Genomic DNA, 114,563 nt, shown 5'->3' with positions numbered 1-114,563 from the left:
TGCAGCGCAGTCGAGAAGGAGAAGGACATGAATCCCGAGCAGTTGGAGAAGGCGCGCAGTGGCGCCGGATTCATCGCGGCACTGGACCAGAGCGGCGGCAGCACCCCGAAGGCGCTGAAGCTCTACGGCATCGCCGAAGACGCCTACTCGAGCGACGAGCAAATGTTTGATCTGGTGCATGAGATGCGCACCCGCATCATCACCAGCCCCGCCTTCGACGCGGGCCGCATCATGGGTGCGATTCTGTTCGAACAGACGATGGACCGCACCATCGAGGGCCGGCCGACCGCCGACTACCTGTGGAACGTCAAGGGCATCGTGCCGTTCCTGAAGATCGACAAGGGCCTGGCCGAGGAGCAGGACGGCGCGCAGACGATGAAGCCGATTCCCGGCCTTGACGAGCTGCTGGACCGCGCGGTCGCCAACGACGTCTTCGGTACCAAGGAGAGGTCAGTCATCAAACTGCCCGGTGCCGGTCTGGACGCGGTCGTTGCCCAGCAGTTCGAGATCGGCAGGCAGGTGCTCGCGAAGGGCCTTGTGCCGATCATCGAACCGGAGGTCGACATCAAGAGCCCGCGCAAGGCCGAGGCGGAGGATCAGCTCAAGGCAAGTCTTCTCGACGGCGTGAACCAACTCGGTGACCAGAAGGTCATGCTCAAGCTCACTCTGCCGGACACCGACAACCTCTACCGGGAACTCGTCGAGCATCCCAATGTGATTCGTGTGGTGGCACTCTCCGGCGGCTACAGCCGCCACGACGCGTGCGAGAAGCTGGCGCGCGACAACGGCGTGATCGCGAGCTTCTCCCGTGCGCTGACCGAGGGGCTGACCGCACAGCAGAGCGACGAAGAGTTCAACGCGATGCTGGATGCCGCCACCGCCGAAATTGCCAAGGCGTCGGCTACGTAATCTCGGTGGGGATTACGAGGTGTGAACGATCAGCACGTCGGTCTTGGAGCGCCGCGCCACATTGGCGGGCACCGAGCCGAGCAGCCGACCGGCGATGGTGCTGAGCCCGACGTTGCCGACCACGAGTAGGTCGGCGTTGACTTCTGCGGCGAGGTCGACGAGGGCGTCCACCGGCGCACCGACGACGGCCTTCTCCTCGACGTCTTCCGCCCCGGCAGCCTTTGCGCGGTCTTTCGCCTCCCGCAGGATCGCGTAGATCGGAGCGTTGCCGGCCATCTTGTAGCCCTCGTCCTTCAGGACGTCGGCGGCCCGCTGGTCTTCGCTCTGGGGGAAGTACGCGGTCGCGACGATCACCTTCGCACCCGACCCCGCAGCGATCTGACCGGCCTTGTCCACCGCACGCAACGACGAATCCGAGCCGTCCGTGCCGACCACAACGGTCCGATAGCCGCTCATCCATACCCTCCCAGAGTCATTTGCACCGCCAACGAACGACCCTAACCCGTGGTCGGGCAAACATCACAGTGATTCCTCGGGGTGAACAGCATTGTCCTGGGATTTCGTGTTTTCGGCGCAGCGAAGGTCACGTCGCACGGTGGACGTGACAGCGACAACAGAAAGCTGTCGCCGCCCCTGAGTGGCACGGCGAGTAGCGGGTAATCCGGTGCATATGGCATTGCCAGGCGCCGCAGAATTCGTGCCCGACACCCACGACCTGACCGTCCTGTCCGAGGCGTCGCAGTGCTGCAAGGGCTGCGACCTCTATCGGGACGCTACTCAAGCGGTGTTCGGTGCTGGATCGACGGAGGCCAGGGTGCTGTTCGTCGGCGAACAGCCCGGCGATCAGGAGGACAAGACGGGGCGGCCGTTCGTCGGTCCGGCCGGTCAGCTGCTGGACAAGGCTCTCGTCGCCGCCGGTATCGATGGTGAACGCGTATATGTAACCAACGCGGTCAAGCATTTCAAATTCGAGCAGCGCGGTCAGCGACGCATTCACAAGACTCCGAGCCGAACCGAGGTAGTGGCATGCCGACCCTGGTTGCTGGCCGAAATCGAGGCGGTAGAGCCCGATGTCGTCGTTCTACTCGGTGCGACGGCTGCGAAGGCTCTGATGGGCAGCAGCTTTCGGCTGACCGCGCACCGCGGCGAGGTGCTTCGACTGCCAGATGACGCAAAGATCGACCTCGATGTCGATTTCGGAGTTGTCGCGACCGTACATCCGTCAGCGATCCTGCGCGGGCCGCCAGAAGACCGCGAGAAGGCGTTCGATGCCCTCGTCGCCGATCTGCGCGTCGTGGCCGGATTGGGTTGACGCTGAGATCTTCTAGGAGCGAGTGACGGGATTCGAACCCGTGTACACGGCTTTGCAGGCCGCTGCCTAGCCGCTCAGCCACACCCGCGTCGCCATATGACTGTGCCGACGGCCGCCGACACAGGCAACCATTCGGCTCGCAGTGATCGCTAAAGCGCCGCCATCTCCTCGGACGCATGGCCGACAGAAACTGGTTCGAGCGGAATGCAGACGGTTACCTCGGTTCCCGGTGACGTCGGTCTGACGTCGAACTGCCCGTCGGCCGCGAGTACCTTCGTGCGGGTCGAGGCCATGCCGATGTGCCCGGCTTCGACGCTCTTGGCGAGCCTTGCCCGCGAGATGCCGATTCCGTCGTCTGCTATCCGCAATGTCGCCCGCCCATCGCGGAACTCCAATTCGACCCAGACATTCTGTGCCCGCGCGTGTTTGATCACGTTGGTCAACGCCTCCCTGGCCGCCCCGTAGAGCACGTGATCGGCATCGGTGTGCAAACCATCCGGCCATGTCCGAGCGTCGACCTCGACGTGCAGACCACTGCGGACGCCGATACCGTCGGCCAGCGTTTGGACGGCCGCCTTCAATCCGGATCGGGCAAGCACTTCAGGGTGCAGTTCACGGACGACGTCGCGCAGCAGTCCCGAACACTCGACGAGCGCCGCGTCCACTCTGTCCACCGCCTCACCCGAACCGTCGCGCACGTCGTCCATGTCCTGGCGGGCCACCAGCACGTACTGCAGCGCCCCGTCGTGCAGCCGCTCGGAAATCGCTTGTCGCTCACGCGTTTCCAGTCCCAGCATGTCCTGCAGCAGTTGAGTTCGCTGCTCCGCCAAGTCTTCGATCACCTCGACCCTGGCCCGCTGAATGAGCGACACAGCGACGGAGCCGCCCGCCAAGGCTGCCAGCACGGCCGTGTTCAGCAGAATCGAGGGCCACGGCTCTTCGTTCGCCGCTCTCGTGAACGCAGAAGTCACGAAGAACGCTGAAACCGTCGGGATCGCCATCGCACCGCTGATGGTGGGATCGAGTTGCGCGGCGGCGATCAACGGGATCAGGAACAGCCCGCTGCTGATCACGTCGGAAGTCCATACCTCCGGCGACGTGATCCCCGTCAGCACCGAGATGATCGACAAGACCGCGACATCCGCCGTCAACACCAGCAGCGTGACGCGCGTCCGGGCTGCCGCCGCCATTCGCGATGCCGGCCTCAGCGCCCACGCGCTCCACGAGCCGACCACCACGGCGTACACCGCCAACAGGGCGAAGCATGTCCATTCATGCCGGTTCGGCGGTTCCCAGAGCAAAGTCACAGTCACGAACCCGATGATCACTGTCCGCAACGCGAACTGCAGCAGGGTCCCGAGATACAAATGTCGCTGTGAATCGTGTGTGGACATCGACGACTCCGATCGCATTGAGCCTGGCGGAAGCATAGTCGTTAGAAGCCGCCAGCAAATCGACGCGCGCACGGCGCGCCGGGACTCGACACATGGACACCGGCGCTAGCTTCATCGGATGGATCTCTGGCTGGCAGCCGATCCGCCGTTCTTCGGCGGCCTTGGACAGGGCGTCCGGCAGATCGTCGAGTTGTTCGTCGCCTTCGGGTTGACCGCGCTCATCGGACTGGAGCGCGAGCTTCAAGGCAAGAGCGCCGGAATCCGCACGCAGACCATCGTGGGCACAGCGGCGGCCCTCATTCTCCTGGTGAGCAAGTACGGGTTCAGCGACGTGCTCGTCGCAGGCACCGTAGAGGTCGATCCATCCCGGGTTGCGGCCCAAATCGTTTCCGGCATCGGCTTTCTCGGCGCGGGCATCATCATATTCCGCCGCGGTTCGGTACATGGGCTGACGACCGCGGCGGCCATCTGGGAGTCCGCCGCGATCGGAATGGCGGCCGGCGCAGGTCTGCTCCTCCTCGCTTTCACGGTGACGGGCATGCATGGTCGTCGGCTTCATGCCACTGGCCCGACGCTTGAGCGCCCGGCTCAGTGGCGCGATCCGCCTGCACCTCACCTATACCGAAGGACAAGGCGTCATGAGTCAACTGCTGCAGGCGTGCGAACGACGGCAGTGGGCGCTCACGGAGCTGACCGCGGACTCGGGGGGCGAACCGCTCGGCGCAGCCCCGGGCCAGTCGGGCGTCGTGTTGACGCTGACAGGCAACGGCATCCTGAACGCACCGGCGGTGCTGGCGGGAATCGACGGCGTGACGACGATCCGTCAGCTCGACGAGGACCCGGACTAGCGATGCTGCCCGTACCGCGGGCCGAACGCGTTGCTCGGAAACACGCCGGCGGCGCGAACGGCGGCGCGAATGATGCCCCCTAGCGAAACCAGTTCCTGGACATCGTCGTCGGACACCGTCCGCCACGGCGCGTACGCCAGATTGTCGGTCAGATCCTCGATCTTGCTGCGTAGATCGTTACCGGCCGCCGTCAGCTGAGCTTCGTCGTCGAGCAGACCTCGCGAGCGCAACCTCTCAACCGATTCGTCCCACTGCTGTTGACTCCACCCCCGCAGTTTCCGGCCGTAATCGGGAGCAAAGCCGGTTCCCGTCGCGACATGGGTGATCAGCGCTTCCAGACCGCTGAGCCCGTGGGTCACCAGAGCGGCGACGTGGCCGTCGCCCCGGTATTCGCGTAGCAGTGTGATCGCGTGCCACAGCTGCGGGTGAGGTGTCTCCGGCCAGTCCAGTTCGGCGTGGCCGGCGTAGAGCGCGCGGCCGTCCGCGTTCGGAATGGCCTCGGCGGCGCGGCGCACTATTGCCGTGGAGTGCGCCAACTCCGGTGATCGGACCCGCTCGTCCCCGAGGATCTTCGGAATCACCGCATCGACGATTTCGTAACGCACCCGGGTGACGGCTGCCGGTGATGCGACCTCCCACGCTGCCGGAATCGCCTTTGCGACCAGCTCGGGGTTGAAGTTATAGAAGGTTGCGGCAACGACTTTCGCCGTGACGGCTCCCATCGGCGCCGACCGACTCGCGAAGTACTGCATGCGTTGGTGCTTCAGGCCGAGTTCGCTGAATCTCTCGTTGGCCTCGGGAGCGAAGTAAATCGTCGAATGCAATCTGTCGAGGGCCCGGGTCAGCTGCCCGGCGGAGAAGGCATCCATTGAATCGACCCTAGCGTCCGCGCGATGCGCGATACGAGGCCACCATCCCGGCCGCGGCGAGCACAGCGAACACTATGGACAACCACCGGGCCGCGGCCGCGTCACCGCCCTGGGTGACGTTGACGACGACGCCCGCCAGTCCCGCCCCGAACGACCCGGAAATCAGCTGCACGGTGTTGATCGCGGCCGCGGCGGCGCCTGCCTCCACCGGTTCGTCGATCGCGCCCATGATCCAGGCCGACAGGTGCGGCCACGCGATGCCGACACCCGAGCCGGTGATGAACAACCCGACCGCCCACGCCGATATCAAAGGCCACGTCAAGTGGTCGCCGAGGACCAGTGCGCCGATTGCCAGCCCGACCGCCACGACCACGGGAGCCACGGCGACCAGGCGGACGATCGTGGCTGTACGGCTAACCGACGCACTCGCAACCTCGGATAACGTCCAGCCCACCGCCAGCACTGCGCCGAAGAATCCCGCCGCCGCGGGCACCATGCCCGCCAGGTGCTGGGCGAACAGGGGCACGTACATGTCAACCATCGTCGCGGCCATCAGCAGGCCGATCGTGACATACATCCACTTCAGCGGACCGGGGCCGAATGCGGCCCGCGGCAACACCGTCGCCTTCGCCTTGAGGTCGACGACGAGGAACAGTCCGACCAGCAGCGCGCCGACGGTGAGAAGGCCGAACGTGGCGGCGGTGGCCCGCTGCACGCCTGCGGCGCTGATCGCCAGCGCGGCCGCACCGAGCAGCAACAGTGACCACAACGGAATCCGTGGGATCGCCGAAGGCTTCTCTTCACTGTGCTGCCGGGCAGGCAGTGCGCCTGGGACGAGCGCAGCCATCGCACACGTCATGATCACCAGCGAGCCGAAAGCCCAGCGCCAGATGCCCAATTGGGCGAAGATGCCGCCCATCGCGGGGCCGATGATCACGCTGACACCCCACATCGCAGACACCAACGCCGATGCCCGCGTCCACAACCAGTTCGGCAGCGCGGCATTGATCACGGCGTAACCGAGGCCGGCGAGCATTCCGCCGGCTGCGCCTTGCACGGTGCGGGCGACCAGCAGCAACTCCATATTCGGAGCAAGCGCACATCCCAATGTGCCGACGGCGAAGATGGCCAGCGTGAAGAGGTATGACGCCCGCGGCCCGAACCTGACGAGAAGTGGGTTGACCGCGGCCGCCGCAACCACGGAGCCGACGAGGTACACCGCGATCACCCATGCGTAGAACCGCTGACCGCCGATGTCGGCGACAGTGCTCGGCAACAGGCTGATGGTAAGGAACTCGTTGGTCGCGTAGAGACCGACTCCACCGGCCAGCAGGGTTGCGGTGCCGAGCCGCTCACGGCCCAGCAGCTCTCCCCAGGTACCCGGCTTGATCGTCGCAGTCTCAGTCACATCCGCCACCGTATGACCTCAACCACAGTTGAGATCAACGTTATTTCAGTCCGGCCGCATCCATGCCGCGTAATTCCTTCTTCAAATCCGCGATCTCGTCGCGGATTCGGGCCGCCAGCTCGAATTGCAGGTCGCGTGCCGCCGCCATCATCTGCGCGGTCAGATCCTTGATGAGGTCGGCGAGTTCGGCCCTCGGCATGTTCGAGGTGTCGCGCCCCTCGACGATCCCGGCGCTCACGGCCCTTCCCGGCTCGCCTTGGGCGCGGCGGCCCCGCGACGCGTTGCGACCCGAGCCTCCGATCTCGACATCGGTGTCGTCGGCCTCGCGGTAGACCTGGTCGAGGATGTCGGCGATCTTCTTGCGAAGCGGCTGTGGATCGATGCCGTTGGCCTCGTTGTAGGCAATCTGCTTCGCCCGCCTGCGGTCGGTCTCGTCGATGGCCTGCTTCATCGAGTCGGTCATGGTGTCTGCGTACATGTGCACCTCACCCGCCACGTTGCGGGCAGCGCGGCCGATGGTCTGGATCAGGCTGCGCGGTGAGCGCAGGAAACCCTCCTTGTCGGCGTCCAGGATCGCCACCAGCGACACCTCGGGCAGGTCGAGGCCCTCCCGCAGCAGGTTGATGCCGACGAGCACGTCGTATTCGCCGAGCCGCAGCTGCCGCAGCAGTTCCACCCGGCGCAGTGTGTCGACCTCGGAGTGCAGATAACGAGTCCGGATCCCCATCTCCAACAGGTAGTCCGTGAGGTCCTCGGCCATCTTCTTGGTCAGCGTGGTGACCAGGACTCGCTCATCGGCCTGCACCCGCTTGCGGATCTCGCCGATCAGATCGTCGATCTGGCCCTTCGTCGGCTTGACCACCACCTGCGGATCGACGAGCCCCGTCGGCCGGATGACCTGTTCGACGAACTCGCCGCCGGACTGGCTGAGCTCATACGGTCCCGGTGTCGCCGACAGGTACACCGTCTGTCCGATCCTGCTCGCGAATTCCTCCCAGGTCAGGGGCCGGTTGTCGATTGCCGACGGAAGCCTGAAACCGAAGTCCACCAGGTTGCGCTTGCGGGACATGTCGCCCTCGTACATGCCGCCGATCTGCGGAACCGTGACGTGCGACTCGTCGATGACGAGCAGGAAATCCTCGGGAAAGTAGTCGATCAGCGTGGCTGGCGCCGACCCGGCAGGCCGGGCATCGATGTGCCGCGAGTAGTTCTCGATGCCCGAGCAGAACCCGACCTGGCGCATCATCTCGACGTCGTAATTGGTCCGCATCCGTAGCCGCTGCGCCTCCAGCAGCTTGCCCTGCTTCTCCAGCTCGGCCAGCCGCTCCTCGAGCTCCTGCTCGATCGTCGATATGGCCTGCGCCATCCGATCGGGCCCCGCGACGTAGTGAGTGGCCGGAAAGATCCGCAGCGAATCCACCCTGCGGATCACATCGCCGGTCAGCGGATGCAGGTAGTACAGCGCCTCGATCTCGTCGCCGAAGAACTCGATCCGCACCGCGAGCTCCTCGTACGACGGGATGATCTCGACGGTGTCCCCGCGTACCCGGAACGAGCCGCGGGTGAACGCCATGTCGTTGCGGGTGTACTGAACGTCCACCAGCAGCCGTAGCAGCGCGTCGCGGGGGATCTCCTCCCCGACCTTCACCTCGACGGACCGGTCCATATACGACTGGGGCGTGCCGAGGCCGTAAATGCACGACACCGAGGCCACCACCACCACGTCCCGCCGGGACAGCAGGCTCGATGTCGCGGAGTGCCGCAGCCGCTCGACGTCGTCGTTGATCGAGCTGTCCTTCTCGATGTAGGTGTCGGTCTGCGCGATGTACGCCTCGGGCTGATAGTAGTCGTAGTACGAGACGAAGTACTCAACAGCATTGTGGGGCAACATCTCCCGCAGTTCATTGGCGAGTTGGGCGGCCAGCGTCTTGTTCGGCGCCATCACCAGGGTGGGCCGCTGCAGTCGCTCGATCAGCCATGCGGTGGTCGCGGATTTGCCGGTGCCGGTGGCCCCGAGAAGCACCACATCGCGCTCCCCTGCCCTGATCCGGCGCTCCAGATCGTCGATCGCGGCGGGCTGGTCACCCGCGGGGTCGTATTCGCTGACGACCTCGAACCGGCCGCCTGCACGCACCATCGCCTCGACAGGGCGGTACTCGGAGTGCGCCAATACGGGGTGTTCGGTAGCGAAAGCCATGTTCACAGGGTAGAACGACACACTGACACTCCGGCATTCCCGGGTCGTCCCCTGCCTCCGGCGTGGGCCCATCGCTGCTGCCCTCCGGATCTGTTCCCAAGCCTATGCTTAGGCCATCCACGCTCCGAAGCATGAGACATTCGACCTGGTCGCCCGCACCAACACCGATCCGAAAGGGATCCTGCGTGCGGTGGACGAGTACACGGTCACACCGTGGGGGCTGTACATGGCCCGCCCGACGCCCGGCCGCGCGCAATTCCATTACCTGGAATCGTGGCTGCTGCCGTCGCTGGGATTGCGTGCGTCGATCTTCCATTTCAGCCCCGGCTACGAACTCGACCAGGACTACTACCTCGACGTCGGCCGATATGCGGCCGGCCCTCGGGTGTGGCATTCCGAGGACCACTATCTGGACATCGTGGTGCGGACGGGGACGAGCGCCGAGTTGCACGATGTCGACGAACTGCTGACCGCCGTGCGCCACGGATTGCTGACACCCGAAGTCGGTGAGGAGGCCGTCAGAAGCGCCCTCGACGCCGTTGAGGGCCTGTCCCGCAACGGCTACGACCTTCACCGTTGGCTCGCTGGCAACGGCTTGGACCTCACCTGGCGCGGAGCGGTAGGGTCGCTGCCATGAGTCTCGGAGAGCGCGGATGGATCACCGCCTCAGCACTGGCGACCCTGATCGTCGGCTCCCAGTTAATTCCCACCGCTGCACTAGCCGATCCGGAGGGGCCGCCGCAGCCGAGTCCCGCCGCCCAAGGTGACACCGGGGCGCTGCACAACATCGTCTACCGCGCCCGCGTCGACGGCGTGTCCCGCGGCGCGACGATCACCTACGCCGCGGAAGGCGATCAGACCCAGACGACCAATCCGACGATGGTGCCGGGCCGCACCTTCGAGGTGAACACCGTATTGCCCGCATCCGGCACTGCCAATATGCGGATCTCCATCGAATGGCCTTACTCCGCAAACCTGACGTGCGAGATCCTGGTGGACGACGCGCTGGTGGCGAAGGCCGAAAACTTCATCGCCCCGCGGGTTCTGCCCGTCAAGGACGACCCCGATTACGGCGCGCTGACCTGCGAGGCGCCGGTGAGCGGCGTACCGAACCCGGTCGTGCCGGAGCGCGGGGACCCGCCTGCCGATCCCGCTGCGCCGGACGGGCAGACACCGGTCGGCGACGGCGGCGCCGCAGCGACCGCCTAGCGAGCCGCTGCGGGCTTCCAGTCGGTCGCGTCGGCCCATGCCCTCGCGCGCCGATAGGCGTCGAGAAACCACGGCTCCTTGGCCTCTGCGTAATCCGGCTGGCTCAACGCAGCGCGCTTGGTCGCCAGATAGTCTTCGCGGACTCCGGGATTGGCCCTCAACCAGTCCACGAACATGAGCGCGAACTGCTGATTCGGCCAATCATTCACGCGCAGATGAACATTCGCGGGACGGCCCGGATCCGCCGCGCCGTGAACGCGTTTGCGCCACAACGACGGATCGCCATTGTGCGGTACGTCAGCGGTGATGCCTTCGATGCGCGGATAGCCGACATCGGTCAATGCGCCCACGATTTCGTCGGCGACATCCAGTGATTCGACTGTCACCTGAACGTCGATGACGTCCTTGGCGTCCATACCCGGAACGGCCGTCGAGCCGATGTGGTCGACCCGCAATGCCTTTGCGCCGCAGGCCATCTTGAGCCGGTTGACGATCCGGCGGGCGTCGTCTGCCCAGGCCGGGCTGTAGGGCACGAGCTTCGGCGGCATACGCACAGATTCGCGCGTGCGAATGTTGTGCGCCAGCGGCAGCACCCGGTGATACCAGATATCCTGCGCGAGTTCGGTCAGTTCGCCCTGCGAACCCGAATTGTCAAGCAGTACATCGGCTATCGCACGACGCTGCTCCTCGGGCGCTTGAGCGGCGATCCGCGCGCGGGCGTCGGCCTCGTCCATCCCGCGCTTGATCAGCCGCTTGACCCTGGTTTCCTCGTCCGCGTGCACAACGGCCACGAGCGGGAACATCGGCGCAATTCCGGTCTCGACGAGCAGCGGGATGTCCTCCACCACCACTGCGTCCTCGGAGACGGCGGCGATGATCTCCTCACGTCGCCGGCCCACCAGGGGATGCACGATGCCGTTCAGCTTGCTGCGCTGCTCGTCGTCGACGAACGCCCTGGCCGCCAGCGCGGGCCGGTTCAGGGCACCGCCGGGCAGCAGGATGTCGTCGCCGAATGCGTCAACCAGCGCAGCCAGCCCTTCGGTGCCGGGCTCGACGACTTCCCTGGCGATCACGTCGCCGTCGACGATGATGCCGCCGCACTCGCTGAATGCGGCGGACACCGTCGATTTGCCGGCGCCGATTCCGCCGGTCAGACCGATACGAATCATCCGGTCAAACGCCGATTAGGCGCTGCCGGCCAGCTTCTCCCGGAGTGCGGCCAGCTGCGCGTCGCTGGCCAGCGACCCGCCTGCGGACTGCTCCTCGGACCGCGGCGCACCGTTGGCCGACGGCTTCTCGGCCTCTGCTGCTTCAGCGGCCGCGAACTTCTCCATCTGCGCGGTGTGCATCTTGTGCCTGCGCTCGGCCTCGGCGTAGCGGGCCTCCCACTCGTCGCGCTGCTTCTCGAAGCCCTCGACCCATTCGTTGGTCTCGGCGTCGAAGCCCTCGGGGAAGATGTAGTTGCCCTGCTCGTCGTAGCTGTCGGCCATGCCGTACTTGCTGGGGTCGAACTCCTCGGTGTAGTCCTCGTTGGCCTGCTTGAGCGACAGCGAGATGCGGCGACGCTCGAGGTCGATGTCGATGACCTTGACCATCGCGTCGTCGCCGACGGCAACCACCTGGTCGGGTACCTCCACGTGGCGCTCGGCCAACTCGGAGATGTGCACCAGCCCCTCGATGCCCTCCTCGACGCGGACGAACGCGCCGAACGGCACCAGCTTGGTGACCTTGCCCGGCACGATCTGGCCGATCGCGTGGGTACGGGCGAAGTGCCGCCACGGATCTTCCTGAGTCGCCTTGAGCGACAACGACACTCGCTCGCGGTCCATGTCGACGTCGAGCACCTCGACAGTGACCTCGTCGCCAACCTGAACGACCTCGGACGGATGGTCGATGTGCTTCCAGGACAGCTCGGAGACGTGCACCAGGCCGTCGACACCGCCGAGGTCGACGAATGCGCCGAAGTTGACGATGGAGCTGACGACACCCTTGCGGACGGCGCCCTTCTGCAGTTGGTTGAGGAACTCGCTGCGCACCTCGGACTGCGTCTGCTCCAGCCAGGCACGGCGGGACAGCACCACGTTGTTGCGGTTCTTGTCGAGCTCGATGATCTTGGCCTCGATCTCCTTGCCGATGTACGGCTGCAGATCGCGGACACGGCGCATCTCGACCAGCGACGCAGGCAGGAAGCCGCGCAGGCCGATGTCGAGGATCAGGCCGCCCTTGACGACCTCGATGACGGTGCCCTTGACGGCCTCGTCCTTTTCCTTGAGCTCTTCGATGGTGCCCCAGGCGCGCTCGTACTGTGCGCGCTTCTTGGACAGGATCAGACGGCCTTCCTTGTCCTCCTTGGTGAGGACAAGGGCTTCGACCTCGTCGCCGACGGACACAACCTCAGCGGGGTCGACGTCGTGCTTGATGGAAAGTTCGCGGGAAGGGATAACACCTTCGGTCTTGTAGCCGATGTCGAGCAAGACCTCGTCGCGGTCCACCTTGACGATGGTCCCTTCGACGATGTCGCCATCGTTGAAGTATTTGATGGTCTTGTCGATGGCGGCGAGGAAGTCCTCTGCAGAGCCGATGTCGTTGACGGCTACTTGCGGCGAGGTGACGGAGGGGCTTGGCATGTGGTGGGTTGCTCCGGACAGGTTGGGTCGTAGGGACTTAAGGGACTTTTGTTATTGACGTGACCCGCAGCAGAGATCGCAAAACCACACACGGGTACCCGTCGAGGTTACTCGACTGTGTACACGCTGGACAAACCCGGTCTCCCAAGCTGGCGAATCGCGATCAACGACCGCAGCCAGGCGCCGCTCACCGATACCCTGCTCTGGTGTCGTATGCCGGTCCGCCGCAGCAGCCACGTCAATTCATTCCGCCGTATCCGCCGATCCAGAAGAAGGTGCGCAAGGTCGGCGCGCCGCTGGCTGTGCTGATCCTCCTGGGCACCATTGCAGGTCTCATCGTGATCGCGCTGACCGCGTTCAATCCCGTCGGGACGGCGATCGGATTCGTCCTGTCCAGCCTCGCGATGACAGTGGTCGTGCTGGCCTACCTCTGGTTGGACCGCTGGGAGCCGGAGCCACCGCGACTGCTTGTGCTGGTCTTCCTGTGGGGCGCCTCGGTCGCCGTCGTCATCGCCTCGATACTGCAGCTGGTCGCCGAGGCCGCGATCAACCCCGGTGCGTCGGAATCGGTCAGCCCGGTGACCATCGTGCTCGGCGCGCCGCTCACGGAGGAGGCGGCCAAAGGCCTGTTCCTGCTGCTGATGATGACCGGGCGGCGCCGCAATGAGCTCAACTCGCTGACCGACTGCCTGGTGTACGCCGGCCTGGTGGGCGCCGGATTCGCATGGCTGGAGGACATCCTCTACATCGGTGGCGGAGAGACGGTCGGCGACTCGCTGCTGACCGCGGCGATGCGGCTAATCATGGCGCCGTTCGCCCACTCGCTGTTCACCACATTCTTCGGAATCGGCGTGTGGTTTGCGCTGCAACACCGAAACGCCCTCGCCAAGTTCGGCTATATCCTGCTCGGCTACCTCGGCGCGGTGATCATGCACGGTCTGTGGAACGGCTCGTCCCTGCTCGGTGTCGGGGCGTACTTCGGGGTGTACCTGCTGTGGATGGTGCCGATCTTCGGGCTGGTGATCTGGCTGGGTGTGGCCAGCAGGCGCAAGGAGCAGCGGATCGTCGCCGAGAAACTGCCCGGCATGGTGGCGGCGGGGCTGCTGACTCCCAACGAGGCGACCTGGTTGGGCTCCATCCGCCACCGCAAGGCGGCCATCGGCCAAGCGAGCCGGACCGGCGGCAAGCCGGCTGCCAAATCGGTCAAGACGTTCGCCGCCCAGGTGGTCGAGCTGGCGTTCGTCCGCGACCGCATCGACCGGGGCTTCGGGGACCAGCGGGTGAATGCGTTGCTGACCGAGGAGACCTACGCGGTCTATGGCGCCCGGGCGGCTGCGCCGGTGCTACAAGCCCTTGCGGGGTATCGCGCTGGTCGTTAGTGCGCCGCGGCGTCCCAGCTCCGGCCGTAGCCGACTGATACCTCCAGCGGCACGTCGAGCGGGTATGCGCTTCCCATCTTGTCGCGGACCAGCTTCTCGACGTCGTCGCGTTCCCCTTGCGCGACCTCGATGAGCAATTCGTCGTGTACCTGCAGCAGCATGCGTGACTTCAGCCCGGCGTCCTTGAGCGCCTTGTCGACCTCGATCATCGCCACCTTGATGATGTCGGCGGCGCTGCCCTGGATCGGGGCGTTCAACGCGGCCCGCTCGGCCGCCTCGCGGACATTGCGGTTGCTGCTGTCCAACTCCGGCAGGTACCGCCTCCTGCCGAACACCGTCGAGGTGTAGCCATCCTTCCGGGCCTGATCGACGACGTCCCGCAGGTAGTCGCGCACCCCGCCGAACCGGTCGAAGTACTGCTCCATCTGCACCTTGGCCTCTTCGGTGGAGATCTTCAGTTGCGCGGCGAGGCCGTAGGCGCTCAACCCGTACGCCAGCCCGTAGGACATCGCCTTGACCCGGCGCCTCAGTTCGGCGGTGACCTCGTCGATCGGAACGGAGAACGCCCGTGATGCGACGAACGAGTGCAGGTCCTCACCGGTGCGGAACGCTTCGATGAGGCCCTCGTCATGCGACAGATGCGCCATGATGCGCATCTCGATCTGGCTGTAGTCGGCCGTCATCAGCTCTTCGAAGCCTGTGCCGACGACGAACGCGTCGCGGATCCGGCGGCCGGCATCGGTGCGGATCGGGATGTTCTGCAGGTTCGGATCGGTCGACGACAGCCGGCCCGTCGCGGCGATGGTCTGGTTGAAGGTGGTGTGGATCCGACCGTCCGAGGCGACCGAGTTGAGCAGCCCGTCAACGGTGACCTTCAGCCGGGTGACGTCGCGGTGCGCGAGCAGGTGCTGCAGGAACGGGTGGCCCGTCTTGTCGAACAGCGACTGCAGCGCGTCGGCGTCAGTGGTGTAGCCGGTCTTGGTGCGCTTGGTCTTCGGCATCTCGAGCTCGTCGAACAACACCACCTGCAGCTGTTTGGGCGAGCCGAGGTTGATCTGCTTGCCGATGACTCCGTAAGCCGCTTCGGCGGCGTCCCGGATCTGGTCGGCGAACTCGCTCTGCAGCTCCGAGAGCAGGCCGAGGTCCACGCCGATGCCCGCCGTCTCCATCTCGGCCAGCACGCGTTGCACCGGCAGCTCCATGTCGCCGAGCAGAGACGAGGACTCGATACGCGCAAGCTCCTCGTCGAGCGCATCGGCGAGATCCATCACCGCACTGGCGCGCAGGATGGATGTCTGGACCGCCTGGTCGTCCACCCCGTCGCTGTCGTCGAGCAGCGAAAGCTGCTGCTGTTCAGGGTTATCCGCGCGCAGTTCCCGCTTCAGATATCGCAACGACAGATCGTCGAGCGTGAAACTGCGCTGGCCGGGGCGGACGAGATATGCGGCCAGCGCGGTGTCCGACGTGACACCGCGCAACGTCCAGCCGCGGCCCTCCAGGTCGTGGATGGCGACCTTCGCTTCGTGCAGCGCCTTCGGCGACTCCACATCGCAGAGCCACGAAGCGAGCGCCGCCTCGTCGTCGGAGTCCAGGTCCGTCGTGTCGAGGTATCGGCCGTCGCCGTCTCCTGCGACGATTGCCAGCGCCGTCGCGTCCGCGTCGAACGCGAGGTGGGTTCCGATAACTGCCAAACCGGACCGCTTGCCCGCGGTGTGCTCGGAGAGCCAGCCGCCCAGCTCGCCCGCTTCAAGCGCGCCTCCGCGCACGTCGAAACCCTGGTCGACCTCCGGATCGGCCGACGCCAGCGTGTCGAACAACCGATCCCGCAGCACCCGGAACTCGAGATCGTCGAACAGCCGGTGGATCTGGTCGCGATCCCAGGGCTGCATGCGCAGCGTGTCGGGGGTCTGCGCGAGCGGCACGTCCTTGACGAGATCGGTGAGCTCACGGTTGAGCACGACGTGCGACAGGTTGGCACGCAGCGCGTCGCCGACCTTGCCCTTCACGGTGTCGACCTGGTCGACGAGGGCCTGCAGCGAACCGTATTCGGCGATCCATTTCGTGGCGGTCTTCTCCCCCACGCCGGGGATGCCGGGCAGGTTGTCGCTGGGGTCGCCGCGCAGCGCCGCGAAATCCGGATACTGCAGTGGGGTCAGCCCGTACTTCTCCAGTACCGCCTCCGGCGTGAATCGGGTCAGCTCGCTGACGCCCTTGCGCGGATACAGCACCGTGACGTCGCCACTGACCAGTTGCAGCGAGTCGCGGTCGCCGGTGACCACAAGCACCCGGTAGCCCTCGTTCTCGGCCTGCGTCGCCAGCGTGGCGATCACATCGTCGGCCTCGTAGCCGGGCTCGGCCAGCACGGTGATACCCAGCGCACCGAGCACCTCTTTGGTGATGTCGATCTGACCGCGGAACTCATCGGGGGTGGCAGACCGGCCCGCCTTGTACTCGGGGTATCTCTCCAACCGGAACGTTTGGCGGGACACGTCGAACGCGGCGGCGATATGGCTGGGCTGCTCGTCGCGCAGCAGATTGATGAGCATCGCGGTGAACCCGTACACCGCGTTGGTGGTCAGGCCGCCCTGGGTCTTGAAGTTCTCGGCGGGCAGTGCGTAAAACGCCCGGAACGCCAGCGAATTGCCGTCCAACAGCATCAATGTCGGCTTTTCGGTCACCTTCTCGGCCGTTACGCTTGCGGTCACGGCCCTACTCTATGCACGGTCGCTGACACGCAGTAGCCGACGAGCCCTATCGATCAGAACACGCGCTGCCGGGCTGATCGGTCCTTCCGAGCGCCACGCCAGCACCAGCCGACCACGCAGTTCCGGAACGAACGGCAACGATTGCAGGTCGTCGCGACCTCGCGGCACCGACTCCGGCACGATTGCGACGCCGAGGCCTTGTGCGGCCAGATCCGCCAAGGCCAGCGGGGTGCTGGCCTCGAATGCGATCCGCGGGGTGAGGCCGGCCCCGGCACAGGCGCGATCGAACTGATGCCGGATGCCCGCTCCGATCGGCAATGCGATGAGCGTCCTGTCGTGTAAGTCGGCCAGGCGGACCTTCTTCCGCTTGGCGAGCGGATCCGTGCGGCACACCGCGGCTTCGATCGCCTCGTCGGTGGCGACCTCGACACCGAGTCCCTCGGGGACCTCGTCCGGACCGACCGAGGCGATCGCGGCATCCAGCTTTCCAGACCGAACATCGTCGATGAGGTTGTCGGACGTGTCAGTGCTCAGCGTGATCTCGACATTGGGGTGGTCGGCGTGAAAGTCGGCCAGCAGTTGCGGGATGTCGACATTGTGTGACGTCACCGTGCCGATGGTGACGGCGCCCCGCACCAACTGGCTGAGTTCGTCCGCGGCGACATGCATGTTCTGCACCGCCGCCAAGGCGGCCCGCGCATGCGGCAGTACCGCTTCGCCGGCTGGCGTCAGCCGCACCGCCCGGCGAGTCCGGTCGAGCAGCGCCTGTCCGAGTTCGCGTTCCAGCCGCTTGATCTGTGCGCTCACCGCGGGCTGAGCGACGTGGATGCGCTCTGCCGCCCTGGTGAAGTTGCCCTCCTCGGCAACGGCCACCAGGTACTCAAGCTGCCGAAGTTCCATAAGCAATCATTATAGTTTGGTGAACAATTCCGTATTGGACTTATGGAAAGGGTCGGCTCAGTCTGGGGATATGAGCGAGAACGTTCTCGTGGCGGGGGCGGGAATCGGCGGACTGTCCGCCGCCCTTGCGCTAGACGCCATAGGCATCGACGTGACCGTCATCGAACGCACGGACTTTCGTCCGCTGGGCGTCGGTATCAACCTGTTGCCGCACGCCGTTCGCGAACTTCACGCGCTCGGACTCGGCGAAGAATTGTCGCGGATCGCCGTGGCTCCTGGCGCCATCTCCTACTACGGACACCGACGGCACGCTTCTGTTCCGGGAGCCGCGCGGAGTTGACGGGGGCTATGGCTACCCGCAGTACTCCGTGCACCGTGGACGACTGCAGGCTCTGTTGCTCTCGTCGCTTCGGGACCGTCGACGCCCCGGCGTTGTTCGTGACAGCACAGAGGTGGCGGCCTTAGAGGAGTCGGTCGACGGTGTACACGTTCAGACGTCTGCCGGTGAGTTCGCCGCCGATGTGTTGGTCGGCGCCGACGGCATCCATTCAACCGTTCGCCGGGTGCTCCACCCGGAACCGGACCCGCTGCTGTGGTCGGGGCTGCGAATGTTCCGCGGCGCGGTCGACGGCGACGCGTTCCTGGACGGCCGAACCATGTCGATCGTCAAGAGCGCCGACAATATCGATCTGGTCGTGTATCCGATGGGGAACGATCAGATCAACTGGGTGGTGATGTTGCCAGGCGGAGATCCGGGGGCGCTGCCCGGTGACGCCAGATGGAATCAGCCGGGGAACCGTTCCGAGGTGCTGCATCACCTCGAGCAGTGGAATCTCGGCTGGCTCGACGCGGCCGATCTCGTGCGTCGCACCGAACCGGTGCTGGAGTACCCGATGGTCGACCGCGACGTGCTTCCGTGCTGGGGCCGCGGCCGGGTCACACTCCTCGGCGACGCGGCGCACCCGATGAATCCCGTTGGCGCGAACGGTGGTTCGCAGGCGATCGTCGACGCGGCGGTGCTGGCCCAGGAACTGTCGCGCGACTTCGAACACGGGCTGCGCCGCTACGAACACCGGCGTCGTCCCGAGACGGCGGAGGTGGTGAAGGCCAACCGCGACATGCACCGCGCAGGGACAACTCGACGTTCCGACGAGCTGGCCCGCGTCACTGCCAGGTACCGGACCGATACAAACGCAGACAAGAGTCGGTCATGACCACGTATGTCCTCATCCCCGGCGCCTGTCACGGCGCTTGGTGCTTCGACGATGTCGCGGCCGCTCTGCGCGAGGAAGGCCACCGGGTGTTGAGCTTCACGCTCACCGGCGTCGCCGAACGCGCACACCTCGCGCACGCCGGCGTCAATCTGGAAACCCACATCACCGACGTGCTGGCCGCCCTGGCGACCGAGTCCGATATCGAGGATCTGGTTCTGGTCGGGCACAGCTACGGCGGCATGGTGATATCGGCAGTCGCCGACCGCATCCCCGAGAAGGTCGACGCCTTGGTATATCTCGACGCGTTCGTGCCCCGCGACGGTGAATCCTGCTGGCATCTCGTCAACGACGAGCAGCGTGCTTGGTACCTCGATGTCGACGACACCGGCTACGGCGTGCCTCCGATGCCGTTCTTCGACCCGCGGGCCAGCGCCCATCCGCTTGCGTCGCTTCTCCAGCGGATCACGCTGACTGCGGACATGAACCGGTTCCGGCGGCGCGACTTCGTGTATGCGCTTAATTGGCCGGGAGATTCGCCGCTGCGACGGTCCTACGAGAGGGTCAAGGACGACCCGAACTGGACCGTCCACGAACTCGACGGGGCGCACAACCTGATGCGGGACAATCCCGACGACCTGTTGCGCATCCTGCTGGACGTCGGGCGTCGCTAGATCAGTCGCGCTCCCGGCTCGCCGGCCGCCGGCGCGGCACCGGGCGGTGGCGGGCCGAGTTGGCTCAGTGACCGAGGAACGTGCGGAACTGCTGCCCGACGGCCATCGACTGACCCATCCGCTGCACGAGCCGTCCAGATCGGATCGTCCGCCGCCACTCCCAAGATGACTTCGAGCGTCGAACTGGAACACGTTTCAGTTCTGCCGTCGCAGTCGGTACGCTGACCGCGTGTCGGCTTCTACCCAACCTGCGATCGACGGCTGGTTCGCCACCGACGGCTCGGGACAGGCCTATTTGATAGGCGGCAAGTGCCATCGGTGCGGCACCTACGTTTTCCCGCCGCGGTCGAACAATTGCCCCAACCCGGCCTGTGACGGCGACGACCTGGCCCAGGTGCCGTTGTCGCGCCGAGGAACGCTGTGGAGCTACACCGAGAACCGGTATCCGCCTCCAGCGCCGTATCCCGCATCAGATCCGTTCGAGCCCTTCGCGATTGCCGCCGTGGAGCTGGCCGATGAAGGGCTGATCGTGCTGGGCAAGGTCGTGGAGGGCACCCTGGCCGCCGACCTGCAGGTCGGCATGGAGATGGAACTGACCACCATGCCGCTGTTCGTCGACGATGACGGGGTCGAGCGCATCGTGCACGCATGGAAGATCGCGGACGCGAGGAGCGAGAAGGGCGGCGCCGAATGAGTCCCGAACCGCTGTACATCCTGGGCGCGGGCATGCACCCGTGGGGCAAATGGGGCCGCGATTTCGCCGAGTACGGAGTAGTGGCGGCACGTGCCGCGCTCGCCGAGGCGGGCCTGGACTGGCGCCAGATCCAGCTGGTGGCCGGCGCGGACACCATCCGCAACGGTTATCCGGGCTTCATCGCCGGCTCGACGTTCGCCCAGAAGCTGGGCTGGAACGGCATCCCGGTCAGTTCGAGCTACGCCGCATGCGCCAGCGGATCGCAGGCCCTGCAGAGCGCTCGTGCGCAGATCCTCGCGGGTTTCTGCGATGTCGCATTGGTCATCGGTGCAGACACCACGCCGAAGGGGGCGTTCGCGCCGGTCGGCGGTGAACGCAGGAACGATCCCGACTGGCAGCGTTTCCACCTGATCGGGGCGATGAACCCGGTGTACTTCGCGCTGCTCGCCCGCAGGCGGATGGACCTCTACGGCGCCACCTCGGAGGACTTCGCGCAAGTCAAGGTCAAGAACGCCCGGCACGGGCTGCAGAACCCGAATGCGCGCTACCGCAAAGAGAGCTCGGTGGAGGACGTTCTCGCCAGCCCGGTGGTGGCGGATCCCCTGCGGCAGTTGGACATCTGTGCGACCTCCGATGGAGCGGCCGCGCTGATCGTGGCCAGCAAGTCGTTCGCCGAGAAGCACCTTGGATCGGTCGACGGCGTCCCGTCGGTGCGGGCGGTCAGCACCGTCACGCCACAGTATCCGCAGCATCTACCCGAATTACCGGACATCGCAACCGATTCCACTGCAGCCGTGGCCGCGCCGGAGCGGGTGTTCAAGGATCAGATCCTCGACGCGGCATACGCCGAGGCCGGTATCGGGCCGGGCGATGTCAGCCTGGCCGAGGTTTACGACTTGTCGACCGCGCTGGAACTCGACTGGTATGAGCACCTCGGCCTGTGCCGCAAGGGCGAAGCCGAACAGCTACTGCGTAGCGGCGCGACCACGATCGGCGGCAAGGTGCCGGTCAACCCGTCGGGCGGCCTGGCCTGCTTCGGCGAAGCGATTCCCGCGCAGGCGATCGCGCAGGTGTGCGAGCTGACGTGGCAGCTGAAGGGCCAGGCGACGGGCCGTCAGGTCGAGGGCGCGACCGTCGGCGTCACAGCCAACCAGGGATTGTTCGGACACGGCTCCTCGGTGATCGTCGCCCGCTGATCACCCCTTCTGCGCGAGCGCGCGTGTCTGCGCCCGACACGCCGTACCCTAACGGAACTTTGCGCACGCTCAGCACGCCTGAATCGCTCTAAATCCGGGCTCTGGCAGCATTCAGCACAGCCTCGACCTCAGTCCACGTGCTATGGACGATGTCGGCAACCGGCAGCAGCTCGTCGATCCGCGACGACACCTGACCCGTGTTGGCGACGCTAGCCTCCATATCGCCGTCGAAGTACAGATCGGTGATCTTGCCGAGCAGCTGCACGCCGCGCTCTTGCGCCGTGACGCGTGCAGCCAATCCGGTGCGAAGGACCCGCATCGTCGGATTACCCCGAAGGTCGAGAAGCACTGTGCCGGAATCGTTTGCGGCGACAATCGCATTCTTGAAATTGCTGTGCACCAGAGCTTCTCGACTTGCCAGCATGCGCGTGCCCATCTGTACTCCCTCGGCGCCGAGTACCACCGCCGCAGCCGCGGAGCGTGCGTCGCACATACCGCCGGCTGCGATGATCGGCAGGTCGATGCAGTTGGAGACGAGCGGGAGCAGAACCATCGTCGACGCGCTAAGGGCCGACTTGAATCCGCCGCCCTCGACCCCCTCGACCACCAGCGCGTCGACGCCGGCGTCGACGGCCTTCATCGCCGATCGCAGTGAACCGACGACGTGCACGACGGTCATGCCTGCTTCGTGTAGCCGCCCGGTGAACAACGCCGGGTCACCGGCGGAGCTGAAGACGTGGCGCACACCCGCCTCGGCCAGCACATCGACGATCGACGGGTCCCTCTTCCAGCGCTGGATCATCAGGTTCGCCGCGACGGGCTTGTCGGTGAGCTCACGGACCCGGTGCAGGTCAGACCGGCCTTCAGGTGTCAGCGTCTCGATCATGCCGAGGCCGCCGGCTTCGGACACCGCAGCGGCGAGTTCGGCCCGGGCGATGTAGGTCATTGGCGCCTGAACGACCGGATACTCGACGCCGAACAGGGACTGGATGCGGTTGGGCACGCTTCATTCTTATCGGATCATCGCCCGCTCACGCGCCGCGAACGTGCACAAACTCACGATTTTTCGCGGCGTGTCGTGTGCAAACACGCACGCTCGCGGGGTTAGGCGACGCCGAGGTATGCCGCGCGAATGCTGTCGTCTTCCAACAGCTCTCGAGCGTTACCCTCGCGCGTGATCTCACCCGTCTCCAGAATGTACGCGCGATCCGAGCGGGTCAGCGCCTGCTGGGCGTTCTGCTCGACCAGAAGCACCGTGGTGCCCTGCGAATTGATATCGGCGATGATCTTGAATATCTGCGATATCACCATGGGCGCCAAACCCATTGACGGCTCGTCGAGCAGCAGCACGCGCGGGCGCGCCATCAACGCCCGACCGATCGCCAGCATCTGCTGCTCGCCGCCGGACAGCGTGCCACCGATCTGGGTCTTCCGTTCGGCGAGCCGGGGAAAGGTCTCCAAAACCCAGTCGAGGCGCTCGGTGTGTTCAGCCTTCGACGGGAATTTGCGGCCGTAACAGCCCATCTCGAGATTCTCGGTCACGGTCATGCCGGGAAACACGCCGCGGCCCTCCGGCGCCTGAATCAGGCCATCGGTCACCCGCCGGTGCGCCTTCACCCGGGAGATCTCCTCCCCCTCGAACCACACCGATCCTGACGTCAGCGGCCGCAGCCCCGAAATCGCTCGCATGATCGTGGTCTTGCCCGCACCGTTGGAACCGAGCAGGGTCACCAACTCGCCCTGCCGCACCACCAGGGAAACGCCGTGCAGGGCCTGGATGCGGCCGTAGTGCACGACGACGTCGCGGACCTCGAGCAGGACGGGCCGGTCGCCGGTGTCAGGAGAGTTCGTCATCGGGTACCCCCAGGTAGGCGGCGATGACCTTCGGGTCTTCGCGGATTTCGGCGGGCAGTCCGTCGGCGATCTTCCGGCCGAACTCCAGCACCACGATCCGGTCGGTCACCCCCATGACCAATCGCATGTCGTGCTCGATGAGCAGCACCGTGTAGCCGTCGTCGCGGATCTTACGGATGAGATCGATCAACGCCGCCTTCTCGCTCGGATTGAATCCGGCGGCCGGTTCGTCGAGGCACAACAACTTGGGTTCGGTCGCCAGCGCACGCGCGATCTCGAGGCGCCGCTGGTCGCCGTAGGGCAGGTTCTTCGCCTTCTCCTCGCCGCGGTGCGCTATTCCGACGAAATGCAGCAGCGCGACCGAGCGCTCGACCGCCGAGCGTTCCTCACGCCTGTGTCGCGGCGTGCGCACGAGCGCACCCGGCACCGAGGTGTGATGTCGGGCGTCCGTGCCCACCATGACGTTCTCCAGCGCGGTCATCTCGCCGAACAGCCGGATGTTCTGGAAGGTGCGGGCGATCCCCCTGCGGGTGATCTGGTGCCGCTTGATGCGCCCGAGCGGCGCCCCGTCGAAGATCACCGAGCCGGAACTGGGCCGGTAGACGCCGGTGATCGCGTTGAAGCACGTCGTCTTACCCGCTCCGTTGGGGCCGATCATGCCGAGGATCTCGCCGCGCCGAATGTCGAACGTCACCGAATCCAGTGCGGTCAGTCCGCCGAACTTGACGGTCAAATCCTGTGTCTGCAGCAAGACTTCGCCCTCTGCGGCGTGAATCTCACGATGGACGCCGGCCAACTCCTCGACGATTTCGTCTGCACCTTGTATCGGGGTGGTCATGCGGCCGGCTCCTTCTCGCGCGGGCCCGACCGCAGCAGATCGCGCGCGGCCCTGCCGTAGGCCAGCAGCTGCTGGCGGGCCGGGAACAGACCCTCCGGCCGGAAGATCATCAGCACCACGAGCGCGAGCCCGAAGAACAGGTATTTCAAGTCGCCGAGGTTGATGCCGAGGAACTCGACACCCAGCAGACGGTTGGGCAGGTAGACGATGATGAACGCGCCGAAGATCACACCGAGCTTGTTGCCCTGCCCGCCGAGCACGACCGCGCAGAGGAACAGCATCGAGTTGATGATGTTGAACGTCGGCGGCGCGACGTACTGCACCTGTCCGGCGTACAGGGCTCCGGACAGTCCGCCAATCGCGGCGCCGATCACGAACGCCCACAGCTTGAATCGGAAGGTGTTGACGCCCATCACTTCTGCGGCGTCCTCGTCTTCCCGGATCGCGATCCAGGCACGGCCGACCCGGCTGCGTTCCAGGTTGCCGACGAGCATGAGGATCATCACGATGAGGATCAGGCCCAGCCAGAACCACCAGGTGCCGTAGTTTGCGTGACCCGTCGAGTTCGCGCTCGAGAAGACGCCCTCGGGCAGTCTCTCGCTCTCCCCGACGCGAGGGAACGCCACCTCGTTGAGGCCCCGCGGGCCGTTGGTGATGTCGGAAAGATTGTCGGCCATCAGGCGGATGATCTCGCCGAACCCGAGCGTGACGATCGCCAGATAATCGCCCCGCAACCGCAGCGTGGGAATGCCGAGGATGAGGCCGGCCATCGCGGTGATCGCCATCGCCAGTGGCACACAGGACAACCAGGCCCACGGGGTGCTGAAGAACCCGTTCGGACCGACCTGATTCCACGGGCTGTCCGGGCTGGTGAGCAGAGCGACGGTGTAGGCGCCGACGGCGTAGAAGCCGACATAGCCGAGGTCGAGCAGGCCGGCCTGGCCGACCACGACGTTGAGCCCGATCGCGATGATCGCGACCATGGCGAACTGCGCCATGGTGCCGCCGAAGCTGATGCCGGGCGTGTCCAGGAACGGCGGGGTGTGCAGCGGCAGCAGGGCGACAGCGCCGAAGAGCAGCACACCGAACACCCATTTCTGGATCCGGGACAGGCCGTCCCACCACTGCCGCAGACCGTCGCCAGGCGCCAAGAGTCTGTTCATGCGCGTGCCTTCCCGAGGCTCTCACCGAGTATCCCGGTGGGCCGGAACAGCAGCACCAGTACGAGCAGCGCGAAGGCGATCACGTCGCGCCACTGAGTGCCGAAGACGGCCTGCCCGTAATTCTCCATGATGCCCAGCAGCAGGCCGCCGAGCAGCGCACCGCGCAGGTTGCCGATGCCGCCGAGCACGGCGGCCGAGAAGGCCTTGATACCCAACAGGAATCCGCCGGAGTAGATGATGCCCTGGGGAACCTTCAGCGTGTACAGCAGCGCGGCAGCGCCGGCCAGCAGGCCGCCGATCAAGAAGGTCGTCATGATGATGCGCTCGCGCGAGACGCCCATCAACGTGGCCGTGGTCGGGTCCTGTGCGACGGCGCGAATGCCTCGGCCAAACTTCGTGCGGTTGATCGCGACATCGGTCAGCACCGCCAAGACCAACGCCGCCACGATGATGACCAGGGTCACGTTGGACACCGAGCCACCGAAGATGGTGAACTGCGTCTTCGGCTGGACAAGGATGATCGGCTGCTGCGCGTTACTGCCGCCATAACCCTTGAGCAGCTTGGGCAGAACGAAGTGCACGAACTCCTGCAGCACGAACGACATGCCGATCGCGGTGATCAGGAAGGTGAGCGACCGTGCGTTGCGTCTTCGGAGCGGCCGGTAGGCGATGAATTCCAGTCCGACCGCGGCCGAGCCCGACACCAGCATCGCGAACAACATCGCGATCCCGAGATACAACACCGTCAGCAAGATGCCTTTGTTGTAGGCGTTGCCGCTCGGCGTGAAACCCAGGATGACGTCGAGCGCGAAGTAGGCGCCGAACATGCCCAGCATGAAGATTTCGGAGTGCGCGAAGTTGATCAACCGCAGCACACCGAACACCAGGGTGTAGCCGACGGCCACCAGTGCGTAGATGGCTCCCCACGAGAAACCGTCGATCGTCAACTGCCAGAAGCCGCTTCGCAGATTCTCGAGGTTGAAGTTGATGTTCGCAGCCAGGCAGGCGTACTGGTCGACGCAGTCAGGGGGAATCAAATTCATCCGGTGGCGGGCTCCTCGCGCAGGCTAGCCGAAGCGAAAACGCGTCCGAGACTTCAGGTCTCGGACGCGTTTCGCTGCAGGTTTACTGAACCTTGAAAATCCAGATCAAATTGGTGGTGAGCTCACCGGTGGGCGTCCACTGATAGTTACGTGCCACGCCGTGGCCGTTGTAGTTCTTCACGAAGTCGAGCAACGCGGGCCGGGTGATCGCGCCCGAGTCGATGCCCTTGACCAGGATGGTGCCCAGGTCGAAACCCTCGGCACTGTAGGTGCCCGCATCGGCGTTGAACTTCTTCTTGTACTCATCGGCGAACGCCCCGGTGGCCGGGCCGCACGGGCAGGACAGGATGGCGTCCTTGGCCGCCTCGCCGGCCTGACTAACGAACTGCGGGTCCTTCGTGCCGTCGGCGCTGACGAAGGTGCCTTTGAAGCCGCCGTCCTTGAGCTGCTGGACGAGCGGAGCCGCCTCCGAGTAGTAGCCGCCGTAGAACACGGCGTCCGGGCTCACTCCCTTGACCTGCGTGACCGCGGCGGAGAAGTCCTTGTCGCCCTTCTTCACCGAGATGTTGCATCCGGAGTCGGCGAGCGGGCCCAGCGTGTCACGCACGGCCGTCGCCAGGCCGAGGCCGTAGTCGGTGCTGTCGTCGATCACACAGACCTTCTTGTAACTCAGCCCGTTCTTGAGGTAGTTCGCGACCGACGGGCCCTGAACGGCGTCGTTCGCCAGACCGCGGAAGAACGTCTTCCAGCCGTTCTCGCTGAGCGTCGGGTTCGTCGCCGAGGCAGTCACGGCCACCAGGCCCGCCTGGTTGAACACGCCTCCGGTGGCTTTGGTCTCGCCCGAGAACGCCGGGCCGACGAGGCCGATCGTGTACTGATCGTCGACGATCTGCGGTGCGATCGCAGTGGCCTTCTGCGGGTCTCCCTCGGTGTCGAAGGGCTTCAGCTGGATCTGGCAGCCGGGGTTGGCGGCGTTGTGCTTGTCGATGGCCAGCTGCACGCCGTTCTTGATGTTGATGCCGAGTGCCGCATCAGGGCCGTTGAGCGCGCCCGCCATGGCGATCGACACCGGCGGGCAGTTCGCCTTACCGTCGCCGGCCGGGTCGGCGGCCGCAGCGCCCGCCGTGGCCTTGACCTCTCCGCCGTTCTCGTCGATCTGTACCTGCTCGACGATCTTCAGATCTGTCTGTGATGTCCCTTGTTCGGGCTTGGACTGCTGACAGGCAGCCATGCTGAGCACCACAAGTCCTGCGCTACCGAGCGCTACTGCGCTCCGTGCCACGCGACCGCGCACGTTTCACCTCCGACTCGATGTTTTCATCGGCATCGACGATCCGGCTCTCCTGAGCCAGGGCGCTGACGCTTCGCAAAGAACATAGCCAACACATGGCCGTAGTGCGCGTTTTCCGGGTATTGCTAGCTCGGCGGCGCGGCGTCTTCGGGCGCGTCGAGTGTCTCCAGCACGACTTCGGCAACCCGCCTCATCGTCGTCCGGCGGTCCATCGCCGCCCGTTGAATCCACTTGAACGCCTCGGGTTCGGACATCTTATGCTTGGCCTGGAGCAAACCCTTCGCCCGCTCAACCAGTTTGCGTGTCTCCAGTCGATCCGACAGCGTCGCAACTTCCTGCTCCAGCGCCGAGATCTCGCCGAAACGGCTGACCGCCAGCTCGATAGCCGGAATCAGGTCGCTGATGGAGAACGGCTTGACGAGGTACGCCATGGCACCGGCATCGCGTGCGCGCTCGACGAGCTCACGTTGGCTGAATGCGGTGAGCACGACGATCGGGGCGATGCGTTTGTCTGCGATCTCGGACGCCGCGTCGATCCCGTCCCGGCGCGGCATCTTGACGTCCATGATCACCAGGTCGGGCCTGAGTTTCTCGGCCAATTCGACGGCTTCCTGCCCGTCCCCGGCCTCGCCGACCACCTCGTAACCCTCCTCGCGAAGCATCTCGGCAAGATCGAGCCGGATAAGGGCTTCATCCTCCGCGATGAGAACGCGGTGCGGCTTGGCATCGTCAGTCGTTGTGCCGGTCATGGGTGCCATTGTGGCGGTCGCGGGCCGAGTCAGCGACCTCGGGGGATCCTCTATGGTGGAAGGCCGCGCCCTCGTATCCCAATTGGCAGAGGAACTGGATTCAAAACCCAGACAGTGTGAGTTCGAGTCTCACCGAGGGCACCGTGCCCTACATCTCGCTACAGCAGAAAGCTTGTCGGCACCGGCGCCAGCAACGCCAGCTGTACTGCCTTGGCCTGGCGGTAGCCCGCGAATGCACCGATGAGCGTGAATCCGGCGATACCCGCGACACCGGGCACGGCTGCGACGAGCAGATCGGTGTTGGTGGCTGATCGCAGGTACTCCGGATAGCCGGCCCGGAAGCTGTCGGGCACCTTCGTCAGTCGTGGATGGATATCGGCAGGTCCGAACGGACGATCCGGTCCAGGTGCACTTGTCGACGGGATTGCCGGTGCAGCCAGGGGCGCCGGGGAAAGGACAGCCGGCGCAGCAGGCGGCTGGATGGACGACGGACCGGTCGCAGCCATCGGCGCCGCGGGCGGTGGCGCGGCCGGAATCGCGTCGACAACGGGCGCGCTCAGCGCTACAGCAGGCGCTTCGGCTACAGGAACGGTGAATGCCGCCGGCACGGCTGTCGCATCGGGTTGTGCCGCCGGTTCTTTCGCGCGGATCACGACACTGCGCGTACTGGGCGCAGTCGAGACGGTGCTCAGACGGGACGCGGAGCCGGAGCCGCCGCTACCCTTCGCCTTGGCGCCCAACACGTCGACGCCGAGCACGTCGATGCCGCCGCCACCCCCGCCGACACCGAGCAGATCCGCTTTCGCGACCGCGGTACCGACCAGCGAGGGGCCGACAAGCAGCGCACCACAGGCCATCGCGCATCCAATCGCACCTCGCGCCGCCAGCCTGATCATGCTCCGTGCTCCTACCGTGTGAGACACCTCGAAACGCCGCAGAGACATACCCAAAAACCGGGTAGGACTAAACCAGGTCCTACAGCAAGACGCTCGTCGGCACAGGGGCGAGCAATGCTCGCTTCAGGGCCCTGGCCTGGCGGTAGCCCGCGAATGCGCCGATGAGTGTGAACCCCGCAATGCCCGCCACCCCCGGCAGTGCTTCCGCGAACAGATCGCTGACGGTCGCTGCCCTGAGGTGGTCCGCGTACCCGGCCCGGTACGAGTCGGAGATTCGGGCTATGCCTGAATGGCGCGACGCGAGTGGATCTTTCGTTTGCGGCGCCGTTGGAGACGGAGCCGGTGGCGCGGCGGGCGCAGGCTGGCCCTCCGGTTCCGGTGAGACCGGCGCCGGCGCGGCCAAACCGATGGCGACAGGCGCTTGACGCAATGTCGGCGGCACGAAGGCGGGGGCGACGGCTCGCGGAACTCCGCGGATCACGATGCTGCGGGTCACCGGAGCAGATGACACGCGGGGAAGATTTGCGGCCCGACCCGTGATGTTGGTGCGGGGCACTCCGACTGCGCCGCCGCCGGCGCTCTCGGCGACACCGACGTTCTCGGGGACGCCCACGGCCGAGCGGAGTTCGGCGCTTGCAGGGACGTCGACGTTCTCTGGCAGGCTGCCGACCTTCGCAGTCGGCGCTGCTGCATCCGCGACCCCGGCTGTCCGCGTTGTTTGTGCGCTCACCTCGGACCCAGGCCGCGGATGGTGCAGATCGGATTTGTCGTCGTCGCCGCAGAAATCGAACCCGAAGAGGTCGGCATGTGCGACCGCGGGGCCGACGACGCCCGGCCCGACGACCATCGCGCACGAGGCAAACGCACAACCGATTGCCGCGCTACGGATCCACCACCGGTCCAAAGCTAGCCCCCACGATCAGCCAACGGTTCCGGGCAACCTTACAACGCCGCACTGAATTGTCGCATCCGTTATTGCTCAGCCTGCGCCTGCGCCCTGCTGGCGGCGGTCCCACTCCGCCATCACGTCGCTTGCAGTGGACTTGGTCAGCAAACTGCCAGTGACGAACACCAAGCCAGAAGCCGGGCCCACGCAGATCGGTTCGTTGGCGAAGATGTCGCCCCACGGCACGGCTCACCGGCAGGCGCATGGATTCGGCGCAGAACCGTCATGAGCTGTGGTTGGCCCTGCGCGCTCGCGACATGGCCGGGCTTTCGGCCGACCCCGCGAAGTAGGCTTTTGCCATGACGCGCAGGGCGCGCTCGGTTTGCATGCCTGAGCTGGCACTGAAGACTTCGGTGCCGGCCCGGACTCAGCACTACGCCGAAAGCGTCGCCAGCCGGTTCCGCGTGCTCAAGATCGCGACGTGGATCGCCGCGGCCATCAGCGTCGCGTTCGCCATCTTCCAATTGCTGCTCGGCGGCCCGGCGTGGTGGGTGGGGCTGCTCAACCTGATGTTCGGGGCGGCTTTCCTGACGGTGCCGCTGCTGTACCGGTTCGGTGAACTGATCGCACCACTGACGTTCTTCGTCTTCGCATACCTGTCCGTCGGATACATCTGTTACACGATCGGAACGGGCTCGGGCCTGCAGTTCTATTTCCTGGTGGCGGCCACCCTCGTCGTACTGGTCTTCGGGATCGAGCGCATCGTGCTGGCGTCGATGATCGCGGCCTTCGGCGCGGCAGGCGTCATCGCGCTCGAGCTCCTCGTTCCCAACGACAGGCATCTCGGTCCGCCATGGACGCTCACGGTCGGTTTCGTCAGCTCCGTCATCGGATCGGCGGTCATGGTGATGGCGACGGTGTGGTTCGCGTTGCGTGAGATCGACCGCGCCGAGAAGGCGATGGAAGCCGAGTACCAGCGTTCAGAGTCGTTGCTGGCCAATATCCTGCCGGCGTCCATCGCGAGCAGGCTCAAGGACCCGACGCGCAACATCATCGCCGACAAGTACGACGACGCCTCGATCCTGTTCGCTGATATCGCCGGATACACCAAACGGGCCAGCGATACCGCGCCGACCGAGCTGGTGCGGTTCTTGGACACGCTGTACACCGACCTCGACGCCCTCGTCGATAGGCACGGTCTGGAGAAGATCAAAACCAGCGGCGACTCGTACATGGTGGTCAGCGGAGTGCCGCAACCGCGGCCAGATCACGTCCAGGCCATTGCGTGCCTTGCCCTCGACATGGCAGAAGCGGTCGCTGACCTGAAGGACGCGCAGGGCCGGGCGGTGCCGCTGCGCATCGGGTTGGCCACCGGCCCGGTCGTGGCGGGGGTTGTCGGCGCGCGCAAGTTCTTCTACGACGTGTGGGGTGACGCGGTGAACATCGCATCGCGCATGGAGTCAACGGACGTCGAAGGCCGAATTCAACTTCCGCAGTCGATGTATGAACGACTGAAGAACGACTACGTGCTCGAGGAGCGCGGAGTCGTCGACGTCAAGGGCAAGGGCCCAATGCACACCTGGTATCTGGTCGGCAGACGCAACGGGCACACCTCGCATGCGGCCGAATTGCAGTCGGTCAGCGGTCCCTGACTTCTGACGGTTTCCGCCGTTCGGCTATTGCGGCGAGCCGCCGCAGCGTCTCGCGGTTGCGTGGCCAGGCAGCCATATCCGACAGCCGGCTTGGCAACACGGCCCCAAGCCCGCTGACCGGAAACTCCTCCATCTCGACCCGGCACCCGTCGGGTATGTCGCTGAGCCGCAGGATGACTCGGGCCTCTCCAAGTGGGCGGCCCTTGGCGCGCAGAACCAGTTCCTCAAGCGGAACGCTTTTCTCGACGACCGTCTCATCGTTGATCAAAAACGGCCACACGCCGACTGAATGCAAGATCCTCGAGCCGGGCGCGGGCCAGTTCGGATCTACCGCGCGCATCCGGCTGTTGCCGACGACCCACTGGGAGTACGTCCAGCCGTCGGCCAAAATGTCCCACACCTGCCGGCGCGACGCGTGAATGTCTCGTGTCACTGTCACGCGCGTGGGATACCCGCTGCGTCGGTGACAAACGCCTAAACCTTGCGGTTCTCCGACTTGATCAGCCAGGCCAGCTTCTCCAGGCCGTCGATGAGCTGATGCAGGATGTCGGCGGTGCTTGGATCCTCGCCGTCGACCTCGTCGTGCACCGTGCGCAGCGTGTCGACTGTTGCGTAGATCCGGGCGGTAATGAGGTCCACGACCTCGCCGGTGCTGTGCTCGTAGGCCGGAAACTGCGGCAGCGAGGTGCCTGCGACCACCGTGTCGGAGCGGCCGTCGGGGATCGCGTCGAGCGCACGCATCCGCTCGGCGATGGTGTCGCTGGCTTCGCGCGCGAAGTCCACGAGTTCGTCGAGCTGCAGATGGAGGTCCCGGAAGTTGGTCCCGACGACATTCCAGTGCGCCTGCTTGCCCTGGAGATGGAGCTCGACGAGGTCAACCAGCACGCGCTGCAGATCGTCGCTGAGCTGGGTGGACGCTTGAAAGTTCTGGATTTCGGCTTCGGTTCGACGTGTACTCATGATTGGTTCAACGCCTCCTTAATTTGGAATGACTCCAGAATAGCCTGTGGCAGATGTCACACCTGCTGCTGGTCCTGTGCGGCGAGCAGCCGCGCATATCCGGCGCCCATGCCGAGCAGAACCAGCCCGACGACAATGAAGACGGCGACCCGGAACATGCCGTCGAGCGTGCCGAGGTCGAACAGGAACAGCTTGGCCATCGACCCGGCCACCAGCGCCATGCCCCCCGCTATGGGCAGCGACCGGTCATCTCGGGGCCGCCGGGCGGCGTAGACGAAGAGAGCAGCGGCCATCGCGATCCAGCAGATGGTCGCGGCCATGTGGCCTGCGAAGAATCCACCGCTCTGACCGCCGGCCAACACTCCGGCGGTGACGGTGAAGGTGGTCACCGAATACACCACCGTCACCGCAAGCGCCGCCAATAGAGCGCGGACCGCATCGATGTCGAGCACTCCCCGACCGATCCACGACCAGATGATCGCGGCGACGGCGGTGACCAGCAGGACGCTGGAAATCAATATGGCAACCGAATCCGGTGTCGACAGCAGCGTGGCACGCACCAACGCGGTCGGCGGTGCGTAGCTGAGGTACAGAAGTCCGCCGACGACAGCGAAGCCGACGGCGACCACGCGCGCCACACCGTCCCGGCGCCCGGCGACGGCGACCACGACGGCCATCGCCAACAGCACCGGCGTGGCGACCTCTCCCTGGAAGGCGACCGTCACCGCGATCAAGGCCGACACCGCCGACGACGCCGACCAGATCTGCCGGACGGTCTTCGAGACGCCGGGCAGGCGGTCGCCGACGAGCACGATCGCGAGCAGGCCCGCCGCCAAACCGGCCGCCATCAACGCGGCGACGGTCGGCGCGAGCGCCACCGACGCGCACAGCACCGGGAACACGCCGGCGATGGTGAGCAGTGCCATCGCGACGCGGTTGCCGGTCGACGGCAGCAGAAGCAGCGCTCCGGCGACGGCAAGCACCGCGGCTACCCCGCATCCACCGGCCAGCCAGGCGTCGTTGCCGTCACCGAATCGTGCCGCGACCAAAGCGATCAGAAGCGGAAACGTCGGCGCCGTGATACGGGCCGCATGCAGCCAGATCCAATCCTTGCCAAGCTGTACGAGCAGCGAAGCGGCCGAGATGGCGAGCATGAATGCGATCAACAGCATCGTGATGCCGTCGGTGACGACCGGTGCAAGCACGATCAGCGGGACCAACACGAGCAGACCGAGGTGCTGGGAGTCCCAGCGGCGGGCCAGCATGAGGCCACCTCCACCGATCAGGGCCGCTATCACCAGCCCGACGGGGGCCGACACCCAGCCGTAGATGGTGGTGACCGCGATGACGTCCATGTACGCGGCGGCGACGCCGGTCGCGGCCAGTGCGATGGCACCGACCCGGCCGCCGGGGCGGCCGTTCAGCCGAGCCGCTACGGCCACGAGCGCCCCGGCGAGGAACGCGCCTGCGCCAACGCGGATTTCGGGACGCAGGATGCCGGCCTGGGCGGCGAGCACGAGCAACAGCACAACGCCGATGAGCGTGACCGCGACGCCCGCGACAGCGAGAACCTTGCCGATCCAGTTCGCGTCGCGTGGCGGCTTGGGGGCCCGCGGCGGGGATGGCGGCTGGGTGAGTGGGGGCGCAGGAGCAGCAGGTGGCGGAGCAGGCCACTGCGGCGGAGGCGGCGCGTACACCGCGGCGGGCGGCGCATACGGCGCAGGGATGAGCATCGGCGGCGGCGGCGCCGGTAGCGGCGCGGGCTGCCGAACGGTGGGACGTTCGGCCAGCACGCGGTCCAATTCGGTCATGTCGGCAGAAAGCTTGGCGAACTGTTCGGACATTGCGGCGAAATCGGCCGAGAGCCGGGAAACGACGGCGTGATGCGGTGCGGTCATGGCGCCATCGTCGCAACGACCCCGTGGCCTGCGGATGAGTAGGACTACCTGATTCCGCGGGCCAACCGCCTATTCGTCGAGGCCGTGTTCGATTGCGTAGCGCGCAAGTTCGACGCGGTTGGCGACCTGTAGCTTGCGGAATGTCGCCTGCACGTGGTTCTCCACGGTGCGGTGGCTCAGCGACAGGCGCGCGGCTATCTGCTTGGCGGTCAAGCCCTTGGCCACGTGGCGCAGGATCTCGGTTTCCCGCTCGGTGAGACTCGGCGCGGACGGGTCGGGACCCTGGGCGATTCGTCGGTACTCCCCCAGCACCAAGCCGGCCAGGCCCGGGGTGAACACGGCACGGCCCTCGGCCGTCGCCCGCACAGCGTCACCGAGTTCGGCCTTTGAGGCGCTCTTCACCAGATATCCAGTGGCACCGGCCTTTACGGCCTCCAACACGTCGTCGCGTTCGTCGGATGCGGATAGCACCAGGATCTTCGACGACGGCGATACGGTGAGCACCTCGGCGGTCGCCTGTGCGCCGTCACCGTCGGGCAGGCGCATGTCCATCACGATGACGTTCGGTTGCACGATTGACGCCCGCCTTCGCGCCGACGCCACCCCGTCGGCGGTCGCCACCACGTTGAATCCGTCATCGGCGAGGTCGCGGGCCACCGCATCGCGCCAGATCGGATGGTCGTCGACCACCATCACCGTCGGGGTATCGTCAGTTCCCATTCCGTCCCGCATCCCGGCCCGGTGTTCAACTTCGCGCTGCCACCCAGCCATTTCATCCGTCCCACAATCGATTTGGCGATTCCGAACCTGCCCTCACCGATGGCTTCCTCGAGCCGACCGTCCGCGATCCCGACGCCGTCGTCGCGGATGCTCACGGTGACCGTCTCGCCGAGATCCTCCAACAGCACGTAGGCCCTTGCGTCTGGTCCCGCGTGGGCCGCCGCGTTGTCGAGCGCATTTCCCGCAGCGGCTGACAGTTCCTCGGCAACGGCCGCCTCCAGTAGGACCGGATCGGCGGGCACACTGACCGACACCCGGTCCGATGCCCGTTGCCGCAGCAGAGCGCCGATGTCGGTCATCTCACCGACTCGCGGTTCGGCGTCCGCGCTGCTGACCAGGCGTCGCAACGCACGCTCCTGCTCCCCCGCCAACTCGGCCAGTTCTGCTGTCTCACCGCCGATCTCGCGACCACGGCGGGAGACGAGCGCAAGTACCTGGATGGCGCCGTCATGCACCTGCCGGGACAGCCGGTCCCTCTCTTCGGTCCTTGCCGCCAGCTTGGCGGCCCGCTCCAGATCGGCGTGGGCTCGCCGCGCCGTCTGGGCGGCCATCCCGACACCCAGCCCAACCGCGAGTTCGATGACCACCGTGGCATTACGGCCGAGGTCGTAGTTCAGCACGCCCTTCGCCATCGTGCTGGCCGCGACAACCACCAAGCCACCGAGCATTCCGTAGATCGGACCGAACAGGATGGCCGCGGAGATCGTCGCGTTGGTGGCCCACAGTGTGGTCGGCCACGACTGGTTGTTCAGCGCCCACTGCTCGGAAGCGACGAAGCCGGTGGACAACATCAGCGCGACCACGATCGCCAGTTCGGCCAGCACCCAGACGGGCCGACGGCCGAAGCCCTTCAGGTAGGCGACCCCGCAGGCGATACTCCAGCCCATCAGCACTGCGAACAGCAGCCATCCGATCGCGGGCCGGTCGAGGTCGTCGTTGACCGCGACCTGAAAGCCAAGCGCGTAGATGCAACTGAGCAACCTGAACACCTGAGCCGCCCGCCACAGCGGGGTGACCGGGTCCGGTGCGCTTGCCGGCATCAGACCTAAAGCACCTTGGACAGAAACGCCTTCGTCCGCTCGTGTTGCGGATTGGCGAGCACATCGCGTGGCGGCCCGCTTTCCACGACCACCCCTTCGTCCATGAACACGAGTTGGTTGGCCACCTCGCGGGCGAAGCCCATCTCGTGGGTGACCACCACCATCGTCATGCCCTCGGAGGCAAGCTTTTTCATCACCGCAAGCACCTCGCCGACCAACTCGGGATCAAGCGCCGAGGTCGGCTCGTCGAACAGCATCAGCTTGGGGCTCATCGCAAGCGCCCTGGCGATCGCGACGCGCTGCTGCTGGCCGCCCGACAGCTGCGCTGGATAGGCGTGCGCCTTCTCCGAGAGCCCGACCTGTTCCAGCAGATCCTTACCCCGCGCCACCGCTTCGGCCTTCTTGACGCCCTTGACGTGGATAGGTGCCTCGATGACATTCCCCAATGCGGTTCGATGCGGGAATAGGTTGAAGTGCTGAAACACCATGCCGATTTCGCGTCGCTGCTTGGCCGCGACGCGGGGCGAGATCTCGTACAGCTTGGCACCGCCGTCGCGGTAGCCGATCAAGTCGCCGTCGACATGCAGGCGGCCCGCGTTGACCTGCTCGAGATGGTTGATGCAGCGCAGAAACGTCGACTTGCCCGAGCCGGACGGCCCGACCATGCACATCACCTCGCCCCTGCCGACCTCGAGCGTGATGCCCTTGAGCACCTGCAGGGCGCCGAAACTCTTACAGACCTGTTCGGCCTTCACCATCGGTGTCACGCGCCCTCACCGCCTCCTCCTGGCGCTCCGGTTCCCTGCGCCTTGGCCAGCACCTCGAGTTGCTTATTCGTCAGCTTGCGCGATGCGCCACGCGAGTAGTACCGCTCCAGGTAGTACTGGCCGACCATCAGGATGCTGGTGACAACCAGGTACCAGAACGCCGCCACCAGCAGAAGGGGAACCGGCTCGAACTCGCGGGCGGCGATCTCGCGGGAGGTGATGCCGTACAGGTCAAGGGTGAACGGCACTGCGGTGACCAGTGATGTGGTCTTCAGCATGCTGATGACTTCGTTGCCGGTGGGCGGGATGATCACCCGCATCGCCTGTGGAAGCACGGTCCGGCGCATCGCCATCCCCCACGACATGCCAAGTGCCGTCGACGCCTCGAGCTGGCCCTCCGGCACGGAACTGATTCCGGCACGGATGATTTCGGCCATGTAGGCGGCCTCGTTGAGCGCCAGTCCGAGGATCGCCAACAGAAACGGTATTGATAGCGACTGCAGATTGAGCTGAAAGAACGTGGGCCCGAACGGCACACCGAGCTTGATGTTCGCGTAGATCGTCGGGATCAGCCCCCAGAACACCAGCTGTACGTATATCGGGGTGCCGCGGAAGATCCACAGGTACACCCACGACACCGATTTGAAGACCGGATTCGGTGACAACCGCATCACTGCCAGGAGCACGCCGAGCGCGATCGCCAGCACCATCGAGTAGAGGGTGAGCTGCAGAGTGTTGACCAATCCGATCCGCAGCACCCGCTCGTTGAAGACGTACTCCGCGAAGACGTGCCATCGGTAGGCGTCGTTGGTGGCCGCGCCGTAGAGGAACAGGGCGACGAGGATGACGATGACGACCGCCGCCACCCACCGCCACGGATGACGCAGTGGAACAGCATCGATCGCAGCTGGGGCGGTGGTTGGCGGCGTGTCGACATCAGTCATTGGAGGATCCCAACTAGCTGATCGCGCCGTTGATCACCGGCTTGTCGATCATCACTTTCTCGACGCCCCAGTTGGTCGCGATCTCCTTGTATTTGCCGGACTCGATCAGATGCTCGAGAGCCTGCTTCAGCGACTGAGCAAGGGGGGAGCCCTTCTTCACCGGCCAACCGTACGGCGCGGCATCAGTGATCTCACCGGCCTGTGTCAGCTTGCCGTTGCTCTGCTTGATCGCGTACAGGGTCACCGGGGAGTCCGCCGACATCGCGTCGGCCTGACCAAGTATCACGGCGTTGGTCGCCGCGTCCTGGCCGTCGAACGAAACGATCTGAATCGCAGGCTTACCCGCGTCGGTGCACGCCTTGCTCTTGGCAGGCAGCTCGTCGGTCTCCTCGGTCGTTGTCGCCTGCACGGCCACCTTCTTGCCACAGGCGTTGTTCGGGTCGATGAGGTTGTCGGGACGCTGCGCCCACAGGATTCCCGCCGAGCCGTAGGTGACGAAATCGACGGTCTGCTCACGCTCCTTGGTGTCGGTGAACGACGACATGCCGACATTGAAGGTGTTGCCCTGGATCGACGGGATGATCTTGGCGAAGTCGGCCTCGCGGTATTCCGGTGTCAGGCCGAGCGTTGCGGCGACCGCGTTCATCAGATCGACGTCGAAGCCGACGATCTTGCCGCTGGGATCCTTGAACTCGTTTGGCGTATAAGGAATGTTGACACCGACGATCAGTTTCCCGGACGACTTGATGTCCTCGGGCACGGTGTTGGCGATCGAATCAACTTTCTCGGCGCTCACCGCCGAGGTCGCGCTCGTCGACTCGCTCGACTTGGAATCGCCGCCAGCCGAACAGCCTGAAACGGCGAGGGTGGCGCTGGCAGCAATTACGGCTGCGATGCGACACATCGTCCCCCGACGGATTTCACGTCCACCTAACACGGTTGCCTCTACTTTCTGCATTGGGCAGTTAACGTACGGAAGGTTAACGGCGACGACGGCGTTGCGCCGCGCTTCCGCTTATTGTGCTGTCGGGCCGAATTTCCCGCGCGTTGCGTGCAAAGTCTTATCTGCGCGGTAAGCGCTGTGAAACACTTCGGTCATGACTACCGAAGCGCCTCCGGCCCTGTTGCCACACCTCTGGAAGTCGGCGTTGTTGTCCGGGCTCTTGGCGGTGATCCTCGGCGTCCTCGTGCTTGCGTGGCCCGGGAAGTCGATACTGGTCGCCGCCATCTTGTTCGGCGCGTATCTGCTGGTGACGGGCATCTCGCAGGTCATCATGGCGTTCGCCCTGCATGTGACGGCCAGTGGCAGGGTGCTGCTGTTCATCAGCGGTGCCGCGGCGCTGATCCTCGCCGTGCTCGCATTTCGCCATTTCGGCGAGGGCTACGCGGTTTTGCTGCTGGCGATCTGGATCGGCGTCGGGTTCATCTTTCGTGGTGTCGCGACGACGGTGGCCGCCGTGAGCGATCCCGCCCTGCCCGCCAGAGGGTGGAACATCTTCATCGGCGTCATCAGCCTCATCGCCGGCGTCGTGGTGATCGCCTCACCGTTCGAATCGATCGTCACCCTGGCCCTCGTCGTCGGCGTCTGGCTGATCGTGATCGGAGTATTCGAGGTCGTGTCGGCGTTCGGCATCCGCAAGGCCGCCAAGTCGGTCTCTGCACGCACCGCACCGGCAGAACCGACGGCGCCCGCCGAGCCATCGGCATCATGAGCGAGCCGCAGCCGCCGCAATACCCTCAATACCCTCAATACCCGCAGTACCCGCCGCCGCCGAGCCCCGGTGGCGGGTATCCGGGCGGGTATCCGCCGCCGCCCCAGCCGTATGCGGGATACGCCCCGCCGCCCCCCGCGCCGAAGAACGGGCTCGGGGTCGCCGCGCTGGTCGTTGCGATCGTCGCGCTCATCTCCGTCGTCGGCGGGGTGTTGCTCGGCATCGTCGCGGTCATCCTCGGGGTCCTGGGCTGGCAGCGCGCCAGACGCGGCGAAGCCACCAACGGCGGCATCGCGATCGCAGGCATCGTGCTCGGCATTCTCAGCATCATCGAGGCACTCGTCGTCATTGCGCTTTCGGTGTGGGTTTTCAACCAAGTCGGTGGTACCGACTACATGGACTGCCTCTCGAGGGCCGGTTCGGACCAGCAAGCCGTTCAGAAATGCGTCGACCAGTTCCAGAACCGCGTCGAAGACCAGTTCAGCGTCACGATCACGACGCCTGCTGCACCGACGCCCTAGTCAGGTGCCGTCGCCTCGGGACGAACTCGAGCGACAGCAACACGATAAGCAGCGGAATCACCTGGGTGAGCGTCGCCATCACGTACCGCCGGTCGCCGAGCGCGTGAAACTTTCGTAGATAGCGGTACAGCGACTCCAGCGCGATCAGCGCGTCGCCCAGATGGACCAGGGTGTAGACGAGCCTGCTGGGCAGATCACGGTCTGTGTCGGTGAAGATCTCTGGGAACGCGGCGAAGGCGAGCGACAACCGTTGCGCCCCTTGCTGTCTGGCGTTCGCGATCATGTCGACCGACAGCCGCTCGTCGATTCCGTTGGGGGCTTCACGGCGTCGCCACGGCACGTCAAGGGTCACCTCGGCGCCGCCGCCTGCGGTGGCGTAGCGGTGGAACCCCTGCACGCGGCCGGCTTTGTCCCGCGCGATGATCAGCGCGACACCGGGGTACCTGCCCTCGAGTGTCCCGTCGAGCGACATCGAGAACCCGCGCTCGGTGCGGGCACCGCTCGGCGACGCCAGGATCACATCGGTGAGTTCGGCGAGCAGAACGTCATTGAGGGCTTGCTCGTCGACGACTTCGGTGGTGACGCCGACGTTGTTGGTGCGCTGCACGGCCTGGCGGAGATTGCGGTACTTCCGCCCGACCATGTCGAACGTCGCCACGTCGATGATCACGTCGCGCCCTATGGGCACAGGCGTCAGCTTCCGGGGAAGCACGGCCGGGTTCGACCACAGGTCCACTCGCTGATGGCTGCAGCCCAGCACGGCGATGCGCCAGCCTCTGGTGCTGCACATCGCAGCGAAATCGACGACCAGCGCGGCGAATTGGGCGTCCTCACCGATCGGGTCGCCGCTGACCACCGCGAAACCGAGCCGGGTTCGATAGGCGATCGCGGCGCCGCCGTCGGCGCTGAAGTGGTAGCACTTGGACGCCTGCATCGCGAACGGCGCCAGCGGATCGCCAGTCGTCGTGTTCACCAACGCGAAGATCCGCGGCAGATCGGCCGGATTCGGGCGCGCCGATGTCGGCGACATCAGCACCACCGCGGAAGCCACCAGCGCCAAGTTGCCGAGCAAATCGAAGGCGAGAAACATCGCCGCGGTTCCCGCAATGCACACCACCATCGCCGCGGTGGCGTGCCCCGCCGTGACCGGCCTGCCTAGGAAGATGCCCCGCGCGATCAGCACGACAGCCGTCAGGATAGTCATTGACCAGGACGTTTCTTTGTGCACTAGGATCAGCCAGCCGAGCAGGCTGAGCACCGCGAGCGCGCTGATCCAGCGGGCTGCCTGCGAATCGACGTGGACGACGACCCGCTCGCGAGCCCGTAGACCGGCTGCTACCTTCATCACTTTGCTTCCGGGAAGTACTTGATGATTCCTTCCTGAACCACGGTAGCCACGATTTGGCCCGATTGGTCGAAGAAATGCCCCGTTCCCAAGCCGCGTGAATCGGCCGCGACGGGCGAAGAGGTCGAATACAGAACCCACTCGTCGAACCGGAATGGCCGGTGAAACCACACCGAGTGGTTGACGGTGGCAGCGAAGATGCGGTCGTAGCCCCACGACAAGCCGTGGGTGGTGATGATCGAGTCGAGCACCGTGGTGTCCGAAGAGTAGATCAGCGCCGCCGAATGCAGCACCGGGTCTTCCGGCATCGGCCCGTCGGCCTTGAGCCACACACGGTTGTGACCGAGCCGTTCTCCCTTGTTGCGCATCACCCAGGCCGGGTCGTTGGTGTAACGCCATTCGATCGGCCTGAGTGCCTCCACGAAGTGCGGCACCGTCTTCTCGTAGCCGACGAGGAGGTCGTCGATCTTGGGCAGTGACAACGGATCTGGTACGTCCGGGCACTCGATGCCGTGCTCGAGTCCGCGCCCGCCGTCAACGAACGAGATGATCGCCGTGGTCAGCAGTTCGCCGTCCTGCACGACGTCGACGCGGCGGTTGGCGAAGCGACGTTCGTCGCGCAGCCGTACGACGTGGAACTCGAGATCCTTCGCCGGGTCGCCGCCCGCGATGAAGTGTGCGGAAACCGCGCCGGGCGGCAGGTCGCGGTCCAGGGTTCGGCTGGCCGCCACAAACGCCTGCGCCAACATCTGGCCACCGAATGTGCGGGGTGGGTTCTTACTCGGATGCGACCCGACGAACATACCGTCGAACGAGCCGTCGTCGACGCGGTTGAGGTCGAGTACCGCCAGCAACTCCTCGAAATCGCTCAGCAGCACTGCTCCCCCTACCTAGCGCGATGGTGGGACTGTCCCCCTACGCTTCGCGTGGGAGGTACCCCCACAACGCGGCTCGTTCCTCGGCGCCTGATCGTCGTCCGACTAAACGTCGTCCTCCCCGATCCGGTGCACGTGAATCAGGTTGGTCGAGCCTACTGTGCCCGGTGGGGCGCCGGCGATGATGACCACCAGGTCGCCACGCTTGTAGCGACCCAACTCGAGCAGGGATTTATCGACCTGGCGGATCATTCCGTCGGTGGTCTGAATGTGCGGCACGATGAACGTCTCGGTGCCCCAGCTCATTGCCAATTGGCTGCGCACCTCCGGCAACGACGTGAACGCCAGCAGCGGTAGCGGCGTGTGCAGCCGCGCCAGCCTGCGCACCGTGTCACCGGACTGGGTGTAGGCGACCAGCGCCTTGGCATCCAGCCGCTCGCCGATGTCGCGGGCTGCATACGAAATGACGCCACGCTTGGTCCGTGGCACGTGCGTCAGCGGCGGCACCACCACCGAGTTGTCCTCCACCGCGCAGATGATGCGGGCCATGGTCCTGACCGCCTCGAGCGGATACTTGCCGACTGACGTCTCGCCGGACAGCATCACCGCATCCGCGCCGTCGAGCACCGCGTTGGCGACGTCGGACGCCTCCGCGCGGGTCGGCCGGGAATGTTCGATCATCGACTCCAACATCTGGGTGGCGACGATGACGGGTTTCGCATTCTCCCTTGCCATTTGGATGGCGCGCTTCTGAACGAGCGGCACCTCTTCCAGGGGCAGTTCGACGCCGAGGTCGCCGCGGGCCACCATGATCGCGTCGAACGCCAGCACAATGGCTTCGAGGTTGTCGACGGCCTCGGGTTTCTCCAGCTTGGCGATGACGGGCACCCGGCGGCCGACCCGGTCCATCACCTCGTGCACCAGCTCGGCGTCGGCGGGTGATCGCACGAAGGACAGCGCCACGAGGTCCACTCCCAGCCGGAGAGCGAACTCGAGGTCATCGATGTCCTTCTCCGACAGCGCGGGCACCGACACGTTCATGCCGGGCAGCGAGAGTCCCTTGTTGTTGCTGACCGGCCCGCCCTCGGTGACCGTGCACACCACGTCGTTGCCGTCGATGTGCTCGACGACCAGACCGACGTTGCCGTCGTCCACCAGCAGGCGGTCCCCCGGTGCGGCGTCCTTGGCGAGCTGTTTGTAGGTCGTGGACACCCGGTCGTGAGTGCCGTCGATGTCGTCGACGGTGATGCGGACGGTTTCGCCGTTCGCCCAGTAGGTGGGCCCTGCCGCGAACCGCCCGATGCGGATCTTGGGACCTTGCAGGTCGGCCAGGATGCCGACCGCCCGGCCCGTGGTGTCGGACGCCGCGCGCACCCGCTTGTAATGTGCCTCGTGATCGGCGTACTCGCCGTGGCTGAAGTTGAGTCGAGCCACGTCCATTCCGGCTTCGACCAGCGCCCTGACGACGTGGTCCTCACTGGTGGCAGGGCCAAGAGTGCAGACGATCTTTCCGCGTCTAGTCACGACTTCTGAGCATAGTCCTGATCGGGGTCCGTCACGCGACGGCGAGGGGCAGTGCGCCGGGCAGCACCGGCGACGGCAGGTCTGATTCGCCCATCAGATATGCGTCGACCGCATGCGCTGCGCTGCGCCCTTCCGCAATCGCCCAGACGATCAGCGACGCCCCGCGATGGGCATCCCCGCAGACGAATATGCCCGGGGCGGTCGTCTGCCAGTCCGAACCGCACGACAACGACCCACGACCGTTCAATTGCAGCCCGAGCCCGTCGAGAAGCGCCATGTGCTCGACACCGTCGAACCCGATCGCCAGCAGGGCGAGGTCGCAGGGGATCTGCAAAGACCCTCCGACCGGGGTGATGAGGCGACGGCCGTCGGCGTCACGGGTGACCCGCACCTCGGCGACCTCGATCGCGCGAACATGGCCTCGGTCGTCGCCGACGAATCGCTGAACAGCGACCTCGTAGCGACGCGCTCCGCCCTCCGCGTGGGCAGGAGATGTGCGCAGCACCATCGGCCACATCGGCCACGGCGATCGCGATTCGTCGCGGTACTCCGGCGGCTCCGGGTTGTAGTCGACCTGGGTGACCGACGCGGCGCCCTGGCGGTGCGCGGTACCCAGGCAGTCCGCGCCGGTATCACCGCCACCGATGATGACGACGTGCCTGCCCTCGGCCGACAGATGTGACGGGCCGTCGCCTTCGCACTCCCGGTTTGCCGGCACGAGATGTTCCATCGCGAGGTGCACGCCGTCGAGGTGGCGCCCCTCGACGTCGTTGTCCCGGCCGCGCAGCGCCCCGACGGCCAGCACCACCGCGTCGTGCCGCTCGCGCAGCTGCTCGACCGAGAGGTCGACGCCGACTTCACATTCGGTGACGAAACGGGTTCCCTCCGCCCGCATTTGGGCCAGGCGCTGATTCAGCGTCGCCTTCTCGAGCTTGTACTCGGGGATCCCGTAGCGCATCAGGCCGCCCAGCCGGTCGTCGCGCTCGTAGACCGTGACGTCGTGTCCGGCGCGCGTGAGTTGTTGCGCGGCGGCCAGTCCGGCGGGCCCGGAGCCGACTACGGCGACGCTCTTACCCGTCGAGATGGCCGCGGGCTGCGGTGCGACCACACCGTCCATCCACGCGTGGTCGGCGATGGTCTGCTCGATGCGTTTGATGGTGACGCTGCCGCCGGTCCTGTCATCTGCGATGGACAGCACGCAGGCGGCTTCGCACGGGGCAGGACACAGGCGGCCGGTGAACTCAGGGAAGTTGTTGGTGGCGTGCAGTCGGTCGCTCGCGGCATCCCACCGGCCGCGGCGAACCAGGTCGTTCCACTCCGGGATCAGGTTTCCCAATGGGCAACCGGCAGTTCCCGAGTGGCAGAACGGGACTCCGCAGTCCATGCACCGACGGGCCTGCTGGGACACCTCGCCGGCCCGGGACTGCGGATCCTGCCGTTCATAGACTTCGCGCCAGTCGCCGACGCGCTCGTCGACGGGCCGCTTCGCCGCCTCGACCTTCGGCACCTCCAGGAAGCCATGCGGATCAGCCACGGCTGGCCTCCATGATCGCGGTGTCGACGTCGCGGCCCTCGGCCTTGGCCATCCGGGTTGCGGTCTGCACACGCTGGTAGTCGGTCGGCATGACCTTGGTGAACTGCGCACTGCGCCTTGGCCAGTCGGACAGCACGGATGCAGCGACCGTGCTGCCGGTGAGCCGGGCGTGGCGTGTCACCATGTCGTGCAGCCAGGCGAGGTCCTCGGGATCGGGACGTTGCAACTCGACCATCTCGGTGTTGACCATCGCCGGGTCCAGCCCGAGGACGAATGCGATGCCGCCCGACATGCCCGCGGCCAAGTTTCGTCCGGTTGCCCCGAGTACCACGACCCGGCCACCGGTCATGTACTCGCAGGCATGGTCACCGACGCCCTCGGTGACCGCCAGCGCACCGGAGTTGCGGGCGCAGAAGCGCTCACCCACCCGGCCGCGCAGAAACACCTCGCCGGATGTGGCTCCGTAAAGCAGTGTGTTGCCCGCGATCACATGATCCTCCGGCAGGAACAGCACGTCTTCGGGTGGTTTGACAACGACACGTCCGCCCGAAAGACCCTTGCCGACATAGTCGTTGGCGTCACCGATCAGTTCAAGGGTGATTCCCGAGGGCAGAAACGCCCCGACCGACTGACCGGCCGAGCCGCTGAGCGTGATGTGGATGGTGTCGTCCGGCAAGCCCTGTGCGCCGTATCGGCGGGTGACCTCGGCGCCGAGCATGGTGCCCACGGTGCGGTTGACGTTGCGCACCGGCAACTCCAGTCGCACCGGGTGGGCGTCCTCGAGTGCGCCCTCGGCGAGCTGGATCAGCGTCTGGTCCAAGGCCTGGTCCAGCGCGTGGTACTGGTCGCGGACACGGTGACGCACGGTTTGGTCGGGATCATGGGCGTTGCTTACCGTGGCGAAAATCGGCGTCAGGTCGAGACCCTTCGCCTTCCAATGGGCGATGCCTTCTGCGGTGCCGAGCATCTCGGCGTGGCCGACGGCCTCGTCAATGCTGCGGAAGCCGAGCTCGGCCAGGTAGCGCCGGATGTCGTCGGCGATGAACCGGAAGTAGTTCTCCACGAACTCGGGCTTGCCGTTGAACCGCGACCGTAGTTCGGGGTTCTGAGTCGCGACGCCGACGGGGCAGGTGTCGAGATGGCAGACCCTCATCATGATGCAGCCGGACACCACCAACGGCGCGGTGGCGAAGCCGAACTCCTCGGCGCCGAGGAGCATCGCGACGACCACATCGCGGGCGGTGCGCATACCGCCGTCGCATTGCACGGTGATGCGGTCGCGTAACCCGTTGAGTACCAGCGTCTGCTGAGCGTCGGCCAGGCCGATCTCCCACGGCGCGCCCGCGTGCTTGAGCGACGTCAGCGGCGCCGCGCCGGTGCCACCGTCATACCCGGAGATCAGCACGACGTCGGCGTGCGCCTTGGACACCCCGGCCGCAACGGTTCCGACGCCGACCGAGCTGACCAGCTTGACGTGGATGCGCGCATCGGAGTTGGCGTTCTTCAGGTCGTGAATGAGCTGCGCCAGGTCCTCGATCGAATAAATGTCGTGGTGCGGCGGAGGCGAAATCAACCCGACGCCGGGCGTCGAATGGCGGGTCTTCGCGATGTTCGGGTAGACCTTGTAGCCCGGCAGCTGGCCGCCCTCGCCCGGCTTGGCGCCCTGCGCCATCTTGATCTGGATGTCGGATGCGTTCACCAGATAGTCGCTGGTGACGCCGAAGCGGCCCGATGCCACCTGTTTGACGGCACTGCGCCTGCGCGGGTCGTATAGCCGGTCGACGTCTTCGCCGCCCTCGCCGGAGTTGGACCGCCCGCCCAAGTTGTTCATCGCGATCGCCATGGTTTCGTGCGCCTCGGCCGAGATGGAGCCGTAACTCATCGCGCCGGTGTTGAACCGGGTGACGATCGAGTCGACGGATTCAACCTCGTCTATCGGCACAGGAGGCCGCATTCCCGTCTTCAGCTCGAACAGGCCACGCAGGGCTCCGCCCTCACGGGACAGCCGGTCGACCTCGTCCGAGTACTGCGCAAAGATGTCGTGACGCTTGGTGCGGGTCGAATGCTGCAGCAGGAAGACGACTTCGGGGGTGAACAGGTGCAGCTCGCCTTCCCGCCGGAAGGCGTACTCGCCGCCCACGTCGAGACGGCGGTGTACCCGCTCCGTCGGGTTCTCCGGATACGCGCGACGATGTCGTTGCTTGACCTCCTCGGCGATGACGTCGAGCCCGACTCCCCCGAGTTGGCTCGGTGTGCCCGCGAAGTATTCGTCGATCACGTCGTGGTCGAGGCCGATCGCCTCGAAAGCCTGCGCGGCGGTGTAGGACGCGACCGTGGAGATGCCCATTTTGCTCATCACCTTCATCACGCCCTTGCCGAGCGCCTTGAGGTAATTACGAACGGCCGCAGCGGCTTCGATGCCGGTGAGCTCACCCTCGCGGACCAGGTCCTCAATCGACTCGAACGCCAGATACGGGTTGACCGCGGCGGCACCGAATCCGATCAACATGGCGATGTGATGCACCTCGCGGGCGTCACCGCTCTCGACAACCAACGCGACCGTCGTGCGTTCCTTGGTCCGCACTAGATGGTGGTGCAGCGCGGCCACGGCAAGCAGAGACGGAATCGGGGCGAGGGTGTGGTCGGAGTCTCGGTCGGAGATGACCAGTGTGCGAGCCCCTTTGGCGATCGCCTCACAGGCTTGGATACGCAGATCTTCGATGGCGTCGGCCAGCCCCTCACCGCCGCGCTCGACGTCGTACAGGCCGCGAAGCACCGCCGTCCGCAGCCCGGGATGTTCACCGTCGTCGTTGATGTGGACAATTTTGTTCAGCTCGTCGTTGTCGAGCACCGGCCACCCGAGCTTGATCTGGCGACACGACGCCGCCGACGGATCGAGCAAGTTCTGTTCGGGCCCCATGACGCGCGCCATCGACGTCACGACCGCTTCGCGGATCGCATCCAGCGGCGGGTTGGTGACCTGTGCGAACAACTCGACGAAGTAGTCGTAGAGCAACCTGGCCCGCTGCGAGAGCACGGCAGCGGGAGTGTCGGTTCCCATCGAGCCCAGCGGTTCCGCGCCGGATGCCGCCATGGGCGTCAGCAGGATTCGCAGATCTTCCTCCGTGTAGCCGAACGCGATCTGCCTGCGAACGACGGACTCGTGGTTGGGCGGTGTGCGAACACGGTCGGGCAGGCTCGTCAGGTCGAGCAGCCCGGCGTGCAGCCACTCCCCGTACGCGTGGGCGCCTGCAAGTTCCGCCTTGATCTCGTCGTCGGGGACGATGCGCCCCTCGGCGGTGTCGATCAGGAACATCTTTCCGGGTTCGAGCCGGCCTTTCGCGACGATCTGCGCCGACGGCACGTCGAGCACACCGCTTTCGCTGGCGAGGATGACACGGTCGTCGACGGTGCGCCACCACCGCCCCGGGCGTAATCCGTTGCGGTCCAGCACCGCCCCGACAACGGTGCCGTCGGTGAAGGTGACGCAGGCCGGACCGTCCCACGGTTCCATCAGCGACGCGTGAAACTGCCAGAAGTCACGTTGCGGCTGCGGAAGCAGAGCGTTGTTCTCCCACGCCTCGGGGATCATCATCAGCACCGCATGCGGCAGGCTGCGCCCGCCGAGGTGCAGCAGTTCGAGAACCTGATCGAACGAGGCCGAATCCGAGGCCTCGGGTGTACAGATCGGCGACAGCCTCGCCAGGTCCCCGGGAATGCGGGTGCTGGCCAGCATGGCCTCGCGGGCGTGCATGCGGTTGCGGTTGCCGCGCACCGTGTTGATCTCGCCGTTGTGCGCGACGAAACGAAACGGGTGGGCCAGCGGCCAGGACGGGAACGTGTTGGTCGAGAACCGGCTGTGCACGATGGCGATCGCGCTCATACAGCGCTCGTCGCGTAGATCCGAAAAATACTGCGGCAGTTGCACTGTCGTCAGCATGCCCTTGTACGCAATGGTCCGGCTGGACAGCGAAGGAAAGTAGACGTTGCCCGCCTCGGCTCTCTTGCGCACCGGGTAGACCCGACGGTCGAGGTCGATACCGCCGACCCCGTCGGGCGCCGCCAGGAAGATCTGCGCCATATGCGGCATACAGCCAAGCGCCGTGGCACCGAGGTCGGCACCGTCGGGGTCGACGGGCAGATCACGCCAGCCGAGAACCTGCAGACCTTCCTCCGCTGCGATGTCGTCGATCTGTTCGCGCGCCGCCACCCGCAAGGCCGAATCCCGCGGCAGGAAGCAGATTCCCGCCGCGAAGGCGTTGCAGCCCTCGGCGGTCGCCGGCGGAAGTTCGAACTCGACGACCTCGCGAAAGAGTTCCACCGGCAGCTGAATGAGAATGCCCGCGCCGTCACCACTGTTGGTCTCCGCGCCCGCCGCCCCGCGATGGTCGAGGTGCTCGAGGGCGACGAGACCGTCGGCGACGATGGCGTGCGAACGCCTACCCCGAATATCGGCGATCATGGCGACTCCACAGGAGTCGGTTTCGCGCTCCGGGTCGTACAAGCCCTGGGCGTGCGGCAATGCCGAGAACAGCACGTGAATTTTCCTCCGCAGTCTGGCGAATTTCGTCGTCCGGGACTGCAGCGGCCCGCCACTGAAATTGTATCAGCGCGCCTCGGCGGTCACCCGTCGAGAACCGTCGGGACCAGCGGGAACCCCGGAAGGTTCCGTATCACGGTCCACGCGGCGGCAAGCACGGCGATGACGACGATCGCGGGCATCGTGAAGATCGGTCGTCCGGTACGCCACCGAACCAGAACCCAAGCCAACAGCGCAGGCAGTCCGACAAGCAGGAAGATGTTGTCGACCGCGGCGGCGGCCAGATCGCCGTGCAACATGTCGTGGGTCATCCGGAGCCCGCCGCAGGCGGGGCAGTTCCATCCCGTCAGCAGCTTGAACGGGCATGCCGGAAAGACGAAGTCGGGGTTGTGAGGATCGGCCAGACCGATGTAGGCCAGGGCGCCGCCGAGCAGCCCGGCCCAACCGAGCGCGCCGTACAACCGCGCCCGGCCGCTGACCGTGGCGCTAGGTGCCCTCACGAAGGGGGCGCCCCTCCGGGTCACGCACTTTGTCGGTGAAGATGAGCACGGCGTCGATGATGCCCCACACCACCGCACCGATCCCGCAGGTGACGAGGCCGACGACGAGTTGGGCGATGCCCAGGCCGGTGTAGCCCAGGTAGATGCGCCCGATGCCGACGAGGCCGAACAGCCCGATCAACTGCAGCAGGCCTGCGACGATCTTGGACTTGTCCGACAGCGGCTCACCGGTAAGGGGGTGGCGGCCGTAGGGCGCCGCGGGATCCATGTACGCGGGCGGATACTGGCCGTACTGACCCGGCGGTGGATATCCGGGTTGCTGCGGCGCATAACCCGGAGGTGGCGGCTGAAATTGGGATTGATGAGGAGGCGGAGGTCCCTCGGTGCCACCGAACTGCGGGTCAGTCATGGCATCAGCATGCCAGAACCGGAGGGTTGCTAGGAGGGTTCTCCAGCCACCAGCCGCAAAGTGTCGATCAGGCCGTTGACAGGTATGGACGGGTCGATCGACCGCATCAGGCCCAGGCCCACACCGAGCGCCAGCATGACGGTGGCCGCCTCCCGGCTGGGCATTTTCACCTCGAGGTCTTCGGCGGTCTCCACGCCGGCGGCGAGCATGTCGACGATGTTTCCCAGGCGCCCGGCGAGCTCGCTGCGCAACTGCTCGTTGGAGCGCGCGTGCAACGCGAACTCCGCTTCCAACGGCGTCCACCCCGGGTCGCCGATGACGCGCTCCGCCCAACCGCGCAGCGCTTCGAACCTGTCCGGCTGGGAAAGCAGTCCGATAACCTCGGCGAATCGATCCGCGCGTATCTCATCGAGCACCGCGGCGCAGAGTTCGTCTTTGTTGCGGAAGTTGGAGTACACCGCGCCCTTCGAGTAGCCGGCGGCGTCGGCGACCTTCTCCAGGGACGTCGGGTGATAGCCGTCCTCGAAGAACATCCGCCTCGCGGTCGCGACCAGTTGCGCTCTGGTCTGGGCCTGGCTCTCGGCGCGGGTCATGCGGGCCATGGCCGCATTCTAGCGCTTTGACATACCTACAGACTCCAGATACCGTCAGTTTCCGGATCTGGACGGAGTCAGTATGACTTACCCCGATATCGATCTTGACGGTGCAATCGTCGCGGTCACGGGCGGGGCACGCGGGATCGGAAAGTCGACGGCGGACCTCTTCAGCGCTCGAGGGGCGACAGTCTGTGTCGGCGATCTCGACGGTGCTCAATGCTCGCCTGCTCCTCGCGTGCGCGGCTACACCGTCGACGTGACATCGCGGAACTCGTTCGCCGAGTTCCGCACCGCCGTGATCGAGCGTCACGGCCGTATCGATGTTCTCGTCAACAACGCCGGCGTCATGCCGCTCGGCGACTTTCTGGCCGAGGACGACGCGATCAGCAGGACGACATTCGAGGTCAACGTCTGGGGGTTGATCCACGGCATGCGACTCGTGTTGCCGCACATGATCGAACGCGGGCACGGGCACATCGTGAATGTGGCTTCAATGGCCGGAAAGCTGCCGATTCCCGGTATGGCGGTGTACAACGCCAGTAAGTTCGCCGCTGTGGGGTTGTCCGCCGCGGTCCGCGAGGAGTACCGCGATTCGGGTGTCAGTGTCACGACCGTGCTGCCCAGCGCGGTGCGCACCCGGCTCGCATCGGGTGTCCCACTCGGGCGGGGGCTGCCGACCGTCGAACCGGAGGCCGTCGCGCGGGCCATCGTCGGCAGCGTCGCCAGCAGGCGCGCCCAGATCACGGTGCCCCGGTATCTTGCGGGATGGGACCTGCTCAGCGCCGTGACTCCGCCAGCCGTGATCGGCTTGGCCCGCAGGGCAATTCGCGACCGCCGGGCGTTGACATCGGTCGATCACGAGTTGCGCGACGGCTACCAGAAGACGATCGCGGCGCAGGCCAGAAGACGACGATGACCCGGGAACCGCGGATCGTCATCATCGGCGCGGGTGTCGCAGGCATCGCCACGGCAGTCACGCTGCAGCGGGCCGGCTTTCACGACTTCACCATTCTGGAGAAGGGCAACGACGTCGGCGGCGTCTGGCATTGGAACCGTTATCCGGGTCTTACGTGTGACGTGCCGTCGCAGCTCTACCAGTTCTCATTCGCCCCCAAACCGGACTGGACCGGCATATTCGCGCCCGGTGAAGAGATCCAGCGTTATCTCGGCGAGGTGGTCGAACGGTTCGGCCTCGAGGATCGTCTGCGGTTGAATTCCGAAGTCGTCTCCACGGTCTTCACCGGCACCGCTTGGCATGTCGTCACCGCGGACGGCACGGAAGCAGAAGCGGATTTCGTGATCGCGGCGACCGGTGTTTTGCATCACCCGTTCACGCCGAACATTCCGGGGCTCGACTCGTTCGGCGGCGACGTCATGCACACCGCGCGGTGGAACCACGCAATCGAGACCGGCGGCCGCAGAGTCGCCGTCATCGGAAACGGGTCCACCGGCGTACAGATCGTGTCCGCACTGCAGCGCGACGCCGCGCACATCGCTCACTTCGTGCGGTCCCCGCAGTGGGTGATATGGGCGCCGATGAGCCTTTCCCAGCCGACGCTGGTGGGAACGGTGCTGCGCAGATTGCCTGCAATACACCGTCGGTGCTACGGCGTCTTGCTTCGGGGCTCGCGCATCTTGACCGATATCGCCGTGCGGCCGACTTGGCAGCGCCGAGCGGCGCAGAACTACGCACGGTGGTGTCTGCGCCTTCAGATTCGAGATCGCGAACTACGCGACCGCCTTACCCCGGACTACCAGCCCTTCTGTAAGCGGCAAGTCATGTCGGCCACGTACTACCGAGCGATTCGATCCGACAACGCCGACGTGGTCACCGCCGAGATCGAGGAGATCACCCCACGCGGTGTCCGGACCGCAGACGGCCGCGAACACGATGTCGACCTGTTGATATTCGCCACCGGATTTCAAGCTCACAACTACATGCGCCCGATGAAGCTGCACGGCCGTGACGGCCTGGACATCGACGACGCATGGGCGAAAGGCCCACGCGCGTACCGGATGACCGCTATTCCGGGGTTCCCGAACTTCTTCACGGTGCTTGGACCCAACTCGCCGACCGGCTCGATATCGCTGCAGTACTCCGCTGAGCTGACCGCGCGCTACATCGTGCAATGGCTGCGGCGCTTTCGCGATGGCGATTTTGACACCGTCGAGGTCACCGAACAGGCGACCACGAAGTTCAACGACGACGTCGCCACCGCGCTCGGGCCCACGGTGTGGAACACCGGATGCAACTCCTGGTACCTCACCGACGAAGGCAACATCGACTTATGGCCCTATGACCGCAAAACGATGGCGGCGATGTTGGCCCGACCCGACGATCGCGACTTCCACGTCGCGTAGCCGGGGAACGCCTCTGTCGGCACCCGCAGGAGGACGGCGGTCCGCACGAAGGCGTGTGCAGCGTGCATTCACGAATGATCGCCCGCTCAGTCGTCGATGTGCGCCGGCGGGTCGGCGAAGTCGAGATCCCAAGTGTCCTGGCCAGTACCCATCACCCCGCAGCGCTTGACGGGCGCGAGGTAGGAACTAGCGCCGCGAGGAATCAATTGGGCAACTGCCACGCAACGTTGCCAGCTGCCGTCAGGCTGCACCGGTCCATCGCACTTACTGATAACGGGTCCGCCGTACTGGCATCCGGCGCTGGCCGGCGGCGCTATGGCGATCAGCTCGGCGGCCATCAGCAGGGCAACCGATCCTCCAAGGATGCAGCGCTTCATCGTTGTCTCCAGTCACATCGCCGCTGGGGTGTTGCCGAGAGCTTGGGGTGGCAAATACCGTCGACAGCCCAGCCAGCAACTGACGCTACCGCCTGCGTAACTGGTTTTTGTTGCCTTCGAGGACGTGATCCCGACACGGTTTGCGATCCGAGATCGGAATCGCAACCACAGACCATCTATTGCATCGGCGACGGGAATCGTGGTCTGGGTTGGGTGAAAGCCGCTGAGCAGACGGTTGCACCGGCGCAACAGCTTTAGGTTCGACGGGAGCGTCGGCCCCATCGCATACGGAATCGTGAGGTCGCGCCCGAGTCGTCTGCGGTCTCAGCGGTTGCGGCCGCATCTTCTGCATCCTCGACAGCGGCGTTGTGAACCTCCGGCGCAGCCTGCTCCGCCTCGGCGACTTCATCGCCCTCTACGGCACCCAAGCCACCGGTAGCGTCGCCTTCGGCTGGCTGCTCGGCTTCGTCCTCGACCTCGGCGTCGCCGGTCTCTTCGGCGGCTACCTCGTCGGCGACCTCAGCCGCTTCCTCGGCGCTCTCGACCGCGGCCTCGTGCACCTCGGGCGAGGCCTCCTCGGCCTCGACCACCTCGTCGCCCTCCACAGCGCCCACACCGCCGACCACCGCGGTGTCCGGTTCTGAGTCCCCTACAGCGGCGACCTCTTCAGCGGCGCCTTCGCCCGGCTCGTCCTCGGCGGCTACCTCGTCGCCCTTGTCAGCGACTTCGGCGGCATCCTCGGCGCTCTCGACCGCGGCCTCGTGCACCTCGGGCGCGGCCTCCTCGGCCTCGACCACCTCGTCGCCCTCGACAGCGCCCACACCGCCGACCGCCGCGGTGTCCGCTGCGTCTGCTTCTTCACCCGCTTCAGCGAACTCCGCTGCCTCCGCGATGTCTTCGGCCGGCGCGGTCTCGACGTCCTCGGCGAGTTGCTCGGCCTCGGCGACCGGTTCAGCCTCATCGTCGGAGGCATCCTCTGCGTCGGCCTTGTGCGCAGCGGCGGCGTCTTCGTCTTCCTTCTCGCCTGCTGCCTTCGCCGCCGCCACCACGCCGGTGGTGGCCGCCACTGCGGCAAGCTCTTTGGTGAGCTCATCTGCCGGCGACCGCTCGTCCTCGTCAGGAGCGAGTTGCTCCTCCTCGGCGTTTCCGCGAAGCGAGGACGGATCCTCACGGCCCTTTGGCGCCACCATGATGTAGACGACGGCGCCGATGAAGACGAACACCGAGACGAACGAGTTGATCCGGATCCCGGCGATATGGGTCGCCATGTCGCTGCGCATCAACTCGACCCAGAACCGTCCGAAGCAGTACGCGGCGACGTACGTGGCGAACAGCCGGCCGTGTCCGATCCGGTAGCGGCGGTCTATCCAGATGAGCAGCACGAATACCAGCAGGTTCCACAGCAACTCGTACAGGAAGGTGGGGTGGACGGTCTCGATCAGCTGACCGGTCGATACTCCGTTGAGCGAATCGAGTGCGCCATGCGCGTCGCGGCGCTCGTAGATCTCCAGGCCCCACGGCATCGTCGTCGGCCTGCCGTACAGCTCCTGGTTGAAGTAGTTGCCGATCCGGCCGATCGCCTGTGCCAGCACGATTCCCGGTGCGATCGCATCGCCGAACGCCGGCAACGGAATACCCCGCCGCCGACAGCCGATCCAGGCGCCGACGCCGCCGAGCGCTACCGCACCCCAGATGCCCAGGCCGCCCTCTTGGATCTTGAAGGCCGCCCACAGCCCCGCACCGCCGGGCCCGAAGTACGTGCTCCAGTCGGTGAGGACATGATATAGCCGGCCCCCGATCAGCCCGAGGATGATGGCCCACAGTGCGATGTCATAGATGACACCCGGCTCCCCACCGCGAGCCGTCCACCGCCGGTCACCGATGACCAGTGCGACGATGACGCCGACGAGGATGAACAGCGCGTAGGCGCGGATCGGAATGAACCCGAGGTGCCAAACACCCTGCGACGGGCTGGGGAAGGACGCAAGTATGGTCGTTGTCACGCCGAAATCCTCTGCCGCACACCGTCGGCCAATTCTTCGGTCAGCGCACGCAGGGCGGGTAGGCCCTCCGTGAGCGCTGACACCAGGGCCGAGCCAACAATGACACCGTCGGCGTATGCACCGATCTGGGCGGCCTGCTCACGGGATCGCACCCCCAGTCCGACGCCGACCGCGATATCCGACACCGCCTTTACCCGTTGAACCAGCTCGGGTGCGGCAACCGAGACGGCGTCGCGCGCGCCGGTCACACCCATCGTCGACGCCGCATAGACGAATCCGCGCGAGGCCCTGACCGTCTCGGCAAGGCGTTCAGGCGTCGACGACGGCGCCACCAGGAAGATGCGGTCCAGATCGTGTGCATCGGATACCGCCAGCCATTCGGCCCCCTCGTCCGGAATCAGGTCCGGCGTGATCATCCCGAGGCCGCCGGCGGACGCCAGGTCGCGAGCGAAAGCGTCTACGCCGTAGTGCAATACGAGGTTCCAGTAGGTCATCACGACTCCGCGGCCACCGGCCTTGCTGATCGCCTCGACCGCCGTCAACGAGTCGCGCACCCGGACACCACCGCGCAGTGCCGCCTCGGTGGCGGTCGCAATGGTGGGCCCGTCCATGCCGGGGTCCGAGTACGGCATGCCGACCTCGATGACGTCACAACCGGATTCGACGAGCGTGGTCATCGCCGAGATCGAGATGGGCACATCGGGGTAGCCCGTCGGCAGGTACCCGATGAGCGCCGACCGGCCCTCGGTCCGGCACGCGTCGAACATGCCGGAAAGTCCTTTGCTCATGAGCCGGAGGTCCCCTTGTTGTCGAGCACGCCGAACCACTTGGCCGCCGTCTCCACGTCCTTGTCGCCGCGGCCCGACATGTTGACCACGATGACCGAGCCCGAACCGAGTTCGTTGCCCAACTTCACCGCTCCCGCCACCGCGTGCGCGGATTCGATGGCCGGGATGATGCCTTCGGTCCTGCACAGCAGACCGAACGCATCCATCGCTTCGATGTCGGTGATCGGCCGGTACTCGGCACGCCCGATGTCCTTCAGGAAAGCATGTTCTGGGCCGACGCCGGGATAGTCCAGACCCGCCGAGATGGAATGCGATTCGATGGTCTGCCCGTCGTCGTCCTGCAACAGATAGGAGAAGGAGCCCTGAAACGCGCCGGGCGATCCACCGGTGAACGTCGCTGCGTGACGGCCCGTTTCGACACCGTCGCCCGCAGCCTCGAAACCGACCAGCTTCACACCCGGATCGTCGATGAACGCGTGGAAGATACCGATGGCGTTGGACCCGCCGCCGACGCATGCGGTCACCGCGTCGGGTAACCGGCCGGCCTGGTCCTGGATCTGGACGCGCGCCTCGAGACCGATCACCCGTTGAAAGTCGCGGACCATCACCGGGAATGGATGCGGACCTGCCGCGGTGCCGAAGCAGTAATAGGTGTCGTCTGCGTTGGTCACCCAGTCGCGGAACGCCTCGTTGATCGCATCCTTGAGTGTCTTCGAGCCGGACTCGACAGAGACTACTTCAGCTCCCAACAGCCGCATCCGCGCAACGTTCAACGCCTGGCGGGCGGTATCCACTGCGCCCATGTAGATCACGCAGTCCAGGCCCAACAACGCGCATGCGGTCGCGGTGGCAACGCCGTGCTGGCCGGCGCCCGTCTCGGCGATGACACGCTTCTTGCCCATCTGGCGCGCGAGCAAGGCTTGACCCAGCACGTTGTTGATCTTGTGAGACCCGGTGTGATTCAGGTCTTCTCGCTTGAGGAAGATTCGCGCACCACCCGCATGCCCGCTGAGCCTCGCGGCTTCGTAAAGCGGTGATGGCCGACCGCTGTAATGCCGCTGCAGTCGGTCCAATTCATCGAGGAATGCCTGGTCGCCGCGCGCCTTCTCGTAAGAGGCGGTGACCTCCTCGATCACCGCCATCAGCGCCTCGGGAACGAATCGTCCTCCGTAGACACCGAAATGACCCCTGGCATCGGGATCGTGAGCTGTGGGTTCCGCGACCGCCGCGCTAGAACGCGGCAACTCGGGGCCGGCGAGGTCGGCCACTTCTCAGCGGGACGGTTTCGGGCAGGACGGGTGCGTGCCTGCGGTGACCAGATCGGCGACGGCGCTGCGTGGATCACCGCTGGTGACCAAACCCTCGCCGACGAGAACGGCGTCAGCACCCGCACCGGCGTACGCCAGAAGATCCGCCGGACCGCGCACGCCCGACTCTGCGATCCGGATGGTGTTGGTCGGCAGGCCCGGCGCGATGCGCGCGAAGCAATCCCGGTCGACGTCGAGCGTCTTCAGATCGCGCGCGTTGACGCCGATCACCTTCGCGCCTGCCTGAAGCGCCCGATCGGCCTCCTCTTCGGTGTGCACCTCGACCAACGCGGTCATTCCCAACGATTCGGTGCGATCGAGCATCGACACCAGTGCGGACTGTTCGAGCGCTGCGACGATGAGCAACAGCATGTCGGCACCGTGCGCGCGGGCCTCGTGGATCTGGTACGGCCGGACGATGAAATCTTTGCGCAACACCGGGATTGACACCGCGGCGCGCACGACGTCCAGGTCGTCGAGCGACCCGTTGAACCTGCGCTCTTCGGTCAGCACGCTGATGATGCGCGCTCCGCCGTCCTCGTATGCGCCGGCGAGCTTCCCGGGGTCGGAGATCGTCGCAAGAGCTCCCCGAGACGGGCTGGCGCGCTTCACTTCGGCGATGACGCCGATGCCGGGTTCGCGCAGCGCCGCCATCACGTTCAGCGGCGCGGCCGCGGCCTTCGCGGCCGCCTTGACCTCGTCGAGACTGACGACGGCCTCGCGCGCGGCGACGTCTGCGCGAACTCCCTCAATGATGGAGTCGAGCACAGTCGCCGAACTCATAATCCGTCGACTCCCTCCGCGTTCGCGCCGTTTCCCTGACGGATGATCTTCATCGAAGGGTAACCGCCCCGAGCACACCATCTGTCACCGCCCCTCGGTGTCCGGCTTGGTGGGATCACGCCCGTCGTCGAGTGCGTCCCACATCATCCGCTCCGACATGTCGTCGCCGTCCGCGGCCCGTCGCCGCACCGCCTCGCGTCGCCGCGCCGGAGCCTCGTACTTCTCGTTTTTCGACTCGTTCTTCACGGGTGCCCGCAGAAGCAGCACCGCGCCCGCGAGGGTGAGCACAGCGGCAATCAAGGCGACGATGGCACCCCAGTAATGCCGCTGCGTGCCCACCAGATCCACCAGCGGCACCTCCGCGAGGCCGGCGGCGCGCACGGCCACATCGGGAATCACCCACAGGCTGATCGCCAGGTAGGCCATTACGGTGCTCAGCGCGCCGACGACCAGCGCCAGAAGCCGCAGCTGCCATCGCGGCCCCACCATTGACTTGAGCGCCGCTGCCAGCAGGATCAGGGCCAGCGGCACCAGCGCCGTCGACCACGCTGCGCCGTTCAGCGTCGCGGTCTCGGGTTGCCCCAGCCCGTCGAACGAGCTCACCACGACCCACGTCATCCGGGACGCCAGCCACAGCGCGCCCGCCGCCACCAACAGCACCAGCTGCCCGATGTGTTTCATGGCTCGGTCAGCGTCTCCGCCGCAGCGATGGCATTCAGCACGGCTTTGGCCTTGTTCGCGGCCTCGTTGTACTCGTAGGGGCCGTTGGAGTCGGCCACGACGCCCCCGCCGGCCTGCACATATGCTGTCCGCTCGCGCATCAGGGCGGTGCGGATGGCGATCGCGAAGTCTGCGTTGCCTGCGAAGTCCAGGTAGCCGAGCACACCGCCGTAAAGGCCGCGGCGGGTCTTCTCGACCTCCTCGATGAGTTCCATCGCCCGCACCTTCGGAGCCCCGGTGAGCGTGCCCGCCGGGAAACACGCCGTGACGGCGTCCAGCGCCGTCTTGCCGTCAGCCAACTGTCCCGTCACCGACGACACGAGATGCATGACGTGGCTGTAGCGCTCGATATGGCTGTAATCCTCCACCCGCACCGTTCCCGGCACGCAGACACGGCCGAGATCGTTGCGGCCGAGGTCCACCAGCATCAGGTGCTCGGCGCGTTCCTTCTCGTCCTCCTGCAGCTCCTTCTCGAGCAGCACGTCCTCATCTTCGGTCGCGCCGCGCCACCGCGTTCCGGCGATGGGGTGCGTCGTCGCGCGCCCGTCCGTGACGGTCACCAGCGCTTCGGGACTCGACCCGACAACCGAGAAGTCCAGTGCGCCATCGGCGTCGGGCACGTTCAGCAGGTACATGTACGGGCTGGGATTTGACACCCGCAGCATCCGGTACACGTCGAGCGGGTCGGCATCGGTGTCCATCTCGAACCGTTGCGACGGCACCACCTGGAATGCCTCGCCGGCCTCGATGTCGCCGACGAGTCGCTCCACGATGGCGCTGTAGTCCTCCACCGAGCGCTGCTTCCGGTGCAGCGGCTCGGGCCTGCCGAACGTCGCCACCGTCGACGACAGGTTCCTGCCGAGCGCTTCGGTCATCACGTCCAGGCGCGCGACGGCGTCTTCGTAGGCCCAATCGACGCGTTCGTCGGTGCCGTTCCAGTTCACCGCATTGGCGATCAGCGTGATCGTGCCCTCGTGGTGGTCGACGGCGGCGATGTCGGTGGCCAGCAGAAGCAGGATGTCGGGCAGCCCGAGGTCGTCGACGACCAGCTCGGGCAGCCGTTCAAGCCTGCGCACCAGGTCGTATGCGAAGAAACCGACGAGACCGCCGGAAAGCGGCGGTAGACCGGGAACGGGTTCGGTCTGCAGCAACTCCAGCGTCGAATGCAGCGCTTGCAGCGGATCACCACCGCTTGGCGCGTCGCGCGGGGTGACGCCCAACCATGCCGCCTCGCCGTCGCGAACCGTGAACGCCGACGGGGCACCCGCGCCGATGAACGACCACCGCGACCAGGACCGCCCGTTCTCCGCGGATTCCAGCAGGAACGTGCCAGGGCGGTTGGCGGCCAGCTTGCGGTAGGCCGACAGCGGCGTCTCGCTGTCGGCCAGCACCTTGCGGGTCACCGGAACGACCCGATGCCCGGCGGCCAGCGCCCGGAAGTCCTCGCGCGACGTCGTGACAGCCAGCGACGAGAGCTCGGGCGAGGAGGCGACACTGTGGTTGGCGGTGGTTTGCACGTGGTAATACTCCCAGACTTCTACGGCGGGACGGGCAGTAAGTCAGGCGTAGCGTGACACTCATGAAACGTGGTGACCGGGTCGCCGAGTTCGAATTGCCAGACCAGACGGGTGCTGTGCGAAGCCTCACATCGCTACTCGCCGACGGCCCGATCGTGCTGTTCTTCTACCCCGCGGCCATGACGCCGGGCTGCACGAAGGAGGCCTGTCATTTCCGCGACCTCGCCGGCGAGTTCACAGCCGTCGGCGCATCCCGGGTCGGCATCAGCACCGATCCCGTCGCCAAACAGGCGAAGTTCTCCGATACCCAGCGCTTCGACTATCCGCTGCTGTCGGACGCCGACGGCAGCGTCGCGGCGCAGTTCAGCGTCAAGCGTGGGCTGTTGGGCAAGCTGATGCCGGTCAAGCGCACCACATTCGTCATCGACACCGACGGCACCGTCCTCGACGTGATCGCGAGTGAGTTCAGCATGGAAACCCACGCCGATAAGGCGTTGGAGGTGCTGCGGCAGCGGCAGTCGGCGTGACAGCAGTTCTCGCGCTCCACGATGTGACGTTCCGCCGCGACGGCAAGCAGATCATCGACGGCATCTCGCTGACGGTGAATGCCGGTGAGCACTGGGCCCTGCTGGGGCCCAACGGAGCAGGCAAGAGCACGCTGCTCGGCTTCTGTGCGGCGGTGACGTTCCCGACATCGGGGTCGGTGCACATTCTCGGCGAGCAGATGGGCCGGATCGAGCTGGCCACCCTGCGCCGTTTCATCGGACACGTGAATCCCCGTCACCGCCTTCAGTATTCGCTGACCGTCCGCGAGGTGGTGATGACCGGCATCACGGCCACCATCGACACCCCGATGCGCTGGACGCCGAGCGCCGAGGAGCGCGACCGGGCCGACGCGATGATCGCGGCGGTCGGGCTGACCCACAAGGCCGACGATGTGTGGCCGACGCTGTCGCAGGGTGAGCGAGGCCGCACACTCATCGCCCGCGCGCTCATCTCCGAGCCGCGACTGCTGCTGCTCGACGAGCCCACCACCGGCCTCGATGTGGCCGCACGCGAACAGCTTTTGGAAACCATCGACTCGCTCGACGAAACTCACCCGGAAGTCGCGTCGATCCTCGTCACGCACCATCTCGAAGAGCTTCCGACGACGACGACGCACGCGCTGCTGATCGCCGAGGGTCGAACGGTGGCGACAGGTGCGGCGAGAACGACGGTGACGACCGACAATGTCAGCGCCGCGTTCGCCCATCCCGTGGTGGTGGGCTACGACGAGGGTCGCTGGACGGCACGGGCCAAGGCCACCCGCATCATCGAGCCGTAGCGCTCGCGTTGCGCCGATTTCTGCACCAGGGTCGTCGTGCGTCCTCCGACGGCAGCCCTCACGCAGAAATCGGTACCGCGTCCAGGTGGACACACAGAAACTGCACCATGATGGCGTGAAAATCATGCATTGACAGTGCTTTTCGGGCTATTCCTTCGGCTGTGTGGTACATCCCGGGCACCGTGACCAGCCCGCAACACACGCCGGCCGCCGTCAGCTTGTTGGCGTAGGCGACGCACTCGTCGTAGAACGTCTCCAAGTCGCCGACTCCGATCCACGCCGCAGGCAACCCGGCAACGTCGGCGCGCCGCGCGGGCGCGGCATACTCCGGAGCGTCCGACATCCGTGGCGTGCGTCCGAGATACATGGTCCATGCCCATCTGTTGGACCGCGGTGACCACGTCAGCTCGCCCTTGCCGGCGAGGTCGCTTCGCAGGGCGGTCCGATCGTCGAGCATCGGCGACACCAGCGCCTGGGCCCGCAGGGAGATGCCCTCGTCGAAAGCGCGCTGGGCGACCGCCGCAGCGAGGCCGCCGCCTGCACTTGTTCCGCACACGGCGATACGACCCGCATCGATGCCGAGTTCGTCGGAGTGTTCGACCATCCAGTGCAGCGTTGCCATGCAGTCGTCCAGCCCACCCGGAAAGGGATGCTCCGGCGCCAGCCGGTAGTTAGGTGACACCACGACCGCACCGATTGCCCGGACGATCCTTGCGGCGGGCTCGGCCTCCAACTGTGCTGAGCCCGCACACATTCCGCCGCCATGAAGCAACAGCACCGCAGGTCGAGGCGAGGGACCATCGGTGGGCCCCAGTACGAGCACCTCGGCCTTTTCGACGTGGTGTTCGGTCACCGTCACACCGGACCCGGGACGGGACTTGATGCTCATCAACAATCGGACAAGGGGCAGCGTCATCGAATTCATCGGAATTCCCGTGACGAGCACCGCCAACGTACGCAACTCCGGAGCCGCTGTCCTCATCGATGTGCGCAGGGTCGCAGCGCGACGGAGTGCGACCACGGTCACTGCCGCAGCGGCCAGGGCGGCGACCTTCCTCAATGCCCTAGTCCGCCGGGCCGAGCAGTAGGTCGGCGTCGAAGCAGGTGTGGTCGCCGGTGTGGCAGGCGGCACCGACCTGGTCGACTTCGAGGAGCACCGTGTCACCGTCGCAATCCAGCCGGACGGAGTGCACATGCTGCGTATGGCCCGATGTCCGCCCCTTGATCCACTGCTCGCCGCGGGACCGCGAAAAGTACGTCGCTTCGCGCGTTTCCAGTGTGCGGGCAAGGGCGGCGTCATCCATCCACGCCACCATCAGCACCTGTCCGGTGCCTCGCTCCTGCACCACCGCGGTAAAAAGGCCGTTGGCGTCGCGCTTGAGCCGCGCCGCAATACCGGCATCAAGACTCATCGGTGCCTACTGCTCTTCGCGCAAGCGCTCATCGGTGCCTACTGCTCTTCGCGCAAGCGCTCATCGCACCACGACCCCTTCCGCCGCCATCGCCGCCTTCACCTCGGCGATCGTCAGCTCCCCGAAGTGGAACACGCTGGCGGCCAGTACGGCGTCGGCTCCTGCAACAACCGCGGGCGCGAAATCTTCCTTGGCACCGGCGCCACCGCTGGCGATCACCGGGATGCTCACCGCACCGCGCACGGCCCGTAGCATTCTGAGGTCGAATCCGGCCTTGGTGCCGTCGAAGTCCATCGAGTTGAGCAGAATCTCGCCGACGCCCAGTTCTGCACCGCGGGCGGCCCATTCGATCGCGTCGATGCCGGTGCCGCGCCGCCCGCCGTGGGTGGTGACCTCCCATCCCGACGGCGTCGGCTCCGTATCCGCCGGCACGGTTCGGGCGTCGACCGACAACACGATGCATTGCGACCCGAACTTGCGGGACAGTTCGGCCAGCAGTTCAGGGCGCGCAATGGCCGCCGTGTTGACGGCGACCTTGTCGGCGCCCGCACGCAGCAGCACGTCGACATCTGCCACCGACCGCACGCCTCCGCCGACGGTGAGCGGGATGAAAACCTGCTCCGCGGTCCGTTTGACGACCTCCAGCATGGTGGCGCGACCGGACGAACTCGCCGTCACATCCAAGAAGGTGAGCTCGTCGGCACCCTCGCGGTCGTACGCGGCCGCCAGCTCGACGGGATCTCCTGCGTCACGCAAATTTTCGAAATTGACGCCCTTGACCACCCGGCCGTCGTCGACGTCGAGGCACGGAATGATACGAACCGCGAGGTCCTTCGGATTCATCGGTAGTCATCCGGATCGCCGGCTGAGCGCACGATGTCGAGCAGCTCATCGTGTACACCGGGTACGCCCGCCAGCGCCGACTTGGAATCGGTCGTCCAGTCGTTGCCCGCCAAATCGGTGACGACGCCTCCGCCAGCCCTCACCAAGGCCACGCCGGCCGCGTGATCCCACACATGACCACCGAACGTGATGGCGCCGCCGAGGATTCCGGCGGCGGTGTACGCGAGGTCGACGCCGATGGCGCCATGCATGCGCATCCGCGAGCATCGTCGGCTCAGCTGTTCGACGATCGCGAGGCGATAGCGGCCCGGGAAGCGTCCCCGCGAGTCGACATCGAAGGTACCCGTGCCGACCACACTGGCACCCACGCCGGCTGACTTCAGCGCTGGCTGCGCGACATTATTGGCGTACAACGGCTTTCCGACCACCGCCGTGTACCGCTGATCGGTGAACGGCAACCATGTCAGACCCGCGATCGGCTCGCCGTCACGAACCAGGGCCAGCAGGATCGCCGCCGTCGGCAGACCCGCCGCATAGTTGAACGTGCCGTCGATCGGGTCGAGCACCCACACCAGCGGTGAATTGATGTCGGCGCCACCGAACTCTTCGCCGTGCACCTCGATACCGGTGCTCGACACCAGCGCCTCGACCACCTGGCGTTCGATGGCGAGATCAACCTCTGTGGCGAAGTCGTCGCCTTTCTTTTTCACCGCAGACTCGGCACCGTGGCCGGACACGAACGGCTTGGCCGCCTCGTCCAGGATTGCGGAGGCCGCAGAGACCAGCGCTTCGATATCGGTCTCATCGAGCGCCATGGCCGGCTACTCCCCTACCGCGGCGAGCGCCTGCGGCAGCGTGAATCGCCCGGCGTACAGCGCTTTTCCGATGATTGCGCCTTCGACGCCGCTATCGGTCAGGGTCGCGATGGCACGCAGGTCGTCAAGGCTGGACACCCCACCGGAGGCGATGACCGGAGCGTCTGTCCGTTCGGCGACGGTGGACAGCAGACCGAGGTTGGGTCCTTGCAGCGTGCCGTCCTTCGTGACATCTGTCACGACGAATCGCGAACACCCCTCGCTGTCAAGACGATCCAGCACCGGCCACAGATCTCCACCGTCGGTCTCCCAGCCGCGGCCGCGTAGTCGGAACCCGCCGCCAGGCACGGAAGGGTCGATCTTTACGTCGAGTCCGACCGCCACCTTGTCGCCGTGCTCCGCGATCGCTTGCGCGCACCACTCGGGGTTTTCCAGCGCCGCAGTGCCGAGGTTGACCCGGGCGCAGCCCGTCGCCAGCGCGGCCGATAGCGACTCCTGGTCGCGGATGCCGCCTGACAACTCGACGGCGACATCGAGCTTGCCGATCACCTCGGCGAGCAGCTCGCGGTTTGATCCGCGGCCGAACGCGGCGTCGAGGTCCACCAGATGGATCCACTCCGCCCCGTCGCGCTGCCAGGTCATCGCGGCGTCCAGTGCGGAGCCGTAGTCGGTTTCGCTGCCGGCCTGGCCCTGCACGAGACGGACGGCCTTGCCGTCGACGACGTCGACGGCAGGCAAAAGGATCAATTGCTTATTTCCTGGCACGGAGGCCTAACCTAGCGTCCTCACAGGTCCGACACCCAATTGGCAAGCAATGTCGCACCCGCGTCGCCGCTCTTCTCGGGATGGAACTGGGTGGCGGCCAGTGCACCGTCCTCGACGGCGGCCAGGAACGGCACGTTGTGTGTGGCCCAGGTCAGTCGGGCTTCGGGGTTGCCCTCCCACGTCTGCGCGGCATAGGAGTGCACGAAGTAGAAACGGGTGGTGTCATCCAGCCCCTTGAACAGCGAACTGCCGTCGGCCGCATCGACAACGTTCCAACCCATGTGCGGAATCACCGGCGCGTCCAGGCGGACCACCGCGCCGGGCCACTGGCCGCAGCCCTGCGACTCGACGCCGAATTCCACACCGCGCGCGAACAAGATCTGCATGCCGACGCAGACGCCGAGCACCGGGGCGCCCGCGGCCACGCGGCCGGCGATGATCTTGTCGCCGCCGATATCGCGCAGTCCGGTCATGCAGGCCTCGAACGCGCCAACGCCAGGCACCACCAGCCCGTCGGCGCGCGCGGCCGCATCGGCGTCCGGGGTCACCTCGACCTCGGCACCGACCCTTTCCAGCGCTCGCTGCGCCGACCGCAGATTGCCCGAGCCGTAATCGAGTACCACGACGGACTTCGTTGTCACAGAGTGCCTTTCGTGGATGGCACGCCGGTCACTCTGGGGTCGAACTCGACAGCCTGCCGCAGCGCCCGGGCGACGGCCTTGTACTGAGCCTCGGTGATGTGGTGCGGGTCGCGTCCGTACAGGGTCCGCACGTGTAGCGCGATGCGGGCATTCATCGCAAGCGACTCGAACACGTGGCGGTTGATCACGGTGTGGTACGGCACCTCGGACCCCGCGATCGTGCTGTGCAGCAGGTGCTCCGGCTCGCCGCTGTGCACGCAGTAGGGCCGGCCCGACACGTCGACGGCGGCGTGCGCGAGCGTTTCGTCCATCGGGATGAAGGCGTCGCCGAATCGGCGGATGCCCTTCTTGTCGCCGAGCGCCTCGCGCAGCGCCTGTCCCAGCACGATCGCGGTGTCCTCGATCGTGTGATGCCCTTCGATCTCGACGTCGCCCTTCGCCTGGACGGTGAGGTCGAAGCTGGCGTGGCTGCCAAGAGAGTTGAGCATGTGGTCGTAGAACGGAACGCCGGTGGAGACCTCCACGACGCCGGTGCCGTCGAGGTCGAGTTCGACGACGATGTCGGATTCCTTCGTCCTGCGTTCGACGCGGGCGCGACGATTCGTGGTCACTGTGCTCCTATTCGTGCGCTGGCTTCCAACAGCGCGTCGTTTTCCTCGGCCAGGCCGATGGTGGCGCGCAGATATCCGGGGATACCGACGTCGCGGATGAGGATGCCCGCGTCGAGATAGCGCTGCCAGGTGGCCGGAGCGTCGGCGAATTCCCCGAACATCAAGAAGTTTGCATCGCTGGGTATGACGTCAAAGCCCATGCCGGTCAACGCATCTGTCACGCGGTTGCGTTCGGCGATGAGCGTTTCGACGCTGCCGAGGGTGTCGTCGGCGTGCCGGAGTGCGGCGCGCGCGGCGGCCTGGGTGACCGACGACAAGTGGTACGGCAGCCGCACCAGCAGCATGGCGTCGATGACGGCGGGTGCGGCGATGAGGTATCCGAGCCTTCCGCCCGCGAACGCGAACGCCTTGCTCATGGTGCGGGTCACGACCAGCTTGGTCGGGAATTCGGCGATGAGGTTCACCGCGCTGGGTTGCGACGAGAACTCGCCATATGCCTCATCGAGGATAAGGATGCCGGTTGTCATAGCCTCGAGGAGCCGACGCAATTCGTCGAGCGAAACACTCTGTCCCGACGGATTGTTCGGGCTCGCGACGAACACGATGTCGGGGCATTTCTCCTTGATGGCGTGCACAGCAACCTCGGCGTCGAGGCTGAAGTCCTCGCCACGGTTGGCGACGAGCCAGTCGGTCTGTGTGCCGTCGGAGATGATCGGGTGCATCGAGTAGGACGGCACGAAACCGATTGCGCTGCGGCCCGGGCCGCCGAACGCCTGCAATAGCTGCTGCAGGATCTCATTGGAACCATTGGCGGCCCACAGGTTTTCGACTCCGACGCCGACGCCGGTCTGCGTTGACAGGTACGCCGCCAGGTCGGTGCGCAGAGCAACCGCGTCGCGGTCCGGGTAGCGGTGCAGTTCGCCTGCGACCGCGTTCACCGAGTTGGTGACATCGTCGATCAGCGCCTGGGTGGGCGGGTGCGGGTTCTCGTTGGTGTTGAGCCGCACCGGTACTGCGAGTTGCGGCGCGCCGTACGGCGACTTGCCGCGCAGGTCGTCGCGAAGCGGCAGGTCTGCCAGCGTCACCTTGTCGCCGGGCGTCACGTCTCGAACCTCCGGCGCACCGCCTCACCGTGCGACGGCAGGTTCTCGGCCTCGGCGAGCGTGATGACATATCCCGACACGTCTTTGAGCGCCGCCTCGTCGTAGTCGACGACGTGGATACCCCGCAGAAACGTCTGCACCGAGAGGCCGCTCGAGTGCCGCGCACATCCGGCGGTCGGCAACACATGGTTGGAGCCTGCGCAATAGTCGCCGAGGCTGACCGGCGAATATGCACCGACGAAGATCGCGCCGGCCGACCGGATACGGCCTGCCACGTCACGTGGGTCGGCGGTCTGGATCTCGAGGTGCTCGGCGGCGTAGGCGTTGACGGTCTTGATGCCTGCGTCGACGTCGTCGACGAGCACGATCGCCGATTGCCGGCCGGTCAGCGCCGCGGTCACCCGCTTCCGGTGCACCGTGGTTTCCAGCTGGGTGGCGAGTTCGCGGTCGGTGGCGTCGGCCAGCCCGACGCTCGGTGTGACCAGCACGCTGGCGGCCATCTCGTCATGCTCGGCCTGGCTGATCAGGTCAGCGGCGACATGCACGGGGTCGGCGGTGTGGTCGGCGAGGATCGCGATCTCGGTTGGCCCGGCCTCGGCGTCGATACCTATTTGCGAGCGGCAGATCCGCTTGGCGGCGGTGACGTAGATGTTGCCCGGCCCGGTCACCATGTCGACCGGCGCCAATTCGCTTCCGTCGGTGTCGGTTCCGCCGTACGCCAGAAGCGCAACGCCCTGGGCGCCGCCGACGGCCCACACCTCGTCGACACCGAGCAGGCGGCCGGCCGCCAGGATGGTGGGATGCGGCAGACCGTCGAACTGCGCCTGCGGCGGGCTCGCGATGACCAGCGAGTCCACCCCTGCCGTCTGGGCGGGCACGACGTTCATCACCACGCTGGACGGGTAGACGGCGTTGCCCCCGGGCACGTACAGGCCGACGCGCTCGACGGGCACCCAACGTTCGGTCACCGTGGCGCCGGCCGCCAGCGTGGTCGTGGTGTCGGTGCGCCGCTGGTCGGCGTGGACGACGCGGGTGCGCTCGATTGCCACCTCGAGTGCGGTGCGGACGTCGGCGGGTAACCCATCGAGGGCGCTCTGTAGTTCGGCCGCCGGAACCCGCACCTGCGGCGGGCGCACGCCGTCGAATGATTCGCCGTAGTCCAGGGCGGCGTCGGCGCCGCGCGCCGCGACGGCATCGACGATCGGCCGGACCTTCGGCACAACGGCGTCGACGTCCACGCCACCGCGAGGTAGCGCCGATCGCAGGCGGGCAGCCGACAACTCGGCGCCGCGCAGGTCGATACGGGCCATGTTCATGCCCCTATTGTCCCAGAACAGGCCAAATCGATATCGCCGCGGCATGGCGCGCCGCGTCGCTGGTCAGCTGAGGCGGGCGCTCACTTGCACAGATTGGTGATCGTGGCGTTCGCCTCGTCGGCTTCCTTCAACCGTGCCGCCTGGCCGGGATCGGTGTTCGGTATGCCCGATGTCGACCTGGCCCCGATGTCCATCAGATCGTTGGCGAACTTGCGAACCGCGTCGGCAAGCTCGGCAGGCGTGCCCGGCTGCAGACGCGCGAGCAGGTACTGTCCGCCGTCGTACAGCGAGAGGCGGGCGTTGGCCGCCACCGCCATCGAGCCGGTGACATCGTCTGGTCCGCCGGGCGGCTGCAGGTTCGTGTTGATCTGGACGCCGTTGCGGATGACGTTGAAATCCTCGCAGATGCTGCCCTTCGGATCGTCGGTCGTGGTGCCGGTGAAGGTCGACGCCGATTGCGAGTCCGGCGCCTTCAGCAACGCCCAGAGGGCAAGGCCCGCGGCGATCAGCGCGACGACTAGTGCCAAAACGGAAACGATAAAACCCCGGGAAGGCGCCGAATGCTCAGACATGCGGGGATCGTAACGGCGATTGAGTCCGACCAGCGAACTTTGAGCGCGAGTCGTCGTCAATCTTGTCGCGCTCTTCGGGCGCGGGCATGACATGCGTAATGTCCACATCATGTCCGCCAAGGATCACCCCAACAACGCGCCCGGCGTGCCGATGGTCTACCCGCCTGCATTCGAGCGCCTACAGATCAAATACATGAACCCGCTGGTCAAACGGATCTCGCGAATCATGCCAGGTCTGGCCACGATCAGGCACCGCGGCCGCAAGTCCGGCAAGACCTATGAAACCGTCGTCACACCCTTCCGCAAGGACAAGGTGCTCGCCGTCGCACTGGGGCACGGAAAGACCGACTGGGTGAAGAATGTGCTCGCCGCCAACGAGGCCGATGTGGTCTTCGGCAGCCGGACCGTGCACATCGTCAACCCGCGCATCGTGCCTGCCGGCGGGAGCGCCGAGGGCCTGCCGTACATGGCCCGTGTGCAGGTCCGCAAAATGGGAGTGCTTGTCGCCGACATCGCGTGACACACTGTCGCGGTGGCATGGGAAGTCTGGCTGACGTTCTTCGGCGCGGCGATTGCGATCGCCGTCTCCCCGGGCGCCGGCGCCATCCAGTCGATGGCCACCGGCCTGACCCATGGTGTTCGGCGCGGATATTGGAGCATCCTCGGGCTCGAGATCGGCCTCATGCTGCAACTCGCGCTCGTGGCCCTTGGGCTCGGCGCGATCGTCACGAACTCGATCCTTGCGTTCAACATCGTCAAGTGGATCGGCGTCGGCTACCTGATCTACCTCGCCGTCCGGCAATGGCGCAGCGCCACAGTTGATCTGCGCGAACAAATCGGACAGCCGACGAGCGGCGGCAGGCTGTCTCTTGTGTTCCGCGGATTCCTGGTCAACGCGACCAACCCCAAGGGATTGGTGTTTTTCCTCGCCGTGCTGCCACAATTCGTCGTGCCCACCGTCGCTCTGCTACCGCAATATCTGGCCATCGGCGTGACCATGGTCGGCGTCGACCTCGTGGTGATGGGGCTCTACGACGCACTCGCCTCGCGACTGCTGAAGTGGATGCACACACCTCGCCAACAGACGACCGTGAATCGCGTGTTCTCCGGGCTGTTCGCCGCGGCCGCCGTCGTGCTGTCACTGGTACGTCGCGGCTCTGCTACCGCATAGGCGTCCGTCACCGCCTCAAACCCGTGCGTAGATCGTCTTCCCGGTCATCGCCGGCCACACTTCCGGCGCGTCATCCCACGGCACCACGCGCTCCACGGCAGGAGACAGATCGCAGCCTGCGGCGAGCAATTCGAGGATCTCCGGAATCACCGCCCGGGCGTTGACCCGACCGGTGACGAAGCGGACGCCGCGGGTGTACATCGACAACAGCGGCATCTCGACCGCGTCCTGGTAATAGATGCCGGTGTCGGTGCAGACACCGTCGGCCCATGTCGCGCGCAGTGTGGCGGCGAGCACCGCCGGGTCCGCCGACGTGTGCACCGTCACCGGATACGGGTCCCACGACTTGTCCGGCCTTGGCCGCTCGTGGACGCGGGCGCCGAGCTTCTCAGCCATCGCGAGCCGCCCTTCGTCGGTGTCGACGTAGTCGACCTGCGCCCCGTAAGCCGACCCGAAAGCCGCCGCATACAAGCCGATCGACCGCCTGCCGACGACAAGGATGCGGCGATCGACCTCGTCGAGGGCGGCCAACTCCGCGCGGTACGGACCGATCGCGCGCCAGCCGTCGGGAATGTTGTCCGACAGCGATGCGATCGCCGCCTGGTCGACACCGTCGGGAACAGGCAGCAGCATCGCGTCCGCGAACGGGACCATCACGAGATCGGCCATGAACCCGCCGCCGTCCACCCCGGCGAGTGGAGCCATCCCGTACATCGCCATCAGCGGAAGCGATGCGCAGGACCCGGTCACATCGCGACGGCACGCATTGCAGTCCCCGCAGTTGATCTGAAACGGCACCACGACGCGGTCGCCGACCCGCACGCTGGTGACCTCGTCGCCGACAGCGACGACTTCCGCTACCCCCTCGTGCCCGACGGCATGCCCGGGCGGCATGGGCAACACGCCCTCGGCGACGGCGACGTCGAGGTCGCAGCAGGCCACCATCAGCGGCCTCACCAGCGCCTGGCGGACATCGGTCAACTCGGGGTCAGCTGCTTCCCGCCATGCGTATCGCCCGGCCTCCTCGAACACCAGCTGTTGCATCCCGTGGCCCTTCTTTAGTGGTCGTTCAAGTATTCTTGAGCGACCGTTCTAGTATTGTCAAGGGGTGCCCCGCCCCGATCGAAGCCGTGCCGCGCTGATCGACACCGCGGCCCTGCTGTTCCGTCGGCAGGGCTATGCGGCCACCGGCGTCAACCAGATCTTGGAGACCGCAGACGTCAAGGCCGGCTCGCTCTACCACCACTTCCCGGACGGAAAACAGGAACTCGCGGCCGCCGTCGTCGACTCCGCGGGTGGCGAGATCGAACGGCTGCTGCGCCGGTTCCTGGACAGCGACTCGGCGGTGGCCGACATCGTCGACGGCTGGATCGACATGCTGATCGTGCAGTTGGCCTCCGACCAACGCGACGGCTGCCCGATCGAGCCGATCGCCACCGAGTCGGTCAACGCCAGTTCACAGGTGCGCGACGCTTCCGCTCGAGCGTTCGCCGGCTGGAGTGCCGCCGTCGCTGAGCGCCTCCAGGGCGACGGCTGGGCGGATGGCGAAGCCAAGCGGACTGCGCTGGCCGTCATCGCCCTCATCGAAGGGGCGTTGATCCTGTCACGTATTGCAGGTGACGATGCCGCCCTGACTGCCGCGAAGGTGGCCGTGCGAACGCTCGTCAGCCCAGCGCGCGCAGTTCACGGCTAGAGATCCAGACCGATATCCAGCACTCGAACGGAGTGGGTGAGGGCGCCGACGGCCAGGTAGTCGACGCCTGTACCCGCGTATTCGGCCGCGGAGTCCAGCGACAACCCGCCTGACGACTCGAGTTTCGTCTGGGGTGCACGGGCATCGCGGCGTTGCACCGCGATCTGCGTCTGCCACGCCGGAAAATTGTCGAGCAGAACGAGTTCCACGTTCTCTGCCAGTACGTCGTCGAGCTGCTCGAGCGAATCCACCTCGACCTCGCAGGGCAGATCCGGCGCCACCTCGCGGACGGCACGCAGCGCGGCCACCACCGAACCGGCCGCCGCGACATGGTTGTCCTTGATCAGCGCCGCGTCGCCCAGCCCCATCCGGTGATTGACACCGCCGCCGACGCGCACCGCATACTTCTGCAGCGCGCGCAGTCCCGGCAGCGTCTTACGGGTGTCGCGGATCTTCGCGTTGGTGCCCTCGGCGGCCTCGACCCACGCAGCGGTGGTCGTCGCGATGCCCGACAGATGGCAAACCAGATTCAGCATGGTCCGCTCGGCGGTCAACAACCCCTGCGTCGGCGCTTCCACGACCAGCAGGACTCCACCCGCGTCGAGGTGGGCTCCGTCCTCGACGCGGTACTTCAACCGGTATTCGTCCGGGCCGAGCACCTCGTCGAGGACCAGGAGTGCGATGTCGACCCCGGCGATGACGCCGGGGTCACGCGTCACCATCGAGGCCGTCGTGGTGGCATCGGCAGGCACCGTCGCCAGCGTGGTGACATCGGACCCGTAACGCAGGTCTTCCTCCAGGGCGCGCGCGATCACCCTGCGAGCCTCGGTCAGCTCGTCAGCGGACAATTCCATCAGCAGCGTGCCGCCTCGAGCAACCGGCTGTGCGCCAATGCCGGGTCGGCGTCGAGGAAGTCGGAGCGGTGATGGCATCCGCGAGATTCGGTGCGGGTCAACGCAGCAGCGGTGACGGCGCGGGCCGTGGTGGTCAACGCGACGTCCTCGAAGCTGGTCCGGCAGTCGAGATCGCGGGAATCAGCGGCGTCGAGTTCCCGCGTCAGCTGCTGCAGGCCATCAGCGTCCCGTACGACCGAGGCATAGCGCGACATCGCTCGCTGTAACTTCCTGCGCGGCAGCGCAAACCGCGTCTCGACATCACCCAGCTCGGCGCGCATCTCTCCGGCGTCGATGGCGTGCTGCGTCGCCGCTTGCCCAGCACGGCCGCCCACCACCAGCCCTTCCAGCAGGCTGTTGGACGCCAACCGGTTCGCGCCGTGCATTCCCGTGCGCGCCACCTCACCCGCGGCGAACAACCCCGCGAGATCGGTGCGGCCGTGCACATCGGCGACCACACCGCCGCAGCTGTAGTGCGCCCCCGGCACCACCGGAATCGGTTGGCGCGTCGGATCTATGCCCGCCGCCAGGCACGCGGCGGTAACCGTCGGGAAGCGACGATCGAAACCCGCGATGGCGCGGGCGTCGAGGTACGCGCAGGGATCACCGGTTGCGCGCAGCCTGGCGTCGATGGCACCCGCGACGACGTCGCGGGGCGCCAGGTCGCCCATCGGGTGGACGCCTGCGGTAATCGAATTGCCCTGCCGGTCGAGCAGTATCCCGCCCTCACCACGGACGGCTTCGGTGATCAACGGGCGGCGGCCGCCCGCATTGCCGTCGAACAGCATGGTCGGATGGAACTGGATGAACTCGATGTCGCTGATCGGCACACCCGCCCACAACGCCAGCGCCACACCGTCACCGGTCGATCCCTCGGGATTGGTGGTGGCCGAATACAGATGGCCGAGGCCGCCCGTCGCGAGTACGACGGACGGCGCGTGCACGATGCCAGCACCGTCCTCGTTGAGCACGTAGACGCCGGTCACCGCACCACCGGCCTGCAGGATCCGCAGCGCAACGTGGTTGCGCCGGATGTCCAGCGTCGCCGCGGCGTGGTCGAGCGCCCGCTGCACCTCGGCGCCGGTGGCGTCGCCACCGGAATGGATGATGCGGCGCCGCGAGTGGCCGCCCTCGCGCGTCAGCGACCAGCGGCCGGTCTCGGTCTCGTCGAATTGCGCTCCGACATCGACCAATTCACGAACCGCGCGGTAACCGTCCGACACGATGGAGCGCACCGCATCGGGATCGCATAGACCGGCGCCCGCGGCAATCGTGTCGGCGACATGGGCGTCGATCGAGTCGTCGGTGTCCGGCAGCACCACCGCGATGCCGCCCTGCGCGTAGAACGTCGCGGTGTCGGCGGCCTTGCTCAGCACGACCACCTTGCGGCCGCGACGGTGTGCGGCCAGCGCGGCGACCAGTCCCGCGACCCCGGTTCCGACGACGACGACGTCGGCCCGCTGATGCCACATCATTCACCGCCGCCGGGTGTGCCGATCTCGATCATCCGCACAACACTGGCCCTGCCGCGGGCGGCGACCTCAGGATCGACGTCGACCTCGTCGGCTTCCTCGATGAGGCAGCGCAGCAAGGCGGCCGGGGTGATCATCTTCATGAATTTGCACGACGCACGGTCGTTGACGGCGCGGAAGTCGACTGCGGGTGCGGCCCGACGCAACTGGTGCAGCATGCCGACCTCGGTGGCGACCAGCACCTGACGGGCACGGGTCTCGCGAGCCGCGTCCAGCATGCCTCCGGTGGACAGGATCTTCACCCGATCCTCGGGGAAAGCGCCCTCACCTGCCAGGTACAGAGCCGATGTGGCACAGCCGCATTCGGGATGCACGTAGAGCTCGGCGTCGGGATGTGCGAGCGCCTTTTCTGCCAGTTCGTCGCCATTGATGCCGGCATGCACATGGCATTCGCCCGCCCAGACGTGAATGTTCTCGCGACCGGTGACCCGCCGGACATGCGCGCCGAGGAACTGGTCCGGGCAGAACAGGACGTCGCGGTCCTCGGGGATGGAGGCCACGACTTCGACGGCGTTGGACGACGTGCAGCAGATGTCGGTTTCCGCCTTCACCGCTGCGGTGGTGTTGACGTAGGAGACCACGACGGCACCGGGATACTCGGCCTTCCACGCGCGCAGCTCGTCGGCGGTGATCGAGTCGGCCAGTGAACAGCCGGCGCGCTGGTCGGGGATCAGCACCGTCTTGTCCGGAGACAAAATCTTCGCGGTCTCGGCCATGAAGTGGACGCCGCAGAAGACGATGGTTTCCTCGGGGGCTGCCGCGGCGATCCGCGACAACGCCAGCGAGTCGCCGACGTGGTCGGCGACGTCCTGAATGGCAGGCAGCTGGTAGTTGTGCGCCAGCAGCGTCGCGCCACGCAGGTTGGCCAGGCGTCGCACCTCGGCGGCCCATTCCTCGTCGCCGTCGACGCCGGAATAGCCGGTCGGACCGTTGATGATCCGGTCGTCCAAAACCGTCATGGCCGCCTCCTCGCAGACCGTAGGTTTTCGACTTACAATCGAAAACATGGCTAATACTAGCACTGAGCACGAAGTGCTTGCCGTCGTCTTTCAGGTTCGGCAGCTGAGCACCCGGAACCCACAGCTCAGCGTGCTGCTCTGGGAACGGGCGAAAGAACCGCAGCGTGGTGCCTGGTCACTGCCCGGTGGGCAGCTGCGTCACGACGAGGACATGACCAGTTCAGTTCGGCGACAGCTCGCCGAGAAGGTGGACCTACGTGAGTTAGCTCACCTTGAGCAGCTGGCCGTGTTCTCCGACCCGCACCGCGTTCCCGGCGCCCGCACCATCGCGTCCACGTTTCTCGGCCTGGTTCCCTCCCCCGCCACCCCTGAGTTGCCGCCCGACACCCGCTGGCATCCGGTCAATGCGCTGCCGCCGATGGCGTTCGACCACGGAACGATGGTCGAATACGCGCGCACCCGACTGGTGGCGAAGATGTCATACACGAATATCGGGTTCGCCCTGGCCCCAAGAGAATTCGCCCTGTCGACATTGCGGGATATCTACGGTGCCACGCTGGGTCATCAAGTCGACGCCACCAACCTGCAGCGCGTGCTCGCACGACGCGGCGTCATCTCCCCGACCGGCACGACCGCCCGATCGGGGCGCAGCGGCGGTCGGCCCGCGGCCCTGTATCGCTTCACCGAGTCGGCCTACCGCGTCACCGACGAGTTCGCGGCGCTGCGGCCGCCCGGGTGAGCGGTGCTGAACGGCGCTTCACGGACGCGACTGGATTCTTAATGTCTTCTTAAGCCACAATGGCCGGATGGACTTGGGCAGCGCCGCACCGGCCGGATCTTCTTCTGCTCCTCGCGTGCGCACCGGTGCCGAATGGATCGGTTCCGTACCGCACGAGGAGATCGTGCGGGGCGCCCGTCCGCAGCTGCCAAGGGATGACCCGTTCTACGAAGCCCCGCAGGGCTTCGAGCACGCCGCGCCGGGAACCGTCCTGCGCAGCCGTGACGTCGAGGTTGCCTTCCTCGGGCTGATCCCGCAGAAGTTCACCGCCACCCAGCTGCTGTACCGCAGCACCGACATGAACGGCGACCCGGAGGCGACCGTCACCACGGTCATCGGCCCCGCCGAGCGCGCTGCCGGGCAGGTCTGCCCCGTGCTGTCGTATCAGTGCGCCATCGACGCCGTTACGTCCCGCTGCTTCCCCTCCTATGCGTTGCGCAGGCGGGCGCTGGCGCCGGGAGCGCTCGCCCAGTTCGAGTTTTTCCTCATCGCCGCGGCGCTCGCCGAGGGCTGGGCGGTGTCGGTACCCGACCACGAGGGCGCCAAGGGGGCCTGGGGCACACCCTATGAGCCGGGATATCGGATCCTCGACGGGCTACGCGCGGCGTTGAGCACGGAGAAGCTGGGCCTGTCGGCCGCTGCGTCGATCGGGCTGTGGGGCTACTCGGGCGGCGGCCTCGCGACTTCGTGGGCCGCCGAGATGGCCGGGTCGTATGCGTCCGAGCTGAACATCGTCGGCGCTGTGCTCGGATCTCCCGTCGCCGATCTGGGCCATGCCTTCCGTCGCCTCAATGGCGGCGTCTTCTCCGGACTGCCCGCCATGGTGGTCGCGGCGCTGACACACGCGTATCCGGACCTCGACCGCGTCATTCAGGAGCACGCGACCGACACCGGCAAGGCGATGCTGCTGCGGGCCGAGCAGATGACCACCGCACACGCGGTGCTGCGGCTCGTTGGCATGGACATGGGTAAGTTGGTCGACCGGCCGTTGAACGAGATCCTCGACATGCCCGAGGTGCAGAAGGTATTCGACAGCATCAAGCTGGGCACGGCTGTGCCGAGCGTGCCGGTGCTGATCGTGCAGGCGGTGCACGACCCGATCGTGGCCGTCGAGGACATCGACGAGCTGACCGACATCTACGAATCCGGCGGCGCCTCGGTGACCTACCACCGGGATCTCTTCAGCGAACACGTATCGCTGCACCCGTTGTCGGCGCCGATGGCCCTGCGCTGGCTGACCGACCGGTTCGCGGGAAAGCCGGTGAGCGAGCACATCGTCCGGACGAAGTGGCCAACGATGCTCAATCCGATGACCTACGTAGGCATGGCCAGGCTGGTACGGATCGTCGCGAAAGTCGTTACCGGGCGGACGGTAGAACGCCGTCCACTCTGATCGGGGCCGGCAGGATCGGCTCCTCCGGAGGCCAGCCGCCGAGATCATCGCGTGACGTCGACACCGCGATGAGGGCGTAGGCCAGCATCGCCAGCGCCACGGGAAACAGCACCGATGCGGCGATCAACCACCCTGAGTGCGAGAAGAACACCGGCGGCGCCTCGGTCACGTAGACCACGCGATGCTCCGGCGAGATCGCCGCACCGGCGAGGTCGATGACGTCGTAGCGGGCCCTCACGATCAACGCACCCACGCCCGCGGCCACACCGAACGCGGCCGCAGAACCGAGTCCCAGCGCGGCGCACAACACCGGCCCGCGGTGGGGCCGCCACTGCCACACCAACACCGCGGTCACCACGGCCAGCACCACCGCCATCCCGACGAGCAGCACCGCCGCGATGAAGAAGTTGTCCGATTCACTACCAAGAGCGGCGTGCACGTGATCGCCGCTTTTGGTCAGTGCGATGACGCCGTGGACCGGCGGTGCGATCCAAGCCCACAGCGCACCGATCGCGGCACCGGCCAGAGCAAGACCGACGACCACTGTCACGGCGGCGCGCTCATGTGAGATCCGCGGTGCTGCAACCTCATTCATCGCTTGTCAAGGTCCTTAGAGTTCTGGGTGCCGTGCCGGGAGCATTTGGCCGTCCACCCGTCGGGGCGCACCTGCACCACCATCCGCCTGCCGCATTCCGCGCAGAACCGTGGTGGCTCGAGTCCGAGTTGGGCCGCAGTGGGCACGGCGCCGCCTGCGGGCTCGCCAGTGTAGACGTTGAATTTGGCGGGTCCCATCCGAGAAGCCACCACTAGATCGTGGCGTTGAGCGCCTTTATCGGCATCTGGAGATCGTCGAGCAGCTCCAGGTCCGCCTCGGCCGGACGGCCCAGCGTCGTGAGGTAGTTGCCGACGATGACGGCATTGATGCCGCCCAGGATGCCCTGCTTGGCGCCGAGGTCGCCAAGAGTGATCTCGCGGCCGCCCGCGAATCGCAACATGGTGCGCGGCAGCGCCAGCCGGAATGCCGCGACCGCCTTCAGCGCCTCCGACGCGGGCAGCACGTCCAGGTCGCCGAAGGGTGTGCCGGGGCGCGGGTTGAGGAAGTTCAACGGGACTTCGTGGGGGTCGAGTTCGGCCAGATTCGCCGCGAACTCGGCACGCTGCTCCAGCGTCTCACCCATGCCGAGGATGCCGCCGCAGCAGACCTCCATGCCGGCATCGCGGACCATCGACAAGGTGTCCCAGCGCTCCTCCCAGGAGTGGGTGGTCACCACCTCGGGGAAGAAGGACTTGGCGGTCTCCAGGTTGTGGTTGTAGCGGTGCACGCCCATCGCCGACAGCCGCTCGACCTGGTCCTGCGTCAGCATGCCCAGCGAGCAGGCGATCTGGATGTCGACCTCGTTGCGGATCGCCTCGATGCCCGCGGCCACCTGCGCCAGCAGGCGTTCGTCGGGGCCGCGCACAGCCGCCACGATGCAGAACTCCGTCGCACCGGACTTGGCCGTCTGCTTGGCGGCTTCGACGAGGCTCGGAATGTCGAGCCATGCGCTGCGTACCGGCGAGGCGAAAAGCCCGGACTGCGAACAGAAATGGCAGTCCTCTGGGCAGCCCCCGGTCTTGAGGCTGATGATGCCCTCGACCTCGACCTCCGGACCGCACCAGCGCATCCGCACGTCGTGGGCCAGTTCGAGCAACTCGTCGAGCCGGTCGTCGGGCAGCTGCAGCACGGTCAGCACCTGGTCCTGCGTCAGGCCCTCACCTCGTTCGAGCACCTGCTCGCGGGCCTCGGTCAGGATGTCCGTCAAACCACTGCTCCTATCACAAGCTTGAACACCTCGGCGGTGCCGAGAATTGAACACCTCGGCCGAGCCGAGAATTGAACACCTCGGCCGAGCCGGGAATTGAACACCGTTCAGGTTATGGTAGCGAGGTGCAGCTGCACAAACGCGACGTGGTCGAGGCGGCGACGGCGATCCTGGACACCTATGGGATCGCCGACCTGACGATGCGCAGGCTCGGGCGGGAGTTGAATGTCTCCGCCGGTGCCCTGTACTGGCATTTCGCGAACAAGCAGGAGCTTCTCGGCGCGATCGCCGACCGAATCCTCGAGCCCGTCGGCGACGTCCCCGGCGATTGGCGAAATCGCGTAGTGGAAGTCTGCGGCCGGCTGCGGGATGCCCTGCTGTCGCACACCGACGGTGCGGAGCTGGTGTCGGCCAGCTTCGCCGCAGGCCAGTCCGGGGCGATGACGCAGATCGTGGCGCGCTTGGGCGAGGCCGCCACCGATGCGGGCGTCGCGGACGCGCATGCGGCGTTGGCGGCCCGAACCGTCGTTTACTACGTGCTGGGGTTCACCGCCGACGAGCAGTCCCGGCTTCAATGGGACGCCGCCGGCGCCGTTCTGCCGGACGAGCAGTCGGTGCTGACGGATGAGGCAGGCGATCGCTTCGGATTCGGGCTCGCGCTGCTTGTCGACGGCATCGCCGCGCGGCGCGCCGTTGTCGGCGGCCCCGACTAACGTCACAGGCGTGATCACCGTCGCTGATGTGCGGCGCATAACCTCGACCCTGCCGCGGTCCTACGAGGTGGTGGTCGGCGACCGGATCAAGTTTCGTATCGGACGGATCGTCTACCTCGCGTTCTCCCGGGACGAGACGGTGATGGGTTTCGCCTTCCCCAAGGAGGAGCGTGCCGGACTCGTCGCCTCCGAACCCGACAAGTTCATGCTGCCGAGGCCGTCCGACATGCGGTACAACTGGGTTCACGTCCACCTCGACGCCGTCGACGCCGTCGAATTACGCGAGATCGTTGTCGACGCATGGCGGATGTGCGTCCCGAAAAGCGTTGCGGCAACTATTCCTTAGTCGATCGACCGTTCGGTGATCGGGTATTCCACGCGCTTGTTGCCGTCCCAATGCCGCAGTGCCATCGCTGTTGCTCGCTGATCGCGCGAGATCCGGCGAAGCGACAGCGCATCGGTCAGCCTGTCTTGCGGAACCCTTCGCGCAAGCGTGACGTGAGGCGTCCAGTGCCCGGGATTCGCGTGCGGGAGTGCGCCGGGCGACATGTACGGCAGGCACACTGCGTGCACCTCGGCTTGCAGCGCCAACAGCTGCACGGACGGGATCAACAGGCGCACCAGAGTGAACGGCCCGCGTCCGAACAGCATCGGCGCCCCCAGCGTGCAGGCCAACGGCAGCTCCTCCAGCAGCGGACGCAGCGCGTTGTTGACCGCGTCATCCATCTGCTCGGCGACCGCCAGCGTCGCATGCGGCCGATTGGTCGGCGACGTCGAGCTCGCCAGGCTTCGTACGCCTGCATCGGTCAGGTCGTCCCAGAGTCGCCGGACCGCGGACTCGGTCTCGGAGTCGAAGAGCAGCTCGACGGAATGGACCATTCAGCCGACCAGAGACCTGATCCACTGCGTGTCGAACGCCTCTGAGCTCATCGACTCGAACTGCGCAGGCTGGTAACCGCCTGCGCCGTCGGGCAACACGGCCCGTAGCGGTGCCATCGTCGAGAGCGCCTCGCGGTTGCCCGATTCGATGACCCCTTGGCTCTGCGGCCATGCTCCGATCACCAGTCCGGCACACCAAACGTTATGCGAAGCAAGGGCTTCCATCGTCAACGCAACATGGTTCAATGTGCCGAGGCCCGCTCTGGCGACAACGAGCACCGGAGCTGCGAGGTCGATCGCGAGGCCACGAAGCGTCGTCCCGCCCTCACCGATCTCCACGAGCAGGCCTCCTGCGCCCTCTACCAGGGTCAGCCGGTCAGGCCGGTCGGCCGAAGCGACCATCGACGCCAAATCTCTGCGGGTCGGCAGGCGCGTTCCTGCCCGCTCCGCCGCCGCCGCAGGAGCAAGAGGCTCGGGAAACCTTGCAAGGCCGTGTAATTCAGTGACACCGGACAGCCGCCCGATCTCGGCCAGGTCGTCATCGCCGTCGGTGTAGCCGGTTTGCACCGGCTTGCACACCGCGACGTCGATACCGGCCAGCCGCGCATGACACGCCAGCGCGGCGGTTGCCACCGTCTTGCCGACGCCGGTGTCGGTGCCTGTGACGACGAGAACGCTCACCGGCGAGCCGTCGACAACACTTCCGTGAGCACCGTGCGCGCGAGTGCCATCTCGTTCTCGGACAGCGATGCCCGCGCGGTCAGGCGCAGCCGCGACGTGCCCGTGGGCACTGTCGGCGGACGGAAACATCCCACCCGCACACCCCTGTCGAGGCATGCGGTCGCGGCGGCGAGCGCCACCTCGGGCGCACCGAGAACCACCGACACCACCGCCGATTCCGGTTGGTCGGAAACGTCGCACACCTTGGCCAGTTCGGCGGCGTAGCGCAACACGTCCTGCGGCCGCCACGGTTCGGCTGTCAACACCCGCAGGGCCGACCACGCTGCGCCAACGGCCGCCGGCGCCAGCCCGGTGTCGAAGATGAAGGGCCTGGCCGCGTCGATAAGGTGAGCGCGCACCGCAGCCGGTCCGAGCACCGCACCGCCCTGGCTGCCGAGCGCCTTGGACATCGTCACGGTCATCACGACGTCCGGCGCACCGGCCAGGCCGACTTCCTCCAGCAAGCCCCGCCCGCCGGTCCCCCGCACGCCCAGCCCGTGCGCCTCGTCGACGATCAGCAGCGCGCCGTGGCGACGGCAGACATCATGCAATTCGCGCAGCGGAGCGAGGTCACCGTCGGCGCTGAAGACCGAATCGGTGATCACCACGGCACGATCCTCGTCGCGCGACGACAGCGCGTGCGCCACCGCGGCCACATCGCGATGCGGCGTCACCGCCACCCGCGCCCTCGACAGACGGCAGGCGTCGACCAGTGACGCATGGGTCAGCGCGTCGGACACGAGAAGCGAGCCCGGACCGGACAATGCGACCACCGCACCCAGATTGGCGGTATAGCCCGACGAGAACACCAGCGCCGACTCGGTGCCGACGAAGTCGGCAAGCGCGGCCTCGAAGCCCTCATGCAGTTCGGTGTTTCCGGTCACCAGCCGTGAACCCGACGATCCCGCGCCCCAGGTGCGCAGTGCGGCAATGCCGCCGTCGATCACATCGGGATGCTGCGACAGACCCAGATAGTCGTTGGAGGCCAGGTCGAGTTCGGCGCCTACCGGCGGCCTCGTGCGCAGCGACCGGCGCAGTCCGGCCGCACGCCGGTCACGCTCGACCTCGTCGAGCCACGCCAGTGGGGAAAGGCCTACCCGCGTCACGATGCTCCTAGCTGAGCCGACAATTGAACACGTCGGCTGAGCCGACAATTGAACAGTGTTCAGGTTAGTGCACGGGCGACGGCGACCATCGCGGAGGTGATCTGCCCGATCTCCTCCCGGGTGCAGATGTAGGGCGGCATGGCATACACCAGGTTGCGGAAGGGGCGCAGCCAGATGCCGTGCTCCAACGCCGCCGCGGTGGCCACCGGCATGTCGACCGGTTCCGCCATCTCAATGACACCGATGGCGCCGAGCACACGGACGTCGGCCACGCCGGGCAGCAACCGGGCCGGCTCGAGGCCCTCGCGCAGGCCCGCCTCGATCTCGACGATTCGCGCCCGCCAATCCTGACCGAGCAGCAGCTCAACCGAGGCCACCGACACCGCGCACGCCAGCGCATTGGCCATGAACGTTGGGCCGTGCATCAGCGCACCCGGCTCGTGCCTGCTGATCGTGTGTGCGATGTCCGTCGTGCACAGCGTGGCGGCCAGGGTGATGTATCCACCTGTGAGCGCCTTGCCGACACACATGATGTCGGGGTCCACACCGGCGTGCTCCGCGGCGAACAGCGCGCCGGTGCGGCCGAAACCGGTGGCGATCTCGTCGAAGATCAGCAGCACCTGGTGGCGCGTGCAGATGTCCCGCAGGTCGCTCACATACCGCGGGTCATGGAATCGCATGCCACCGGCGCCCTGCACGACCGGCTCGACGATGACGGCCGCGAGTTCGTCGGCATGTTCGGCCAGTTGCGCCTCGAAGGCCGCGCTGTAGGCCGGGTCGTATTCGGTGGGCACCTGCGGGGCGAAGACCTGATGCGCCAGGATGTCGGTCCACAACGAGTGCATGCCGCCGTCCGGGTCGCACACGCTCATCGGCGTGAAGGTGTCACCGTGATAGCCCCCGCGCCACGTCATCAACCTGTGCTTGTTCGGACGACCGAGACTGCGCCAGTACTGCAGCGCCATCTTCACCGCGACCTCGACCGAGACCGATCCCGAGTCGCTGAAGAAGACGGTGTCCAGCCCGTCGGGCGTGATGTCCACCAGCAGCTGGGCGAGCCGAGCCGCCGGTTCGTGGGTCAGCCCGCCGAACATGACGTGGTTCATTCTGGCCAGCTGGGAGGCGATGGCGTAGTCGAGAGCCGGGTGGCCGTGCCCGTGGATCGCGGTCCACCACGAGCTCATCGCGTCGAGCACGTCGACGCGCTTGCCCTCGTGTATCACCGTCAGCCACGCCCTGCTCGCCCCCACGGCGACCACGGGCGGCATCGCCTCGGCGCCGATCGTGCTGTACGGATGCCAGAGGTGGGCGGCGTCGATTGCGCTGATTTCAGCGGGCGTCAACGCGGACATCGGAAACGAGCCTAACCCTTTGCCGGTCGATACCCGTTGCCACCGAAGCGGGCGGCGGCACGGCGGACATGAGTCACACAGCCATTTTCGGTAGATTGACCCGCGACCATGATGACCCTCGCCCCTCCCCGGCCGGCGGTGGTCAGCGCGGGCGCTCCCGGCAAGGGCGTGTCCGCGGCTGACCGCAAGTCCGGCTTCTACCGCCACGATCTGGACGGCCTTCGCGGTATCGCGATCGCCCTCGTCGCAGTGTTCCACGTCTGGTTCGGTCGCGTTTCGGGCGGCGTGGACGTTTTTCTCGCCTTGTCGGGATTCTTCTTCGGCGGCCGCCTGCTGCGGGCCGCGCTGACGCCCGGCGCATCGCTTTCACCCGTTCCCGAAGTGTCCCGGCTGGTTCGCCGGCTGCTGCCCGCACTGGTCGTGGTGCTGGCCGCGGCGGCCGTGCTGACGATCCTGATCCAACCGGAGACGCGTTGGGAGACGTTTGCTGACCAGAGCCTGGCCAGCCTCGCCTACTTCCAGAACTGGGAATTGGCGAACACTGCGTCGGACTACCTCCGCGCCGGTGAGTCGGTGAGTCCACTGCAGCACATCTGGTCGATGTCGGTCCAAGGTCAGTTCTACCTAACGTTTCTCGCACTGATCTTCCTGTTCGCCCTTGTCTGCCGCCGGGTTCTCGGCAGATACATGCGGGTGTCACTCGTCGTGATGTTGAGCGCGCTGACCATCGCATCGTTCGCCTATGCGATCTTTGCTCACGACGCGGACCAGGCGACCGCGTATTACAACAGCTTCGCGCGTGGCTGGGAGCTTCTGCTCGGCGCGCTGGTCGGCGCGCTGGTCGGACACATCCGCTGGCCGATGTGGCTGCGCACCACCGTGGCGTTGGTCGCACTTGTCGCGATCCTGTCCTGCGGCGCATTGATCAACGGCGTGAAGGAGTTCCCGGGACCGTGGGCACTGGTGCCCGTCGGCGCCACCATGCTGTTCATCCTCACCGGAGCCAACCGGCATTCCGACCCGCACACCAGCGGCAAGCTGCCCGCCCCGAACCGGCTACTGGCCACCAAACCGTTCATCTGGCTCGGGTCGATCGCGTACTCGCTCTACCTATGGCACTGGCCGCTGCTCATCTTCTGGCTGGTCTACGCCGACAGGCAGCGAGTCGGCTTTTTCGACGGCGCCTGCGTGCTGTTGGTGTCGGTCGTGCTGGCCTGGCTGACCACCAAGTACGTCGAGAACCCGCTGCGTTACCGCTCCACCGCGCCGAACACCGGTTCGGCGGCGAAGGTGCCGCTTCGCACCCGCCTGCGCAGGCCGACCATCGCGCTGGGCTCGGTGGTGGTGCTGCTCGGAGTGGCCTTGACCGCGACGTCCTTCACCTGGCGCGAGCATGTGATGGTCCAGGACGCGAGTGCCGAACAACTGGTCGGGCTCGACCTGCGCGACTACCCCGGTGCACACGCACTGCTCGACAACGCGCCGGTCCCCACCGCGCCGATGCGGCCCACGGTGCTCGAGGCCAAACAGGACCTGCCGGAGACCACCGTGGACGGCTGCATCAGCGATTTCGACGACGTCGACGTGATCACCTGCGCTTACGGCGACCAGTCGGCGCCGCACACCATTGCGCTGGCCGGAGGGTCACACGCCGAACACTGGATCACGGCGCTCGACCTGCTGGGCAAACAACACCATTTCAAGGTGACGACCTACCTGAAGATGGGCTGCCCGCTGACCACCGAGGATGTCCCGCTGGTGATGGGCGACAACAGGCCCTATCCCAAATGCCACACCTGGAACGAGGCGGTGATGAAGAAGCTCATCGCCGATCGTCCCGACTTCGTGTTCACCACTGCCACCCGGCCGTGGAACATCAAGCCGGGCGACGTGATGCCGGGCACCTATGTCGGGATCTGGCAAACCCTGTCGGACAACGACATTCCAATCCTCGCGATGCGTGACACTCCGTGGCTGGTACGCAAGGGCATGCCGTTCTTCCCCGCCGACTGCCTCGCCGACCGAGGCAACGGAATCTCGTGCGGAATACGGCGCTCGGATGTGCTGGCCAAGTTCAACCCCACCCTGCCGTGGGCGAACCGGTTCCCGTTGCTGAAACCGCTCGACCTCAGTGACGCGGTGTGCCGCAGAGACGTCTGCCGAGCCGTCGAGGGAAACGTGCTGATCTATCACGACTCTCACCACATCTCCAAGACGTACATGCGCACGATGGCCGACGAGCTCGGCCGCCAGATCGGGGCTGCCACCCACTGGTGGTGACTGCCGCGCATCGGACCGTGGGCGCCGATAAGGTCGAATGATGTCCTCGACGACGGTGTGGCCCGGTACTCCGTATCCGCTCGGTGCCACCTACGATGGCGCAGGCACCAATTTCTCGCTGTTCTCCGAGGTCGCCGAGAAGGTCGAGCTGTGCCTGGTGGCCAAGGACGGCACCGAGGAGCGGATCGACCTCGACGAGGTGGACGGGTACGTCTGGCACGCCTACCTGCCGACGATCACGCCGGGACAGCGCTACGGCTTCCGGGTCCATGGCCCGTGGGATCCGGCGGCCGGACACCGATGTGATCCCAGCAAGCTGCTGCTGGACCCGTATGGCAAGTCCTTCCACGGCGACTTCGAGTTCACGCAGGCGCTGTTCTCCTACGACCTGGAGGCGGCCAAGGTGGATCCCGCCGACACGGGAAATCGCCCTGGAATCGACTCGCTGGGCCACACCATGACCAGCGTCGTGATCAACCCGTACTTCGATTGGGCATCCGACCGCGCACCGCGCACGCCGTACCACGAGACGGTCATCTACGAGGCGCACGTCAAGGGCCTCACGCAGCGCCACCCGGCGATACCCGAGGAACAACGAGGCACCTACGCGGGGCTGGCCCATCCCGCGATCATCGAGCATCTGAAGTCGCTGAATGTCACCGCGATTGAGCTGATGCCGGTACACCAGTTCATGCACGATCACCGCCTTCTCGATCTCGGGCTGCGAAACTACTGGGGCTACAACACTTTCGGGTTCTTCGCGCCGCATTATCAGTACTCGTTCAGCCGACACGCCGGCGGAGCGGTCGCCGAGTTCAAGACCATGGTGCGGACGTTCCACGAGGCCGGCATCGAGGTGATCCTCGACGTGGTCTACAACCACACCGCAGAGGGCAGTCACCTCGGCCCGACGATCAACTTCCGCGGAATCGACAACGCCGCCTACTACCGGCTGCTCGACGGGGATCTGAAGTTCTACAAGGACTTCACCGGCACCGGCAACAGCCTCAACGCCCGCCATCCGCACACTCTGCAGCTGATCATGGACTCGCTGCGCTACTGGGTGCTCGAGATGCATGTAGACGGCTTCCGTTTCGATCTGGCCGCCACACTGGCCCGCGAGTTCTACGACGTCGACCGGCTGAGCGCGTTTTTCGACCTGGTCCAGCAGGATCCCGTGGTCAGCCAGGTAAAGCTGATCGCCGAGCCGTGGGACATCGGCGAGGGCGGCTACCAGGTGGGGAATTTTCCAGGTTTGTGGACCGAGTGGAACGGGAAATATCGCGACACTGTGCGCGATTATTGGCGGGGCGAACCCGCGACCCTCGGCGAATTCGCCTCCCGGCTGACCGGCTCGTCTGACCTCTATGAGGCGACGGGGCGGCGGCCCAGCGCGAGCATCAACTTCGTCACCTGTCATGACGGCTTCACGTTGAACGACCTGGTGTCGTACAACGAGAAACACAACGAGGCCAACGGAGAAGACAACCGCGACGGCGAGAGCCACAACCGGTCGTGGAACTGCGGCGTCGAGGGACCGACCGACGACCCGGACATCCTGGCTCTGCGCGGTAAGCAGATGCGCAACATCATGGGCACGCTGATGTTGTCCCAGGGCACCCCGATGCTGTCGCACGGTGACGAGATGGGCCGTACCCAGAAAGGCAACAACAACGTCTACTGCCAAGACTCCGAGCTTTCCTGGACCGACTGGTCGAAGTGCGAGACGAACGCCGACCATCTGGCGTTCACCCGCAAGGTGACCCAGTTGCGGAAGAGCCATTCCGTGTTCCGTCGTCGCCGGTTCTTCGAGGGCAAGCCGATCCGCAGTGGCGACCAGGGCCGCGACATCGCGTGGTTGACCCCGGCCGGCAACGAGATGACACCGGAAGACTGGGGTGCGGGCCTGGCCCAGTGTGTGGCGGTCTTCCTCAACGGCGAGGCCATCCCGGCTCCCAACGAACGCGGCGAGCGCGTCGTCGACGACTCGTTCCTGTTGTGCTTCAACGCGCACGACCAGGAACAGGACTTCATCGCTCCGCGCGGCGACTACGCAAAGGAGTGGACCGCCGACCTGGACACCGCCAACCCGACGGGCGACACCGACCTCGTCGTCGCGTCGGGCGAGAAGATCCCGCTGCAGCCCCGGTCGCTGTTGGTTCTGCGTAAGACCGCCTGAGCCATGCCTTCTCCTGTGCTGTCGACCTATCGACTCCAGATGCGCGGCGACTGCTTCACTTTCGCCGACGCCGAGGACCTCTTGCCCTACCTCGACGAACTCGGAGTCTCGCACCTCTACCTGTCCCCGATCCTGACCGCTGTGCACGGTTCGACGCACGGTTACGACGTCACCGACCCCACCTCGGTGTCGGCCGAACTGGGCGGCGCCGAAGGGCTGGGCCGGTTGTCGGCGGCGGCGCGCGCGCGTGGCATGGGCCTGATCGTCGACATCGTGCCCAACCATGTCGGCGTCGACGATCCCAAGCAGAACCCATGGTGGTGGGACGTGCTCGAGCACGGCCGCGACTCGCCGTTCTCCTCCTTTTTCGATATCGACTGGACCCTGGACAACGGCCGAATCGTGTTGCCGGTGCTGGGTTCTGATGACGACGTCGACGACCTCGTGGTAGACGGAGATGTGCTGCGGCTCGGCGACCTCGGCTATCCCATCGCACCGGGAACCGGCTCGGGCAGCGGCCGCGAAGTGCACGACCGCCAGCATTACCGCCTGATCGGCTGGCGCAGCGGCATATCCGGTTATCGGCGGTTCTTCTCGATCACGTCACTGGCCGGTCTGCGGCAGGAGGACCGCGCGGTCTTCGACGCCACCCACGTCGAGGTGAAGCGCTGGTTCGACGAGGGCCTTGTCGACGGCGTTCGCATCGACCACCCGGACGGATTGTCCGACCCCGCCGGCTATCTGACGTGGCTGCGCGAGATCACCGGACCGCAGGCCTGGATCGTCATCGAAAAGATCCTCGCCGTAGACGAAGCCCTGGATCCGAGCCTGCCGGTGGCGGGCACCACCGGCTATGACGCGTTGCGTGAGATCGGGGGGTTGTTCCTCGATCCCGCGGGTGTCGGCCCGCTGACCGACCTTGTCGATTCGACCGGGTTCAGCTACGACGAGACGTCTCAGATCGCGCGTGCGCTCAAGGTCGGCGTCGTCACCAACACCCTTGGAAGCGAGCTGTCGCGGTTGTGCCGAACCATCACGGCTGCAACGGCTTACGTGCATCCGCAGCTGGGCGAAGCCGTCGCCGTGCTGCTGAGCCGTATCGGTGTGTACCGCTCCGATTACCTGAACCTGTCATTGGTGCTGCCCACCGCGCTGGCCGAGGCCGTCGACGATCGACCTGATCTGGCGGAGCCGTTGGCGATCGTCGCCGCCGCGGTCGGAAGTGACCGCGCGACAGCCGTACGCCTGCAGCAGTTGTGCGGCGCCGCGACGGCGAAGTCGATGGAGGACTGTCTGTTCTACCGCGACCCCCGCCTGGTGTCGCTCAACGAGGTCGGCGGCGAACCGGACCGCTTCGGTGTCAGCGTCGCCGAATTTCACCAGCGGGCCACGGTGCGTGCCGACTTGTGGCCTTGGGCAATGACGGCGTTGAGCACACACGACACCAAGCGCGGCGAAGACGTGCGCGCGCGAATCGGGACCCTGTCACAGGTGCCGTCGCTGTGGGCGGAGTTCGTCAGCGCGTGGGAGAAGCGCGCGCCCTCCCCCGACCCGATGACCGGACTTTTTCTGTGGCAGAACATTTTCGGCGTATGGCCGCCCGACGGGGCGGTTTCCGATGAACTGCGTGGTCGCCTGCACGCGTACGCCGAGAAGGCGATCCGCGAAGCAGATATCCACACAACCTGGAACGACCCCGACGCGGACTTCGAGAAAGCCGTCCACACCTGGATCGACGGACTCATCGATGGGCCGCTGGCCACCGAAGTGACCAAGTTCGTGGGACGGCTCGACGAGCACGCCCGCAGCGACAGCCTCGGTCAGAAGCTGATCCAGCTGACCGCACCCGGCGTGCCCGACGTCTATCAGGGAACCGAATTGTGGGACGACAGCCTGGTCGACCCCGATAACCGCCGACCGGTCGACTTCTCGGCGCGGCGTGAGGCGTTGTCGACGATGAGCCATCCCAAGATGCGGGTCGTCGCCGCCGCCCTCCGACTGCGCCGCGAGAAGCCGGACGTCTTCACCGACGGTGGGTACACGCCGCTGCTCGCCGAGGGCCCGGCGTCCGCGCACCTGGCGGCGTTCGTCCGGGGGTCGGATGTGCTGACGGCGGTGACTCGGCATTCCGTGCGGCTCGCCGAATCAGGCTGGGGCGAAACGGTTCTTGCGCTCCCGACCGGGACCTGGAAGGACCGCCTCGGCACCGGCCGGTACAGCGGATCGGTGTCGCCCGCCGACCTGTTCGCCGATCTGCCCGTGGCACTGCTGGAGCGGGTGGATGACTGATTCCGGAACGTCGGCTCGGCCGACGGCGTTCGCGGTCTGGGCTCCGCGTCCCGACCGGGTGCAGCTGGACGTCGACGGCACGGTGTACCCGATGACGCGGTCCGACGACGGATGGTGGCGCGCGGACGTCGACGCCCGCCAAGACGCCCGCTACGGGTTCGTGCTCGACGACGACCCGACAGTCCTTCCCGATCCACGATCGCCCCGGCAGCCCGACGGAGTGCACGAACGCTCACAGCTGTGGCGGCCGGCAACCGATGCGTGGACCGACGACGGCTGGGAAGGCCGGTCGATCGAGGGCCGCGCGATATACGAACTACATATCGGCACCTTCACTCCAGAGGGCACATTCGACTCGGCCATCGACAAGCTGGATTACCTGGTCGATCTCGGTGTCGACTTCGTCGAGCTCATGCCGGTCAACGCGTTCGGCGGTACGCACGGCTGGGGATACGACGGTGTGCTCTGGTACGCCGTGCACGAACCGTACGGCGGTCCCGACGGCCTGGTGCGGCTCGTCGACGCCTGCCACAACCGCGGACTCGGCGTGCTGATCGACGCGGTCTTCAACCACCTCGGCCCGTCAGGCAACTACCTGCCGAAGTTCGGACCCTATCTATCGACGGGCAGCAACCCGTGGGGCGAATCGATCAACATCGCCGACACCGATGCCGACGAAGTGCGGCGCTACATCATCGACTGCGCGCTGCGCTGGATGCGCGACTTCCACGCCGACGGCCTGCGACTCGACGCCGTGCACGCACTGGTCGACACCACGGCAGTCCACATACTCGAGGAACTGTCCACCGAAACCGACGCACTGGCGGCAGAACTGGGCCGGCCGCTGTCGCTGGTGGCAGAAAGTGACAAGAACGATCCCCGACTGATCACGCCCCGCGACCGTGGCGGCTATGGCATGACCGCGCAGTGGGACGACGATATCCACCACGCGGTCCACGCCGCGGTGTCGGGTGAACGCCAGGGCTACTACGGCGATTTCGGGTCGGTCGAGGCGTTGGCGGAGACGCTGAAACACGGCTATTTCCACGCGGGCACGTACTCGTCGTTCCGGCGCAGGCGCCACGGCCGTCCACTGGACACCGCGACGATCCCGGCCACCCGGCTGCTGGCCTACACGCTCACCCACGACCAGGTCGGCAACCGGGCCGTCGGCGACAGACCCTCGCAGAACCTGAGCCCCGGTCAGCAGGCCGTGAAGGCAGCTCTGGCACTCGGATCGCCCTATACGGCAATGCTGTTCATGGGTGAGGAGTGGGGATCGTCGAGCCCGTTCCAGTTCTTCAGCTCCCATCCTGAACCCGATCTGGCCAGGGCCACCGCCGAGGGCCGCAAGCGCGAGTTCGCCGAACACGGTTGGGATGCAGACGAAATCCCGGACCCACAGGATCCTGAGACGTTCCTGCGGTCGAAGTTGAATTGGGACGAGATCGACGACGGGGATCACAGCCGGCTACGGCGCGTCTACCAGGGACTGCTTTCACTGCGGCGGAATGAACCCGACATGGCCGACCACTGGCTGGACGACTTGAAGATCGACTACGACGAAGACGAGCGCTGGATCGTCATGCACCGGGGCTCGCTGGCCATCGTCTGCAACCTGAACTCCGAAGACGTCACGGTCCCGGTGACCGGCGAGCCGCTATTGGCATGGGGCGAGCCGACTGTCGACGTCGACGCCACGCGGCTGGACGGGCATTCCTTCGTAGTTCTGCGGACCGTCAACTCTTGATCCACAGCCGCGGTACTTGGGGGATGACCCATGAGTAACGACGATCGCCTCGCCGGCCGCCTAGAGCAGGTAACGGTACGCCGGCGAGCCGGGCTCCAACGTCTCGACATGTATGTCTGAGGCCTTCATCCGCTCGAGCAGACCCTCGAGGTCGGCCGCCGAACCGAGTTCGACTCCGACCAGCGCCTCACCCGTCTCGCGGTTGTTGCGCTTGACGTACTCGAAGAGCGTGATGTCGTCGTTCGGTCCGAGCACCGTGTCGAGGAACCGCCGCAGTGCACCCGGCTCCTGGGGGAAGTCGACAAGGAAGTAGTGCTTGAGCCCGAGGTGCACCAGCGAGCGCTCCAGCACCTCGCCGTACCGCGAGATGTCGTTGTTCCCACCGGAGATCAGGCACACCACAGTCGATTCCGGGGTGATGTCGGCCTCGAGCAAAGCCGCTACCGACAGCGCGCCCGCGGGCTCGGCGATGATCCCCTCGTTCTGGTACAGGTCGAGCATGGCCGTGCACACCGCGCCCTCGTCCACCGCCGTCAGCGAGACCATGTCGCCCGCGGCGGCCAGGGCCGCGTAGGTCATGGCGCCGGCGCGGTTGACCGCGGCGCCGTCGACGAACTGGTCGACGTGGTCGAGGGTGACCGGCCGCCCTTCGGCCAGCGCGGCGATCATCGCCGCCGCCCCCGCGGGCTCGACGCCGAGAATCGAGGTCCGGCTGGTGCGCTCTGCGAGGTATGTCGTGATGCCTGCGATGCAGCCACCGCCGCCGACCGGAACGATCACCAGGTCCGGCTCATCGTCGAGCTGATCGAGCAGTTCCACGGCGATGGTGCCCTGCCCGGCAATCGTGCGCGGATCGTCGTACGGCGGCACCAGCGTGGCCCCGGTGCGCGCCACGTCATCGAGCGCAGCTTCGGCAGCCTCGTCGTAAGTTTTCCCGACGGCAATCAACTCGATGAACTCGCGGCCGTGGTAACGGATGCGGTCGCGCTTCTGCTTGGGCGTCTTGGCGGGTACGTACACCCGGCCGCGGATGCCCATCGACCGGCATGCCATCGCGAAACCCTGCGCGTGATTGCCCGCCGACGAGCACACCACCCCCGCGGCGATCTCATCCGCTGACAGCTGCCGCAGCAGGTTGGTGGCCCCGCGCAGCTTGTACGAGCGGACCGCCTGCAGATCTTCACGCTTGAGGTACACCGTCGCGCCGACGGCATCCGAGAGCCGTTCGCTGAGCTGTAGGGAGGTCCGCGTGACCACGTCGGAAATTCGCTGAGCGGCCGCATCGATGTCGGCCGCGGATACCGGCGGCGACGTACGACTGTTCTGGCTCAGTTCAGTGGACACCGATCAATGGTGCCATTCCGGCGTTTTCCTGCCAAAACGGATTAACTCACGGGGGTCAACACGAAGACCGGGATCTGGCGGTCGGTCTTCTTCTGATAGTCGGCGTAGTCGGGCCACGCCTGGACAGCGCGCTCCCACCAAGCCGCCTTCTCGTCGCCGAACACCTCACGGGCGTCGTAGTCGCCGGTGCTGGCCCCGTCCTGCAGTTCGACGTGCGGATTCTTCTTGACGTTGTGGTACCAGACCGGGTTCTTCGGCGCACCTCCCAGCGATGCCACCACGGCGTACTCGCCGTCATGCTCGACGCGCATCAGCGGTGTCCTGCGGACCTTGCCGCTCTTCGCCCCGATGGTGGTCAGCAGGATGACGGGCTTGCCCTTCAGCTCGGTGCCTTCTGCGCCGCCGGACTCCATGTACTTCTCGGCGTTCTCGCGGGCCCAATCGGACGTGCTGGGTTCGTATTCTCCGGAAATTGGCATAGAAGCAGTCTAGATGGGTAGAGACACGCCAGGCCGGATCGAAAGATTCGGCTGGCCGAAAAACAGGTTGAGGGGTATCGTCGAGCTATGACCACCGCCGAGCAGTTCCGCGCCTCGGTCAACCGCGCCACCTGCGAGGTTTCAGTCGCAGGCGTTCCGTGGCCGGCCTACAAGCTGTACGCGGTCGCCGTGGGCGTGCTGGTGCTTGTCGTCGGTCTCGCCACGGTGAGTACCGCGACGGCGGTCTTGTCCGCCGCCGGCGCCGCCACCATCGTTTGGCTGGCGTTCTCCGCGTACTGCTCCTCGCGCCGCTAACCCTCTGCGAGCTGTCGCAGCCGGTCAAGGTCGGCGGCCACCGTCGCGATGTCGCTGTCGAACTCCTCATCAGTCACGCCGGGACGCCGTCGCACCGTGAACACCACTTCGCAACGGGCCTGACCCTCGCCTGCCGGTATCACCCGCAGCGGGTTGTACACCGCCTCGCCCGAGGGCATCCGGACCACGTGGTCAAGCACCCCGTACTCGTTGATCGGCGCGAACTCGATGATCACCTCGCCCATCGGCGAATCGGCCACCCAACCGTCGGCGGTCCGCCGCAGCGCGCCCTCCGCCAGTCCGCTCGCCCACCGGGGCAGTTGCGCGGGGTCGGCCGCGATGGCGTACGCCACGTCGGGGGCGGCGTCGATCCACACGCTCACATGGCGAGACGTCACTGCGCCGCGCTCGTCGTCACCTTGGGCTCGTGAACCGCTTCGGCGATGTCGGAGGCGTACAGTTCCTCGATCTCGGAGCCGTACTTCTCGTGGATGGGCTTGCGCTTGAGCTTCATCGTCAGCGTGATCTCGTCGCCGCCGGGCTCCCAGAACGTCGGCAGCACTCGAAAGCGCTTGATCTGCTCCACCTTCGCCAGCTTCGCGTTGCCGGCTGCGACGCCTGCAGCGATCTCGGAGATCACGTCGGGGTGCGTGGCCAGAGCCTCCGCCGAATCGTCGGCCAATCCGCGTTGCGCCGCATACGGCCCAGCGGACTCGGCGTCGAGGACGATCAGCGCGGTGTTGTACGCACGGGCGTCGCCGATGGCAAGGATCACGCCGATGAGCGGGCACGCGGCCTTGATGGTGTTCTCGATGTTGGCCGGCGACATGTTCTTTCCCGCCGCGTTGATGATCAGTTCTTTCTTGCGATCAACGATCTTCAGGTAGCCGTCCTCGTCGACCTCCATCACATCGCCGGTGTGCAGCCAGCCGTCTTCGTCGACGGCCTCCGCCGTCTTCTTCGGCTCTTTGCGGTAGCCCTTCATCACCAGCGGGCCGCGCACAAGGAACTCGCCGTCCTCGGCGATCCTGCCCTCCATGCCGGGCACGAGCTTGCCCACCGTGCCCAGTCTGGTTTCGGAGGGATGTGCGACCGTTGCGATGCAGCTCAGCTCCGACATGCCCCAGACTTCGGAGATCGGAATTCCCAGGCCGAGGAAGAACGCCAAGGTTTCCTTCGGGATCGGCGCCGCGCCCGACACCGTATGCCTGACCTGTTCTAGACCCAGCTTCTCGCGCAGCTTCGACAGCACCAGTTCGTCGGCCTGCGCCCACTCCGCGGCAACGTCATCGGGTACCGGCTTCGCGGCCAGTAGGGCGTCGGCCTTTTTCGCGGCCACCGACAGGCCCCACTGCAACCCGATCCGCTTCGTCTCGTCGGGCTCGTTGGCGGCCGCGAATTCGATTGCCGCCTTGAGCTTTTCCCATACCCGGGGTACCGCCCCCCAGATCGTCGGCCGCACGTCGGGCAATGCTCCGGCGATGGCACGCGGGTCTGCAACGGTGGTGATCTGGGTGCCGAAAACCTCCTGCAGATACAGCGCGCCCATCCGGTCGGCGATGTGGGCCGTCGGCAGGAACGACGTACTGCGGTCCCCGAACCGCACCCCGAGCACCTCGTCGAGCGCGAACGCCTGGAACAGCAGGTTGGCGTGCGTAATCTCCACGCCCTTGGGATTGCCGGTGGTACCCGACGTGTAGATCAGCGTGGCGACGTCATCGGATCGCACCGCACGCCAGGACGCCTCGAAGTCGTAGTCGTCCGCGCCGGCGGCGATGAGGTCGTCGACCGACAGCGTGCCGTCAGGTGCGCCGTCGAGGCACACGATGTGGTCGATGTCGGCACCGCTGGCCCGGATCCGGTCGACGTACTGCGCTTCACACATGATCACCCTGGTGCCGGCGTTGTCGAACAGGTACACCAGCTGCTCGGCCGGCAACGTGTTGTAGACGGAGAACGAGGTCGCACCGACATGTTGTGCGCCTACCTCGAGTGGATAGAATTCCGGGCGATTGGCCATCATCAGCGACACCGTGTCGCCGCGCCGGACGCCGAGGCCGGCCAGTCCTGCGGCGACCTGCCGTACCTGAGCAGCATATTCACGCCAGGTCAGCGTTTCGGTGCCGCCCACCGTTCGTAGTGCGATCGCGTCGGGATCGATCGCGGCGGTGCGTTGGAAAGCTTCACAGAGTGTGGCAGGCCGATCGGATGTGCTCATGATTCACAACCTAGGCAATCACACTGTGCAGATGGACGGTTCACGTGAATCTGATATACGTCGCGAGCGCCTGACCCGGTTCGCCCAGGAGCTCGTGGCCGACGCCGAGAAGCGAGTACCCGCATGGGTTCGCCACGGTGACCCCGAGAGTGCGATACCGGTACGCATCGCTGTGCTCGCCGCAATGGCGCAGCAGGTCGCCATACCGAGGGCTTACACGGTGGTGCCGCGTTGGCCACTGCTTGTGCTCGAGGTTCTCCTTCTGGCCGCGCTGCTGGCGATCAATCCACGCGTCATGTCGCGCCGGACGCGGTTCGGCAGGTACGCCACGTGGGCGCTTCTGGCGGCGATCACCATCGACAACACACTGTCTGCGATTTTGTTGGATGCCCGCATCATCTCCGGTCAGGTGAGCAACAACGCGGCCGTGCTTCTCGGTAGCGGTGCGGCGATCTTCGTCACGAATATCATTGTGTTCGGCGTCTGGTACTGGGAGCTCGACCGCGGTGGCCCGTTCGCCAGGCACATCGGAGAGCGACCGTATCCCGACTTTCTGTTCCCTCAGATGGCGACTCCCAATGTGAGCAAACCGGATTGGCGCCCGACGTTCGTCGACTACCTGTACGTCAGCGTCACCAACGTGATGGCGTTCTCCCCCACCGATACCATGCCGCTGGCACGCTGGGCCAAGGCGTTGATGACCCTTCAGGCGATGGTCGCTCTATCCACAGCGGCACTCGTGATCTCGAGGGCGGTAAACGTTTTGGGCTGAACCAGCACGGAATCTAGCCCAGGCAGCCCGGCCCGAGCAGCGCTTTCAGGTCACCCATCAGCGCCGACGACGGCGTGACGCGCAGCGACTGGTCCAGTTCCAGCGTGGTGATGCGCTCCCCGCTGATCAGCCGCAGATGCACCTGCGAGGTGCCCGGGTGTCGCGCAAGCACCTGCTTGAGTGCGTTGACCTTGTCGATGGTGCATTGTCGCGTCGGCAGGCTCACCGCCAGTGGCCGGTCCACCGCGGCATTCGAGAAGTCGGGCACCACAAGGTCGTTGGCGATCAGGCAGATCCGGTCGTCCTGAATTCTGACCTTGGCGCTGACGAGAACCACCGCGTCGTCGACGACTTCCGCGCCGAAACTCGAGTACGTATGCGGGAAGAACATCACCTCGACGCCACCGGTCAGGTCTTCCAATTGAGCTGAGGCCCATGGCATCCCGTTCTTATTGACGCGGCGATTCACCCCGGTCAGAATCCCGCCGACCCGCACCTGGGCGTCGTTGGGGGCGTCGCCGTCGAGGATGGCTGGAATCTGGGTATCCACCTGCGTCGCCAACAGGTGAGCGACGCCGTTGAGCGGATGGCCGGACACGTACAGGCCGAGCATCTCCCGTTCCAGCGCCAGCTTGTGCTTGTCGTCCCACTCCTCGTCGGGCACCTTGATGGTGAACACCGCATCGGTGGCGGTGTCCGCCCCGCCGAAGAGGTCGAACTGGCCCATCGCCTCGGCCTTCTTGGTTCCGAGCACCGATTCGACGGCGTCGGTGTGCACCAGGAAGAGACCCTTGCGCGGATGGCCGAGCGAGTCGAACGCGCCTGCCTTGATCAACGACTCGGTGACCTTCTTGTTGCACGGCCCGATATCGATCTTGTTCAGGTAGTCGGAGAAGTCGATGAACTTCCCCTTGTCCGTTCGCGAACCGATAAGTGAGGCAACGACGTTCGCGCCGACGTTGCGCACGGCGCCGAGCCCGTAGCGGATGTCCTCGCCAACGGAAGCGAAGTTCAGCCCGGACTCGTTGACATCCGGCGGCAGCACGGTGATGCCGAGTTTGCGGCAATCCGCGAGGTACACCGCCGCCTTGTCCTTGTCGTCGCCCACCGACGTGAGGAGTCCGGCCATGTACTCGGCCGGATAGTTCGCCTTGAGGTAGGCCGTCCAGTACGACACCAGCCCGTAGCCTGCGGCGTGCGACTTGTTGAAAGCGTAGTCGGCGAACGGAAGCACGGTGTCCCACAGCGCCTTGATGGCGGCTGCCGAGAACCCGTTGGTCTTCATGCCCTCCGAGAAGCCCTCGTATTCCTTGTCGAGCACTTCGCGCTTCTTCTTGCCCATGGCCTTGCGCAGAATGTCCGCTCGGGCGAGCGAGTAGCCGGCGACCTTCTGGGCGATGCGCATGATCTGTTCTTGGTAGACGATCAGGCCGTAGGTCTCGGCCAGGATCTCCTCGAGCGGTTCGGCCAACTCCGGGTGGATCGGCTTGATCGCCTGGCGGTTGTTCTTGCGGTCGGCGTAGTCGTTGTGGGCGTTCATGCCCATCGGGCCGGGCCGGTACAGCGCGATCACGGCGACGACGTCCTGGAAGCCGGTGGGCTGCATACGGCGCAGAAGGTCGCGCATCGGGCCGCCGTCGAGCTGGAAGACACCGAGAGTGTCTCCGCGGCCGAGCAATTCGTAGGTGGGTCCGTCATCGAGCGGCAGCGACTCGAGGTCGAGCTCGATGCCCCTGTTGGCCTGAATGTTCTCCAGCGCGTCGCCGATGATCGTCAGGTTCCGCAACCCGAGGAAGTCCATCTTCAACAGGCCGATGGCCTCGCACGACGGGTAGTCCCAGCCGGTGATGATGGCGCCGTCCTGCGCCCGCTTCCACAGGGGTATGGCCTGGGTCAGCGGCTCGGAGCTCATGATCACCGCGCAGGCGTGCACGCCGGAGTTGCGGATCAGCCCTTCCAGGCCGCGGGCGGTCTCATAAATGGTGCGGACGTCGGGATCGGTGTCGATCAGGCCGCGAACTTCCGCGGCTTCCTTGTACCGCTCATGGGCCGGATCGGTGATGCCCGACAGCGGGATGTCCTTGGCCATGATGGGTGGCGGCAGCGCCTTGGTGATACGGTCCGCGATCGCGAAACCCGGCTGGCCGTAGTGGATTCTCGCCGAATCCTTGAGTGCGGCCTTCGTCTTGATGGTGCCGAAGGTGATGACCTGGGCGACGCGGTCATGACCCCATTTGTCGGCGGCGTAGCGCACCATCTCGCCGCGACGACGGTCGTCGAAGTCGATGTCGATGTCGGGCATCGATGCGCGTTCCGGGTTGAGGAAGCGCTCGAACAGCAAGCCGTGCTCGATCGGGTCGATATCGGTGATCCGCAACGCGTAGGCCACCAGCGAACCCGCCGCCGACCCGCGGCCGGGGCCGACCCGGATGTCCACCGATCGCGCATAACCGACGAGGTCGGCGACGATCAGGAAGTACGACGGAAACCCCTTGCCGCAGATGACTTCGATCTCGTATGCGGCGCGTTCGGTGTATTCCGGCGGCACGCCGGCGGGAAATCGCCCCGCCAGCCCCGCGTCCACCTCGTGTCGCAGCCACGACGCCTGATTGTGACCCTCGGGCACCGGAAAGACCGGCATGCGGTCGCGGGTCTCCCAGACCTCCTTGTAGGACTGCACGCGCTCGGCGATGAGCAGCGTCGAGTCGCACGCGCCCGGGAGTTCGTCGTCCCACAGCGCCCGCATCTCGGCGGCGGACTTCAGGTAGTAGCCGTCGCCGTCGAACTTGAACCGGTTGGGATCCGACAGCGTCTTGCCGGTCTGCACACACAGCAGCGCTTCGTGATTATGCGCGGCGTCGCGGGTGACGTAGTGGCAGTCGTTGGTGGCGAGGGCCGGGATGTCGAGTTTGCGGCCGATCTCCAGCAACCCGTCGCGGACCCGCCGCTCGATCGAAAGGCCATGGTCCATCAGCTCGAGGAAGTAATTGTCAGCGCCGAAGATCTCCCGCCATTTCGCGGCTGACTCCAGCGCCTCGCGATCATGGCCAAGCCGCAGCCGGGTCTGCACCTCCCCCGACGGGCAGCCGGTGGTGGCGATGATGCCTGCCGCGTGCTCGCCGACGATCTCGGCGTCCATCCTCGGCCACTTGCCGAGTTGGCCCTCGAACGACGCCAGCGACGACAGCTTGAACAGGTTGCGCACGCCCGCCGCGTTCTCCGCGACCATCGTCAGGTGGGTGTAGGAGCCACTGCCCGACACGTCGTCGGCCTTCTGGCCCGGGTCGCCCCACAGGATGCGGCGGGTGTCGAAGCGGGATCCGGGCGCGATGTAGGCCTCGACGCCGATGATCGGCTTGATACCGGCCTCGGTGGCCAAGTTGTAGAACTCGCTGGCGCCGAACATGTTTCCGTGGTCGGTCATGCCGATCGCCGGCATCTCCAGCCGCTGGGCCTCGGCCAGCATCGGAGCGATCTTCGCGGCGCCGTCCAGCATCGAATATTCGGTGTGGTTGTGCAGGTGCACGAAGGACGACCGATGAGCGCTCGCGCTGAGAGCAGATGGACCCGAGTTCATAGGGACGCCAGTGTATGACCGCCCACCGACGAGCACGGGCGTGTCGGAGTGCGTGTCTTATCGCGTTAGCGAAGTTAGCTGTTCACGCAGGTAGTCGGCGACACCTCGATCGGTCGTCAGCTCGATGGCGGCGCGGTATGCGTGTGCTGCGGGCCCGGCCCGGCCCGCCTCGGCCAACAAGTGGGCGCGGGTGCTCCAAGCCGGCTGGAAGCGCTCGACGGCCGGATCGCCGATCGCGTCCAGTGCGCGCAGCCCGGCGTCCGGTCCGTCGATCGCAGCGTCGACGGCGGCCAGCGCGACGGCCGCGCCCAGCGACGGCGCCACGCGCATCAGGGCGCGATACAGCTTTCGAAGCGGCTCCGGGTCGGTCGGTCGAGAGCAGTGTGCCGACTGGATTGCGGCCTCGTACTGGAACCGGCCCGGCCGGCCGGAGTCGTGAGCGCGTCGCAGGAACGCCTCACCGCGCGCGATCAGCGCGGCATCCCAGCGCGTCGCGTCCTGGTCGTCGAGCGGGATGTATCGGCCGTGGTCATCGCGTCGGGCGGACCTGCGGGCCTCCGACAGGCAGACCGTCGCCGCCAGCCCGAGCACCTCCGGCTCGTCGGGCAGCAACTCGGTCAGCACCAGCGCCAGGTGCAGCGCCTCCGCGGCCAGCGTTTCGATCGGCGCGGCCTGCGGCATCCACTGCCAGTCGATCGCGTACGCGCCGTAGACCGCTTCGAGCACCGCGGGCAGCCGTGCGGCCAGGTCGTCGCGCTCGGGCAGCACGAACGGAATTCCCGCGTCGCGGATGCGCTTCTTGGCCCGCACCAGACGCTGCGCCATGGTGACGGGTTCGACCGCGAAGGCCTCGGCGATGGCGCTCGCCTCGACCCCGAGCACTGTCTGCAGCATCAACGGCGTGCGGATGTTCGGCGCGATGGCGGGGTGGGCGCAGACCAGCATCAGCTCGAGCCGCCGGTCGGGGATGGCGGGCATGTCGTCGTCGATTTCGCCAGCGTCTTGGGCGGTTTCGCCGAGCGGATCGGTCATCCGGTACGCATGTGACTTCCACACGTCGCGCAACCGGTTGCGGGCGACCGTCAGCAGCCAGGCTTCGGGGTTGGCCGGAATTCCGTCCTCTGGCCAGCGTTGCAACGCGCGTTCCAGCGCATCGGCCAGCGCGTCCTCGGCGGTTCCGACATCTCGGGTGGGCGCCGCCAGCACGGCGAGCAGCCGACCGTAGGATTCGCGAACGAGGTCGGCTACCCGCCGCTGGGCTGTCATCTGCTCTTCGCGCAAGCGCTCATCCTGTTACGGGTTGTACCATCCGCGGTCGGCGGCGAATGTCCGTGCCACCGGGCGGATTTCGATGGAACCCCAGCCGTTGGCCGGGTTGCGCTGAGCCCACTTCAGCGCCTCGTCCAGGTTGGCCACCTCGATGACGAAGATGCCGCCGAGGCGTTCCTTGGTGTCGGCGAAGGGGCCGTCCTGGACCTCGGGCTTGCCATTGCGGGCGGTCACTGTCGTGGTGGACACCACCGGTTCGAGTACCTCGGTGCCGATGAGCACGCCCGCAGCGGACAGATCGTCGGCGTAGGCCTGGAACGCGGCCATCGCCGGCGCCATGTCCTGCTCGGTCAGTCCGATCTCACTGGCTTCCTGGTAATGCATCAACAGGCAGTACCGCATGGTGTCCTCCTCGACGTCGATTGTGACCCTGACACCGTTATGACGAGTCGGTCGCGACCGAATCGACATCTGACGGCCAAGCGGTCCGCGCAGGGCAGCGAGAGCGCTCATGAATGTTCTCCTTCTGTCGGTGGCCGCCCTGGTTGCGGGGCGGTCGCCAACTAGGAGTTGCGAGTGCCGGGTGGTCGCACACTTTTCTCCAAAGTCTGCGACGTCTTTTGTGAGTTGCGGCGCGCCCGCCGCAGGGCGTCGGCGGTGAACACCACCAGCGCCAGCCAGATCAGGGCGAAGCCGAGCCACCGGCCGACGGGCATCGGCTCGTGCCCGACCAGCACTCCCCAGGCCATCTGCAGGCCGGGGTTGAGGTAGAACAACAGTCCCAGCGTCACCATTGGCAGCCGTTGTGCGGCCGCCGCGAAGAGCAGCAGCGGAATCGCGGTCACCGGGCCTGCCAGCAGCAACAGCGCGGTGTGTGCGGTTCCGTAGTCGACGAAGTGCGCCTGGTGGTGGACCTGCAGCCAGACCATGTAACCGACCGCGACGGGAAGCGCCCACAATGTCTCCACCGCGACGCCCACCCGCGGGTCCGCGTCGACCACCTTCTTGATCAGGCCGTACAGGCCGAATGAGAACGCCAGGATGAGCGCGACGTACGGCACCTCACCCACTTCGGCGGTCAGTATCGCGACGGCCGCGACAGCGAGAACCAGCGCGAGAAGCTGCCACCGGTTGAGCCGCTCCCCAAAGATCACCACTCCGAGCGCCACCGTGACGAGCGGGTTGATGAAGTAGCCCAGGGCGGCGTCGACGACGTGGCCGTGGGTGACGGCCCAGATGTAGGTGCCCCAGTTGACCGCGATCAACGCCGACGCCGCCAGCAGCTGAAACCAGGCCCGGGCGCTGAGCCTGGACAGATCACCGAGGCGGCGCACCACGGCCAGCAGCACCAGGAGGAACACCGCACTCCACACGAAGCGATGGGCAAGTATCTCCGGCGCGGTGGCGGGCAGCAGCAGGATGAAGAACCCAGGGCAGAGCCCCCACCAGATATAGGCGCCTGCCCCGAACAGCAGCCCGGAGCGCCGCCGCCCGTCGTTCACAGTTTTCCCCCGCGAGCGGGAGGTCCCCCCTGGTTGCGCAGTACGTCCAGCGCGTGTTGCAGGTCGGACGGGTACGGGCTGCTGAACTCGATGCGGCGCCCGTCGGCTGGGTGCGCGAAGGCCAATGAGCGCGCATGGAGCCATTGCCGTTCCAGACCGAGCCTTTTGGCGAGCGTCGGGTCGGCGCCGTAAGTCAGATCACCGGCGCACGGGTGGTGCAGCGCAGCGAAGTGCACCCGGATCTGGTGCGTGCGGCCGGTTTCCAGCTCTATGTCGAGCAGGCTGGCAGCCTGGTGGGCTTCCAGTGTGTCGTAGTGGGTGATGCTGTGCCTGCCGTCGGCCATGACGGCGAACTTCCAGTCGTGGCCGCGGTGCCTGCCGATCGGCGCGTCGATGGTGCCGCTGGAGGGATCCGGATGTCCTTGCACCAGAGCGTGATAGCGCTTCTCGACGGTGCGCTGCTTGAACGCCCGCTTCAGCAGGGTGTACGCGCGCTCGGAGAGCGCGACCACCATCACACCCGATGTGCCGACGTCGAGGCGGTGCACGATGCCCTGCCGCTCGTGAATGCCCGAGGTGGTGATCCGGAAGCCCGCGGCCGCCAGTCCACCGAGCACCGTCGGTCCGTGCCAGCCGACCGTGGCATGAGCGGCCACACCGGCGGGTTTGTCGACCGCGACGATGTCGTCGTCGGAGTACAGGACGGTCATGCCCTCGATATCGACCGGCGTGTTCTCCGGCGGCCCAGGCGCTTCGGGCAGACGCACCTCCAGCCACGCGCCCGGTGTCAGCCGGTCCGACTTGCCGACCGTGGTGCCGTCGATATCGACACCGCCCTCTTCGGCCAGCGCCGCGGCTGCGGTGCGGGACAGGCCGAGCAGCCGGGCCAGCCCGGCGTCGACGCGCATGCCCGCCAGTCCCTCCGGCACGGGCATCGAGCGGGTGTCCATCAGGAGGGTTCGGTCTCTTGCCCGCCGCCGACGCCCGATTCCTCCGATTCGTCGTCACCGGGCCTGCGTCTGCCGACGGTGTCGAAATCGAACCCGAACAACGACAGCACCACCAACAGGATCGCCCCGCCCACCACCGACGGGTCAGCGACGTTGAACACCGGCCACCAACCGATGGACAGGAAGTCGACGACGTGGCCCCGCAGCGGAGCAGGCGAGCGGAAGAACCGGTCGACGAGGTTGCCCATCGCACCGCCGAGGATCATGCCGAGGCCGATGGCCCACCACGGCGACACCAGCCGCCTGCCCATCCAGATGATGCCGATCACCACGCCGCTGGCGATCAGGGTCAACACCCAGGTGTAGCCGGTGGCCATCGAGAACGCGGCGCCGGAGTTGCGGACCAGCGTCCACGTCACGGTGTCACCGATGATCGAGACCGGCTGACCTGGCGTGAGAAGCCTCACCGCCAGCACTTTCGTGACGACGTCGAGCGCCAGAATGACGGCCGCCACCGACACCAGTAGTCGGATTCGGCGCCGCGGCTTTGCTTCGGTGTCGTCGGCAGCGGTCACCGACTCGTTTGGAGCCGATTCGTCAGTCACGCCCCCATCATTCCAGTGCGCGATTTTGCAATGATGAGGGCGTGAGCCGCCTCGTCGTCATCACCACCGGCGGCACGATCGCCAGCAGCGCCGGCACTGACGGCGTGAAGCGGCCCACGACCAGCGGCGCCGATCTGGTTTCCGGACTCGACGTCGAGGTTGTGGACCTGATGTCGGTGGACAGTTCGCAACTGACGCCCGCCGACTGGGATGCCATGCGGACGGCGCTGGCCGCCGTCGCGCAGCGATCGGACGTCGATGGAGTGGTGATCACCCACGGCACCGACACCATGGAGGAATCGGCGCTCTGGCTGGAGCTGACCTACGACGGCGCCACGCCCGCGGTGATCACCGGCGCACTACACAGCGCCGACGCGCCGGACGCGGACGGACCGCAGAATCTGCGTGACGCGTTGACCGTCGCGGGCAGCCCGCAGGCCCGCGGCCTCGGCGTGCTGGTGGCTCTCGGGGGAACCGTCTGGCAGCCGCTGCGACTGCAGAAGGATGCGACAGCGGCTCACGGCGGCTTCGCAGGCGTCGCGGTGGGAGCGGTCACCGACGAGCGGTTCGACCTGCAGGCCGCAAAGGATCGGCCGTTTTTTGGTGAACTGGCGAGCGCCGACGCGCCCCGGGTCGACATCCTCGCGCTGTATCCGGGCGCCGACAGCGTGGCGATGGACGCGTGTGTCGCGGCCGGTGCCCGGGGGATCGTGCTCGAAGCGGTCGGCTCGGGCAACGCAGGCGCCGCGGTGATCAAAGCGGTCCGGCGACACTGTGGCGACGGCGTCGCGGTGGCGGTGTCGACCAGAGTGCCCGGCGGAAAGGTCGGCGCCGGCTACGGGCCGGGGCGCGCGCTCCTCGACGCCGGCGCCTCGATGGTGCCGCGACTGCGGCCCCCACAGGCCAGGGTGCTATTGATGGCCGCCCTGGCGGGCGGCGCGCCCGTCGACGACGTCATCACCCGCTGGGGGTGAGTCGGCGGCCAGCGCGCTGACATAGTCCGGCCAGTCCAAGCTGTCGACCGGATTGGCGCGTCGAACGTCGGGGGTGTCGTCGCCGAACGTGCGGACCGGCCCGGGGCCGGTGCTGCGGGTCTCGAACCGAATGGTCATCACGCCGTGCCCTGCTCCCTGAATCCAACCGTGGCCGTACTCGGTGTGCGCGACGTCGTCACCGATCCGCCAGGCAGGCGCCCGCTCCGTGGCCTGGCGCAGCGTCTGCGGCAGTCCGGTGTCGGACACTTCTTCGGCCATCAGCTCCAGGTCAGGAAACAGCGACTCCTGCCGAACTTCTGACAGCCCCGAAAAACCAACGCCGACAAGGCGAATGGGGCCGACGTCGACGGGATCCAACAGGAGCTTGCGCGCCATCGCGATCAGCGTGGCGGCGTCTGCGGTGGCATACGGCAGTGTCGCCGAACGGGTCAGGATACTCATATCGGACTTCCTCAGCTTGACGGTGACGGTGCGTGCGCCGCGGCCGTCCTTCTCGAGTCGCGCGTGCGCATGCTCCCCGATCGGGCCCGCCGCCTCACGCAGTTGATCGAGGGTGGTCAGGTCTTCCGGGAAGGTGGATTCGGCGCTGATCTGTTTGGCGGGTCCGTTCTCGGCGACGGGTCGGTCGTCGATGCCCCGGGCCAGCTGGTGCAGCGCAGGGCCGACGGTGCCACCGAGGATGTTGGCCGCCTCGGCGTCCGACAAGGCGGCGAAGGCGCCGACGGTCTCGATACCGAGCCGGTGCAGCTTTTCCTCTGCGACGGGACCGATCCCCCAAAGGCGGCGGACGGGCAAACCGTCCAGCAGCGCGCGCTCCTCGTCGCGGCGCACCACCCGAATGCCGTCGGGTTTGGCCAGTCCCGAGGCGATCTTGGCGATCTGCTTGCCTGATCCGGCGCCGACGGACGCGACGAGCCCGGTCACGTCGCGAATCTTGCCCCGCAGCGCCTCGCAGAACTCCGCAACGTCGGGCGCGGTGGCGCCCGCGAGTTCGGCGGGCTCACCGAAGGCCTCGTCGAACGACAGCTGCTCGAGGGTCGGCACCACCGAACGGACGGTGTCGAGCACGCGGCGGCTGGCCACGCCGTAGACGACTCCCCGCGGCGGCAACACCACGGCCGTGGCGCCGACCATCCGGCGGGCCTGGTGCATCGGCATCGCCGATCTCGCACCGTACACCCTGGACTCATAGCTGGCGCCTGCGACCACGCCGCGGCCGCCGAGCCCGCCGACGAGGACCGGGCGTGCGCGCAATGTAGGGCGGGTCAGCTGCTCGACCGACGCGAAGAACGCATCCATGTCGAGGTGCAGGACCCAGCGAGCAGCCACATCTGCCGATGCTAGGACGCTAGCCTGGCGATCATGACGCACCAGGCCGACAATGCCTTCGCTCCTCACGTGCGCGACGTCGGCATCTTCGGTCCCTGGGTGCAGCATTTCGAGCAGAACGAGCACTTGCACGCCAACGTCGACGCGGCCATCGCGTTCGAGGACCGCTGCGACATCCCCGACTCGGTGCGCCACCCGCTGATCGAATCGGTGCGGCGGTTCCAGCTCGGCGAGAGCGGTGACGGAGAACAGCTGCTGCGCAAGGCCGCGCGTGCAGGCGATCCCGACTACCTGCGGGCCGCAGAATTATTCGTGGCCGAAGAGCAGCAGCACGCCGCGTTGCTCCTGCGCCTGCTCGGTTATCTCGGCGGCCAGCCGATGCGCAGTCACTGGTCGGACGCGGTGTTCGTGCGGTTACGCAGGCTGATGGGCCTGCGGACGGAGTTGATGGTGCTGACGGTCGCCGAAGTAGTCGCGCTGTCCTACTACGGCGGCCTGGCCAACGCGGGACCGGACCCCGTCGTGCGGTCGGTGGCCGACCGGATTGTCGCCGACGAGCATCCACATGTGCGCTTCCAAGTCGACCGGCTCCGCGCCGGCTTCGCCGACTCACGCACCGCGGCGCGGGCCCTGGCGTTCGCCTTCTGGTGGCTGACGGCAATCGGTGCGACCGTCGTGGTGGCCTTCGACCACGGCCCGCTGCTCGATGCGATCGGCTACCGGCGCACGCGTTTCATCCGCGACGTTCTCGCCGACTTCGCCAAGGTCGCCTCTGCCGTCCTGCGCCGCTAGACCTTGGCGATCGCCACCCGAACTCCGTCGCCGATAACACTGCCGTCGGCTGGTTCGCCGAACTCGAAAGTGGTGGCAAGGATCTCCCGCGCGATCATGTCGGCGTGCGTGCGTGCCCAGTCCTGGCGTTCCGCAGGCACCGCCATCAGCACCGAAATACGGTCTGACACATCCAGACCCGTCGTCCTGCGCAGTTCCTGAAGTTCGCGGATACGGTCTTTGGCCCAGCCCTCGGCCTCCAGCTCGGGCGTGACCGTGCCGTCGAGCACCACCAGACCCGACCCCTCGGACAGTGCCGCGGTGAACTCCGGATCGGCGGCCACCAGCCGCGAGCTGAACTCTTCGGGCAGCAGTACCGCTGGTCCCGCGGTGAGCGTGCCGTCCGAATTGACGACGCCGCCGCCCGCCTTCACGGCCTTGATCGCGGCCTGCACGTCCTTGCCGATGCGCGGCCCCGCTGCGCGCGCGTTGACCGTCAGCTCGAACCGGCCGAACTCCGAAATGTCGTCGGTCAGCTCCACTTCCTTCACATTCAGCTCATCGGCGATCAGTTCCCTGAACGGTGCCAGGCGCTGCGGGTTCTCCACAGCGACAGTCAGCTTGGGCAGCGGCAACCGCACCCGCAACTTCTTCGCCTTGCGCAGCGACGACGCCGCCGAGGCCACCTCGCGCACCTGATCCATCGTTGCGACCAGGTCGGGATCGTGCGGCAGGTCGCCTTCTTCCGGCCAGTCGGTGAGATGCACCGAACGCTCGCCGGTGATGCCGCGCCAGATCACCTCGGTCGTCAGCGGAAGCAGCGGCGCGGCCAGCCTTCCCACCACCTCCAAGACGGTGTGCAGTGTGTCGATGGCGTCGGGATCCTCTTCCCAGAATCGCGAACGCGACCGTCGCACGTACCAATTCGTCAGCGCCTCGGTGAACTGGCGCAATTCGTCGCAGGCGCCTGAGATGTCGCAGACATCCATCGACGTGGTCAGGTCGTCGCGCAGCTGCGCGAGCTTGGCCAGGATGTAGCGATCCAGGACATGCGTCGAGTTCGTCCGCCAGGTGCCCTTCTTCGGCGCGTACAGCGCCAGGAATGTATAGGCGTTCCAGATCGGCAGCTGCACCTGCCGAACACCCTCGCGGATGCCCTGTTCCGTGACGAACAGGTTGCCGCCGCGAAGGATGGGAGACGCCATCAGGAACCAGCGCATGGCGTCGGAACCGTCCCGGTCGAAGACCTCGGAGACGTCCGGATAGTTACGCAGCGACTTGCTCATCTTCTGGCCGTCGTTGCCGAGCACGATGCCGTGCGACACACAGGTTTTGAACGCCGGGCGATCGAACAACGCGGTGGCCAGGACGTGCATCATGTAGAACCAGCCGCGCGTCTGTCCGATGTACTCCACGATGAAGTCGGCCGGGAAATGCGACTCGAACCAGCCGGCGTTGTCGAACGGGTAGTGCACTTGGGCGTAGGGCATCGATCCGGAGTCGAACCAGACGTCGAACACGTCGGGAATGCGCCGCATCGTGGACTTGCCGGTCGGGTCGTCGGGATTGGGCCGCGTCAACTCGTCGATGTAGGGCCGGTGCAGGTTATCCGGCCGCACACCGAAGTCCCGCTCCAACTCGTCGAGGCTGCCGTACACGTCGATGCGCGGATACGCCGGATCGTCGGATGTCCACACCGGAATAGGACTGCCCCAGTAGCGATTCCGAGAGATCGACCAGTCACGGGCATTGGACAGCCACTTGCCGAACTGGCCGTCCTTGACGTGTTCGGGGTACCAGGTGATCTGCTGGTTGAGCTCCACCATGCGGTCGCGGAATTCGGTGACCTTGACGAACCAGGACGAAACAGCCCGGTAGATCAACGGGTTCCGGCACCGCCAGCAGTGCGGGTAGGAGTGTTCGTGGGTTTCGTGCCGCAGCAGCACCGGCCGGTTCTGCGCGGCCGGACCGCTCTGGTTCTTGAGATCGCGGATGATCTGCGGGTTGGCGTCGAAGATGTGCTGGCCCGCGTAGTCGGGCACCGTCTCGTCGAACCGGCCCCCCGCGTCCACCGGCGTGACGGGGACGATGTCAGCCGCCTGTGCGATGGCCATGTCCTCCTCGCCGTAGGCGGGTGACGTGTGCACGATGCCGGTGCCGTCGTCGGTGGTGACGTAATCGCCCGGCAGCACCTGAAAACTGTTGGGCGCGTCCATGAAATACGGCAGCGGCGGCAGGTAGTGCATGCCGAGAAGTTCGTCGCCCGAATAGCTGGCCAGGATCTCGGGTTCCTCGCCCAGTTCGCGTGCGTAGGCGGCCAGCCGCGCCCTCGCCAGCACGAAGCGGTGCTCCCCCGCGCGTACGACCACATACTCGACATCCGGATTGACCGCGACCGCCTGGTTGGACGGCAAGGTCCACGGCGTGGTCGTCCACACCAACAGGTACGCATCCTGCAGCGGGCCTTCGATGACTCGGAATCCGACCGTGATGGCCGGGTCCTGACGGCTCTGGTAGACGTCGTCGTCCATCCGCAACTCATGGCTGGACAGCGGCGTCTCGTCGTTCCAGCAGTACGGCAGCACCCGGTTGCCTTCGTAGGCAAGACCTTTGTCCCACAACTGCTTGAACGCCCAGATCACCGACTCCATGAACGTGAGATCCAGTGTCTTGTAGTCGTTGTCGAAGTCGACCCAACGCGCCTGCCTCGTCACGTATGCGCGCCACTCCTGCGTGTACTTGAGCACCGACGCGCGACAGGCATCGTTGAACTTCTCGATGCCCATCTCTTCGATCTGCGATTTGTCGGTGATGCCGAGCTGCCGCTGCACTTCCAGCTCGGCGGGCAGCCCGTGGGTGTCCCAGCCGAAGCGGCGGTCCACCTTGTACCCACGCATGGTGCGGTACCGCGGGACGATGTCTTTGACGTAGCCGGTCAACAGGTGGCCGTAGTGCGGCAGGCCGTTGGCGAACGGCGGCCCGTCGTAGAACACGTACTCCGGCGCACCGTCGCGGCGCGCAACGCTGGCGCGGAAGGTGTCGTCGTTCTCCCAGTAGTCCAGGACGTCGGATTCAATCGCCGGGAAGTTGGGCGCGCCGCCTGCCGGCTTCGGATAGGTGGTCACGGTCGTGCGTCGTCTCCTGTGCCAAACGTCGTTCATGGCACGGGGACGACGACGCGCCGGTGCGCGAACGCCGCGGTACCACCCCGCTTGCGCACATGTGTGCGCCGCTCAACTTGCGGCTGTGACGGGCCTACCCGTTCGGGTCTACTGGGCCTGAGCTGTTCTTCCGAAGGCTTCCCGGTGATGGCCGGATCTGCGCCGATACGTCAGATTCTAGCGACTCAGTGACCGACCGCCATCGGGGTGTGCTGCGCAGGCATGGCCTCGGACGTCAGCTCGATCAGCGCCAGCGGCAGCTGCTCGGCCAACTCCTCCACGGTGTAGGAGTCGAAGCTGCGGGTGTCATACCACCAGTCCAGCTGAACCAGGCCGTCCGCCCGGTATGCCCGCAGCTCGAGCGCATGGCGCAGACCGGGCTCCGTGCCGAGGTACGAGAAGAAGATCTCCGACGGCGGCTGGGCCGCGAGCTTCGGCGCGGCCGGCCCTGTCGCGAGGCTGCGGTGCACGACGCCCAACGACTCCGTGGCGGTGGCGAGACCCGCTGAGGTGCATGACAACGACACCGCCCCGCTGTGGCCGGCGACGTCGACGGGAACAACACCCTCGCCGATCGTCCGTGCGATCGCGAGACCCAGTGCCGCGAGAAGGATTTCCTCGCCCGCCAGGCCGAGATACCACTGCGCGCCGTCCAGTTCCCCGGTCAGCGTGCTGTCCAG

Annotated in this window: 108 protein-coding genes, 2 tRNA genes and 1 pseudogene; 34 read left to right on the top strand and 77 right to left on the bottom strand. The window is 66.3% G+C overall.

Annotation, left to right across the window (positions count from 1 at the left end; genetic code table 11):
- Window positions 1-27: 27 nt before the first annotated feature.
- The gene (locus tag QOC76_RS26650; protein ID WP_526362114.1) at window positions 28-909 is read left to right on the top strand and encodes a fructose bisphosphate aldolase; all 882 of its coding nucleotides are present in this window, start codon (window positions 28-30) and stop codon (window positions 907-909) included.
- 12 nt (window positions 910-921) lie between these two features.
- Here the strand turns inward: QOC76_RS26650 and QOC76_RS26645 are convergent, their stop codons facing one another.
- The gene (locus QOC76_RS26645; protein WP_526362112.1) at window positions 922-1,365 is read right to left on the bottom strand and encodes a universal stress protein; all 444 of its coding nucleotides are present in this window, start codon (window positions 1,363-1,365) and stop codon (window positions 922-924) included.
- Window positions 1,366-1,579: 214 nt separating this feature from the next.
- Here QOC76_RS26645 and QOC76_RS26640 point away from each other — a divergent pair, with 214 nt between their 5' ends.
- Window positions 1,580-2,221, top strand: a complete 642-nt coding sequence (locus QOC76_RS26640) for a UdgX family uracil-DNA binding protein (protein ID WP_526362110.1) — start codon at window positions 1,580-1,582, stop codon at window positions 2,219-2,221.
- A gap of 17 nt (window positions 2,222-2,238) precedes the next feature.
- Here QOC76_RS26640 and QOC76_RS26635 read toward each other — a convergent pair.
- Window positions 2,239-2,309 (bottom strand) — tRNA-Cys (locus tag QOC76_RS26635).
- A 61-nt stretch (window positions 2,310-2,370) separates the two neighbouring features.
- Window positions 2,371-3,534, bottom strand: a complete 1,164-nt coding sequence (locus tag QOC76_RS26630; protein WP_526362141.1) for a sensor histidine kinase — start codon at window positions 3,532-3,534, stop codon at window positions 2,371-2,373.
- Between the two features lie 199 nt (window positions 3,535-3,733).
- Here QOC76_RS26630 and QOC76_RS26625 point away from each other — a divergent pair.
- Window positions 3,734-4,463 (top strand): annotated as a pseudogene (locus QOC76_RS26625) (MgtC/SapB family protein).
- Here the strand turns inward: QOC76_RS26625 and QOC76_RS26620 are convergent.
- The 3 genes from QOC76_RS26620 to uvrB are packed head-to-tail and all read right to left on the bottom strand — an operon-like array spanning window position 4,460 to window position 8,937.
- Window positions 4,460-5,332 carry an SCO6745 family protein gene (locus QOC76_RS26620; protein ID WP_526362108.1) on the bottom strand — a complete coding sequence of 291 codons (873 nt, stop codon included), beginning with the start codon at window positions 5,330-5,332 and terminating at the stop codon, window positions 4,460-4,462. The pseudogene QOC76_RS26625 and the gene QOC76_RS26620 overlap by 4 nt on opposite strands.
- A 10-nt stretch (window positions 5,333-5,342) precedes the next feature.
- Entirely contained in the window at window positions 5,343-6,740 is a 1,398-nt protein-coding gene (locus QOC76_RS26615) for an MFS transporter (protein WP_526362106.1), read from the bottom strand.
- Between the two features lie 40 nt (window positions 6,741-6,780).
- Window positions 6,781-8,937 carry an excinuclease ABC subunit UvrB gene (gene uvrB / locus QOC76_RS26610; protein ID WP_526362104.1) on the bottom strand — a complete coding sequence of 719 codons (2,157 nt, stop codon included), beginning with the start codon at window positions 8,935-8,937 and terminating at the stop codon, window positions 6,781-6,783.
- Window positions 8,938-9,118: 181 nt separating this feature from the next.
- Between uvrB and QOC76_RS26605 the strand changes: the two genes are divergently transcribed.
- Together QOC76_RS26605 and QOC76_RS26600 are read left to right on the top strand one after the other, a co-directional pair.
- A complete protein-coding gene (locus QOC76_RS26605) occupies window positions 9,119-9,574 on the top strand; it encodes a ribonuclease FAU-1 family protein (RefSeq protein WP_526362139.1) in 456 nt (151 codons plus the stop codon).
- A complete protein-coding gene (locus QOC76_RS26600) occupies window positions 9,571-10,146 on the top strand; it encodes a hypothetical protein (RefSeq protein WP_526362102.1) in 576 nt (191 codons plus the stop codon). Before QOC76_RS26605 ends, QOC76_RS26600 begins: the two co-directional genes overlap by 4 nt.
- Here QOC76_RS26600 and coaE read toward each other — a convergent pair.
- Window positions 10,143-11,315, bottom strand: coding sequence for a dephospho-CoA kinase (coaE, locus tag QOC76_RS26595; protein ID WP_526362100.1), 1,173 nt, complete (start codon window positions 11,313-11,315; stop codon window positions 10,143-10,145). The two genes, QOC76_RS26600 and coaE, sit on opposite strands and share 4 nt — an antisense overlap.
- Before the next feature lie 15 nt (window positions 11,316-11,330).
- A complete protein-coding gene (gene rpsA, locus QOC76_RS26590; RefSeq protein ID WP_526362098.1) occupies window positions 11,331-12,773 on the bottom strand; it encodes a 30S ribosomal protein S1 in 1,443 nt (480 codons plus the stop codon).
- A 206-nt stretch (window positions 12,774-12,979) separates the two neighbouring features.
- On the opposite strand from rpsA, the gene QOC76_RS26585 reads away from it, so the two are divergent.
- A complete protein-coding gene (locus QOC76_RS26585; RefSeq protein ID WP_526362096.1) occupies window positions 12,980-14,152 on the top strand; it encodes a PrsW family intramembrane metalloprotease in 1,173 nt (390 codons plus the stop codon).
- Here the strand turns inward: QOC76_RS26585 and polA are convergent.
- Together polA and QOC76_RS26575 are read right to left on the bottom strand one after the other, a co-directional pair.
- Window positions 14,149-16,809 (bottom strand): DNA polymerase I, encoded by a 2,661-nt coding sequence (polA, locus tag QOC76_RS26580; protein WP_526362137.1) that lies wholly within the window; start codon window positions 16,807-16,809, stop codon window positions 14,149-14,151. The genes QOC76_RS26585 and polA overlap by 4 nt on opposite strands.
- 57 nt (window positions 16,810-16,866) lie before the next feature.
- Window positions 16,867-17,757, bottom strand: a complete 891-nt coding sequence (locus QOC76_RS26575) for a LysR family transcriptional regulator (protein ID WP_526362094.1) — start codon at window positions 17,755-17,757, stop codon at window positions 16,867-16,869.
- Window positions 17,758-17,827: 70 nt separating this feature from the next.
- On the opposite strand from QOC76_RS26575, the gene QOC76_RS26570 reads away from it, so the two are divergent.
- From QOC76_RS26570 to QOC76_RS26550, 5 genes are all read left to right on the top strand, one after another.
- Window positions 17,828-18,097, top strand: coding sequence for an FAD-dependent oxidoreductase (locus tag QOC76_RS26570; RefSeq protein ID WP_526362092.1), 270 nt, complete (start codon window positions 17,828-17,830; stop codon window positions 18,095-18,097).
- Between the two features lie 112 nt (window positions 18,098-18,209).
- Window positions 18,210-18,971, top strand: coding sequence for an FAD-dependent oxidoreductase (locus QOC76_RS26565; protein WP_526362090.1), 762 nt, complete (start codon window positions 18,210-18,212; stop codon window positions 18,969-18,971).
- Window positions 18,968-19,642 (top strand): alpha/beta fold hydrolase, encoded by a 675-nt coding sequence (locus QOC76_RS26560; protein WP_526362088.1) that lies wholly within the window; start codon window positions 18,968-18,970, stop codon window positions 19,640-19,642. The genes QOC76_RS26565 and QOC76_RS26560 overlap by 4 nt, the downstream gene beginning before the upstream one ends.
- 229 nt (window positions 19,643-19,871) lie before the next feature.
- On the top strand, window positions 19,872-20,336 hold the full coding sequence (locus tag QOC76_RS26555; protein ID WP_526362086.1) for a Zn-ribbon domain-containing OB-fold protein: 465 nt from the start codon (window positions 19,872-19,874) through the stop codon (window positions 20,334-20,336).
- Window positions 20,291-21,532 carry a lipid-transfer protein gene (locus QOC76_RS26550; protein WP_526362084.1) on the top strand — a complete coding sequence of 414 codons (1,242 nt, stop codon included), beginning with the start codon at window positions 20,291-20,293 and terminating at the stop codon, window positions 21,530-21,532. The genes QOC76_RS26555 and QOC76_RS26550 overlap by 46 nt, the downstream gene beginning before the upstream one ends.
- Before the next feature lie 88 nt (window positions 21,533-21,620).
- Here QOC76_RS26550 and QOC76_RS26545 read toward each other — a convergent pair whose 3' ends face one another.
- The 7 genes from QOC76_RS26545 to QOC76_RS26515 form a co-directional block, all read right to left on the bottom strand.
- Window positions 21,621-22,535, bottom strand: a complete 915-nt coding sequence (locus QOC76_RS26545; protein ID WP_526362082.1) for an NAD(P)H-dependent flavin oxidoreductase — start codon at window positions 22,533-22,535, stop codon at window positions 21,621-21,623.
- Between the two features lie 101 nt (window positions 22,536-22,636).
- Window positions 22,637-23,386 (bottom strand): ABC transporter ATP-binding protein, encoded by a 750-nt coding sequence (locus QOC76_RS26540; RefSeq protein ID WP_526362080.1) that lies wholly within the window; start codon window positions 23,384-23,386, stop codon window positions 22,637-22,639.
- On the bottom strand, window positions 23,370-24,224 hold the full coding sequence (locus tag QOC76_RS26535; RefSeq protein WP_526362078.1) for an ABC transporter ATP-binding protein: 855 nt from the start codon (window positions 24,222-24,224) through the stop codon (window positions 23,370-23,372). Before QOC76_RS26535 ends, QOC76_RS26540 begins: the two co-directional genes overlap by 17 nt.
- Window positions 24,221-25,387, bottom strand: coding sequence for a branched-chain amino acid ABC transporter permease (locus QOC76_RS26530; RefSeq protein ID WP_526362075.1), 1,167 nt, complete (start codon window positions 25,385-25,387; stop codon window positions 24,221-24,223). Before QOC76_RS26530 ends, QOC76_RS26535 begins: the two co-directional genes overlap by 4 nt.
- The gene (locus QOC76_RS26525; protein WP_526362073.1) at window positions 25,384-26,430 is read right to left on the bottom strand and encodes a branched-chain amino acid ABC transporter permease; all 1,047 of its coding nucleotides are present in this window, start codon (window positions 26,428-26,430) and stop codon (window positions 25,384-25,386) included. Before QOC76_RS26525 ends, QOC76_RS26530 begins: the two co-directional genes overlap by 4 nt.
- A gap of 82 nt (window positions 26,431-26,512) precedes the next feature.
- Entirely contained in the window at window positions 26,513-27,724 is a 1,212-nt protein-coding gene (locus QOC76_RS26520) for a branched-chain amino acid ABC transporter substrate-binding protein (RefSeq protein WP_526362071.1), read from the bottom strand.
- A 122-nt stretch (window positions 27,725-27,846) separates the two neighbouring features.
- Window positions 27,847-28,470: a two-component system response regulator PdtaR gene (locus tag QOC76_RS26515; protein ID WP_526362069.1), complete on the bottom strand. Its 624-nt coding sequence runs from the start codon at window positions 28,468-28,470 to the stop codon at window positions 27,847-27,849.
- Between the two features lie 67 nt (window positions 28,471-28,537).
- On the opposite strand from QOC76_RS26515, the gene QOC76_RS26510 reads away from it, so the two are divergent.
- Window positions 28,538-28,611: transfer RNA gene (locus tag QOC76_RS26510), tRNA-Leu, on the top strand.
- Between the two features lie 17 nt (window positions 28,612-28,628).
- Here QOC76_RS26510 and QOC76_RS26505 read toward each other — a convergent pair.
- From QOC76_RS26505 to QOC76_RS26495, 3 genes are all read right to left on the bottom strand, one after another.
- Complete coding sequence (locus QOC76_RS26505) at window positions 28,629-29,366, bottom strand: hypothetical protein (protein ID WP_526362067.1); 738 nt, start codon at window positions 29,364-29,366, stop codon at window positions 28,629-28,631.
- A 79-nt stretch (window positions 29,367-29,445) separates the two neighbouring features.
- The gene (locus tag QOC76_RS26500; RefSeq protein WP_526362065.1) at window positions 29,446-30,213 is read right to left on the bottom strand and encodes a hypothetical protein; all 768 of its coding nucleotides are present in this window, start codon (window positions 30,211-30,213) and stop codon (window positions 29,446-29,448) included.
- A 132-nt stretch (window positions 30,214-30,345) separates the two neighbouring features.
- The gene (locus QOC76_RS26495) at window positions 30,346-30,498 is read right to left on the bottom strand and encodes a hypothetical protein (protein ID WP_526362063.1); all 153 of its coding nucleotides are present in this window, start codon (window positions 30,496-30,498) and stop codon (window positions 30,346-30,348) included.
- Between the two features lie 113 nt (window positions 30,499-30,611).
- On the opposite strand from QOC76_RS26495, the gene QOC76_RS26490 reads away from it, so the two are divergent.
- On the top strand, window positions 30,612-31,904 hold the full coding sequence (locus QOC76_RS26490; protein WP_526362061.1) for an adenylate/guanylate cyclase domain-containing protein: 1,293 nt from the start codon (window positions 30,612-30,614) through the stop codon (window positions 31,902-31,904).
- On the opposite strand, the gene QOC76_RS26485 is transcribed toward QOC76_RS26490, so the two are convergent.
- The 8 genes from QOC76_RS26485 to QOC76_RS26450 form a co-directional block, all read right to left on the bottom strand.
- Window positions 31,891-32,343 (bottom strand): SRPBCC family protein, encoded by a 453-nt coding sequence (locus QOC76_RS26485; protein WP_526362059.1) that lies wholly within the window; start codon window positions 32,341-32,343, stop codon window positions 31,891-31,893. The two genes, QOC76_RS26490 and QOC76_RS26485, sit on opposite strands and share 14 nt — an antisense overlap.
- A 35-nt stretch (window positions 32,344-32,378) precedes the next feature.
- Entirely contained in the window at window positions 32,379-32,864 is a 486-nt protein-coding gene (locus tag QOC76_RS26480; protein WP_526362057.1) for a Dps family protein, read from the bottom strand.
- A 56-nt stretch (window positions 32,865-32,920) separates the two neighbouring features.
- On the bottom strand, window positions 32,921-34,762 hold the full coding sequence (locus QOC76_RS26475) for a DUF2339 domain-containing protein (RefSeq protein WP_526362055.1): 1,842 nt from the start codon (window positions 34,760-34,762) through the stop codon (window positions 32,921-32,923).
- A 69-nt stretch (window positions 34,763-34,831) separates the two neighbouring features.
- Window positions 34,832-35,482 (bottom strand): response regulator transcription factor, encoded by a 651-nt coding sequence (locus QOC76_RS26470; RefSeq protein ID WP_526362053.1) that lies wholly within the window; start codon window positions 35,480-35,482, stop codon window positions 34,832-34,834.
- Window positions 35,455-36,582: a MacS family sensor histidine kinase gene (gene macS / locus QOC76_RS26465; protein WP_526362051.1), complete on the bottom strand. Its 1,128-nt coding sequence runs from the start codon at window positions 36,580-36,582 to the stop codon at window positions 35,455-35,457. Before macS ends, QOC76_RS26470 begins: the two co-directional genes overlap by 28 nt.
- A 5-nt stretch (window positions 36,583-36,587) precedes the next feature.
- On the bottom strand, window positions 36,588-37,340 hold the full coding sequence (locus QOC76_RS26460; RefSeq protein ID WP_526362135.1) for an amino acid ABC transporter ATP-binding protein: 753 nt from the start codon (window positions 37,338-37,340) through the stop codon (window positions 36,588-36,590).
- A 5-nt stretch (window positions 37,341-37,345) separates the two neighbouring features.
- Window positions 37,346-38,293, bottom strand: coding sequence for an amino acid ABC transporter permease (locus tag QOC76_RS26455; RefSeq protein WP_526362049.1), 948 nt, complete (start codon window positions 38,291-38,293; stop codon window positions 37,346-37,348).
- Window positions 38,294-38,306: 13 nt separating this feature from the next.
- A complete protein-coding gene (locus tag QOC76_RS26450) occupies window positions 38,307-39,197 on the bottom strand; it encodes an ABC transporter substrate-binding protein (protein WP_526362047.1) in 891 nt (296 codons plus the stop codon).
- Window positions 39,198-39,390: 193 nt separating this feature from the next.
- Between QOC76_RS26450 and QOC76_RS26445 the strand changes: the two genes are divergently transcribed.
- Together QOC76_RS26445 and QOC76_RS26440 are read left to right on the top strand one after the other, a co-directional pair.
- Complete coding sequence (locus QOC76_RS26445; protein ID WP_526362045.1) at window positions 39,391-40,005, top strand: HdeD family acid-resistance protein; 615 nt, start codon at window positions 39,391-39,393, stop codon at window positions 40,003-40,005.
- Window positions 40,002-40,526: a DUF4190 domain-containing protein gene (locus tag QOC76_RS26440; RefSeq protein ID WP_526362043.1), complete on the top strand. Its 525-nt coding sequence runs from the start codon at window positions 40,002-40,004 to the stop codon at window positions 40,524-40,526. The genes QOC76_RS26445 and QOC76_RS26440 overlap by 4 nt, the downstream gene beginning before the upstream one ends.
- On the opposite strand, the gene QOC76_RS26435 is transcribed toward QOC76_RS26440, so the two are convergent.
- From QOC76_RS26435 to QOC76_RS26400, 8 genes are all read right to left on the bottom strand, one after another.
- Window positions 40,498-41,871, bottom strand: a complete 1,374-nt coding sequence (locus QOC76_RS26435) for a phosphatidylglycerol lysyltransferase domain-containing protein (protein ID WP_526362041.1) — start codon at window positions 41,869-41,871, stop codon at window positions 40,498-40,500. The genes QOC76_RS26440 and QOC76_RS26435 overlap by 29 nt on opposite strands.
- Window positions 41,871-42,746: an acyl-CoA thioesterase II gene (locus tag QOC76_RS26430; protein WP_526362133.1), complete on the bottom strand. Its 876-nt coding sequence runs from the start codon at window positions 42,744-42,746 to the stop codon at window positions 41,871-41,873. Before QOC76_RS26430 ends, QOC76_RS26435 begins: the two co-directional genes overlap by 1 nt.
- Window positions 42,747-42,851: 105 nt before the next feature.
- Window positions 42,852-44,270: a pyruvate kinase gene (gene pyk, locus QOC76_RS26425; protein WP_526362039.1), complete on the bottom strand. Its 1,419-nt coding sequence runs from the start codon at window positions 44,268-44,270 to the stop codon at window positions 42,852-42,854.
- Window positions 44,271-44,301: 31 nt separating this feature from the next.
- Window positions 44,302-45,804, bottom strand: a complete 1,503-nt coding sequence (gltD, locus tag QOC76_RS26420) for a glutamate synthase small subunit (RefSeq protein ID WP_526362037.1) — start codon at window positions 45,802-45,804, stop codon at window positions 44,302-44,304.
- Window positions 45,797-50,341, bottom strand: coding sequence for a glutamate synthase large subunit (gene gltB, locus QOC76_RS26415; RefSeq protein ID WP_526362035.1), 4,545 nt, complete (start codon window positions 50,339-50,341; stop codon window positions 45,797-45,799). Before gltB ends, gltD begins: the two co-directional genes overlap by 8 nt.
- Window positions 50,342-50,427: 86 nt before the next feature.
- Window positions 50,428-50,844, bottom strand: a complete 417-nt coding sequence (locus QOC76_RS26410; RefSeq protein ID WP_526362033.1) for a DUF2752 domain-containing protein — start codon at window positions 50,842-50,844, stop codon at window positions 50,428-50,430.
- Window positions 50,831-51,253: an NINE protein gene (locus tag QOC76_RS26405; protein WP_526362031.1), complete on the bottom strand. Its 423-nt coding sequence runs from the start codon at window positions 51,251-51,253 to the stop codon at window positions 50,831-50,833. Before QOC76_RS26405 ends, QOC76_RS26410 begins: the two co-directional genes overlap by 14 nt.
- Window positions 51,254-51,282: 29 nt before the next feature.
- Complete coding sequence (locus QOC76_RS26400; protein WP_526362029.1) at window positions 51,283-51,855, bottom strand: TetR/AcrR family transcriptional regulator; 573 nt, start codon at window positions 51,853-51,855, stop codon at window positions 51,283-51,285.
- 73 nt (window positions 51,856-51,928) lie between these two features.
- Here QOC76_RS26400 and QOC76_RS26395 point away from each other — a divergent pair, with 73 nt between their 5' ends.
- Together QOC76_RS26395 and QOC76_RS26390 are read left to right on the top strand one after the other, a co-directional pair.
- Window positions 51,929-52,765, top strand: a complete 837-nt coding sequence (locus QOC76_RS26395; RefSeq protein ID WP_526362027.1) for an SDR family NAD(P)-dependent oxidoreductase — start codon at window positions 51,929-51,931, stop codon at window positions 52,763-52,765.
- Complete coding sequence (locus QOC76_RS26390; protein WP_526362025.1) at window positions 52,762-54,210, top strand: flavin-containing monooxygenase; 1,449 nt, start codon at window positions 52,762-52,764, stop codon at window positions 54,208-54,210. The genes QOC76_RS26395 and QOC76_RS26390 overlap by 4 nt, the downstream gene beginning before the upstream one ends.
- An 86-nt stretch (window positions 54,211-54,296) precedes the next feature.
- Here QOC76_RS26390 and QOC76_RS26385 read toward each other — a convergent pair whose 3' ends face one another.
- The 7 genes from QOC76_RS26385 to QOC76_RS26355 all read right to left on the bottom strand — a co-directional run bounded on the left by QOC76_RS26385 (window position 54,297) and on the right by QOC76_RS26355 (window position 61,705).
- A complete protein-coding gene (locus QOC76_RS26385; protein ID WP_526362023.1) occupies window positions 54,297-54,587 on the bottom strand; it encodes a CDGP domain-containing protein in 291 nt (96 codons plus the stop codon).
- 254 nt (window positions 54,588-54,841) lie between these two features.
- Entirely contained in the window at window positions 54,842-56,590 is a 1,749-nt protein-coding gene (lgt, locus tag QOC76_RS26380; RefSeq protein ID WP_526362021.1) for a prolipoprotein diacylglyceryl transferase, read from the bottom strand.
- Window positions 56,587-57,378, bottom strand: coding sequence for a tryptophan synthase subunit alpha (gene trpA / locus QOC76_RS26375; RefSeq protein ID WP_526362019.1), 792 nt, complete (start codon window positions 57,376-57,378; stop codon window positions 56,587-56,589). The genes lgt and trpA overlap by 4 nt, the downstream gene beginning before the upstream one ends.
- On the bottom strand, window positions 57,375-58,646 hold the full coding sequence (trpB, locus tag QOC76_RS26370; protein ID WP_526362017.1) for a tryptophan synthase subunit beta: 1,272 nt from the start codon (window positions 58,644-58,646) through the stop codon (window positions 57,375-57,377). The genes trpA and trpB overlap by 4 nt, the downstream gene beginning before the upstream one ends.
- A 3-nt stretch (window positions 58,647-58,649) precedes the next feature.
- Window positions 58,650-59,468: an indole-3-glycerol phosphate synthase TrpC gene (gene trpC / locus QOC76_RS26365; protein ID WP_526362015.1), complete on the bottom strand. Its 819-nt coding sequence runs from the start codon at window positions 59,466-59,468 to the stop codon at window positions 58,650-58,652.
- A gap of 84 nt (window positions 59,469-59,552) precedes the next feature.
- Complete coding sequence (locus QOC76_RS26360) at window positions 59,553-60,149, bottom strand: TIGR02234 family membrane protein (RefSeq protein WP_526362013.1); 597 nt, start codon at window positions 60,147-60,149, stop codon at window positions 59,553-59,555.
- Complete coding sequence (locus QOC76_RS26355) at window positions 60,146-61,705, bottom strand: anthranilate synthase component I (protein WP_526362011.1); 1,560 nt, start codon at window positions 61,703-61,705, stop codon at window positions 60,146-60,148. The genes QOC76_RS26360 and QOC76_RS26355 overlap by 4 nt, the downstream gene beginning before the upstream one ends.
- Before the next feature lie 62 nt (window positions 61,706-61,767).
- Between QOC76_RS26355 and QOC76_RS26350 the strand changes: the two genes are divergently transcribed.
- A complete protein-coding gene (locus tag QOC76_RS26350) occupies window positions 61,768-62,232 on the top strand; it encodes a peroxiredoxin (RefSeq protein WP_526362009.1) in 465 nt (154 codons plus the stop codon).
- A complete protein-coding gene (locus tag QOC76_RS26345) occupies window positions 62,229-63,029 on the top strand; it encodes an ABC transporter ATP-binding protein (RefSeq protein WP_526362007.1) in 801 nt (266 codons plus the stop codon). Before QOC76_RS26350 ends, QOC76_RS26345 begins: the two co-directional genes overlap by 4 nt.
- Window positions 63,030-63,087: 58 nt before the next feature.
- Here QOC76_RS26345 and QOC76_RS26340 read toward each other — a convergent pair whose 3' ends face one another.
- From QOC76_RS26340 to QOC76_RS26295, 10 genes are all read right to left on the bottom strand, one after another.
- Window positions 63,088-64,011 (bottom strand): alpha/beta hydrolase, encoded by a 924-nt coding sequence (locus QOC76_RS26340; RefSeq protein WP_526362005.1) that lies wholly within the window; start codon window positions 64,009-64,011, stop codon window positions 63,088-63,090.
- An 82-nt stretch (window positions 64,012-64,093) separates the two neighbouring features.
- Window positions 64,094-64,441: a phosphoribosyl-AMP cyclohydrolase gene (hisI, locus tag QOC76_RS26335; protein WP_526362003.1), complete on the bottom strand. Its 348-nt coding sequence runs from the start codon at window positions 64,439-64,441 to the stop codon at window positions 64,094-64,096.
- Window positions 64,442-64,501: 60 nt separating this feature from the next.
- Window positions 64,502-65,284 (bottom strand): imidazole glycerol phosphate synthase subunit HisF, encoded by a 783-nt coding sequence (gene hisF, locus QOC76_RS26330; RefSeq protein WP_526362001.1) that lies wholly within the window; start codon window positions 65,282-65,284, stop codon window positions 64,502-64,504.
- On the bottom strand, window positions 65,281-66,099 hold the full coding sequence (locus QOC76_RS26325) for an inositol monophosphatase family protein (RefSeq protein ID WP_526361999.1): 819 nt from the start codon (window positions 66,097-66,099) through the stop codon (window positions 65,281-65,283). The genes hisF and QOC76_RS26325 overlap by 4 nt, the downstream gene beginning before the upstream one ends.
- A gap of 6 nt (window positions 66,100-66,105) precedes the next feature.
- Entirely contained in the window at window positions 66,106-66,846 is a 741-nt protein-coding gene (gene priA, locus QOC76_RS26320) for a bifunctional 1-(5-phosphoribosyl)-5-((5-phosphoribosylamino)methylideneamino)imidazole-4-carboxamide isomerase/phosphoribosylanthranilate isomerase PriA (protein ID WP_526362131.1), read from the bottom strand.
- Between the two features lie 38 nt (window positions 66,847-66,884).
- The gene (gene hisH, locus QOC76_RS26315) at window positions 66,885-67,505 is read right to left on the bottom strand and encodes an imidazole glycerol phosphate synthase subunit HisH (RefSeq protein WP_526361997.1); all 621 of its coding nucleotides are present in this window, start codon (window positions 67,503-67,505) and stop codon (window positions 66,885-66,887) included.
- The gene (hisB, locus tag QOC76_RS26310) at window positions 67,502-68,116 is read right to left on the bottom strand and encodes an imidazoleglycerol-phosphate dehydratase HisB (RefSeq protein WP_526361995.1); all 615 of its coding nucleotides are present in this window, start codon (window positions 68,114-68,116) and stop codon (window positions 67,502-67,504) included. Before hisB ends, hisH begins: the two co-directional genes overlap by 4 nt.
- Entirely contained in the window at window positions 68,113-69,219 is a 1,107-nt protein-coding gene (locus QOC76_RS26305) for a histidinol-phosphate transaminase (RefSeq protein WP_526361993.1), read from the bottom strand. Before QOC76_RS26305 ends, hisB begins: the two co-directional genes overlap by 4 nt.
- On the bottom strand, window positions 69,216-70,529 hold the full coding sequence (hisD, locus tag QOC76_RS26300) for a histidinol dehydrogenase (RefSeq protein ID WP_526362129.1): 1,314 nt from the start codon (window positions 70,527-70,529) through the stop codon (window positions 69,216-69,218). The genes QOC76_RS26305 and hisD overlap by 4 nt, the downstream gene beginning before the upstream one ends.
- An 86-nt stretch (window positions 70,530-70,615) precedes the next feature.
- Entirely contained in the window at window positions 70,616-71,062 is a 447-nt protein-coding gene (locus tag QOC76_RS26295; RefSeq protein ID WP_526361991.1) for a hypothetical protein, read from the bottom strand.
- A 154-nt stretch (window positions 71,063-71,216) separates the two neighbouring features.
- On the opposite strand from QOC76_RS26295, the gene QOC76_RS26290 reads away from it, so the two are divergent.
- Both QOC76_RS26290 and QOC76_RS26285 read left to right on the top strand, forming a co-directional pair.
- On the top strand, window positions 71,217-71,627 hold the full coding sequence (locus tag QOC76_RS26290; RefSeq protein ID WP_526361989.1) for a nitroreductase family deazaflavin-dependent oxidoreductase: 411 nt from the start codon (window positions 71,217-71,219) through the stop codon (window positions 71,625-71,627).
- 12 nt (window positions 71,628-71,639) lie between these two features.
- Window positions 71,640-72,278, top strand: coding sequence for a LysE family translocator (locus QOC76_RS26285; RefSeq protein ID WP_526361987.1), 639 nt, complete (start codon window positions 71,640-71,642; stop codon window positions 72,276-72,278).
- A 15-nt stretch (window positions 72,279-72,293) separates the two neighbouring features.
- Here QOC76_RS26285 and QOC76_RS26280 read toward each other — a convergent pair whose 3' ends face one another.
- Entirely contained in the window at window positions 72,294-73,322 is a 1,029-nt protein-coding gene (locus QOC76_RS26280; protein ID WP_526361985.1) for a zinc-dependent alcohol dehydrogenase, read from the bottom strand.
- A gap of 64 nt (window positions 73,323-73,386) precedes the next feature.
- Between QOC76_RS26280 and QOC76_RS26275 the strand changes: the two genes are divergently transcribed.
- Complete coding sequence (locus QOC76_RS26275) at window positions 73,387-73,971, top strand: TetR/AcrR family transcriptional regulator (protein WP_526361983.1); 585 nt, start codon at window positions 73,387-73,389, stop codon at window positions 73,969-73,971.
- On the opposite strand, the gene nadC is transcribed toward QOC76_RS26275, so the two are convergent.
- From nadC to nadA, 3 genes are read right to left on the bottom strand one after another with little or no spacing between them, the layout of a single operon-like run.
- Window positions 73,968-74,825 carry a carboxylating nicotinate-nucleotide diphosphorylase gene (nadC, locus tag QOC76_RS26270; RefSeq protein ID WP_526361981.1) on the bottom strand — a complete coding sequence of 286 codons (858 nt, stop codon included), beginning with the start codon at window positions 74,823-74,825 and terminating at the stop codon, window positions 73,968-73,970. The genes QOC76_RS26275 and nadC overlap by 4 nt on opposite strands.
- Entirely contained in the window at window positions 74,825-76,336 is a 1,512-nt protein-coding gene (locus tag QOC76_RS26265; RefSeq protein ID WP_526362127.1) for an L-aspartate oxidase, read from the bottom strand. The genes nadC and QOC76_RS26265 overlap by 1 nt, the downstream gene beginning before the upstream one ends.
- Window positions 76,336-77,355, bottom strand: a complete 1,020-nt coding sequence (nadA, locus tag QOC76_RS26260; protein ID WP_526361979.1) for a quinolinate synthase NadA — start codon at window positions 77,353-77,355, stop codon at window positions 76,336-76,338. The genes QOC76_RS26265 and nadA overlap by 1 nt, the downstream gene beginning before the upstream one ends.
- Before the next feature lie 46 nt (window positions 77,356-77,401).
- On the opposite strand from nadA, the gene QOC76_RS26255 reads away from it, so the two are divergent.
- A complete protein-coding gene (locus tag QOC76_RS26255; protein WP_526361977.1) occupies window positions 77,402-78,094 on the top strand; it encodes an NrtR DNA-binding winged helix domain-containing protein in 693 nt (230 codons plus the stop codon).
- A 67-nt stretch (window positions 78,095-78,161) separates the two neighbouring features.
- Window positions 78,162-79,526 (top strand): lipase family protein, encoded by a 1,365-nt coding sequence (locus QOC76_RS26250; protein ID WP_526361975.1) that lies wholly within the window; start codon window positions 78,162-78,164, stop codon window positions 79,524-79,526.
- On the opposite strand, the gene QOC76_RS26245 is transcribed toward QOC76_RS26250, so the two are convergent.
- From QOC76_RS26245 to bioB, 3 genes are read right to left on the bottom strand one after another with little or no spacing between them, the layout of a single operon-like run.
- Window positions 79,492-80,121, bottom strand: coding sequence for a DUF2567 domain-containing protein (locus QOC76_RS26245; RefSeq protein ID WP_526361973.1), 630 nt, complete (start codon window positions 80,119-80,121; stop codon window positions 79,492-79,494). The two genes, QOC76_RS26250 and QOC76_RS26245, sit on opposite strands and share 35 nt — an antisense overlap.
- Window positions 80,118-80,318, bottom strand: a complete 201-nt coding sequence (gene bsaP / locus QOC76_RS26240; protein WP_526362125.1) for a biotin synthase auxiliary protein BsaP — start codon at window positions 80,316-80,318, stop codon at window positions 80,118-80,120. Before bsaP ends, QOC76_RS26245 begins: the two co-directional genes overlap by 4 nt.
- Window positions 80,319-80,332: 14 nt before the next feature.
- Window positions 80,333-81,328 (bottom strand): biotin synthase BioB, encoded by a 996-nt coding sequence (gene bioB / locus QOC76_RS26235; RefSeq protein ID WP_526361971.1) that lies wholly within the window; start codon window positions 81,326-81,328, stop codon window positions 80,333-80,335.
- A 125-nt stretch (window positions 81,329-81,453) separates the two neighbouring features.
- On the opposite strand from bioB, the gene QOC76_RS26230 reads away from it, so the two are divergent.
- A complete protein-coding gene (locus QOC76_RS26230; protein WP_526361969.1) occupies window positions 81,454-82,041 on the top strand; it encodes a TetR/AcrR family transcriptional regulator in 588 nt (195 codons plus the stop codon).
- A gap of 10 nt (window positions 82,042-82,051) precedes the next feature.
- Window positions 82,052-82,387, top strand: coding sequence for an MmcQ/YjbR family DNA-binding protein (locus QOC76_RS26225; protein WP_526361967.1), 336 nt, complete (start codon window positions 82,052-82,054; stop codon window positions 82,385-82,387).
- Here the strand turns inward: QOC76_RS26225 and QOC76_RS26220 are convergent.
- From QOC76_RS26220 to bioA, 4 genes are read right to left on the bottom strand one after another with little or no spacing between them, the layout of a single operon-like run.
- Entirely contained in the window at window positions 82,384-82,920 is a 537-nt protein-coding gene (locus QOC76_RS26220) for a 2'-5' RNA ligase family protein (protein ID WP_526361965.1), read from the bottom strand. The genes QOC76_RS26225 and QOC76_RS26220 overlap by 4 nt on opposite strands.
- Window positions 82,921-83,601: a dethiobiotin synthase gene (gene bioD, locus QOC76_RS26215; protein WP_526361963.1), complete on the bottom strand. Its 681-nt coding sequence runs from the start codon at window positions 83,599-83,601 to the stop codon at window positions 82,921-82,923.
- A complete protein-coding gene (gene bioF, locus QOC76_RS26210) occupies window positions 83,598-84,746 on the bottom strand; it encodes an 8-amino-7-oxononanoate synthase (RefSeq protein ID WP_526361961.1) in 1,149 nt (382 codons plus the stop codon). The genes bioD and bioF overlap by 4 nt, the downstream gene beginning before the upstream one ends.
- 59 nt (window positions 84,747-84,805) lie before the next feature.
- The gene (gene bioA / locus QOC76_RS26205; protein WP_526361959.1) at window positions 84,806-86,098 is read right to left on the bottom strand and encodes an adenosylmethionine--8-amino-7-oxononanoate transaminase; all 1,293 of its coding nucleotides are present in this window, start codon (window positions 86,096-86,098) and stop codon (window positions 84,806-84,808) included.
- A gap of 108 nt (window positions 86,099-86,206) precedes the next feature.
- On the opposite strand from bioA, the gene sucT reads away from it, so the two are divergent.
- Genes sucT through treZ form a run of 4 tightly spaced genes read left to right on the top strand, consistent with a single transcriptional unit; the run spans window position 86,207 to window position 94,596 of the window.
- Entirely contained in the window at window positions 86,207-88,378 is a 2,172-nt protein-coding gene (sucT, locus tag QOC76_RS26200) for an acetyltransferase SucT (RefSeq protein ID WP_526361957.1), read from the top strand.
- Between the two features lie 40 nt (window positions 88,379-88,418).
- A complete protein-coding gene (gene glgX, locus QOC76_RS26195) occupies window positions 88,419-90,557 on the top strand; it encodes a glycogen debranching protein GlgX (protein ID WP_526361955.1) in 2,139 nt (712 codons plus the stop codon).
- Between the two features lie 3 nt (window positions 90,558-90,560).
- Window positions 90,561-92,846 carry a malto-oligosyltrehalose synthase gene (gene treY, locus QOC76_RS26190; RefSeq protein ID WP_526361952.1) on the top strand — a complete coding sequence of 762 codons (2,286 nt, stop codon included), beginning with the start codon at window positions 90,561-90,563 and terminating at the stop codon, window positions 92,844-92,846.
- Window positions 92,839-94,596 (top strand): malto-oligosyltrehalose trehalohydrolase, encoded by a 1,758-nt coding sequence (treZ, locus tag QOC76_RS26185; RefSeq protein ID WP_526361950.1) that lies wholly within the window; start codon window positions 92,839-92,841, stop codon window positions 94,594-94,596. Before treY ends, treZ begins: the two co-directional genes overlap by 8 nt.
- 60 nt (window positions 94,597-94,656) lie before the next feature.
- On the opposite strand, the gene ilvA is transcribed toward treZ, so the two are convergent.
- Window positions 94,657-95,940, bottom strand: coding sequence for a threonine ammonia-lyase IlvA (gene ilvA, locus QOC76_RS26180; RefSeq protein WP_526361948.1), 1,284 nt, complete (start codon window positions 95,938-95,940; stop codon window positions 94,657-94,659).
- A gap of 41 nt (window positions 95,941-95,981) precedes the next feature.
- Window positions 95,982-96,419, bottom strand: coding sequence for a nitroreductase family deazaflavin-dependent oxidoreductase (locus QOC76_RS26175; RefSeq protein WP_526361946.1), 438 nt, complete (start codon window positions 96,417-96,419; stop codon window positions 95,982-95,984).
- Window positions 96,420-96,506: 87 nt separating this feature from the next.
- Between QOC76_RS26175 and QOC76_RS26170 the strand changes: the two genes are divergently transcribed.
- The gene (locus QOC76_RS26170) at window positions 96,507-96,734 is read left to right on the top strand and encodes a hypothetical protein (protein ID WP_526361944.1); all 228 of its coding nucleotides are present in this window, start codon (window positions 96,507-96,509) and stop codon (window positions 96,732-96,734) included.
- Here QOC76_RS26170 and QOC76_RS26165 read toward each other — a convergent pair.
- The gene (locus QOC76_RS26165) at window positions 96,731-97,132 is read right to left on the bottom strand and encodes an SRPBCC family protein (protein ID WP_526361942.1); all 402 of its coding nucleotides are present in this window, start codon (window positions 97,130-97,132) and stop codon (window positions 96,731-96,733) included. The two genes, QOC76_RS26170 and QOC76_RS26165, sit on opposite strands and share 4 nt — an antisense overlap.
- The gene (gene fadD11, locus QOC76_RS26160) at window positions 97,129-98,952 is read right to left on the bottom strand and encodes a fatty acid--CoA ligase FadD11 (RefSeq protein ID WP_526361940.1); all 1,824 of its coding nucleotides are present in this window, start codon (window positions 98,950-98,952) and stop codon (window positions 97,129-97,131) included. Before fadD11 ends, QOC76_RS26165 begins: the two co-directional genes overlap by 4 nt.
- Before the next feature lie 31 nt (window positions 98,953-98,983).
- Here fadD11 and QOC76_RS26155 point away from each other — a divergent pair, with 31 nt between their 5' ends.
- Window positions 98,984-99,724 (top strand): hypothetical protein, encoded by a 741-nt coding sequence (locus QOC76_RS26155; protein WP_526361938.1) that lies wholly within the window; start codon window positions 98,984-98,986, stop codon window positions 99,722-99,724.
- A gap of 13 nt (window positions 99,725-99,737) precedes the next feature.
- Here the strand turns inward: QOC76_RS26155 and dnaE are convergent, their stop codons facing one another.
- The 6 genes from dnaE to lspA are packed head-to-tail and all read right to left on the bottom strand — an operon-like array spanning window position 99,738 to window position 107,627.
- Complete coding sequence (gene dnaE, locus QOC76_RS26150) at window positions 99,738-103,301, bottom strand: DNA polymerase III subunit alpha (RefSeq protein WP_526361936.1); 3,564 nt, start codon at window positions 103,299-103,301, stop codon at window positions 99,738-99,740.
- A 57-nt stretch (window positions 103,302-103,358) separates the two neighbouring features.
- A complete protein-coding gene (locus QOC76_RS26145; protein ID WP_526362124.1) occupies window positions 103,359-104,567 on the bottom strand; it encodes an RNA polymerase sigma factor in 1,209 nt (402 codons plus the stop codon).
- 27 nt (window positions 104,568-104,594) lie between these two features.
- The gene (locus QOC76_RS26140; RefSeq protein WP_526361934.1) at window positions 104,595-105,083 is read right to left on the bottom strand and encodes a YciI family protein; all 489 of its coding nucleotides are present in this window, start codon (window positions 105,081-105,083) and stop codon (window positions 104,595-104,597) included.
- Between the two features lie 50 nt (window positions 105,084-105,133).
- Complete coding sequence (rarD, locus tag QOC76_RS26135) at window positions 105,134-106,045, bottom strand: EamA family transporter RarD (protein ID WP_526362122.1); 912 nt, start codon at window positions 106,043-106,045, stop codon at window positions 105,134-105,136.
- Between the two features lie 23 nt (window positions 106,046-106,068).
- Window positions 106,069-107,022, bottom strand: a complete 954-nt coding sequence (locus tag QOC76_RS26130; protein ID WP_526361932.1) for an RluA family pseudouridine synthase — start codon at window positions 107,020-107,022, stop codon at window positions 106,069-106,071.
- Window positions 107,022-107,627 (bottom strand): signal peptidase II, encoded by a 606-nt coding sequence (gene lspA / locus QOC76_RS26125; RefSeq protein ID WP_526361930.1) that lies wholly within the window; start codon window positions 107,625-107,627, stop codon window positions 107,022-107,024. The genes QOC76_RS26130 and lspA overlap by 1 nt, the downstream gene beginning before the upstream one ends.
- Window positions 107,628-107,668: 41 nt before the next feature.
- Between lspA and QOC76_RS26120 the strand changes: the two genes are divergently transcribed.
- Window positions 107,669-108,601, top strand: coding sequence for an asparaginase (locus tag QOC76_RS26120; protein WP_526361928.1), 933 nt, complete (start codon window positions 107,669-107,671; stop codon window positions 108,599-108,601).
- Here the strand turns inward: QOC76_RS26120 and QOC76_RS26115 are convergent.
- Window positions 108,539-109,951: a DNA polymerase IV gene (locus QOC76_RS26115; protein ID WP_526361926.1), complete on the bottom strand. Its 1,413-nt coding sequence runs from the start codon at window positions 109,949-109,951 to the stop codon at window positions 108,539-108,541. The two genes, QOC76_RS26120 and QOC76_RS26115, sit on opposite strands and share 63 nt — an antisense overlap.
- Window positions 109,952-109,984: 33 nt before the next feature.
- Here QOC76_RS26115 and QOC76_RS26110 point away from each other — a divergent pair, with 33 nt between their 5' ends.
- On the top strand, window positions 109,985-110,743 hold the full coding sequence (locus QOC76_RS26110) for a ferritin-like domain-containing protein (RefSeq protein ID WP_526361924.1): 759 nt from the start codon (window positions 109,985-109,987) through the stop codon (window positions 110,741-110,743).
- On the opposite strand, the gene ileS is transcribed toward QOC76_RS26110, so the two are convergent.
- Window positions 110,740-113,883 (bottom strand): isoleucine--tRNA ligase, encoded by a 3,144-nt coding sequence (ileS, locus tag QOC76_RS26105; RefSeq protein ID WP_526361922.1) that lies wholly within the window; start codon window positions 113,881-113,883, stop codon window positions 110,740-110,742. The two genes, QOC76_RS26110 and ileS, sit on opposite strands and share 4 nt — an antisense overlap.
- A gap of 185 nt (window positions 113,884-114,068) precedes the next feature.
- Window positions 114,069-114,563 (bottom strand): hypothetical protein (locus QOC76_RS26100; RefSeq protein WP_526361920.1); only part of this gene is annotated, 495 nt, incomplete at its 5' end.

Source organism: Mycobacterium sp. (genome assembly GCF_032159565.1).
Lineage (GTDB): Bacteria > Actinomycetota > Actinomycetes > Mycobacteriales > Mycobacteriaceae > Mycobacterium.
Note: the sequence above shows the minus strand (reverse complement) of the source record. Positions and strands in the feature narration are given on the sequence as shown.

What these genes read in the sequence shown, in the direction of transcription:
- QOC76_RS26650 (WP_526362114.1), top strand. Translation starts at nt 28, where the DNA reads ATGAATCCCGAGCAGTTGGAGAAGGCGCGCAGTGGCGCCGGATTCATC.
- QOC76_RS26645 (WP_526362112.1), bottom strand. Translation starts at nt 1,365, where the DNA reads ATGAGCGGCTATCGGACCGTTGTGGTCGGCACGGACGGCTCGGATTCG.
- QOC76_RS26640 (WP_526362110.1), top strand. Translation starts at nt 1,580, where the DNA reads ATGGCATTGCCAGGCGCCGCAGAATTCGTGCCCGACACCCACGACCTG.
- QOC76_RS26620 (WP_526362108.1), bottom strand. Translation starts at nt 5,332, where the DNA reads ATGGATGCCTTCTCCGCCGGGCAGCTGACCCGGGCCCTCGACAGATTG.
- uvrB (WP_526362104.1), bottom strand. Translation starts at nt 8,937, where the DNA reads ATGGCTTTCGCTACCGAACACCCCGTATTGGCGCACTCCGAGTACCGC.
- QOC76_RS26600 (WP_526362102.1), top strand. Translation starts at nt 9,571, where the DNA reads ATGAGTCTCGGAGAGCGCGGATGGATCACCGCCTCAGCACTGGCGACC.
- coaE (WP_526362100.1), bottom strand. Translation starts at nt 11,315, where the DNA reads ATGATTCGTATCGGTCTGACCGGCGGAATCGGCGCCGGCAAATCGACG.
- rpsA (WP_526362098.1), bottom strand. Translation starts at nt 12,773, where the DNA reads ATGCCAAGCCCCTCCGTCACCTCGCCGCAAGTAGCCGTCAACGACATC.
- polA (WP_526362137.1), bottom strand. Translation starts at nt 16,809, where the DNA reads ATGCTGTTGGACGGCAATTCGCTGGCGTTCCGGGCGTTTTACGCACTG.
- QOC76_RS26575 (WP_526362094.1), bottom strand. Translation starts at nt 17,757, where the DNA reads ATGGAACTTCGGCAGCTTGAGTACCTGGTGGCCGTTGCCGAGGAGGGC.
- QOC76_RS26570 (WP_526362092.1), top strand. Translation starts at nt 17,828, where the DNA reads ATGAGCGAGAACGTTCTCGTGGCGGGGGCGGGAATCGGCGGACTGTCC.
- QOC76_RS26560 (WP_526362088.1), top strand. Translation starts at nt 18,968, where the DNA reads ATGACCACGTATGTCCTCATCCCCGGCGCCTGTCACGGCGCTTGGTGC.
- QOC76_RS26550 (WP_526362084.1), top strand. Translation starts at nt 20,291, where the DNA reads ATGGAAGATCGCGGACGCGAGGAGCGAGAAGGGCGGCGCCGAATGAGT.
- QOC76_RS26540 (WP_526362080.1), bottom strand. Translation starts at nt 23,386, where the DNA reads ATGACGAACTCTCCTGACACCGGCGACCGGCCCGTCCTGCTCGAGGTC.
- QOC76_RS26535 (WP_526362078.1), bottom strand. Translation starts at nt 24,224, where the DNA reads ATGACCACCCCGATACAAGGTGCAGACGAAATCGTCGAGGAGTTGGCC.
- QOC76_RS26530 (WP_526362075.1), bottom strand. Translation starts at nt 25,387, where the DNA reads ATGAACAGACTCTTGGCGCCTGGCGACGGTCTGCGGCAGTGGTGGGAC.
- QOC76_RS26525 (WP_526362073.1), bottom strand. Translation starts at nt 26,430, where the DNA reads ATGAATTTGATTCCCCCTGACTGCGTCGACCAGTACGCCTGCCTGGCT.
- QOC76_RS26515 (WP_526362069.1), bottom strand. Translation starts at nt 28,470, where the DNA reads ATGACCGGCACAACGACTGACGATGCCAAGCCGCACCGCGTTCTCATC.
- QOC76_RS26505 (WP_526362067.1), bottom strand. Translation starts at nt 29,366, where the DNA reads ATGATCAGGCTGGCGGCGCGAGGTGCGATTGGATGCGCGATGGCCTGT.
- QOC76_RS26500 (WP_526362065.1), bottom strand. Translation starts at nt 30,213, where the DNA reads ATGGTCGTCGGGCCGGGCGTCGTCGGCCCCGCGGTCGCACATGCCGAC.
- QOC76_RS26490 (WP_526362061.1), top strand. Translation starts at nt 30,612, where the DNA reads ATGACGCGCAGGGCGCGCTCGGTTTGCATGCCTGAGCTGGCACTGAAG.
- QOC76_RS26480 (WP_526362057.1), bottom strand. Translation starts at nt 32,864, where the DNA reads ATGAGTACACGTCGAACCGAAGCCGAAATCCAGAACTTTCAAGCGTCC.
- QOC76_RS26475 (WP_526362055.1), bottom strand. Translation starts at nt 34,762, where the DNA reads ATGACCGCACCGCATCACGCCGTCGTTTCCCGGCTCTCGGCCGATTTC.
- QOC76_RS26470 (WP_526362053.1), bottom strand. Translation starts at nt 35,482, where the DNA reads ATGGGAACTGACGATACCCCGACGGTGATGGTGGTCGACGACCATCCG.
- macS (WP_526362051.1), bottom strand. Translation starts at nt 36,582, where the DNA reads ATGCCGGCAAGCGCACCGGACCCGGTCACCCCGCTGTGGCGGGCGGCT.
- QOC76_RS26460 (WP_526362135.1), bottom strand. Translation starts at nt 37,340, where the DNA reads ATGGTGAAGGCCGAACAGGTCTGTAAGAGTTTCGGCGCCCTGCAGGTG.
- QOC76_RS26455 (WP_526362049.1), bottom strand. Translation starts at nt 38,293, where the DNA reads ATGACTGATGTCGACACGCCGCCAACCACCGCCCCAGCTGCGATCGAT.
- QOC76_RS26450 (WP_526362047.1), bottom strand. Translation starts at nt 39,197, where the DNA reads ATGTGTCGCATCGCAGCCGTAATTGCTGCCAGCGCCACCCTCGCCGTT.
- QOC76_RS26445 (WP_526362045.1), top strand. Translation starts at nt 39,391, where the DNA reads ATGACTACCGAAGCGCCTCCGGCCCTGTTGCCACACCTCTGGAAGTCG.
- QOC76_RS26440 (WP_526362043.1), top strand. Translation starts at nt 40,002, where the DNA reads ATGAGCGAGCCGCAGCCGCCGCAATACCCTCAATACCCTCAATACCCG.
- QOC76_RS26435 (WP_526362041.1), bottom strand. Translation starts at nt 41,871, where the DNA reads ATGAAGGTAGCAGCCGGTCTACGGGCTCGCGAGCGGGTCGTCGTCCAC.
- QOC76_RS26405 (WP_526362031.1), bottom strand. Translation starts at nt 51,253, where the DNA reads ATGACTGACCCGCAGTTCGGTGGCACCGAGGGACCTCCGCCTCCTCAT.
- QOC76_RS26400 (WP_526362029.1), bottom strand. Translation starts at nt 51,855, where the DNA reads ATGGCCCGCATGACCCGCGCCGAGAGCCAGGCCCAGACCAGAGCGCAA.
- QOC76_RS26395 (WP_526362027.1), top strand. Translation starts at nt 51,929, where the DNA reads ATGACTTACCCCGATATCGATCTTGACGGTGCAATCGTCGCGGTCACG.
- QOC76_RS26390 (WP_526362025.1), top strand. Translation starts at nt 52,762, where the DNA reads ATGACCCGGGAACCGCGGATCGTCATCATCGGCGCGGGTGTCGCAGGC.
- QOC76_RS26385 (WP_526362023.1), bottom strand. Translation starts at nt 54,587, where the DNA reads ATGAAGCGCTGCATCCTTGGAGGATCGGTTGCCCTGCTGATGGCCGCC.
- trpA (WP_526362019.1), bottom strand. Translation starts at nt 57,378, where the DNA reads ATGAGCAAAGGACTTTCCGGCATGTTCGACGCGTGCCGGACCGAGGGC.
- trpC (WP_526362015.1), bottom strand. Translation starts at nt 59,468, where the DNA reads ATGAGTTCGGCGACTGTGCTCGACTCCATCATTGAGGGAGTTCGCGCA.
- QOC76_RS26360 (WP_526362013.1), bottom strand. Translation starts at nt 60,149, where the DNA reads ATGAAACACATCGGGCAGCTGGTGCTGTTGGTGGCGGCGGGCGCGCTG.
- QOC76_RS26350 (WP_526362009.1), top strand. Translation starts at nt 61,768, where the DNA reads ATGAAACGTGGTGACCGGGTCGCCGAGTTCGAATTGCCAGACCAGACG.
- QOC76_RS26340 (WP_526362005.1), bottom strand. Translation starts at nt 64,011, where the DNA reads ATGAGGACAGCGGCTCCGGAGTTGCGTACGTTGGCGGTGCTCGTCACG.
- hisI (WP_526362003.1), bottom strand. Translation starts at nt 64,441, where the DNA reads ATGAGTCTTGATGCCGGTATTGCGGCGCGGCTCAAGCGCGACGCCAAC.
- hisF (WP_526362001.1), bottom strand. Translation starts at nt 65,284, where the DNA reads ATGAATCCGAAGGACCTCGCGGTTCGTATCATTCCGTGCCTCGACGTC.
- QOC76_RS26325 (WP_526361999.1), bottom strand. Translation starts at nt 66,099, where the DNA reads ATGGCGCTCGATGAGACCGATATCGAAGCGCTGGTCTCTGCGGCCTCC.
- hisD (WP_526362129.1), bottom strand. Translation starts at nt 70,529, where the DNA reads ATGGCCCGTATCGACCTGCGCGGCGCCGAGTTGTCGGCTGCCCGCCTG.
- QOC76_RS26290 (WP_526361989.1), top strand. Translation starts at nt 71,217, where the DNA reads ATGTCCGCCAAGGATCACCCCAACAACGCGCCCGGCGTGCCGATGGTC.
- QOC76_RS26280 (WP_526361985.1), bottom strand. Translation starts at nt 73,322, where the DNA reads ATGCAACAGCTGGTGTTCGAGGAGGCCGGGCGATACGCATGGCGGGAA.
- nadC (WP_526361981.1), bottom strand. Translation starts at nt 74,825, where the DNA reads ATGGAATTGTCCGCTGACGAGCTGACCGAGGCTCGCAGGGTGATCGCG.
- QOC76_RS26265 (WP_526362127.1), bottom strand. Translation starts at nt 76,336, where the DNA reads ATGTGGCATCAGCGGGCCGACGTCGTCGTCGTCGGAACCGGGGTCGCG.
- nadA (WP_526361979.1), bottom strand. Translation starts at nt 77,355, where the DNA reads ATGACGGTTTTGGACGACCGGATCATCAACGGTCCGACCGGCTATTCC.
- QOC76_RS26255 (WP_526361977.1), top strand. Translation starts at nt 77,402, where the DNA reads ATGGCTAATACTAGCACTGAGCACGAAGTGCTTGCCGTCGTCTTTCAG.
- QOC76_RS26250 (WP_526361975.1), top strand. Translation starts at nt 78,162, where the DNA reads ATGGACTTGGGCAGCGCCGCACCGGCCGGATCTTCTTCTGCTCCTCGC.
- QOC76_RS26245 (WP_526361973.1), bottom strand. Translation starts at nt 80,121, where the DNA reads ATGAATGAGGTTGCAGCACCGCGGATCTCACATGAGCGCGCCGCCGTG.
- bsaP (WP_526362125.1), bottom strand. Translation starts at nt 80,318, where the DNA reads ATGGGACCCGCCAAATTCAACGTCTACACTGGCGAGCCCGCAGGCGGC.
- QOC76_RS26220 (WP_526361965.1), bottom strand. Translation starts at nt 82,920, where the DNA reads ATGGTCCATTCCGTCGAGCTGCTCTTCGACTCCGAGACCGAGTCCGCG.
- bioA (WP_526361959.1), bottom strand. Translation starts at nt 86,098, where the DNA reads ATGTCCGCGTTGACGCCCGCTGAAATCAGCGCAATCGACGCCGCCCAC.
- sucT (WP_526361957.1), top strand. Translation starts at nt 86,207, where the DNA reads ATGATGACCCTCGCCCCTCCCCGGCCGGCGGTGGTCAGCGCGGGCGCT.
- glgX (WP_526361955.1), top strand. Translation starts at nt 88,419, where the DNA reads ATGTCCTCGACGACGGTGTGGCCCGGTACTCCGTATCCGCTCGGTGCC.
- treY (WP_526361952.1), top strand. Translation starts at nt 90,561, where the DNA reads ATGCCTTCTCCTGTGCTGTCGACCTATCGACTCCAGATGCGCGGCGAC.
- treZ (WP_526361950.1), top strand. Translation starts at nt 92,839, where the DNA reads ATGACTGATTCCGGAACGTCGGCTCGGCCGACGGCGTTCGCGGTCTGG.
- QOC76_RS26175 (WP_526361946.1), bottom strand. Translation starts at nt 96,419, where the DNA reads ATGCCAATTTCCGGAGAATACGAACCCAGCACGTCCGATTGGGCCCGC.
- QOC76_RS26170 (WP_526361944.1), top strand. Translation starts at nt 96,507, where the DNA reads ATGACCACCGCCGAGCAGTTCCGCGCCTCGGTCAACCGCGCCACCTGC.
- fadD11 (WP_526361940.1), bottom strand. Translation starts at nt 98,952, where the DNA reads ATGAGCACATCCGATCGGCCTGCCACACTCTGTGAAGCTTTCCAACGC.
- QOC76_RS26155 (WP_526361938.1), top strand. Translation starts at nt 98,984, where the DNA reads ATGGACGGTTCACGTGAATCTGATATACGTCGCGAGCGCCTGACCCGG.
- dnaE (WP_526361936.1), bottom strand. Translation starts at nt 103,301, where the DNA reads ATGAACTCGGGTCCATCTGCTCTCAGCGCGAGCGCTCATCGGTCGTCC.
- QOC76_RS26145 (WP_526362124.1), bottom strand. Translation starts at nt 104,567, where the DNA reads ATGACAGCCCAGCGGCGGGTAGCCGACCTCGTTCGCGAATCCTACGGT.
- QOC76_RS26140 (WP_526361934.1), bottom strand. Translation starts at nt 105,083, where the DNA reads ATGAGCGCTCTCGCTGCCCTGCGCGGACCGCTTGGCCGTCAGATGTCG.
- QOC76_RS26130 (WP_526361932.1), bottom strand. Translation starts at nt 107,022, where the DNA reads ATGGACACCCGCTCGATGCCCGTGCCGGAGGGACTGGCGGGCATGCGC.
- QOC76_RS26110 (WP_526361924.1), top strand. Translation starts at nt 109,985, where the DNA reads ATGACGCACCAGGCCGACAATGCCTTCGCTCCTCACGTGCGCGACGTC.
- ileS (WP_526361922.1), bottom strand. Translation starts at nt 113,883, where the DNA reads ATGAACGACGTTTGGCACAGGAGACGACGCACGACCGTGACCACCTAT.